104 protein-coding genes, 7 tRNA genes, 1 rRNA gene and 1 other RNA gene (2 of these 113 only partly in view) are annotated in these 114,999 nt (G+C 63.5%); 104 read left to right on the forward strand and 9 right to left on the reverse strand.

All coding sequences use genetic code 11. The features are described 5' to 3' along the window. From HGI30_RS01295 to HGI30_RS01335, 9 genes are all read left to right on the forward strand, one after another. Positions 1-2,441 (forward strand): 23S ribosomal RNA (locus tag HGI30_RS01295) (it extends 484 nt beyond the left edge of the window). Positions 2,442-2,581: 140 nt separating this feature from the next. Then, positions 2,582-2,658: transfer RNA gene (locus HGI30_RS01300), tRNA-Met, on the forward strand. Positions 2,659-2,665: 7 nt separating this feature from the next. Next, positions 2,666-2,741 (forward strand) — tRNA-Val (locus HGI30_RS01305). A 9-nt stretch (positions 2,742-2,750) separates the two neighbouring features. Beyond that, positions 2,751-2,827 (forward strand) — tRNA-Asp (locus HGI30_RS01310). 17 nt (positions 2,828-2,844) lie between these two features. Continuing rightward, positions 2,845-2,920, forward strand: a tRNA-Phe gene (locus HGI30_RS01315). 44 nt (positions 2,921-2,964) lie between these two features. After that, a tRNA-Tyr gene (locus HGI30_RS01320) sits at positions 2,965-3,050 on the forward strand. A gap of 12 nt (positions 3,051-3,062) precedes the next feature. Beyond that, a tRNA-Lys gene (locus HGI30_RS01325) sits at positions 3,063-3,138 on the forward strand. A gap of 154 nt (positions 3,139-3,292) precedes the next feature. Beyond that, positions 3,293-4,393, forward strand: a complete 1,101-nt coding sequence (locus HGI30_RS01330; RefSeq protein ID WP_168906046.1) for a PucR family transcriptional regulator — start codon at positions 3,293-3,295, stop codon at positions 4,391-4,393. 107 nt (positions 4,394-4,500) lie between these two features. Continuing rightward, positions 4,501-5,622 carry an ABC transporter ATP-binding protein gene (locus HGI30_RS01335; protein ID WP_168906047.1) on the forward strand — a complete coding sequence of 374 codons (1,122 nt, stop codon included), beginning with the start codon at positions 4,501-4,503 and terminating at the stop codon, positions 5,620-5,622. An 84-nt stretch (positions 5,623-5,706) separates the two neighbouring features. Here HGI30_RS01335 and nagZ read toward each other — a convergent pair whose 3' ends face one another. After that, on the reverse strand, positions 5,707-6,786 hold the full coding sequence (gene nagZ, locus HGI30_RS01340) for a beta-N-acetylhexosaminidase (RefSeq protein WP_168906048.1): 1,080 nt from the start codon (positions 6,784-6,786) through the stop codon (positions 5,707-5,709). Positions 6,787-7,460: 674 nt separating this feature from the next. Here nagZ and hprK point away from each other — a divergent pair. The 22 genes from hprK (at position 7,461) to HGI30_RS01450 (ending at position 28,144) form a co-directional block, all read left to right on the forward strand. After that, positions 7,461-8,399, forward strand: a complete 939-nt coding sequence (hprK, locus tag HGI30_RS01345; protein WP_168906049.1) for an HPr(Ser) kinase/phosphatase — start codon at positions 7,461-7,463, stop codon at positions 8,397-8,399. A 24-nt stretch (positions 8,400-8,423) separates the two neighbouring features. After that, positions 8,424-9,449, forward strand: coding sequence for a prolipoprotein diacylglyceryl transferase (lgt, locus tag HGI30_RS01350; protein ID WP_168906050.1), 1,026 nt, complete (start codon positions 8,424-8,426; stop codon positions 9,447-9,449). Next, the gene (locus HGI30_RS01355; protein ID WP_168906051.1) at positions 9,418-10,080 is read left to right on the forward strand and encodes an HAD-IA family hydrolase; all 663 of its coding nucleotides are present in this window, start codon (positions 9,418-9,420) and stop codon (positions 10,078-10,080) included. Before lgt ends, HGI30_RS01355 begins: the two co-directional genes overlap by 32 nt. Continuing rightward, the gene (locus HGI30_RS01360) at positions 10,077-10,571 is read left to right on the forward strand and encodes an acyltransferase (RefSeq protein WP_168906052.1); all 495 of its coding nucleotides are present in this window, start codon (positions 10,077-10,079) and stop codon (positions 10,569-10,571) included. Before HGI30_RS01355 ends, HGI30_RS01360 begins: the two co-directional genes overlap by 4 nt. 230 nt (positions 10,572-10,801) lie before the next feature. Continuing rightward, positions 10,802-12,079 (forward strand): ATP phosphoribosyltransferase regulatory subunit, encoded by a 1,278-nt coding sequence (locus tag HGI30_RS01365; protein WP_168906053.1) that lies wholly within the window; start codon positions 10,802-10,804, stop codon positions 12,077-12,079. Beyond that, entirely contained in the window at positions 12,076-12,717 is a 642-nt protein-coding gene (gene hisG / locus HGI30_RS01370; protein WP_168906054.1) for an ATP phosphoribosyltransferase, read from the forward strand. The genes HGI30_RS01365 and hisG overlap by 4 nt, the downstream gene beginning before the upstream one ends. A 27-nt stretch (positions 12,718-12,744) precedes the next feature. Further along, on the forward strand, positions 12,745-14,073 hold the full coding sequence (gene hisD, locus HGI30_RS01375; RefSeq protein ID WP_168906055.1) for a histidinol dehydrogenase: 1,329 nt from the start codon (positions 12,745-12,747) through the stop codon (positions 14,071-14,073). A 2-nt stretch (positions 14,074-14,075) separates the two neighbouring features. Then, the gene (gene hisB / locus HGI30_RS01380; protein WP_168906056.1) at positions 14,076-14,687 is read left to right on the forward strand and encodes an imidazoleglycerol-phosphate dehydratase HisB; all 612 of its coding nucleotides are present in this window, start codon (positions 14,076-14,078) and stop codon (positions 14,685-14,687) included. A 1-nt stretch (position 14,688) separates the two neighbouring features. Beyond that, positions 14,689-15,321, forward strand: coding sequence for an imidazole glycerol phosphate synthase subunit HisH (gene hisH / locus HGI30_RS01385; RefSeq protein WP_168906057.1), 633 nt, complete (start codon positions 14,689-14,691; stop codon positions 15,319-15,321). Between the two features lie 30 nt (positions 15,322-15,351). After that, the gene (gene hisA, locus HGI30_RS01390) at positions 15,352-16,101 is read left to right on the forward strand and encodes a 1-(5-phosphoribosyl)-5-[(5-phosphoribosylamino)methylideneamino]imidazole-4-carboxamide isomerase (RefSeq protein WP_168906058.1); all 750 of its coding nucleotides are present in this window, start codon (positions 15,352-15,354) and stop codon (positions 16,099-16,101) included. Positions 16,102-16,119: 18 nt separating this feature from the next. Then, positions 16,120-16,878 (forward strand): imidazole glycerol phosphate synthase subunit HisF, encoded by a 759-nt coding sequence (hisF, locus tag HGI30_RS01395; RefSeq protein WP_168906059.1) that lies wholly within the window; start codon positions 16,120-16,122, stop codon positions 16,876-16,878. Beyond that, positions 16,875-17,576: a bifunctional phosphoribosyl-AMP cyclohydrolase/phosphoribosyl-ATP diphosphatase HisIE gene (gene hisIE / locus HGI30_RS01400; protein ID WP_168906060.1), complete on the forward strand. Its 702-nt coding sequence runs from the start codon at positions 16,875-16,877 to the stop codon at positions 17,574-17,576. Before hisF ends, hisIE begins: the two co-directional genes overlap by 4 nt. A 214-nt stretch (positions 17,577-17,790) precedes the next feature. Further along, a complete protein-coding gene (gene hisJ, locus HGI30_RS01405) occupies positions 17,791-18,597 on the forward strand; it encodes a histidinol-phosphatase HisJ (RefSeq protein WP_168909659.1) in 807 nt (268 codons plus the stop codon). A gap of 95 nt (positions 18,598-18,692) precedes the next feature. Further along, on the forward strand, positions 18,693-19,643 hold the full coding sequence (locus tag HGI30_RS01410) for a ribose-phosphate diphosphokinase (protein ID WP_168906061.1): 951 nt from the start codon (positions 18,693-18,695) through the stop codon (positions 19,641-19,643). A 157-nt stretch (positions 19,644-19,800) separates the two neighbouring features. Then, positions 19,801-21,519, forward strand: a complete 1,719-nt coding sequence (locus tag HGI30_RS01415; protein ID WP_168906062.1) for a tetratricopeptide repeat protein — start codon at positions 19,801-19,803, stop codon at positions 21,517-21,519. Between the two features lie 101 nt (positions 21,520-21,620). Continuing rightward, a complete protein-coding gene (gene trxB, locus HGI30_RS01420; RefSeq protein ID WP_168906063.1) occupies positions 21,621-22,568 on the forward strand; it encodes a thioredoxin-disulfide reductase in 948 nt (315 codons plus the stop codon). A gap of 324 nt (positions 22,569-22,892) precedes the next feature. Beyond that, positions 22,893-23,843, forward strand: a complete 951-nt coding sequence (locus HGI30_RS01425) for an ROK family glucokinase (RefSeq protein WP_168906064.1) — start codon at positions 22,893-22,895, stop codon at positions 23,841-23,843. A gap of 64 nt (positions 23,844-23,907) precedes the next feature. Next, positions 23,908-24,789, forward strand: coding sequence for an RNase adapter RapZ (gene rapZ / locus HGI30_RS01430; protein WP_168906065.1), 882 nt, complete (start codon positions 23,908-23,910; stop codon positions 24,787-24,789). A 12-nt stretch (positions 24,790-24,801) separates the two neighbouring features. After that, positions 24,802-25,791: a gluconeogenesis factor YvcK family protein gene (locus tag HGI30_RS01435; RefSeq protein ID WP_168906066.1), complete on the forward strand. Its 990-nt coding sequence runs from the start codon at positions 24,802-24,804 to the stop codon at positions 25,789-25,791. Positions 25,792-25,800: 9 nt separating this feature from the next. Then, a complete protein-coding gene (gene whiA / locus HGI30_RS01440; protein WP_168906067.1) occupies positions 25,801-26,733 on the forward strand; it encodes a DNA-binding protein WhiA in 933 nt (310 codons plus the stop codon). A gap of 152 nt (positions 26,734-26,885) precedes the next feature. Continuing rightward, positions 26,886-27,155: an HPr family phosphocarrier protein gene (locus tag HGI30_RS01445; RefSeq protein WP_028599294.1), complete on the forward strand. Its 270-nt coding sequence runs from the start codon at positions 26,886-26,888 to the stop codon at positions 27,153-27,155. A gap of 200 nt (positions 27,156-27,355) precedes the next feature. Beyond that, positions 27,356-28,144, forward strand: coding sequence for an SIMPL domain-containing protein (locus HGI30_RS01450; protein WP_168906068.1), 789 nt, complete (start codon positions 27,356-27,358; stop codon positions 28,142-28,144). 142 nt (positions 28,145-28,286) lie between these two features. Here HGI30_RS01450 and clpP read toward each other — a convergent pair whose 3' ends face one another. Then, complete coding sequence (gene clpP / locus HGI30_RS01455) at positions 28,287-28,868, reverse strand: ATP-dependent Clp endopeptidase proteolytic subunit ClpP (protein ID WP_206110072.1); 582 nt, start codon at positions 28,866-28,868, stop codon at positions 28,287-28,289. A 247-nt stretch (positions 28,869-29,115) separates the two neighbouring features. Further along, positions 29,116-29,190: transfer RNA gene (locus HGI30_RS01460), tRNA-Arg, on the reverse strand. Between the two features lie 271 nt (positions 29,191-29,461). On the opposite strand from HGI30_RS01460, the gene HGI30_RS01465 reads away from it, so the two are divergent. From HGI30_RS01465 to HGI30_RS01545, 16 genes are all read left to right on the forward strand, one after another. Next, a complete protein-coding gene (locus HGI30_RS01465; protein ID WP_168906070.1) occupies positions 29,462-30,487 on the forward strand; it encodes a sugar-binding transcriptional regulator in 1,026 nt (341 codons plus the stop codon). Positions 30,488-30,627: 140 nt separating this feature from the next. Further along, the gene (gap, locus tag HGI30_RS01470; protein ID WP_168906071.1) at positions 30,628-31,632 is read left to right on the forward strand and encodes a type I glyceraldehyde-3-phosphate dehydrogenase; all 1,005 of its coding nucleotides are present in this window, start codon (positions 30,628-30,630) and stop codon (positions 31,630-31,632) included. 117 nt (positions 31,633-31,749) lie between these two features. Further along, on the forward strand, positions 31,750-32,931 hold the full coding sequence (locus HGI30_RS01475) for a phosphoglycerate kinase (RefSeq protein ID WP_168906072.1): 1,182 nt from the start codon (positions 31,750-31,752) through the stop codon (positions 32,929-32,931). A gap of 15 nt (positions 32,932-32,946) precedes the next feature. Then, the gene (tpiA, locus tag HGI30_RS01480) at positions 32,947-33,702 is read left to right on the forward strand and encodes a triose-phosphate isomerase (RefSeq protein WP_168906073.1); all 756 of its coding nucleotides are present in this window, start codon (positions 32,947-32,949) and stop codon (positions 33,700-33,702) included. Between the two features lies 1 nt (position 33,703). Beyond that, positions 33,704-35,242 carry a 2,3-bisphosphoglycerate-independent phosphoglycerate mutase gene (gene gpmI / locus HGI30_RS01485; RefSeq protein WP_168906074.1) on the forward strand — a complete coding sequence of 513 codons (1,539 nt, stop codon included), beginning with the start codon at positions 33,704-33,706 and terminating at the stop codon, positions 35,240-35,242. 231 nt (positions 35,243-35,473) lie between these two features. Continuing rightward, the gene (gene eno / locus HGI30_RS01490) at positions 35,474-36,769 is read left to right on the forward strand and encodes a phosphopyruvate hydratase (RefSeq protein WP_168906075.1); all 1,296 of its coding nucleotides are present in this window, start codon (positions 35,474-35,476) and stop codon (positions 36,767-36,769) included. Positions 36,770-36,936: 167 nt separating this feature from the next. Beyond that, on the forward strand, positions 36,937-37,701 hold the full coding sequence (locus tag HGI30_RS01495) for a sugar phosphate isomerase/epimerase family protein (RefSeq protein ID WP_168906076.1): 765 nt from the start codon (positions 36,937-36,939) through the stop codon (positions 37,699-37,701). A 275-nt stretch (positions 37,702-37,976) separates the two neighbouring features. Next, complete coding sequence (secG, locus tag HGI30_RS01500; RefSeq protein ID WP_028599304.1) at positions 37,977-38,207, forward strand: preprotein translocase subunit SecG; 231 nt, start codon at positions 37,977-37,979, stop codon at positions 38,205-38,207. 168 nt (positions 38,208-38,375) lie between these two features. Then, a complete protein-coding gene (locus HGI30_RS01510; protein ID WP_235680281.1) occupies positions 38,376-42,107 on the forward strand; it encodes an RNB domain-containing ribonuclease in 3,732 nt (1,243 codons plus the stop codon). 78 nt (positions 42,108-42,185) lie between these two features. Next, positions 42,186-42,671 (forward strand): SsrA-binding protein SmpB, encoded by a 486-nt coding sequence (smpB, locus tag HGI30_RS01515; protein WP_168906077.1) that lies wholly within the window; start codon positions 42,186-42,188, stop codon positions 42,669-42,671. Positions 42,672-42,974: 303 nt separating this feature from the next. After that, positions 42,975-43,338, forward strand: a transfer-messenger RNA (tmRNA) gene (gene ssrA / locus HGI30_RS01520). 324 nt (positions 43,339-43,662) lie between these two features. After that, entirely contained in the window at positions 43,663-45,411 is a 1,749-nt protein-coding gene (locus HGI30_RS01525; RefSeq protein WP_168906078.1) for a sensor histidine kinase, read from the forward strand. Beyond that, positions 45,408-46,586, forward strand: a complete 1,179-nt coding sequence (locus tag HGI30_RS01530; RefSeq protein WP_168906079.1) for a response regulator transcription factor — start codon at positions 45,408-45,410, stop codon at positions 46,584-46,586. Before HGI30_RS01525 ends, HGI30_RS01530 begins: the two co-directional genes overlap by 4 nt. A 128-nt stretch (positions 46,587-46,714) precedes the next feature. After that, complete coding sequence (locus HGI30_RS01535) at positions 46,715-48,421, forward strand: type 2 periplasmic-binding domain-containing protein (protein WP_168906080.1); 1,707 nt, start codon at positions 46,715-46,717, stop codon at positions 48,419-48,421. Next, the gene (locus tag HGI30_RS01540; RefSeq protein WP_168906081.1) at positions 48,418-49,308 is read left to right on the forward strand and encodes an ABC transporter permease; all 891 of its coding nucleotides are present in this window, start codon (positions 48,418-48,420) and stop codon (positions 49,306-49,308) included. Before HGI30_RS01535 ends, HGI30_RS01540 begins: the two co-directional genes overlap by 4 nt. A 14-nt stretch (positions 49,309-49,322) precedes the next feature. Further along, entirely contained in the window at positions 49,323-50,210 is an 888-nt protein-coding gene (locus tag HGI30_RS01545) for a carbohydrate ABC transporter permease (protein WP_168906082.1), read from the forward strand. A 9-nt stretch (positions 50,211-50,219) separates the two neighbouring features. Here HGI30_RS01545 and HGI30_RS01550 read toward each other — a convergent pair whose 3' ends face one another. Then, positions 50,220-50,567: a winged helix-turn-helix transcriptional regulator gene (locus tag HGI30_RS01550; RefSeq protein WP_168906083.1), complete on the reverse strand. Its 348-nt coding sequence runs from the start codon at positions 50,565-50,567 to the stop codon at positions 50,220-50,222. 191 nt (positions 50,568-50,758) lie between these two features. On the opposite strand from HGI30_RS01550, the gene HGI30_RS01555 reads away from it, so the two are divergent. Both HGI30_RS01555 and HGI30_RS01560 read left to right on the forward strand, forming a co-directional pair. Further along, the gene (locus tag HGI30_RS01555) at positions 50,759-51,379 is read left to right on the forward strand and encodes an NAD(P)H oxidoreductase (RefSeq protein ID WP_168906084.1); all 621 of its coding nucleotides are present in this window, start codon (positions 50,759-50,761) and stop codon (positions 51,377-51,379) included. A 246-nt stretch (positions 51,380-51,625) separates the two neighbouring features. After that, on the forward strand, positions 51,626-52,072 hold the full coding sequence (locus tag HGI30_RS01560; RefSeq protein ID WP_168906085.1) for an SRPBCC family protein: 447 nt from the start codon (positions 51,626-51,628) through the stop codon (positions 52,070-52,072). A gap of 98 nt (positions 52,073-52,170) precedes the next feature. Here HGI30_RS01560 and HGI30_RS01565 read toward each other — a convergent pair whose 3' ends face one another. Next, positions 52,171-52,584: a DUF2500 domain-containing protein gene (locus HGI30_RS01565; RefSeq protein WP_235680282.1), complete on the reverse strand. Its 414-nt coding sequence runs from the start codon at positions 52,582-52,584 to the stop codon at positions 52,171-52,173. A gap of 213 nt (positions 52,585-52,797) precedes the next feature. On the opposite strand from HGI30_RS01565, the gene HGI30_RS01570 reads away from it, so the two are divergent. After that, positions 52,798-53,418, forward strand: coding sequence for a YdhK family protein (locus HGI30_RS01570; RefSeq protein ID WP_235680283.1), 621 nt, complete (start codon positions 52,798-52,800; stop codon positions 53,416-53,418). A 212-nt stretch (positions 53,419-53,630) separates the two neighbouring features. On the opposite strand, the gene HGI30_RS01575 is transcribed toward HGI30_RS01570, so the two are convergent. After that, complete coding sequence (locus tag HGI30_RS01575; RefSeq protein ID WP_168906086.1) at positions 53,631-54,599, reverse strand: hypothetical protein; 969 nt, start codon at positions 54,597-54,599, stop codon at positions 53,631-53,633. Between the two features lie 161 nt (positions 54,600-54,760). Between HGI30_RS01575 and HGI30_RS01580 the strand changes: the two genes are divergently transcribed. The 46 genes from HGI30_RS01580 to HGI30_RS01775 all read left to right on the forward strand — a co-directional run bounded on the left by HGI30_RS01580 (position 54,761) and on the right by HGI30_RS01775 (position 102,354). Further along, complete coding sequence (locus tag HGI30_RS01580) at positions 54,761-56,317, forward strand: TIGR02677 family protein (protein ID WP_168906087.1); 1,557 nt, start codon at positions 54,761-54,763, stop codon at positions 56,315-56,317. Beyond that, a complete protein-coding gene (locus tag HGI30_RS01585) occupies positions 56,314-57,519 on the forward strand; it encodes a TIGR02678 family protein (protein WP_168906088.1) in 1,206 nt (401 codons plus the stop codon). Before HGI30_RS01580 ends, HGI30_RS01585 begins: the two co-directional genes overlap by 4 nt. Further along, positions 57,516-61,712 carry a TIGR02680 family protein gene (locus HGI30_RS01590; protein ID WP_168906089.1) on the forward strand — a complete coding sequence of 1,399 codons (4,197 nt, stop codon included), beginning with the start codon at positions 57,516-57,518 and terminating at the stop codon, positions 61,710-61,712. Before HGI30_RS01585 ends, HGI30_RS01590 begins: the two co-directional genes overlap by 4 nt. A gap of 31 nt (positions 61,713-61,743) precedes the next feature. After that, positions 61,744-63,225 (forward strand): TIGR02679 domain-containing protein, encoded by a 1,482-nt coding sequence (locus HGI30_RS01595; RefSeq protein WP_168906090.1) that lies wholly within the window; start codon positions 61,744-61,746, stop codon positions 63,223-63,225. 463 nt (positions 63,226-63,688) lie between these two features. Continuing rightward, entirely contained in the window at positions 63,689-65,092 is a 1,404-nt protein-coding gene (locus HGI30_RS01600) for a sugar phosphate nucleotidyltransferase (protein ID WP_168906091.1), read from the forward strand. Then, on the forward strand, positions 65,077-67,131 hold the full coding sequence (locus tag HGI30_RS01605) for a cyclic di-GMP-binding domain-containing protein, MshE-related (protein WP_168906092.1): 2,055 nt from the start codon (positions 65,077-65,079) through the stop codon (positions 67,129-67,131). The genes HGI30_RS01600 and HGI30_RS01605 overlap by 16 nt, the downstream gene beginning before the upstream one ends. Before the next feature lie 24 nt (positions 67,132-67,155). Next, on the forward strand, positions 67,156-68,718 hold the full coding sequence (locus HGI30_RS01610) for a glycosyltransferase family 39 protein (RefSeq protein ID WP_168906093.1): 1,563 nt from the start codon (positions 67,156-67,158) through the stop codon (positions 68,716-68,718). 339 nt (positions 68,719-69,057) lie between these two features. After that, positions 69,058-71,424 carry a serine/threonine-protein kinase gene (locus HGI30_RS01615; protein ID WP_168906094.1) on the forward strand — a complete coding sequence of 789 codons (2,367 nt, stop codon included), beginning with the start codon at positions 69,058-69,060 and terminating at the stop codon, positions 71,422-71,424. Between the two features lie 17 nt (positions 71,425-71,441). Continuing rightward, positions 71,442-72,848 (forward strand): daptide-type RiPP biosynthesis aminotransferase, encoded by a 1,407-nt coding sequence (gene mpaD, locus HGI30_RS01620; protein ID WP_168906095.1) that lies wholly within the window; start codon positions 71,442-71,444, stop codon positions 72,846-72,848. 8 nt (positions 72,849-72,856) lie between these two features. Beyond that, a complete protein-coding gene (locus tag HGI30_RS23415) occupies positions 72,857-72,988 on the forward strand; it encodes a hypothetical protein (protein ID WP_268957821.1) in 132 nt (43 codons plus the stop codon). A 174-nt stretch (positions 72,989-73,162) separates the two neighbouring features. After that, on the forward strand, positions 73,163-73,273 hold the full coding sequence (locus tag HGI30_RS23505) for a daptide-type RiPP (protein ID WP_304363381.1): 111 nt from the start codon (positions 73,163-73,165) through the stop codon (positions 73,271-73,273). Positions 73,274-73,323: 50 nt separating this feature from the next. After that, positions 73,324-73,437, forward strand: a complete 114-nt coding sequence (locus HGI30_RS23510) for a daptide-type RiPP (protein ID WP_328805218.1) — start codon at positions 73,324-73,326, stop codon at positions 73,435-73,437. A gap of 45 nt (positions 73,438-73,482) precedes the next feature. Continuing rightward, positions 73,483-73,599 carry a daptide-type RiPP gene (locus tag HGI30_RS23515; RefSeq protein WP_328805219.1) on the forward strand — a complete coding sequence of 39 codons (117 nt, stop codon included), beginning with the start codon at positions 73,483-73,485 and terminating at the stop codon, positions 73,597-73,599. 43 nt (positions 73,600-73,642) lie between these two features. Continuing rightward, complete coding sequence (locus HGI30_RS23420) at positions 73,643-73,768, forward strand: daptide-type RiPP (RefSeq protein WP_268957822.1); 126 nt, start codon at positions 73,643-73,645, stop codon at positions 73,766-73,768. Between the two features lie 41 nt (positions 73,769-73,809). Further along, positions 73,810-73,947 carry a daptide-type RiPP gene (locus tag HGI30_RS01625; RefSeq protein ID WP_168906096.1) on the forward strand — a complete coding sequence of 46 codons (138 nt, stop codon included), beginning with the start codon at positions 73,810-73,812 and terminating at the stop codon, positions 73,945-73,947. 40 nt (positions 73,948-73,987) lie between these two features. Further along, the gene (locus tag HGI30_RS23425) at positions 73,988-74,113 is read left to right on the forward strand and encodes a daptide-type RiPP (protein WP_268957823.1); all 126 of its coding nucleotides are present in this window, start codon (positions 73,988-73,990) and stop codon (positions 74,111-74,113) included. Between the two features lie 88 nt (positions 74,114-74,201). After that, entirely contained in the window at positions 74,202-74,339 is a 138-nt protein-coding gene (locus tag HGI30_RS01630; protein ID WP_164820113.1) for a daptide-type RiPP, read from the forward strand. A gap of 197 nt (positions 74,340-74,536) precedes the next feature. Beyond that, positions 74,537-75,733, forward strand: a complete 1,197-nt coding sequence (gene mpaP / locus HGI30_RS01635; protein ID WP_168906097.1) for a daptide biosynthesis intramembrane metalloprotease — start codon at positions 74,537-74,539, stop codon at positions 75,731-75,733. Between the two features lie 33 nt (positions 75,734-75,766). Beyond that, entirely contained in the window at positions 75,767-76,663 is an 897-nt protein-coding gene (locus tag HGI30_RS01640) for an ABC transporter ATP-binding protein (protein ID WP_168906098.1), read from the forward strand. After that, complete coding sequence (locus HGI30_RS01645) at positions 76,660-77,904, forward strand: ABC transporter permease (protein WP_168906099.1); 1,245 nt, start codon at positions 76,660-76,662, stop codon at positions 77,902-77,904. Before HGI30_RS01640 ends, HGI30_RS01645 begins: the two co-directional genes overlap by 4 nt. A gap of 12 nt (positions 77,905-77,916) precedes the next feature. Beyond that, the gene (locus tag HGI30_RS01650; RefSeq protein ID WP_168906100.1) at positions 77,917-78,765 is read left to right on the forward strand and encodes an SDR family NAD(P)-dependent oxidoreductase; all 849 of its coding nucleotides are present in this window, start codon (positions 77,917-77,919) and stop codon (positions 78,763-78,765) included. Between the two features lie 370 nt (positions 78,766-79,135). Continuing rightward, a complete protein-coding gene (mpaM, locus tag HGI30_RS01655) occupies positions 79,136-79,960 on the forward strand; it encodes a daptide-type RiPP biosynthesis methyltransferase (protein WP_168906101.1) in 825 nt (274 codons plus the stop codon). Further along, positions 79,957-80,547 carry a TOMM precursor leader peptide-binding protein gene (locus HGI30_RS01660; protein WP_168906102.1) on the forward strand — a complete coding sequence of 197 codons (591 nt, stop codon included), beginning with the start codon at positions 79,957-79,959 and terminating at the stop codon, positions 80,545-80,547. The genes mpaM and HGI30_RS01660 overlap by 4 nt, the downstream gene beginning before the upstream one ends. Then, positions 80,544-81,920, forward strand: coding sequence for a YcaO-like family protein (locus HGI30_RS01665; RefSeq protein ID WP_168906103.1), 1,377 nt, complete (start codon positions 80,544-80,546; stop codon positions 81,918-81,920). Before HGI30_RS01660 ends, HGI30_RS01665 begins: the two co-directional genes overlap by 4 nt. Before the next feature lie 85 nt (positions 81,921-82,005). After that, on the forward strand, positions 82,006-82,776 hold the full coding sequence (locus HGI30_RS01670; RefSeq protein WP_168906104.1) for a nitroreductase family protein: 771 nt from the start codon (positions 82,006-82,008) through the stop codon (positions 82,774-82,776). After that, positions 82,773-83,276: a GntR family transcriptional regulator gene (locus HGI30_RS01675; RefSeq protein WP_168906105.1), complete on the forward strand. Its 504-nt coding sequence runs from the start codon at positions 82,773-82,775 to the stop codon at positions 83,274-83,276. The genes HGI30_RS01670 and HGI30_RS01675 overlap by 4 nt, the downstream gene beginning before the upstream one ends. 254 nt (positions 83,277-83,530) lie before the next feature. Continuing rightward, positions 83,531-84,451, forward strand: a complete 921-nt coding sequence (locus HGI30_RS01680) for a polyprenyl synthetase family protein (RefSeq protein ID WP_168906106.1) — start codon at positions 83,531-83,533, stop codon at positions 84,449-84,451. Positions 84,452-84,730: 279 nt separating this feature from the next. After that, the gene (gene comX / locus HGI30_RS01685; RefSeq protein WP_168906107.1) at positions 84,731-84,910 is read left to right on the forward strand and encodes a competence pheromone ComX; all 180 of its coding nucleotides are present in this window, start codon (positions 84,731-84,733) and stop codon (positions 84,908-84,910) included. A gap of 222 nt (positions 84,911-85,132) precedes the next feature. Beyond that, the gene (locus HGI30_RS01690; protein WP_168906108.1) at positions 85,133-87,298 is read left to right on the forward strand and encodes a sensor histidine kinase; all 2,166 of its coding nucleotides are present in this window, start codon (positions 85,133-85,135) and stop codon (positions 87,296-87,298) included. 34 nt (positions 87,299-87,332) lie between these two features. Next, positions 87,333-87,935: a response regulator gene (locus tag HGI30_RS01695; RefSeq protein ID WP_235680284.1), complete on the forward strand. Its 603-nt coding sequence runs from the start codon at positions 87,333-87,335 to the stop codon at positions 87,933-87,935. Positions 87,936-88,109: 174 nt separating this feature from the next. Beyond that, positions 88,110-88,313: a cold-shock protein gene (locus tag HGI30_RS01700; protein WP_168906110.1), complete on the forward strand. Its 204-nt coding sequence runs from the start codon at positions 88,110-88,112 to the stop codon at positions 88,311-88,313. An 87-nt stretch (positions 88,314-88,400) separates the two neighbouring features. Next, positions 88,401-88,631, forward strand: coding sequence for a cold-shock protein (locus HGI30_RS01705; RefSeq protein WP_168906111.1), 231 nt, complete (start codon positions 88,401-88,403; stop codon positions 88,629-88,631). 155 nt (positions 88,632-88,786) lie between these two features. Beyond that, positions 88,787-89,626: a formate/nitrite transporter family protein gene (locus HGI30_RS01710; protein ID WP_168906112.1), complete on the forward strand. Its 840-nt coding sequence runs from the start codon at positions 88,787-88,789 to the stop codon at positions 89,624-89,626. Between the two features lie 183 nt (positions 89,627-89,809). Then, positions 89,810-90,691 carry a LysR family transcriptional regulator gene (locus HGI30_RS01715; protein ID WP_168906113.1) on the forward strand — a complete coding sequence of 294 codons (882 nt, stop codon included), beginning with the start codon at positions 89,810-89,812 and terminating at the stop codon, positions 90,689-90,691. A 111-nt stretch (positions 90,692-90,802) separates the two neighbouring features. Beyond that, positions 90,803-91,306, forward strand: a complete 504-nt coding sequence (locus HGI30_RS01720) for a GNAT family N-acetyltransferase (protein WP_168906114.1) — start codon at positions 90,803-90,805, stop codon at positions 91,304-91,306. Between the two features lie 74 nt (positions 91,307-91,380). After that, a complete protein-coding gene (locus HGI30_RS01725; RefSeq protein ID WP_407945027.1) occupies positions 91,381-92,229 on the forward strand; it encodes a transporter substrate-binding domain-containing protein in 849 nt (282 codons plus the stop codon). A gap of 49 nt (positions 92,230-92,278) precedes the next feature. Continuing rightward, on the forward strand, positions 92,279-93,064 hold the full coding sequence (locus HGI30_RS01730) for an amino acid ABC transporter permease (RefSeq protein WP_168906115.1): 786 nt from the start codon (positions 92,279-92,281) through the stop codon (positions 93,062-93,064). After that, positions 93,061-93,771 (forward strand): amino acid ABC transporter permease, encoded by a 711-nt coding sequence (locus tag HGI30_RS01735; protein ID WP_168906116.1) that lies wholly within the window; start codon positions 93,061-93,063, stop codon positions 93,769-93,771. Before HGI30_RS01730 ends, HGI30_RS01735 begins: the two co-directional genes overlap by 4 nt. Next, the gene (locus HGI30_RS01740) at positions 93,768-94,520 is read left to right on the forward strand and encodes an amino acid ABC transporter ATP-binding protein (protein WP_168906117.1); all 753 of its coding nucleotides are present in this window, start codon (positions 93,768-93,770) and stop codon (positions 94,518-94,520) included. Before HGI30_RS01735 ends, HGI30_RS01740 begins: the two co-directional genes overlap by 4 nt. 17 nt (positions 94,521-94,537) lie before the next feature. Then, positions 94,538-95,773: an MsnO8 family LLM class oxidoreductase gene (locus tag HGI30_RS01745; RefSeq protein ID WP_168906118.1), complete on the forward strand. Its 1,236-nt coding sequence runs from the start codon at positions 94,538-94,540 to the stop codon at positions 95,771-95,773. A gap of 116 nt (positions 95,774-95,889) precedes the next feature. Beyond that, positions 95,890-97,137 (forward strand): amidohydrolase, encoded by a 1,248-nt coding sequence (locus HGI30_RS01750; protein ID WP_168909663.1) that lies wholly within the window; start codon positions 95,890-95,892, stop codon positions 97,135-97,137. Beyond that, on the forward strand, positions 97,097-97,567 hold the full coding sequence (locus tag HGI30_RS01755) for a DinB family protein (RefSeq protein ID WP_168906119.1): 471 nt from the start codon (positions 97,097-97,099) through the stop codon (positions 97,565-97,567). The genes HGI30_RS01750 and HGI30_RS01755 overlap by 41 nt, the downstream gene beginning before the upstream one ends. 26 nt (positions 97,568-97,593) lie before the next feature. Further along, a complete protein-coding gene (locus HGI30_RS01760) occupies positions 97,594-98,952 on the forward strand; it encodes an LLM class flavin-dependent oxidoreductase (protein WP_168906120.1) in 1,359 nt (452 codons plus the stop codon). Positions 98,953-98,986: 34 nt separating this feature from the next. Then, positions 98,987-99,544, forward strand: coding sequence for an ECF-type riboflavin transporter substrate-binding protein (locus HGI30_RS01765; protein ID WP_168906121.1), 558 nt, complete (start codon positions 98,987-98,989; stop codon positions 99,542-99,544). 276 nt (positions 99,545-99,820) lie between these two features. After that, positions 99,821-101,527, forward strand: coding sequence for an ABC transporter ATP-binding protein (locus tag HGI30_RS01770; RefSeq protein WP_168909664.1), 1,707 nt, complete (start codon positions 99,821-99,823; stop codon positions 101,525-101,527). After that, positions 101,524-102,354 (forward strand): energy-coupling factor transporter transmembrane component T family protein, encoded by an 831-nt coding sequence (locus tag HGI30_RS01775; RefSeq protein ID WP_168906122.1) that lies wholly within the window; start codon positions 101,524-101,526, stop codon positions 102,352-102,354. The genes HGI30_RS01770 and HGI30_RS01775 overlap by 4 nt, the downstream gene beginning before the upstream one ends. A 2-nt stretch (positions 102,355-102,356) precedes the next feature. Here HGI30_RS01775 and HGI30_RS01780 read toward each other — a convergent pair whose 3' ends face one another. Beyond that, a complete protein-coding gene (locus HGI30_RS01780) occupies positions 102,357-103,325 on the reverse strand; it encodes a helix-turn-helix transcriptional regulator (RefSeq protein ID WP_328805220.1) in 969 nt (322 codons plus the stop codon). An 81-nt stretch (positions 103,326-103,406) separates the two neighbouring features. Here HGI30_RS01780 and HGI30_RS01785 point away from each other — a divergent pair, with 81 nt between their 5' ends. From HGI30_RS01785 to HGI30_RS01800, 4 genes are all read left to right on the forward strand, one after another. Further along, complete coding sequence (locus tag HGI30_RS01785; RefSeq protein ID WP_168906124.1) at positions 103,407-103,886, forward strand: hypothetical protein; 480 nt, start codon at positions 103,407-103,409, stop codon at positions 103,884-103,886. A gap of 22 nt (positions 103,887-103,908) precedes the next feature. Further along, positions 103,909-104,385 carry a GyrI-like domain-containing protein gene (locus tag HGI30_RS01790; protein ID WP_168906125.1) on the forward strand — a complete coding sequence of 159 codons (477 nt, stop codon included), beginning with the start codon at positions 103,909-103,911 and terminating at the stop codon, positions 104,383-104,385. A 217-nt stretch (positions 104,386-104,602) separates the two neighbouring features. Continuing rightward, positions 104,603-105,247 carry a peptide-methionine (S)-S-oxide reductase MsrA gene (locus HGI30_RS01795; RefSeq protein ID WP_168906126.1) on the forward strand — a complete coding sequence of 215 codons (645 nt, stop codon included), beginning with the start codon at positions 104,603-104,605 and terminating at the stop codon, positions 105,245-105,247. 222 nt (positions 105,248-105,469) lie between these two features. Further along, positions 105,470-106,189 carry a transcriptional regulator gene (locus HGI30_RS01800; RefSeq protein ID WP_235680285.1) on the forward strand — a complete coding sequence of 240 codons (720 nt, stop codon included), beginning with the start codon at positions 105,470-105,472 and terminating at the stop codon, positions 106,187-106,189. A gap of 968 nt (positions 106,190-107,157) precedes the next feature. Here HGI30_RS01800 and HGI30_RS01805 read toward each other — a convergent pair. Next, on the reverse strand, positions 107,158-109,104 hold the full coding sequence (locus HGI30_RS01805) for a beta-N-acetylhexosaminidase (protein WP_168906127.1): 1,947 nt from the start codon (positions 109,102-109,104) through the stop codon (positions 107,158-107,160). Between the two features lie 219 nt (positions 109,105-109,323). Here HGI30_RS01805 and HGI30_RS01810 point away from each other — a divergent pair, with 219 nt between their 5' ends. Beyond that, the gene (locus HGI30_RS01810) at positions 109,324-110,169 is read left to right on the forward strand and encodes a methyltransferase domain-containing protein (RefSeq protein ID WP_168906128.1); all 846 of its coding nucleotides are present in this window, start codon (positions 109,324-109,326) and stop codon (positions 110,167-110,169) included. Between the two features lie 134 nt (positions 110,170-110,303). Next, a complete protein-coding gene (locus HGI30_RS01815; protein WP_235680286.1) occupies positions 110,304-110,870 on the forward strand; it encodes a DUF420 domain-containing protein in 567 nt (188 codons plus the stop codon). A gap of 74 nt (positions 110,871-110,944) precedes the next feature. Here HGI30_RS01815 and HGI30_RS01820 read toward each other — a convergent pair whose 3' ends face one another. Next, positions 110,945-111,457, reverse strand: a complete 513-nt coding sequence (locus HGI30_RS01820; protein ID WP_168906130.1) for a DUF6376 family protein — start codon at positions 111,455-111,457, stop codon at positions 110,945-110,947. Positions 111,458-111,966: 509 nt separating this feature from the next. Here HGI30_RS01820 and HGI30_RS01825 point away from each other — a divergent pair. Beyond that, the gene (locus HGI30_RS01825) at positions 111,967-112,587 is read left to right on the forward strand and encodes a hypothetical protein (RefSeq protein ID WP_206109997.1); all 621 of its coding nucleotides are present in this window, start codon (positions 111,967-111,969) and stop codon (positions 112,585-112,587) included. Positions 112,588-112,825: 238 nt separating this feature from the next. After that, positions 112,826-114,999 carry the 5' portion of a glycosyl hydrolase gene (locus tag HGI30_RS01830; protein ID WP_168906131.1) on the forward strand. Its footprint extends 2,122 nt past the window's final position, so the window shows 2,174 of its 4,296 coding nt (coding positions 1-2,174); the start codon lies at positions 112,826-112,828; its stop codon lies off the right edge, out of view.

Here is a 114,999-nt window from a genome sequence, read left to right on the forward strand (position 1 = left end):
TGGCGACCGATAGTGAAGCAGTACCGTGAGGAAAGGTGAAAAGCACCGCGGGAGCGGAGTGAAATAGAACCTGAAACCGTGCGCTTACAACAAGTCAGAGCCCGTTTTAGGGGTGATGGCGTGCCTTTGTAGAATGAACCGGCGAGTTACGTTCACGTGCAAGGTTAAGTCGGGAAGACGGAGCCGCAGCGAAAGCGAGTCTGAATAGGGCGCTTCAGTACGTGGGTGTAGACCCGAAACCGGGTGATCTACCCCTGTCCAGGGTGAAGGTGCGGTAACACGCACTGGAGGCCCGAACCCACGAATGTTGAAAAATTCGGGGATGAGGTGGGGGTAGCGGAGAAATTCCAATCGAACTCGGAAATAGCTGGTTCTCCCCGAAATAGCTTTAGGGCTAGCCTCGGTGTCGAGCATGCTGGAGGTAGAGCACTGATTGGGTGCGGGGCCCGCCAAGGGTTACCAAGTCCAGTCAAACTCCGAATGCCAGTCATGTATAACCGGGAGTCAGACGGTGAGTGCTAAGATCCATCGTCAAGAGGGAAACAGCCCAGATCATCAGCTAAGGTCCCCCAGTGTGTGTTAAGTGGGAAAGGATGTGGAGTTGCCCAGACAACCAGGATGTTGGCTTAGAAGCAGCCACCATTTAAAGAGTGCGTAATAGCTCACTGGTCGAGTGACTCTGCGCCGAAAATGTAACGGGGCTAAACACACCACCGAAGCTATGGCATGTACCAATGGGTACTTGGGTAGGGGAGCGTTGTGTATAGGTTGAAGTCAGACCGCAAGGACTGGTGGACAGTACACAAGTGAGAATGCCGGTATGAGTAACGAAAAGATCAGTGAGAATCTGATCCGCCGTAAGCCTAAGGGTTCCTGAGGAAGGTTCGTCCGCTCAGGGTAAGTCGGGACCTAAGGCGAGGCCGAAAGGCGTAGTCGAAGGACAACAGGTTGATATTCCTGTACCACCGTCAGCCGTTACGAGCAATGGGGTGACGCAGAAGGGTAGTGACGCGGACCGATGGATGTGTCCGTCAAGCAGTGAGGCTGGTTTGTTGGCAAATCCGCAAACCGTACGGCTGGGCTGTGATGGGGAGGGAAACTTATAGTACCGAAGGTCATGATCTCCGGCTGCCAAGAAAAGCCTCTAGCCAGGCGAAGGTGCCCGTACCGCAAACCGACACAGGTAGGCGAGCAGAGCATGCTAAGGCGCGCGGAGTAACTCTCGTTAAGGAACTCGGCAACATGACCCCGTAACTTCGGGAGAAGGGGTGCCTCGGTAGGGTGAATAGCCCGAGGGGGCCGCAGTGAAAAGGCCCAAGCGACTGTTTAGCAAAAACACAGGTCTGTGCGAAGCCGTAAGGCGAAGTATACGGGCTGACGCCTGCCCGGTGCTGGAAGGTTAAGGGGAGCGGTTAGGGGCAACCCGAAGCTGTGAACCGAAGCCCCAGTAAACGGCGGCCGTAACTATAACGGTCCTAAGGTAGCGAAATTCCTTGTCAGGTAAATTCTGACCCGCACGAATGGCGTAACGACTTGGGCGCTGTCTCAACGAGAGATCCGGTGAAATTTTACTACCTGTGAAGATGCAGGTTACCCGCGACAAGACGGAAAGACCCCATGGAGCTTTACTGCAGCTTGATATTGGACTTTGGTACGATCTGTACAGGATAGGTGGGAGCCTAGGAATCCGGAGCGCCAGCTTCGGAGGAGGCGCCGTTGGGATACCACCTGATCGTATCGGAGTTCTAACCTGGCACCGTGAAACCGGTGCAGGGACCGTGTCAGGCGGGCAGTTTGACTGGGGCGGTCGCCTCCTAAAATGTAACGGAGGCGCCCAAAGGTTCCCTCAGAATGGTTGGAAATCATTCGCAGCGTGCAAAGGCATAAGGGAGCTTGACTGCGAGACCTACAAGTCGAGCAGGGACGAAAGTCGGGCTTAGTGATCCGGTGGTACCGAATGGAAGGGCCATCGCTCAACGGATAAAAGCTACCCTGGGGATAACAGGCTTATCTCCCCCAGAGTCCACATCGACGGGGAGGTTTGGCACCTCGATGTCGGCTCATCGCATCCTGGGGCTGAAGTAGGTCCCAAGGGTTGGGCTGTTCGCCCATTAAAGCGGTACGCGAGCTGGGTTCAGAACGTCGTGAGACAGTTCGGTCCCTATCTGTCGTGGGCGCAGGAAATTTGAGAGGAGCTGTCCTTAGTACGAGAGGACCGGGATGGACGTACCGCTGGTGTACCAGTTGTTCCGCCAGGAGCACCGCTGGGTAGCTACGTACGGACGGGATAAGCGCTGAAAGCATCTAAGCGCGAAGCCCCCCTCAAGATGAGATTTCCCAGTATGTAAGACCCCTGGTAGACGACCAGGTTGATAGGCTCGAGGTGGAAGCGCGGCAACGTGTGCAGCTGACGAGTACTAATCGGTCGAGGGCTTATCCTATTCAAGCAAGACACAGCCGGTCATCACGGCATTTCGTTCGATCCAGTTTTCAGGGCGCAAGCTCGTTTTGCTTCAAGGACTAGTGCCGGAGAGCAGGACAAGTTGTGCAGGCATTTGGCGATGCCTGTCCTGAAACATGTGGCGGCATAGCTCAGCTGGCTAGAGCGTACGGTTCATACCCGTGAGGTCGGGGGTTCGATCCCCTCTGCCGCTACCACTTATACGGAAGCTTAGCTCAGCTGGGAGAGCATCTGCCTTACAAGCAGAGGGTCGGGGGTTCGATCCCCTCAGCTTCCACCATTATTGCCCGGAGCTGTGGTGTAGAGGCCTAACATGCCTGCCTGTCACGCAGGAGACCGCGGGTTCGAATCCCGTCAGCTCCGCCATTTTTTCAACAACATACGGCTCGGTAGCTCAGTTGGTAGAGCAAAGGACTGAAAATCCTTGTGTCGGCGGTTCGATTCCGTCCCGAGCCACCATTGGTTTTCTAAGTGAGCTACAATGGCGCATCTTAGAGCATTGTGGAGGGCTAGCGAAGTGGCCAAACGCAGCAGACTGTAAATCTGTTCTCTGACGAGTTCGGTGGTTCGAATCCATCGCCCTCCACCACTTCATTTTCAAGAGCCATTAGCTCAGTTGGTAGAGCACCTGACTTTTAATCAGGGTGTCGAAGGTTCGAGTCCTTCATGGCTCACCAGTTTTATCAATTCGAGTCCAGACGCTGTCTGGGCTTTTTTTGTGTTTAACGTGATTGGAATAGAGGCTCGTTGGAAGAGCCGCTCCGCTTCATGGTACACTTGGGTCATAGATCATCCAATCGCGCATCCAAAGACAGGAACAGGAGATGACACATGGCATCGGCAGACTGGCTGGAACAACTGAGGCATATCCTGGACGCAGACCTTCAGCTTCGCACCTATAAAGCAGCGGAATGGCAGCAGCTGGAGACGCTTCCCGAGGAGGATCCGGATCTGTTCCGGCTGCTGCCGGATGGAGCGGTGGCGGTGCAAGGGGCTGGAGAGCTCCTGCGAGCGGAGGTGCTGGAAATCCGGCGAGCGAGGCCGCTAGGCAAGACCGAGCTGCGCCTGGTCGGGTTGATGCTGGGTACGGTGAAGGCCAATAGAGCTTCGGTCGGAGCGTCTGCCGGAATGGAGAAGCAGACGGCTTCTCTCGGAGCCTGGATCATGGAGCAGCTGGACCGTCCGCAAGCGGACATGCTCCCGGAAGCTCTGACGATGAGCGGCCGACTTTATGCGGAGATGATTCCATTTCTGCTCATTCGAGAATATCACGGCCTCGCCGACGAGCCTTACGCCGAGCTGGACAAGCTGCTTCGCTCGTTTTTCGAGGAGGAAATTATCCTCCTGCCGCTGCAGCGCAATGAATGGCTCATTCTGAGTCCGACCGCCCCGCTGAGCGACACCCTCCTGGAATCGGGAGAAGAAGAAGAGTCGGAGGAGGAGAGCCTTCGTTCGATCGGACTCGGCCTGCATGAGATGCTGGCGAGCGAATGGCTCGGAGAATGCCATATCGCGATCGCCCTTCCGATCCAGCCGTCCAAATCGATCGTCGAGACGACCGCCTTGCTGCGGGAAACGGTGCAGCTTGGACGCCGCTTTCAGATTGGTGCAAGCGTACATCTGCCCTGGGAGCTTCACTTGGAAAGGCTGATCAGCGCGATTCCGGAAGGGGACCGCGCTCGATTCGTCGAGCAGGCGTTCAGCCGTTCCGATTATTATGTGGAGCCGGAGATCATGACGACGCTCGAGACGTTCTTTTCGCTCGACTGCAACGTGAGCGAGACGGCCAAAAAGCTGTACATCCACCGCAACACGCTTCTGTACCGCTTGGACAAGCTCAAGCAGGAGACCGGCCTGGACGTGAGGCTCTTCCGGGACGCAGTCATGGTCAAGGTCATTCTGCTATTGTATAAAGTTACGAAAAGACCCTGATTTTTTTGTAGGAGTTGTGCATAGTCACACGCTTACATTTTCGGTTAAGATGGAGCTACAAGAGGAACAACTGGAACTCACCATCACTCACATAGGGGGAAACGAACATGGCAGGCGTACGTTTAGAGCATGTTTACAAGAAATACCCTGGATCCGACAACGCATCGGTCAAGGACATCAACCTCGACATCAAGGACAAGGAATTCCTCGTTCTGGTCGGTCCGTCCGGCTGCGGCAAATCCACCACTCTTCGTATGATCGCTGGCCTTGAAGAAATCTCCGAGGGCAAGCTGTTCATCGGCGACCGCCTCGTGAACGACGTCGCTCCAAAAGACCGCGACATCGCGATGGTATTCCAATCCTACGCCCTGTACCCGCACATGAACGTGTACCAGAACATGGCCTTCGGCCTGAAGCTGCGCAAGTTCAAAAAAGCGGATATCGATAAGCGCGTGCGCGAAGCCGCGAAAATTCTCGACATCGAGCATCTGCTCGAACGCAAGCCGAAGGCGCTCTCCGGCGGTCAGCGCCAGCGTGTCGCCCTGGGCCGCGCCATCGTCCGCGAACCGCAAGTGTTCCTGATGGACGAACCGCTCTCCAACTTGGATGCCAAGCTCCGCGGCCAGATGCGCGCCGAGATCAGCAAGCTGACGAAGCGTCTGGAAACGACGACGATCTACGTTACCCATGACCAGATCGAAGCCATGACGATGGGCGACCGCATCGTCGTCATGAAGGACGGACTCATTCAACAAAACGCATCGCCGGAAGAGCTGTACAACCATCCGGTGAACATCTTCGTCGCAGGCTTCATCGGCGCTCCTGCCATGAACTTCATCAGCGGCACGCTGAACGAAGTGGCTGGCGCCCTGCGCTTCAAGGCTCCAGGCGTGGACGTCGTCCTGCCGGAAGGCAAGGCTCAGGCGCTGCGCGACAAAGGCTTCTCCGGCAAAGAGGTCATCCTCGGCGTTCGTCCAGAAGACCTGCATGAAGAGCCGGTCTTCATGGAAGCATCCCCGAACAGCATCGTGACGGCGAACATCGAAGTGGCGGAAAACCTCGGCCACGAGATGTACCTGTACCTGAACGGCATCGGCAACGATACGGTCATCGCTCGCGTAGACGGACGCTCCGGCATGCGCGACGGCACGACCGTCAAGCTGGCGCTGGACATGAACAAGGTCCACATCTTCGACAAAGCGACCGAGCTGAACCTGTTCGAGAACTAATTTCGATGAATGAAAAAGGCGATCCCATACGGGATCGCCTTTTTTGGCGAGGAACGAGGACGGGAAAGCGGCGGACGAGGGGCTTCAGGGAGAGAAGCCATATGGGGCGAGCGCCGTTTCGACTTGGCCGTTCAGCCGCTTCAGCTCTGGAACTGCAGCAGGCGCATCGTCGAGCTTGTAGCGGAGCTTCAGCGCCAGGATGCGGTACACGCTGTCGTTGAGCCTCTGGGTCGTAATCGTCCCGTTCTGGACAGCCTTTTGCAGAGAGTCTTGGACAAGCTGCATTTGCCGAGCATCATGGCTGACGAGCACGACATCTCCGCCAGCGGCCACGAACCGCACCGCCGCTTCGCCCAGCTCATAGTTGTCCTTGATCGCGCCCATCGTCATGTCATCGCTGACGACGAGCCCTTCGAAGCCGAGCTTGCCTCGCAGCAATCCGTCGATGATCTTGCTCGAGAGGGTGGCCGGCCAGTCGGGATCGAGCTTGGGAAGCAGCATGTGCGCGATCATGACGGCATCCGCGTCTTCCTCGATGGCGGCTTCGAACGGCGCCAGCTCGATTTTTGACAATCGGCTCATCGAATGGTTCAAGACGGGAAGCTGCTTGTGCGAATCGACGGATGTATCCCCATGTCCGGGAAAATGCTTAGCGACACCGAGAACGCCAGCCTTCCGATGGGCTTTCAGCTGGGCGATGCCCAGCTTGGCGACGAGCTCCGGGCTGCCACCGAACGAGCGGTCGCCGATGACCGGGTTGTCGGGATTGCTGTTCACGTCCAGCACCGGGGCGAAGTTCACGTTGAAGCCGAACGCCTTGACTCGTTCAGCCTGCTGTCTGCCTACGGCCCCAGCGTATGCGGCATCTCCGCTCGCACCTACCGTGCCGCTGGCCGGCAGCCGGGTCATGGAAGAGGGGAACCGGGAGACGCGTCCGCCTTCTTCGTCTACGCCAAGAAAGAGCGGCTGTCCGCCGGCTTGGCGATTGAGTCTCTTGAGCTCATTCAACAGCGCGACGGTGCTGGAGATCGTCTCCATATTGCGGCGGAACAGGATGAACCCACCGACCTGCCGCTGCTCGATGAGGCGTACGACCGCTTGATCCGGCATGCGGCCGTCAACGCCGGCAAGCTGCAGCTGGCCGATCTTTTCCTTCGTGGCCATCCGCAGCACCTGATCGGCGAGCTGCTTTTGCTGCGCTGCGGATAGGCCGGAGATGCGGGGCCAGGAGGTTGCAGCGGCCGCGGGCGAAGCCGGGGCGGAAAACGAAGCGGTTGGCGATCCGGGCACGGAGGGCATTGCCGTCGATGGAGCAGGGGCATATGGCGGCGCGGGCTCGGCTGCCACAGCAGAGGAGGAGCCAGGGGCATGTGCCGGCGAGCTGACCTGATCGGCAGAGGGGACAGGCCCCAAGAGAGCGGCAGATACCGGCGCGAGGGCGGCAACGGCTGCTGTGAGCGCATCCGGCGAGTCCGCCGGCCAAGTTGCCGCATAGGCGATCGGCAGCGCTGCCGCTGCAGGAAGCAGCAGGCAGGCCAAGAGCCGCAGGGGACGCAGCCGCGACGGGGACTTTCGTGTTGATCTCATCAAGCAGCACCTCCTTGGAAAAGGAACTCGCAGTCGGAACGATCCGCTTGCAGGATTGGACGAAAAGCGTTTTCAAAAGGTTTCTCCGGCGACGATCGCGAATCCTTCCCAAAGCGGAAAAAGCGGTCCCTTCTCGGCTACGTTGCGCCGAAAGCGGATTTCCATTAGGATGGAACTAACAGCCAAGGAGCTAAGGACGACCATTATTCCTACATAAGTCTTGCATAAGGAATCGATACAGGGAGGCTTCCATGCCTAAAAAAGTGAAGGTATCCGAATTGATCCAGCCGTTCCAGCTGGAAATCCTGGCCGGCGAGGACGGGCTGATGCGTTACATCACGACCGATGATCTGTACCGGCCTGCTCTGGAAATGGCCGGCTATTTTCATTATTACCCGAAAGAGCGCGTTCAATTGCTCGGCAAGACCGAGCTCGCCTTCATCGAGACGCTGGGCAGCGAAGAGCGCCGGGAACGTCTGGAGCGGCTCTGCCATGACGAGACGCCGTGCATTCTGCTGACGCGCGGACTCGAGCCGCCGGCGGAACTGCTGGAGCAGGCATCGGAGAAGCAGATTCCGGTGCTCCGCAGCCAGATTTCGACGACGATCTTCTCCAGCCGGCTGACGAACTTCCTGGAGCGCCGGCTCGCGCCGACGACGACGATCCACGGCGTGCTCGTCGACGTCTACGGGATGGGCATCCTGATTACCGGGGGGAGCGGCATCGGCAAGAGCGAAACGGCGCTCGAGCTCGTCAAGCGCGGCCATCGGCTCGTCGCCGACGACGCGGTGGAGATCCGCCAGACGTCGGACGGCCAGCTGCACGGCACCGCGCCGGAGCTGATCCGCCACCTGCTGGAGATCCGCGGCCTGGGCATCATCAACGTGATGACGCTGTTCGGAGCAGGAGCGATCCGCAACAACAAGCGCATCAGCGTGGTCATTCGGCTGGAGAACTGGCAGCCGGACAAGCAGTACGACCGGCTCGGCCTGGACGAGGAGACGACGCGCATCATCGAGACCGACGTGCCGCTCGTCACCGTGCCGGTCCGTCCCGGTCGCAACCTGGCGGTCATCATCGAGGTGGCGGCGATGAACTACCGGCTCAAGCGCATGGGCTACAATGCGGCCCTTCAGTTCACGAACAAGCTGACCGAGACGATCGCCGACGATATGGACGACTACGAATAATAGAACGGAAAGAGGTCTGTCTGGATGACGCCTATCAGCCTTCTCATTGACCCTATCGCTTTTAATCTGGGACCGATCACGGTCCATTGGTACGGCATCATTCTCGGGCTCGGCGCGCTCGCCGGCCTGCTGCTGGCCATCCGCGAGGGCAAGCGCTTCGGGCTTTCCTCCGATTTCTTCATGGATATCCTGCTGCTCGGCGTGCCATCGGCCATCATCGCGGCGAGAGCCTATTTCGTCCTGTTCAAGTGGGACTACTACCGCGAGAATCCCGGCGAGATCTTCGCCATCTGGAACGGCGGCATCGCCATCTACGGCGCGCTGATCGGCGCCGTCATCAGCGCGATGATCTACTGCCGCGCCAAAGGCTACAGCTTCTGGCGGATCGCCGACATCTGCGCGCCCTCGCTGCTCATCGGACAGATCATCGGACGCTGGGGCAACTTCGTCAATCAGGAAGCCTACGGCGGACCGGTCACCAAGCGCTTCCTCACCGGCGAGCTGCATCTGCCGGACTGGATCGTGAACCAGATGTACGTCGAGAAGGACGGCTTGTTCCATCATCCGACCTTCCTGTACGAATCGCTGTGGAACGTGCTCGGCATCGCGCTGATCTTCGTGCTGCGCCGCCGCCCATGGGTGCGGTCGGGAGAAGTGTTCTTCACCTATCTGATCTGGTATTCGATCGGCCGCTTCTTCATCGAAGGGCTGCGTACGGACAGCTTGGCGTTCAACGGCCCGTCCTGGCTCGCTTCGCTGATGGACGCGCTCTGGTCGCCGATGACCGCTGTCTTCCAAGCCGGATTCCTCGATCCGAACTACGGCGACGTCCGCAGCTCCCAGCTGATCGCGGTGCTGACCGTGCTCGCCTGCGTGATCCTGATCGCGGTACGGCGCCGGGCAGGCTGGTCCTCGGAGCGATACAGCGATCCGATCCTCAACCGCAAGACCGGCTTGCCGGCCGGCGCGGAATCCGACACGGCGACCGCCGCCGCTGCCAAGCGCAAGGAGAATCAAGATGACCCGCAAAATCAAAACCCTACTGTTTGACCTCGACGGCACGATTCTGGATACGAACGAGCTCATCATCCGCAGCTTCGTGCATGCGCTGCAAGGCGTCGCGCCCGAAGGCTTCGGGCGGGAGCAGATGATTCCGCATATGGGGCTGCCGCTGCTCGATCAGATGAACCTGTTTTCCGGCTTGCCGGATTCGTCGCATCTGATCCCCATCTACCGGGAGATGAATCTGCGCCTCCATGACGATCTCGTCAAGCCGTTTCCCCATACGCTCGAAGTGCTGCAGCGCCTCAAGCAGGAAGGCTTCCAGCTCGGCGTCGTCACGACGAAAATCCGCCTGACGACGGACAAAGGCCTCAAGCTGACCGGCCTGTTCGAGCTGATGGACGCCATCGTCACGATGGATGACGTGACCCGGCCGAAGCCCGACCCGGAGCCGGTGCGGCTCGCGATGGTGCGGCTCGGAGCGGATCCGGCGGCGACGTTCATGGTCGGCGACAGCGCGGTCGACATGCAGGCCGCGATCGAAGCCGGCGCGGTGCCGGTCGGCGTCTCCTGGTCGCTCAAGGGCGAGCAGCTGCTTCGCGACTACGGAGCCGAGCATGTGCTGTACGACATGAGGGATCTGTACGCGCTGGTCGGGCTGGAGCCGAGCTCCGCGTGAGGCGGGTGGAGCGGTATCCGACCGAGGGACCGAACGCGCTGTGGCAGGTATATCGGACTGTCAGCCGCTTCAAGGCCGTCCGCAACTTCGCGGCCATCCAAGTTTCGCGGTACTGCCCGTCTCTGCCGGTCAAGAACTGGATCTACCGGAACGTGCTCGGCATGAAGGTGGGACGGACGACATCCTTCGCGCTCATGGTCATGGTCGATGTCTTTTTCCCGGAGCGAATCACCGTCGGCGACAACTGCATCATCGGTTACAATACGACGATCCTGACGCATGAGTACCTCATCCGCGAGTATCGGCTCGGCGACGTCGTCATCGGCAACGAGGTGATGATCGGAGCCAATACGACGATCCTCCCGGGCGTGTCGATCGGGGACGGCGCGGTCGTAGCGGCCGGCTCGGTCGTGCACCGGGATGTCCCCGCTGGAGCGTTCGTCGGAGGCAATCCGGCACGACCGATCGAGAGGAACCGGACAGACCGGTGAGGGAAGGAACTTTGCAAGCTCCGAGCAGCCTTCGGCCATAGCGGACGTTAGGGGAATGGAAGCGGCACGAGCCGCCTCTGCCGGCGACAGCCGGCCGGAGGCGGCTTAACGCAGGTTGACGATGAGCGGCGTTCGTGATAGTATAACCAGTACCTTTACTTTGGCAGTATGGTAATATGGTAGTACATCAACGCGTTAAAGCATAACGCGATCCTATAGGAGAATGATTTATGTCGAAACCGAAGGTGTTTGAAAAACCGGTCGGGGTCAAGGATTACTTGCCTCACGCCGTGTCGAAGCTGCGCCAGATCGAGCGCAGCGTGCTCAGCTGCATGGCTGGCTGGGGCTATGAGCAGATCATGACGCCGACGCTGGAGTATTACGATACGGTCGGCGTCGCCAGCTCGACGTCGGACCAGCGGCTGTTCAAGCTGCTCAACAACCGCGGCACGACGCTCGTGCTGCGCTCGGACATGACAGCGCCGATCGCGAGGGTCGTCGCTTCCCTGCTGCGGGAGCAAGAGTTTCCGCTGCGGCTGTCGTATCATGCCAGCGTCTTCCGCGCATTCGAGAATGAGGCGGGGCGGGACGCGGAGTTTTTCCAGACGGGCGTGGAGTTTGTCGGAGATGCGTCCGCCGAGGCTGATGCCGAGGTGATCGCGCTTGCTATCGCGTCGCTGCAGGCGGCCGGCGTGCAGCGGTTCCGGATGGCCGTCGGCCATGTCGGCTTCCTGAACGGGCTGCTGGAGGAGCTACTGCCGGGCCGGGAGGACGATCAGAGCCGACTCAAGGATTATTTGCTGAACCGCGATCATGTCGGCTATCGCGACGAGCTGCGGCGCATAGGCCTCGCCGAGAGCGTGCGGGGGGAGCTGGAGGGGCTGCTGCGCCTGCGCGGCGGACGCGAGGTGTGCGAGCAGGCGGTGGAGCTTAGCGCCAACGAGACGGCACGCAGCGCGATCGGCCATTTGTGCGGAATCTGGGACGTGTTGGACGCCTATGGCGTGAGCGAGCATGTGCTGATCGACCTGACGATGATCGGCGACTTTTCCTATTATACGGGCATGACGTTCGAAGGCTACGCATCGGATCTCGGCTTTCCGGTCGCGGCCGGCGGCCGGTACGACAACCTGCTGCAGCAGTTCGGACGTCCGGCTCCGGCGACGGGCTTCGCGATCAAGACGACGCGCGTGCTCGAGCTGGTCGGCGAGGAGAGCGAGCCGCAGCGGCGCATCCTGATCGGCTACGATGCCGCATCGCGCGAGCGAGCGCTGGCCGAGGCGAGCCGCCTCCGCAGAGAGGGCGCCGTTGTCGTAACGGCGCTGCTGGAGGCGCCGGGCGTGGCGCATGGCGAGCACGGTCAGGGCGCCACAGCTGCGGAAGAGGCATTGGAGCGCAAGGCACGGAGGCTGCCGGACGGGGAGTCGGTCCGGTACGGCGGTCAGACGTACGGGGTTTTTGTTCCATTTTTCAACGATGATGAAGCCGGAGAGGGGGCGGGCCGATGAACGAGACGAAGGATATCCTCAAGGTGGCGATGCCCAAGGGCCGCATCTACAAGCAGGCGTCCCGCCTCTTCCGCGAAGCGGGACTGCTGATCCAGGAGGACCTGGAGGACACGCGCAAGCTCATCATCGAGGTGCCGGACGCGCGGATGGAGCTCATCATGGCCAAGCCGGTCGACGTGCCGACCTACGTGGAGTACGGCGTAGCGGACATCGGGGTCGTCGGCAAGGACGTGCTGATGGAGGAAAACAAAGACGTCTACGAGCTGCTTGATCTCGGCATTGCGCCGTGCCGCATGTCGGTCATCGGCTTGCCGGACTGGAAGCCGGTCATGAACCCGCGCGTGGCGACCAAGTATCCGAACGTCGCTTCGCAATACTTCCGCGAGCGCGGCCAGCAGGTGGAGGTCATCAAGCTGAACGGCTCGATCGAGCTGGCGCCGCTGATCGGCCTCGCCGATCGGATCGTCGACATGGTCGAGACGGGCCAGACGCTGCGCGACAACGGCCTCGTGGAGATGGAGCCGATGTTCGGCGTCACGAGCCGCCTGATCGCCAACCGCGTCAGCTACCGGATGAAGAACGACCGCATCCAGTCGCTGTGCGATCGGCTGCAGGCGACGCTGTCAGCACGAGTCTAGGAATACGAAGGAAAGGGGAGAAGGGCGATGCGAATCATGCGAGCGGAGCAGTTCAAGCTGAGCCGGGAGGTCGAGTACGGGACGCCGGAGCAGAATGAATCGGTGCGGCAGACGGTGGAGGCGCTGCGGACACGGGGCGACGAGGCGCTGCTGGAGCTGACGGAGCGCTACGACGGCGTGCGGCTGAGCGCGGCGCAGCTGCGGGTCGGGGAGGAGGAAATCCAGGCCGCCTACAGCCGGGTCGAGCCGGACTTCCTCGAGGCGCTGCGCCTGGCGGCGGCCAACATCCGCGCCTATCACGAGCGGCAGAAGCGCCAGTCCTGGATGGACGTGCAGCCGGACGGCACGATGCTCGGGCAGGTGATCCGCCCGCTGAAGCGCGTCGGCGTCTATGTGCCGGGCGGCAAGGCAGCCTATCCGTCGTCGGTGCTCATGAACGTCATCCCAGCCCAGGTGGCCGGCGTGCCGGAGATCGTCATGGTCACGCCGCCGGCGACCGGGGGCAAGCCGGGCATCGACCCGTACATCCTCGTCGCGGCGGCCGAAGCGGGCGTGCGGGAGATGTACCGCATCGGCGGCGCGCAGGCCGTCGCGGCGCTGGCCTACGGCACCGCGACGATCCCCCCTGTCGACAAGATCACCGGTCCGGGCAACATCTATGTCGCACTTGCCAAGCGCGCCGTGTACGGCGCGGTCGACATCGACAGCCTGGCCGGTCCGAGCGAGATCGCGGTTCTGGCGGACGAGACGGCCGATCCGGCCTACGTCGCGGCGGACCTGCTGTCGCAGGCGGAGCATGACGAGATGGCGTCGAGCCTGCTGATTACACCTTCGGCGGCGCTGGCCGAAGCGGTCGCCGCAGAGGTGGAGCGGCAGCTGCCGCTGCTGCCGCGGGCCGCGATCGCGCGCGAGTCGATCGACCGCCACGGAGCCGTATTGCTCGTCGACTCGCTGCAGGCGGGCGTGGACGTCGTCAATCGGCTGGCGCCGGAGCATCTGGAGATCATGACGGCCGATCCGATGGGGCTGCTCGGCTCGATCGAGAACGCCGGCGCGATCTTCCTCGGGCCGTACAGCTCGGAGCCGGTCGGCGATTACTTCGCCGGTCCGAACCACATCATCCCGACCAACGGGACGGCACGCTTCAGCTCGCCGGTGAACGTGGACGACTTCGTCAAGAAGTCGAGCCTCATCTCGTACAGCCGCGAGGCGCTGCTGCGGGACGGGGCGCACATCATGACGATGGCCCGTCACGAGGGGCTGGAGGGGCATGCCCGCGCGATCGAGGCGCGGCTGGACAAGGAAGCGGCCGCAGGCGCGGCCGGACATGAGAACACAGAAGGAAAGAGGGCATAGAGATGGCGACTGGGGACAACGGGCGGGAGCTCCGCCGCGCCGAGGTGGCGCGCAAGACGAACGAGACGGACATCAAGCTGGCGTTCGCCGTGGACGGCACCGGCGTATCGGAGATCGAAACGGACGTGCCGTTCTTGAACCATATGCTGGACCTGTTCACGAAGCACGGCCAGTTCGACCTCAAGGTCGACGCCCGCGGCGACGTGGATATCGACGACCACCATACGGTGGAGGACATCGGCATCTGCCTCGGCCGGACGCTGGCCGAAGCGCTCGGCGACAAGCGCGGCATCAAGCGGTACGCGAGCGTGTTCGTGCCGATGGACGAGGCGCTCGCGCAGGTCGTCGTCGACCTGAGCAACCGGCCTCATTTCGAATACCGGGCCGAGTATCCTTCCCAGCAGGTCGGCAGCTTCTCCACCGAGCTCGTCCATGAGTTCCTCTGGAAGCTGGCGCTCGAGGGCCGCTTCACGCTGCATGTCATCGTGCACTACGGCAAAAACACGCATCACATGATCGAGGCGGTGTTCAAGGCGCTCGGACGCGCGCTCGACGAGGCGACTTCCATCGATCCCCGCGTGCAGGGCGTGCCCTCCACCAAGGGAGTGCTCTAGCATGAGCCGGATCGCGGTCATCGACTATGGGCTCGGCAATCTGCACAGCGTCAGCAAGGCGGTGGAGCGGCTCGGCTGCGAAGCGCTGGTCACGTCCGAGCAGGCGGAGATTCTAAGCGCGGACGGGGCGATCCTGCCCGGCGTCGGCGCGTTCGGCGACGCGATGGAATTCCTGCGCGAGACCGGCATGGACGAGGCGACGCGCGCGTTCGCCGCTTCGGGCAAGCCGCTGCTCGGCATCTGCCTCGGCATGCAGCTGCTGTTCGACGAGGGCGAGGAGCACGGCCCGCATCGAGGGCTGGGACTGCTCCCGGGCCGCGTCGTGCGGTTTCAGGGCGAGTACAAGATCCCGCACATGGGGTGGAACCGGCTGGAGTTCCGGCAAAAGAGCCCGCTGCTGGAAGGGCTGGAGGAGGGCCATGTGTACTTCGTGCATTCCTACCATGCGCTTCCGGCGGATTCTTCCGATCTGATCGCGGTGACGGACTACCATCAGCCGGTGACGGCGATCGTCGGCCGCGGCAACGTGACCGGGATGCAGTTCCATCCCGAGAAGAGCGGCGAGCTCGGCATGAGCCTGCTGCGCAGCTTCCTGAGGCTGGCCGGCGCGCCGGCGGCACCAGACAACCGATAGGGCGAGAGGCCCGCTAGTGGAGGAAAAGACATGTCTACATTCACGATCTATCCCGCGATCGATATCCGCGGCGGCAAGGCGGTCCGACTCGTGCAGGGCGACTACGCCCAGGAGACCGTCTACAACGACAGCCCGGTGCAGGCGGCCCGGGACTGGGAGGCGCAAGGCGCGTCTTGGATCCATCTCGTCGACCTCGACGGCGCCAAGGCGGGCCATCCCGTGAACGCCGAGCTGATCGGCGAGATCGCGCGCTCGGTATCGGTGCCCGTGCAGCTGGGCGGCGGCCTCCGCACCGAGGCGGACGTCGAAAGGCTGCTGTCGCTCGGCGTCTCGCGCGTCATTCTGGGCACGGCGGCGATCGAGGACCGCGCGTTCGTCGAGCGCGTGCTGGCGTCGCATGGGGAGCGCGTGGCGATCGGCATCGACGCCAAGAACGGCTACGTCGCGACGCGCGGCTGGCTGGAGACGAGCGAGGTCAAGGCCGAGGAGCTGGCCAAGGAGCTCGCGGCCAAAGGCGCGAAAACGTTCATTTTCACCGACATCTCCCGCGACGGCATGATGCAGGGCCCCAACGTGGAGGCGATCCGCTCGCTGGCCGCCTACTCGGGAGCCGAGGTCATCGCCTCGGGCGGCGTCAGCCGGATCGAGGATCTGCGCACGCTGGCCGAGCACGCCCAGGAGGGCATCAGCGGCGCGATCGTCGGCAAGGCGCTGTATACCGGAGCGATCTCGCTCGCGGACGCGGTGCGGGAGCTGCAGCCGCAGCGCCAGGGAAATTAGCGAAAGAAGGGTGAGCCCATGCTGGCCAAACGAATCATTCCTTGCCTCGACGTGAAGGACGGGCGCGTCGTCAAAGGTGTCAATTTCGTCAACCTGCGGGATGCCGGAGATCCGGTCGAGCTCGCCTCCATCTATGACCGCGAAGGAGCGGACGAGCTCGTGTTCCTCGACATCTCCGCTTCGGTGGAAGGAAGGGCGACGATGATCGAGGTCGTCCGCCGCACGGCGGGCGAGATCACGATTCCGTTCACGGTGGGCGGCGGCATCTCGCAGACGGACGACATGAAGCGCATCCTGCGCGCGGGCGCGGACAAGATCGGCATCAATACGGCGGCGGTGCTGAATCCGCAGCTCATATCGGACGGGGCGCGCCGCTTCGGCTCGCAGTGCATCGTCGTAGCCGTGGATGCCCGCTTCAACCCGGAATGGGGAGAGTGGGAGGTCTATACGCACGGCGGCCGCAAGCCGACGGGGCAGCGGGCGCTGGAATGGGTACGGCGCGCCGAGGAGCTCGGTGCCGGCGAGCTGCTGCTGACGAGCATGGATGCGGACGGCACCAAGGACGGCTTCGACCTCGCGCTCACGCGCGCGGTGTCGCAGTCGGTCGGCATTCCGGTCATCGCCTCGGGCGGGGCGGGGCGCAAGGAGCATTTCGGCGAGGTGTTCCGGGAAGCTGGCGCGGATGCGGGACTGGCGGCGACGATCTTCCACTATAAGGAGCTGACGATCGCCGAGGTCAAGGACGAGCTGCGGCAGGAAGGAGTGGCGGTACGATGAGCAAGGATCAGCAGGCGTCAGGCGGGCTCGCGCTCGATCTGAGCCGCATCAAGTACGACTCGGCCGGCCTCGTGCCGGCCGTCGTGCAGGACGCGGTCACGAAGGAAGTGCTCATGCTCGCCTACATGAGCGAGGAATCGCTGCGCCTCTCGCTGGAGAGCGGCGAGACGTGGTACTGGAGCCGCTCGCGTCAGGAGCTGTGGCATAAAGGGGCGACGAGCGGACATACGCAGCGCATCTGCTCGATCCGCTACGACTGCGACGGCGACACGCTGCTCGTGCGCGTCGAGCAGCAGGGGCCGGCCTGCCACACCGGCGCGTACAGCTGCTTCCACAACGCGCTTCCGGTGGCTGGAGGCGAGGCTGGCGCGGAAGCTTCGGACGTAGACCGCTTCGCGATGCTCGGCGAGCTGGAGAGCACGATCGCCCAGCGATATGCGGAGCGTCCGGACGGCGCATATACGACGTACTTGTTCGAAAAGGGGCTCGACAAAATCCTCAAGAAGTTCGGCGAGGAGAGCATCGAGGTCGTCATCGCCGCCAAGAACGGCGACAACGAGGAGCTTCGCGCGGAGGCGGGCGACCTGCTGTTCCACCTGATGGTGCTGCTTCGCGAGCGGGGCCTCGCTTTCGACGAGGTGATGGCGGTGCTCCGCGAGCGCCACGGCCAGCCGACGACGAACAAGATGAATCGTTAGCGAGCTTAGAGGGCCCCGGCAGGTTGGCCGGAGCCCTCTAAGCGAGAAGCGGTGAGCAGCGAGTTCCGGGAGATGCCGGAACGAGAGCGGTTAGCAGCGAGTTCCGGGAGATGCTGGAACGAGAGCGCTTAGCAGCGAGTTCCGGGAGATGCCGGAACGAGAGCGCTAGGGGAGGCTGCCCTGGCGAGAGCAGGAAAGGAGTCCGTCCATGACGATCCGCATCGACTACCATACCCATCACGAGCGCTGCGGCCATGCGGTCGGCAAGCTGGAGGACTATGTCCTCCAGGGCATCCGCAGCGGCCTCGCGCAGATCGGCCTGTCCGACCACATGCCGCTGCTGCATGTGAAGCCGGAGGACTATTACCCCGAAATGGCCATGCCGATGGAGGAGCTTCCCCGCTACGTCGAGGAGGTGCTCGAGCTGCGGGAGAAGTACCGCGGCCAGATCGATATCCGCCTCGGCCTCGAGGGAGACTACATCGAGGGCTATGAGGAGCCGATCCGGGCGATCATCGAGGCTTATCCGTGGGATTACGTCATCGGCTCGGTCCATTTCCTCGGCACGTGGGACATCACCGACTACCGGCAGACGGCGGGCTGGGAAGGCCGCGACCGGCTGAGGACGTACGAGCAGTACTACGATGCCGTCATCAAGGCGGCGCGGACCGGCTTCTACGACTACATCGGGCATATCGACGTCATCAAGCGGTTCGGCTACGCGCCGGAGCAGGACGTGACGCATCTCGAGGACGCCGCGCTGCAGGCGGTCGCAGAGGCCGGCATGGCGATCGAGCTCAACGCCTCGGGCCTGCGCCTGCCGTGCGCGGAGATGTTTCCGGGCCCGCGCATGCTGAAGCGCGCGCATGAGCTCGGCATTCCGGTCACGATCGGCTCCGACTGCCACCAGCCGGAGCGGCTCGAGCAGTACTTGCCCGAAGCGCGCGAGGCGCTGCGGGAGGCCGGATACTCCCAGCTGCTTACGTTCCGCGATCGCAAGCGCTTCCCGATTCCTTTTTGAAATCTGCGGCTCACGATGTATAATAGATGTGTCGAACACGCAGGCCTTTAGCAGGATGATGTCAAATTTTTGGTTGGAACGCTCAGGAGGGTATCATGTTTAGCGACAAGTTGCGAATTTTCTCGGGTTCCTCGAACCCGGAGCTGGCGAGGAAGATCAGTGCGGAGCTGGGGCTGCCGCTTGGGGCGATCACGATTTCCCGCTTCAAGAGCGGAGAGGTCTACTGCCACTACGAGGAGACGATTCGGAACTGCCACGTGTTCCTTGTACAGTCTTTCTCCCACCCGATCAACGAGAACCTCGTAGAGCTGCTCGTCATGATCGATGCCGCCAAGCGCGCGTCGGCCAAGACGATCAACATCATCATGCCGTACTACGGCTACGCGCGCCAAGAACGCAAATCGGCGCCGCGCGAGCCGATCTCGGCCAAGATGCTGGCGGACATTCTGACGACCGTCGGGGCGACCCGCATCATCACGATCGACCTTCATGCTCCGGCTATCCAAGGCTTCTTCAACATCCCGGTGGACCATCTGACGGCGCTGGATCTCATCAGCGATCACCTCAAGAGCAAGAACATCAAGAATCCCGTTGTCGTTTCCCCTGATGCCGGACGGGCTTCCACGGCGGAGAAGCTGGCCAACTACCTGGATTCGCCTTTCGCTATCATGATTAAAAAACGCCCGGCCCACAACGAGTCCGTCATCACCCACGTCATCGGCGATGTCGAAGGCCAGACCCCGATCATCATCGAGGATTTGATCGACACCGGCACGACGATCGTCAACGTCGTCGAGGGACTCAAAGAGCGCGGCGCCGAGGACGTCTACGTCTGCGCGACGCATCCGCTGTTCTCGGGCAATGCCTTGCAGAAGCTGGATCATCCGCTCATCAAGGAAGTCGTCGTGACCGACTCCATCGCGCTGCCGGAGGTCCGTTCGGACCGCTTCAAAGTGCTCTCCGTCGCTCCCATGCTGGCGGATGCCACCAAGATCATCATGCAGGGCGGCTCGATCAGCACCCTGTTCAAAAATGCCGGCGTCTGACCGGCTCACCTGCTCTTCCGAAGAACGGAAGGCCATTCGCGGCCTTCCGTTTTTTGACGTTTCCCATCCTCATTTTCTACCGTGTGTCGTGCAATTCGTTATGGTATAATCATGTGCGTTCAATGGATAAAGGTCATAAGAGGAGGTGCCTTGGCGGGTGAAAGAGGACAACAGGGCGGCTGCGGACCAGGCAGCGAAGATTATACCGATCCAGTGGGACGCGACGTTCTTCTTCGAGCGTGCGGTGCGCTCGATGGACCGCTATCACTACGACAAGGCGCTGAAATATTTCCGCAGAGCCGCGGAGTACGAGCCGGACAACCCGGTCAATCATTGCAATCTGGCCGGAATCCTGTCGGAGACGGGCCAATACGAGGAATCCAACCGGATTCTCGTCGAGATTATAGAGACGCTGGATCCGTCGATGACGGAATGCTTCTTTTATATGGCCAACAACTACGCCAACATGGAGCAGTACGACAAGGCCGAGCGGGCACTGCTGCGTTATCTCGAAGAAGACGAGGAAGGCCACTACCTGGACGACGCCGAGGAAATGATGGAGCTGCTCCAGTACGAGCTCAAGCGTCCGGCTCCAGCCGTGACGATCAAGGCGCGCCAGGGAACGGCGGATCATGATCGCGCCCGCTCCTTGCTCGAGGAGGGCAAGTTCGCCCAGGCGGCCAAGCTGCTGCAAGCGATATTGGAGCGGACGCCGGACTTCATGGCGGCGCGCAACAATCTCGCGCTGGCTTACTACTATATGGGGCGTCTCGAGCAGGCGATGGAGACGATTCGCGAGGCGCTGGAGCAGGAAGCGGACAACCTCCATGCCCTGTGCAACCTGGCGATCTTCTACCAGCATGCGGACGACCGGGAGCAGCTGGAGCGGCTGGCCGACCGGCTGCGCCGGACCGTGCCCTTCCATCAGGAGCATGTGTTTAAGCTCGCGACGACGATGGGTATCCTAGGAGAGCATGAATGCGCGCTGGGCCACTTCCGCCGGCTGCTGAAGTCGGGATCGGGAGAGCACGAGGCGTCCCTCTACCACTACGCGGCGGTGGCGGCCGTGCATTCCGACCGGCTGGAGGAGGCGGGGCGGTTCTGGCGGCAGGCGGCGCGGCTCGATCCGGAATCCGACGTAGCCCGGTACTACCTGGAGCAGCTGCCGCTGCTGAGAGAGCAGGATGCCCGAAAGACGGCCAGCTACCAGTATCACCTGCCATTCGAGGAGCAGTTCCGCATGTGGGAGCGGACGCCGGACTCGATGCCCGAAGGGATGAGCAGCAACCCGCTCGTTCGCTCGTCGTTTTTCTGGGCGCTGCGCCACGGCGACCGCAAGACGAAGCTGCAGGTCATTCAGGCGCTCGCGGCGATCGGGGACGGCGAGGTGCAGGAGGCGCTGCGGGCGTTCTTGCTGGAGCCGGACGAGGAAGACGATCTCAAGCGCATCGCGCTGTTCGTGCTGCGCAAGCTCGGCATGGACGAGCCGGTGCCTGCCGTCCTGGGCGGATGCCGCCGGATGCTGGACTGGATGGCCGAGAGCGCGAGCGAGGACGGCAGCCCGCTGCCGGGCTGGGAGCCGGGCTGGCAGACCGTGCTCGATACCGCGTACCGCCATATGGCGAAGGACTACGGGGTGCTCCAGCAATACGATATGATGAAGCTCTGGCTCGACTATCTGGCCCGAGCCTATCCGCATGTGCCGCGCGTGGCCAAGCCGGAGAGCTGGTCGGCCGCGCTCGAATATCTGACCGCCAAGCAGCATCGTCGGACGGTTTCGTACCAAGAGGTAGCGGAGCGCTACGGCGCGTCCGCCGCTACGGTGAGCAAGCATGCGAAGCGCATCGATGAGATTTGCGGACGTTGGGAAAAGTAATGGATGAACGTTTCATGAAAAATCGTCTGCGGTTTTGACGGATCGCCTTGCTTTGAATTAGAATAATTATAATCAAGCAGGCAACAAGGAGGAGTTTCATCGTGTACAAATCCATTATTATCGGTACCGGACCTTCCGGTCTCACCGCAGCCATCTATCTGGCGCGCGCGAATATGAATCCGCTTGTCATCGAAGGCCCGGAGCCGGGCGGACAGCTGACGACGACGACCGAGGTCGAGAACTTCCCTGGTTTCCCTGAAGGCATCCTAGGTCCTGACCTCATGGCCAACACGCGCAAGCAGGCGGAGCGGTTCGGCGCTGAATTCCGCACGGGCTGGGTCAACAGCGTCGACCTGTCCCAGCGTCCGTTCAAAATCCAGGTGGAAGGACAGGGCGAGCTCGTCGCCGAGTCGCTCATCATCTCCACCGGCGCATCCGCTCGATACCTGGGCATCCCGGGAGAGAAGGAAAACGTCGGCCGCGGCGTCAGCACATGCGCGACCTGCGACGGCTTTTTCTTCCGCGGCAAAAAGATCGTCGTCGTCGGCGGCGGCGATTCCGCCATGGAGGAAGCGAACTTCCTGACGCGCTTCGCCACCGACGTCGAGCTGGTGCATCGCCGCGACGAGATGCGGGCTTCCAAGATCATGCAGGATCGCGCCCGCGACAACGAGAAGATCAGCTTCGCGCTCAACCGCACGCCGGTCGAGGTCGTCGCCGGGCCGCTCGGCGTCACCGGCCTCAAGGTGCGCAACAACGAGACGAGCCAGGAAGAGCTCATCGAGACGGACGGCATCTTCGTGGCGATCGGGCACACGCCGAACACGAAATTCCTCGGCGGCCAGGTCGAGACCGACGATCACGGCTATATCGTCGTGAAGCCGGGCACGACCGAGACGAACGTGCCGGGCGTGTTCGCTTGCGGCGACGTGCAGGATACGAAATACCGCCAGGCGATCACCGCTGCAGGCAGCGGATGCCAAGCGGCTCTGGACTGCGAGAAATACCTCGAAGGCTCGATGGTGCACGACTGGAGCCAATCCCTTTAAGCTTTGCTCGCGAGCGTCCCCGTCCCTTCGGATGGCGGACGCTTTTTCTTTCGTGACGGCCTTGACGGGGTGACGGACGGAACACATCCAATCGTATCCCGACCGCCCGCCATACCGGCTCGTCAACCGCCTGTCCGCCAACCGCGTAACCGCTTGCGGAGCGCTTGGAAAATAGGCCGCCCTGCGTGCTGAAACACGCTCGCTGCCCGCTCCTAAACGCGGCGCGGCGCGGCCCGCCGGGGTGCGTTGTTACCTTGACCTAACCCATGCCTTCGCTTATAGTAGCTAAAGAAGTTAAACTTAATCAGTTGAGGTGGCTATCACATGTCAGAGACGATCTACGTTGGAGCAGATATCGGCGGCACCGCCATTAAAGTTGGAGTATGCAGCGCGGCCGGCGATCTGCTCCAGACGTACGAGGGACCGACCGAAGCGAGCCATGGGGCGGACCGCATCGTCGACAATATCGTCAAGTACGTACGCCATATCGTCGAAGCGACCGGACATTCCTGGGAGCAGGTAGGCGGCGTCGGCATCGGAATCGCCGGATTTCTCGACATTCCGAACGGCATCGTGAAGTTCTCCAATAATTTGAACATACGCAACGTGCCTCTGAAGCAGATGCTCGAGGACCAGCTCGGCGTCACCGTCAAGGTGAACAACGACGCCAACGTGGCCGCGCTCGGCGAAGCTTGGGCCGGAGCCGGACGCGGCGTGCCGAACTGCGTCTGCTACACGCTCGGCACGGGCGTCGGCGGCGGCGTCATCATCGGCGGCCGCATCTACGAGGGCTATAACGGCATGGCCGGCGAGCTCGGCCACATGTCGATCGTGCCCGATCTGGAAGCGATCCAGTGCACCTGCGGCATGACGGGCTGCCTGGAGACGGTCTCCTCGGCGACGGGCATCATCCGCATGGCCAAGGACGCCGTTGCCCGCGGCGACAAGACGAGCCTCTCGCTCGTCCCGAACCTCATGGCCAAGGAAGTCATCGACGCCGCCAAGGAAGGCGACGAGGTCGCGGCGCGCATCGTCAACCGCGCAGCCTACTACCTCGGGCGCTCGATGGCGGCGACGGCGGTCACGCTCAACCCGCAGCGCTTCATCGTCGGCGGCGGCGTCGCCAAAGCCGGAGACTTCCTGTTCGACCAGATCCGCGAAGTGTTCGCCAAGTACACGCAGCCGGAAGCCAAGGAAGGCGTCGAGATCGTCGCGGCTACGCTCGGCAACAATGCCGGCGTCGTCGGAGCGGCCGGCCTGATCCTCCGCTCCTAGTCCGGCCTGCCGCCGCGCCGCGGCGGCTTTTCGGCTTGATCCAGCCGCAGGAAGGGGAATCCCGATGGAAACCAACTCGCCTCAGCTCGTCATCATCACCGGCATGTCCGGAGCAGGAAAAACGATCGCGGTGCAAAGCCTCGAGGATCTCGGCTTCTTCTGCGTCGACAATCTGCCCCCCGTCCTCATTCCGAAATTCGCGGAGCTGATCGACGGCTCGAGCGGCAAGATCGCCAAGGTCGCGCTCGTCATCGACCTCCGCGGACGGGAGTTCTTCACGGCGCTGGCGGACTCGCTGGAGCATATCCGCACTCATTTCACGATTCCGTACGAAATCCTGTTCCTCGACGCGACCGACAACGTGCTGGTGCGCCGCTACAAGGAAAGCCGCCGCCGCCATCCGCTCGCCCCCGAGGGCCTGCCGCTGGACGGCATCGCGATGGAGCGCCGGCTGCTGGAGGAGCTCAAGGACTCGGCGACCCAGATCATCGATACAAGCAACCTCAAGCCTGCCCAGCTCAAGGAAGCGATCATCTCGCGCTTCACGACCCTCAAGCAGGCCGGGTTCTCCATCAATGTCACCTCGTTCGGCTTCAAGTACGGCATTCCGATCGATGCCGACCTGATCTATGACGTGCGCTTCCTGCCGAACCCGCATTACGTGGACCACCTTCGTCCACGCACCGGACGGGAGCCCGATGTATATGAATATGTTATGAAATGGCCTGACACCCAGATGTTCTTGACGAAGCTGCTGGATATGCTCCAGTTCCTCATTCCTTTATACCGCAAGGAAGGCAAGAGCCAGGTCGTCATCGGCATCGGCTGCACGGGAGGCAAGCACCGCTCCGTGGCCATAGCGGAATATCTCGGGCGGATGCTCGGCAGCAGCGAGACGGAGACGGTCCGGGTCAGCCATCGCGATGCTGACCGCGATCGCCCCTAAGGCGGGATGGCAATGGCAAGAAAAAGGTCCGCGGACCCGAAAAACCCCAAGATCGTCGTCATCGGAGGCGGCACGGGCCTGTCGGTCATGCTCCGGGGATTGAAGGAAAAGCCTCTCGACATCACGGCAATCGTCACCGTCGCCGACGACGGCGGCAGCTCCGGCGTGCTGCGAAGCGAGCTGCAGATGCCGCCTCCGGGCGACATCAGGAACGTGCTGATCGCGCTCGCGGACGTAGAGCCGCTGCTCTCCGAAATGCTTCAATACCGTTTCTCCAATGGAACCGGCTTGGCGGGGCACAGTCTGGGCAACCTGATGCTGGCGGCGATGACGGATATCTCCGGCGACTTCGTCACCGGCATCCGCGAGCTCAGCCGGGTGCTTGCCGTGCGCGGCACGGTGCTGCCGGCGTCCGACCAGTCGATCGTGCTCAAGGCGGAGCTCGAGGACGGATCGATCGTCGAAGGCGAGTCGAGCATCCCGCTGGCCGGCCAGCCGATCAAGCGGGTGTTCATCGAACCGCCGGACGTGGAGCCGCTCGAGGAGGCATGCCAGGCGATCCAGGAGGCGGATGCCATCCTGATCGGGCCGGGCAGCCTGTACACGAGCATCATCCCGAACCTGCTCGTGCCCAAGCTCGCCGAGTGCATCGTGCAGTCGAGCGCGATCAAGATTTTCATCTGCAACGTCATGACCCAGCCGGGAGAGACGGACGGCTACGCCGTGAGCGACCATCTGGAGGCGATCGAGCGCCATGTCGGCCACCAGCTGTTCGACTACATCATCGTCAACGACGGCGAGATTCCGCCGCAGGTGCAGGACCGCTATGCCGAGATGGGCGCCCAGGCGGTCCAGCTCGATCTCGACGAGGTGACGCGCCAAGGCTACAAGGTCATCGCCGATCGGCTCGTGCTGTTCCGCACCTATCTGCGTCATGACGCCGTGCGGCTGAGCCATCATATTTACCAGCTCGTCGACAGCTGGATGGACCGAAAGGGGTGAGAGAGAAGGATGTCCTTCGCCGCTCAAACGAAAAAAGAGCTGACGCTCGTCGAGAACCAGGACGCCTGCTGCGAGCAGGCGGAGCTTTCCGCGCTCATCCGCATGAACGGCTCGGTGCATCTGTCCAGCCGCAAGGTCATCCTTGACATCTCCACCGAGAACGCGGCCATCGCCCGGAGAATCTACAGCCTCATCAAGAAGCTGTTCGACGTGCATACGGAGCTGCTCGTGCGCAAGAAGATGCGGCTCAAGAAGAACAACGTCTACATCGTGCGGATTCCGGCGCGGGTGCAGGAGATCCTCAAGGAGCTGAACATCGTCTCCGAGGGCTTCATGTTCAACCAGGGCATCGACAAGGACATGATCCGAAAGCCATGCTGCAAGCGGGCCTACATGCGCGGCGCGTTCCTCGCCGGCGGCTCGGTCAACAACCCGGAGGGCTCGTCCTATCATCTGGAGATCGCCTGCATGTACGAGGAGCACTGCTCCGCGCTCGTCTCGCTGGCCAACAAGTTCGGACTCAACGCCCGGTGCATCGAGCGCAAGAAGGGCTTCGTCTTCTACATCAAGGAAGGCGAGAAGATCATCGAGCTGCTCAACATCATCGGCGCGCACCAAGCGCTGTTCAAGTTCGAGGATGTCCGGATCATGCGCGACATGCGCAACTCGGTCAACCGGATCGTCAACTGCGAGACGGCCAATCTCAACAAGACGATCGGCGCCGCGGTGCGGCAGATCGACAACATCCGGCTGTTGCAAAAGGAGATCGGACTCGAAAACCTGCCGGAGAAGCTGCGGGAGGTGGCGGAGATCCGGCTGCAGCATCCCGACATGAACCTCAAGGAAGTCGGTGAGATGCTCAAGGGCTCCGTCAGCAAGTCCGGGGTCAACCACCGCCTCCGCAAGATCGACGAGCTGGCCGAAAAAATCCGGGGAACCTGAACTTTCATGTTGCGCCGGCCGATGGTATAATGAAAGCAATTGTCACGCAAGGTAAGGTCCGTTCCACCCGGCGGCCCTTTGCACGAGCATGCCTCACGTTCGCCTTCCGGCGGCCATGCAGCAATGAATTAGGATTAGGGGGTACAGAGTTCATGACAAGACAACCCGTAGTCGTGAGACTGAAGACGGGTCTTCACGCAAGACCGGCCGCGCTCTTCGTCCAGGAAGCGAATAAATTCTCCTCCGAGATTTTTGTCGAGAAGGACGAGAAAAAAGTAAACGCCAAGTCCATCATGGGCATCATGAGCCTGGCCATCAGTTCCGGCACTGAAGTTCACATCAGTGCAGAAGGTTCGGACGCCGAGCAGGCTGTAAACGCTTTAGTATCGCTCGTCAGCAAGGAAGAGCTGGAGAACCAGTAGGCCTCGGCCTGCCGTTCCCCGAGCTATTTTCGCTGCGGCTCCCGAGGCTCCCATTCCGGGGGCTTTTTTTGCGTCGCGATCGACCTTGGGAGTGGCTCCGGTTTGCTTGCGGCTTGCATTGGGAATCCTAACCGGAACGTGCAACATTTTCTCTGGAGCAAGCGTTTCAAAGGACAAACCGAAACGGGAGGCGAAAGGATATGGGGAACAAACAAAGCATCGGCAAGCTGGCGGGCCAAGGCAAGGTGCTGCTGCTGGCGGTTGGCCTGACGGCAGGCTCGCTGCTGGCGCTGAACGGAGCCGGCGTGCTGAACTCGGGATCGAAGCCCGTCTATGCGGCGGAGCAAGGAGCGGCAATGGAGAATACGATCGCAGTGCAGGGCATAGGCAAGCTGTCGGTGGCGCCGGACATCGCGTATGTGACGGCAGGCGTGAACGTGACGGCGAAGACGGCGAAGGAAGCGCAGGCCGGAGCGGCCAAGCGGTATGACGCCGTCATCAAGATGCTCAAAGGGACTTACGGCCTGGCCGACAAGGATTTGAAGACGACGTCCTACTACGTGCAGCCGCAGTACAAGTATACGGAGAAGGAAGGCCAGGTGCTGACCGGCTACACGGCTACGCATGAGCTGAGCGTCTCCTGGCGCAGCATCGCCAAGACCGGGGAGCTGCTGGACAGCCTCGGCAACGCCGGGGCGAACCAGATCAGCGGTGTTTCCTTCGGCACGGAAAAGACCGACGCGTATACGAACGACGCGCTCAAGAAGGCGCTGGACAACGCGCGCGCGAAGGCGGAGTCGCTTGCCGCCGCGGCCGGCCGCTCGCTCGGTCCGGTCGTGAACATCACGGAGAACGGCGCGCAGGCGGTGCCGGTATTCCGCGAAATGGTGCAAATGAAAGCGACGGCGGACTCCGCCGCCTCGACCTCCGTCGAGCCGGGCCAGGTGGACGTGCAGGGCCAGCTGACGGTCGTGTACCAGCTGAAGTAAAGCTTCTCGGCGCTGCCGAGCGGCCTGGCGCCGCGCATGTCCGTGCGCGCGTCCGGGCCGCCGGGAAAGCGCCGAACGGCAATGCAAAGAGCCGCCTCTTCCCATGGGAAGAGGCGGCTCTTTTTGCCGATCGCGGCCTGGCTTACAGCTTCTCGATGACCTTGTCGACGAGACCGTACTCGCGTGCGGCTTCCGCGCTCATGAAGTAGTCGCGGTCGGTGTCCTTCTCGATGCGCTCCAGCGGCTGGCCGGAACGCTCGGCGAGGATATGGTTGAGCTTGTCGCGCATCTGGAGGATGCGGCGCGCGCGGATCTCGATGTCGCTGGCCTGGCCTTCGGCGCCGCCGAGCGGCTGATGGATCATGACCTCGCTGTTCGGCAGCGCGTAGCGCTTGCCCTTGGCGCCGGCCGTCAGCAGGAAGGCGCCCATCGAGGCGGCCATGCCGACGCAGATCGTCGAGACGTCAGGCTTGATGAACTGCATCGTGTCGTAAATCGCCATGCCGGAGGTGATGGAGCCGCCGGGGCTGTTGATGTAGATGGAAATGTCCTTCTCCGGGTCGTCGGCCGCGAGGAACAGCAGCTGGGCGATGACGGAGTTGGCGACCATGTCGTTGATGCCGGTACCGAGGAAGATGATGCGGTCCTTGAGCAGCCTCGAGTAGATGTCATAGGCGCGTTCGCCGCGATTGCTCTGCTCGATGACCATTGGCACGTAATTCATGTTCATGTGCAAGTCCCTCCTTATATCCTCATTAAGTAAGTTCGATGCAGATGCTGCTTTTTCATTCTACGATGATCGGTTTCTAAAGTCAAATTTGGTCAAAGAGGCCGGAGGCGAGTGCGGAGAGCCGGTTCAGTAGCCCATTTTAACCGGCTTGGCCGCCTCTTAAACGAGAATTGAAAACAAAAAAAGATCGCATCCTGGAAGGACGCGATCCCTTGTATCGGCAAAACAGCAGTTGAATGATTGGCGCGCCCGCTAGGAATCGAACCTAGATCTCAGGCTCCGGAGGCCTACGTCATATCCATTGGACCACGGGCGCATGTATGGCTGAAAAGCGTAACGTCTAAGATTGTATAACAGGCTGCCAGAAAAAGCAACACTATCCTGTCCAAGTCTCAAATGATTCGCTCTTCACGCCTGTACAGGAAAACATTTGGTCCGAAAGACCGTGTCGGCAACCGTTTTCAACGGGTAAAGGTCCCTTGCGGGGCTTTGGAAGAAGGAGTACAATGAGTATGTGGGACGTTTATTGAATAGCTGGGACGTTAATTGTCCCGGACGGATAGCTAACGAGTGGAGTTGGAGCGCTCATGCGCAGCCTTATTGATTTGCAGCGCCAGCTGGTGCCCGATCTGCTGGAGACGGTCCGGCTCCGCTATGCGATTCTCCATCAGGTGCTGGTGGCCGACATGATCGGCCGCCGCTCGCTCGCTTCGGCGCTCGGCATGACGGAGCGGGTGCTTCGGGCGGAGACTGACTTCCTCAAGGAGCAGGGCTTCCTGGAGATCAACGCCGCCGGGATGCGCGTCAGCCAGAGCGGCCGGCGGCTGCTGGAGGAGATGGAGCCGGTGCTGAGCGGGCTGCTCGGCCTGTCCAACCTGGAGGAGCAGCTGCGGGCGCGCTTCGGCCTGAGCAAGGTCGTCATCGTGCCGGGCGACTCCGACCTCTCCGCCAGCACCAAGCGGGAGCTCGGCCGCGCCGGCGCCTCGGCCTTGCTGGGGCAGCTGCGGGAGGGCGACGTCATCGCCGTCACCGGCGGCTCGACGCTGGCTCAGGTGGCGGGCCATCTGACCTCGCCCGTCCCGCATCCGAGCAATCTGTTCGTGCCGGCCCGGGGCGGACTGGGGGAGAGCCTGGAGTACCAGGCGAGCACGATCGTCTCGGCGATGGCCAAGCGCACCGGCGCGCAGTACCGGATGCTGCACGTGCCGGACCATCTGAGCGAGGAGGCCTACACGAGCCTCATGCACGAGCCCGGCGTCAAGGAGATCGTCGGCGTCATCCGCAGCGCGCGCATCGTCATCCACGGCATCGGCGACGCGATGACGATGGCGCGGCGCCGGCAGGCCGAGGCGGGCGTCGTCGAGGAGCTCCGCCAGGAGGGCGCGCTCGCCGAGGCCTGGGGCTACTACTTCGACCGGGCCGGCTCCGTCGTGCACAAGATGCCGACGGCCGGCATCCGGCTCGAGGACATCATGACGACCGAGGTCGTCATCGCCGTCGCCGGCGGCAAGTCCAAGGCGGAGGCGATCGCGGCGGTGCTGCGCTTCGGCCACGAGGACGTGCTCGTGACCGACGAGGCGGCCGCGCTCGAGATCGCCGCGATGGCGGATTAGGACCGCGGCCCGCGATCAGGGCCGCCCAGACAAGCGGCATTACGGCGAAGCGGGCTCTGCGCCTGACAGGGGCAGGGCCGAGCGCTTCGCGTTGATAGGATCATGCAGAACCATCACCTAATTTCAGGAGGTTTTCAACCATGGTAAAAGTTGGTATTAACGGATTCGGACGTATCGGACGCAACGTATTCCGCGCAGCTCTGAACAGCAGCGAAGTTCAAATCGTCGCCGTCAACGACCTGACCGACACGAAAACGCTGGCTCACCTGCTTAAATATGACACGACGCACGGCGTTCTGGACGCGACCGTCGAAGCCAAAGAAGGCGCGCTGATCGTCAACGGCCGCGAGATCAAAGTCTTTGCCGAGCGCAACCCGGAAAACCTGCCTTGGTCCTCCGTCGGCGCTGAGATCGTCGTCGAGTCCACGGGCATCTTCACGGCGAAGGAAAAAGCCGAGCTTCACCTCAAAGGCGGAGCGAAGAAAGTCATCATCTCCGCTCCGGCGACGAACGAAGACATCACGATCGTCATGGGCGTCAACGAAGAGAAATACGACGCGGCTTCCCACACGGTCATCTCCAACGCTTCCTGCACGACGAACTGCCTGGCGCCGTTCGCCAAAGTCCTCAACGACAAGTTCGGCATCGTCAAAGGCATGATGACGACGGTCCACTCCTACACGAACGACCAGTCCGTGCTGGACGTGCCGCACAAGGACCTGCGCCGCGCCCGCGCTGCCGCAGAGAACATCATTCCTTCCTCGACGGGCGCTGCCAAAGCCGTCTCCCTCGTTCTGCCTGAGCTGAAAGGCAAGCTGAACGGCATGGCGATGCGCGTGCCGACGAAAAACGTTTCCGTAACGGACCTCGTCGCGGAAGTCAAAGGCAACGTCACGGTCGAAGAAGTCAACGCAGCCCTGAAAGAAGCGGCTGAAGGCCCGCTGAAAGGCATCCTGTACTTCTCCGAAGAGCCGCTCGTATCGAGCGACTACAACGGCAACCCGGCTTCCTCCACGATCGATGGCCTGTCCACGATGGTCGTCGAAGGCAACATGGTCAAAGTCGTCTCCTGGTACGACAACGAGTGGGGCTACTCCAACCGCGTCATCGACCTGGCGGCTTACATCGCCTCCAAAGGCCTGTAAGAAGCGGCGCTTAACTGCATAGACAGCGGTAAGGTTAAAGAGGAGAGGCGAGCGTTTCGTTCTCCTCTTTAACGATGTTTAACCCATAGAAACCATATATCGGGAGGGCGAGCAGCTGTGAGCAAAAAAAGTGTTCGTGATGTGGAAGTAGCAGGAAAGCGCGTCTTCGTGCGCGTCGATTTCAACGTGCCGATGGAAGACGGAGCGATCACCGACGATACGCGGATCCGCGAGACGCTGCCGACGGTCAAGCATCTGATCGAGGGCGGCGCGCGCGTCATCCTGGCGGCCCACTTCGGCCGTCCGGGCGGCGAAGTCAAGGAAGAGCTGCGTCTGACTCCGGTCGCGGCCCGTCTGTCCGAGCTGCTCGGCAAGCCGGTCGCCAAGGCGGACGACACGGCCGGACCGGACGCGCAGGCGAAAGCCGCCGCGCTGCAGGACGGCGACGTGCTGCTCCTGGAGAATACGCGCTTCAACGCCGGCGAGGAAAGCAACGATCCGGAGTTCGCCAAGCAGCTGGCCTCCCTGGCCGACCTGTACGTCAACGACGCGTTCGGCGCCGCTCACCGCGCGCATGCTTCCACGGAAGGCATCGCTCATCTGCTCCCGGCCGTATCCGGCCTGCTGATGGAGAAGGAGCTGGACGTGCTCGGCAAGGCGCTGAACAACCCGGAGCGCCCGTTCACCGCGATCGTCGGCGGCTCCAAGGTGAAGGACAAGATCGACGTCATCAACAAGATGATCGAGATCGCGGACAACATCATCATCGGCGGCGGCCTGAGCTACACGTTCTTCAAGGCTCAAGGCCATGAGATCGGCCAGTCGCTCGTCGACAACTCCAAGCTGGACCTGGCGCTCGAGTTCATCGAGAAGGCCAAGAAGCTCGGCAAGAACTTCCTGCTGCCGGTCGACATCGTCGTCACCGACGAGTTCAGCAAGGATGCCAACACGAACATCGTCGGCGTCGACGGCATCCCGTCCGACTGGGAAGGCATCGATATCGGGCCGAAGACGCGCGAGCTGTACGCGAGCGTCATCCGGGATTCCAAGCTGGTCGTCTGGAACGGACCGATGGGCGTGTTCGAGATCGAGCCGTTCTCCCACGGCACCCGCGCCGTCGCCCAGGCTTGCGCCGATACGGCGGGCTACACGGTCATCGGCGGCGGCGATTCCGCTGCGGCGGCCGAGAAGTTCGGCCTGGCCGACAAGATGGACCACATCTCCACCGGCGGCGGAGCATCCCTCGAATTCATGGAAGGCAAAGCCCTCCCGGGCGTTGTCGCCCTCAACGACAAGTAGAGAGGAGAATGACCTATGGCTAGAACCCCGATCATCGCAGGCAACTGGAAAATGTTCAAGACCGTCTCCGAGGCGGTCTCCTTCTTCAACGAAGCGAAAGGCGGCGCTGAGGTCGAAGGCGTCGAGAGCGTCATCTGCGCTCCGTTCACGACCCTCCCGGCCCTCGTGGAAGCGGCCAAAGGGACCAAGATCGCCATCGGCGCGCAGAACCTGCACTTCGAGGACAACGGCGCGTATACGGGCGAAGTCTCCGGCGTCATGCTGGCCGATCTCGGCGTGAAGTACGTCATCGTCGGCCACTCCGAGCGCCGCGCGTACTTCGGCGAGACGGACGAGATCGTCAACAAGAAGGTCGCGGCGGCGTTCAAGCACGGCCTGACTCCGATCCTGTGCGTCGGCGAGAAGCTGGAAGAGCGCGAAGCCGGCGAGACCAAAAACGTCTGCAAGGTGCAGACGGAGGGCGGCCTGAAAGGCCTGACGGCGGAGCAGGCGGCCGAGACCGTCATCGCTTACGAGCCGATCTGGGCGATCGGCACGGGCAAGTCGTCCACGGCCGAGGATGCCGAGGACGTCATCGCCTACATCCGCGAGGTCGTCGCCGGCCTGTACGATCAGGCGACGGCGGACGCGGTCCGCATCCAGTACGGCGGCAGCGTGAAGCCGGCCAACGTCAAGGAATACCTGGGCCAGGCGAACATCGACGGCGCGCTCGTCGGCGGAGCCAGCCTGGAGCCGGCTTCCTACATTGCCCTCGTCGAGGGGGCGAAGTAAGATGGCTCCAAAACCGGTCGCGCTCATCATCATGGACGGATTCGGCCTTCGCAGCGACATCGTCGGCAATGCCGTCGCGCAGGCGAACAAGCCGAACTATGACCGCTTCCTGGCGGAATATCCGAACACGACGCTGACCGCTTGCGGCGAGGCGGTCGGCCTGCCGGAGGGCCAGATGGGCAACTCCGAGGTCGGCCACTTGAACATCGGCGCCGGCCGCATCGTCTACCAGGATCTGACCCGCATCACCAAGTCGATCCGCGACGGCGAGTTCTACGACAACGACACGCTGATCGGCGCCGTGCGCCATGCCAAGCTGAACAGCAAGAAGCTGCATCTGTACGGCCTCGTCAGCGACGGCGGGGTGCACAGCCACATCGCGCATCTGTTCGCGCTGCTGGAGCTGGCCAAGAAGGAAGGGCTGGAGCAGGTGTACATCCATGCCTTCCTCGACGGCCGCGATGTGGCCCCGGACAGCGCGGTCGGCTATCTGACGCAGCTTCAGGCCAAGATCGAGGAGCTCGGCATCGGCCGCATCGCGACCGTGCAGGGCCGCTACTACGCGATGGACCGCGACAAGCGCTGGGAGCGCGTCGAGAAGTCCTACCGCGCGATGGTGTACGGAGACGGACCTCGCTACGTCGATCCGATCCAGGCCGTGCGCGAGTCGTACGAGAAGTCCGTCTTCGACGAGTTCGTCATGCCGACGGTCATCACCGGCGGAGACGGCCTGCCGGTGGCGCTGGTCGAGTCCGAGGACGCGGTCGTGTTCTTCAACTTCCGTCCGGACCGGGCCATCCAGCTGTCGCAGGTGTTCACCAACGAAGACTTCCGCGGCTTCGACCGCGGGGACAACGCTCCGTCCAACCTGTACTTCGTCTGCCTGACGCTGTTCAGCGAGACGGTCGGCGGCTTCGTCGCCTACAAGCCCAAAAACCTCGACAACACGTTCGGCGAGGTGCTCGTCCAGAACGGCAAGACGCAGCTGCGCATCGCCGAGACGGAAAAGTATCCGCATGTGACGTTCTTCTTCAGCGGCGGCCGCGACCAGGAGCTGCCGGGCGAGACGCGCGTGCTCATCAACTCGCCTAAGGTCGCCACCTACGACCTCAAGCCGGAGATGAGCGCCTACGAGGTGGCCGACGCCGCCGTGCGCGAGATCAACTCGGACAAGCATGACGCGATCATCCTGAACTTCGCCAACCCCGACATGGTCGGCCACTCCGGCATGCTGGAGCCGACGATCAAGGCGGTCGAGGCGACGGACGAATGCATGGGCCGCGTCGTCGACGCGGTGCTCGCCAAGGGCGGCGTCGTGCTCATCACGGCCGACCACGGCAACGCCGACATGGTCATCGGACCGGACGGACGTCCGTTCACCGCGCATACGACCAATCCGGTGCCGCTGATCGTCACCCAGAAGGGCGCGCAGCTGCGCGAGGGCGGCATCCTGGCCGACATCGCGCCGACGCTGCTCGACCTGCTGGAGCTGCCCAAGCCGGCCGAGATGACCGGCCTGAGCCTGATCCGCAAGGGCTGACGGCGGGGCCAGCCGGCATGAGCGGCGGGCAACCCGGACAAGCAGGACATCTTCAACGTGCTGGCTCCCGCAGGTCCACCAGGCCCCTTGCCTTCGAGCTCTGAGGGGCGCCCCGTCTGTGCCGGGCGCTCCGCACTCGTGCGGGACGTTCCAATCGGTTATACTGGTTAAAGCTTGCCACACCCGGGCGGAAGCCCGCTCTACCCCATTTTCTGAAGGAGTGTTCAAACTATGTCTATCATCGTTGACGTATACGCACGCGAAGTGCTCGACTCCCGCGGCAACCCGACGGTCGAAGTCGAAGTATCCCTCGAGTCCGGCGGCAAAGGCCGCGCCATCGTTCCGTCCGGCGCATCCACCGGCGCCTACGAAGCCGTAGAGCTTCGCGACGGCGACAAAGGCCGCTACCTCGGCAAAGGCGTGCTCAAGGCCGTCGAGAACGTGAACACGCTGATCGCTCCGGAAATCATCGGCCTCGACGCGCTGGATCAAGTGCTGATCGACCGCAAGATGATCGAGCTGGACGGCACGCACAACAAAGGCAAGCTGGGCGCGAACGCGATCCTGGCTGTATCCATGGCGGTAGCCCGCGCGGCTGCCGACGCTCTGGACGTGCCTCTGTACACGTACCTGGGCGGATTCAACGCCAAGGTGCTGCCGGTGCCGATGATGAACATCATCAACGGCGGCGAGCATGCCGACAACAACGTCGACGTGCAGGAGTTCATGGTGCTGCCGGTCGGCGCGGAAAGCTTCAAGGAAGCGCTGCGCATCGGCGCGGAAATCTTCCATAACCTCAAGTCCGTCCTCAAGGACAAAGGCCTGAACACGGCGGTCGGCGACGAAGGCGGCTTCGCGCCGAACCTCGGCTCCAACGAAGAGGCGATCACGACGATCATCTCCGCCATCGAGCGCGCGGGCTACAAGCCGGGCGTCGACGTCTTCCTCGGCATGGACGTCGCTTCCACCGAGTTCTACAAGGACGGCAAGTACCACCTCGAGGGCGAAGGCAAGTCCTACACGTCCGCCGAATTCGTCGACCTGCTCGCCGAGTGGGCGGACAAGTACCCGATCATCACGATCGAGGACGGCTGCTCCGAGGACGACTGGGAAGGCTGGAAGCTGCTCACCGACAAGCTGGGCGGCAAAGTGCAGCTCGTCGGCGACGACCTGTTCGTGACGAACACCGAGCGCCTCTCCGACGGCATCGACAAAGGCGTGGGCAACTCCATCCTCGTCAAGGTCAACCAGATCGGCTCCCTGACCGAGACGTTCGACGCGATCGAAATGGCGAAGCGCGCCGGCTACACGGCCGTCATCTCCCACCGCTCCGGCGAGAGCGAGGACAGCACGATCGCCGACATCGCCGTCGCGACCAATGCCGGCCAGATCAAGACGGGCGCTCCGTCCCGTACGGACCGCGTCGCCAAGTACAACCAGCTGCTCCGCATCGAGGACCAGCTCGGCTCTACGGCCCAGTACGCCGGCCGCAGCGCGTTCTACAACCTCAAGAACTTCAAGAAATAGGTTATGCCCGATCCTGCCCGCCATCCTGCGGGCAGGATCTTTTTATTAGGTTGTGTTAGGCCAAAATCACAAACAAACGGCGCAAAAACCGCCCTAGCACCGAAACGGATGAAACCGCTATACTTGACCCAAGCTAGACGAATCTATCGAACAGGCGGTGGGAAGCGATGGCAAAACCTCAAGTCGGACTGCAGCTGTACACGCTGCGCGACCAGACGGAAAAGGACTTTCTCGGCACGATCCGCAAGGTAGCCGACATGGGCTATGAATACGTCGAATTCGCGGGCTACTTCAACACGAGTCCGGAGGATCTGAACCAGGTGCTGAAGGAGACGGGCATTACGGCCGTATCCGCGCATGTCGGCCTGAACTTCAACGATCCGGACAAGATGGTGTCGGACCTGGCGGAGCAGATTGAATACGCAAAGGCGATCGGCCTCAAGTACCTCGTCACGCCGTGGGCTCCGCTGCCGGAAAATCCGCAGATGGAAGACGTGGACAGCCTCGCCTCGACGCTGGAGAAGGCGGGCCGCCAGGTGACGGAGGCCGGGCTGGTCTACGGCTACCACAACCATGACTTCGAGTTCAAGAAAGTAGACGGAACGCCGGTCATCGACCTGCTGCTGGAGCGGATTCCCGCCGATCTGATGATGATGGAATTCGACCTCGGCTGGGTCCATATGGGCGGCCAATCGCCGGTCGAGTATGTGAGGCGCTATGCGGGACGCACGCCGATCGCGCATCTGAAGGACTTTGGAATCGGACGCCGCGACACCGAGGTCGGCAGCGGCTCGGTCGAGTTCGATCCCGTATTCGACATCGCCGAGGAAGCCGGCATCGAGTACTTCATCGTGGAGCAGGAAGAGTTCGCCGGCTCCTCGATCGAGAGCGCCAAGCTGAGCCTGGATTACCTGCGCGGCAAAGGCTACTAGCTCAAAAGCCCCGGCGGGCGGCCGGTTCCGTCGCCTTGGCCCCGAGCCAGGGCCGGAACATAGCCCGTTCGGACCTTGGCGGTCCGGACGGGCTTTTTCGGCGTCAAGGAGGCGCTTGTTTCCTCAGGCCAGGCTATGGTACAATAAAATCGCTGTTTATGATTTGGTTTTGCCCATGCAAGCCGCTTGCTGGCCGCAGGAGACGGCCTGCATGTGCAAAACTCATAGCGGCAGGCAGCCGGGAGGCTGTACGAAGGCTGGGAGGTAACGAACGCATGGATATTTTCCTGAAGATTCTGCTCGTGATTTTTTCCCTCGGACTGATTGCGGTAGTTCTGCTGCAAAAGGGTAAGAGCGCTGGCCTCTCCGGAGCGATTTCCGGCGGAGCGGAGCATCTGTTCGGCAAGCAGAAGGCACGCGGCCTGGACCTGTTCCTGCAGCGGCTGACCATCGGGCTCGCCGCTGGATTCTTCATCGTCGCGCTGCTGGTCGCCTACCTGAAATAGCACGGAATACAGCCTTGAGGAAGCGGGGGAATCCCCGCTTTTTCTTTATATCCTGGAAGGCCAGCGGTTGATGACGCCCGAATTCGTGTATACTATCAAGGAGATAGAAGTGGCTGGATCTGCCAGGATAGCGGACGGGTCCTTACGGCACGAGGTGAGAAGGAGAACATGACCATCGAACATCAAACATTGCTCGACTTGATGAACCAGCCGGCGTACAAGCCGATGACGTATCAAGAACTGGAACGGCAGCTCGGCATCGACAACGCTTCCGATTTCAAGGCGTTCCTGAAGCTGCTCAATGAGCTGGAGGAGCAAGGCTCGATCCTCCGCAACGATGCGGGCGCCTACGGGCTGCCGCAGCACATGGACCTGCTCAAGGGCCGGCTGCAAGTGCATGCCAAGGGATTCGCGTTCCTGCTGCCTGAGGACAAGACCCATCCCGACGTCTATATCGGGGCCAACGATCTGAACACCGGCATGAACGGAGATACCGTGCTTGTCCGCGTCCAGACTCGCGGACCCGGGGGCGGACGGATGGAAGGCGAGGTCGTCCGGATCGCCGAGAGGGCGGTCAAGCAGTTCGTCGGCACGTTCGAGAGCCATGAGAGCTTCGGCTTCGTGTCTCCGGACGACAAGCGGCTCGGACGCGACATCTTCATCCCGCAAGGCTCGTTCGGCGGAGCGGTGACGGGCATGAAGGTCGTCGTCGACATCACGCACTACCCGCAAGGCCGCGCCGCCGCTCAGGGCGAGGTCGTCGAGGTGCTCGGGCACAAGAACGATCCCGGCGTCGACATCCTGTCCATCATCCGCAAGCATCAGCTGCCGGAGGGCTTCCCCGACGACGTGCTGGCCGAGGCCGAAGCGGCGCCCGACTCCATCACGGAGGAGGAGATCGTCAGCCAAGGCCGGCGGGACCTGCGCGGCAAGACGATCGTCACGATCGACGGCGAGGACGCCAAGGACCTCGACGACGCGGTCAACATCGAGCGGCTGCCCAACGGCAACTACCTGCTCGGCGTCCATATCGCCGACGTCAGCTACTACGTCCGCGAGCGCAGCGCGCTCGACCAGGAAGCATACCGCCGCGGCACGAGCGTCTATTTGACCGACCGCGTCATTCCGATGCTTCCGCATCGGCTGTCCAACGGCATCTGCTCGCTGCATCCCCAGGTCGACCGCCTGACGATGAGCTGCGAGATGGAGTTCGACGCGTCGACGCTGAAGCGCGTGCGCCACGACATCTTCACGAGCGTCATCCGCTCCAAGGAGCGCATGTCGTATACGAACGTGCGCAAGATCCTCACTCCGGTGGAGCCGGAGGACGAGGCCGCGGAGCCTGTTCTGGCGCAAGAGCATCAGGAGCCGTTGAAAGCGCCTCAGACGGACTTCGCGTCCGACGAGGCGGAGCTCGATCCGAGCCTGAGCGCGCCGGCGGAGAAGCTGCCGCCGGGCGGGATGGGCACGATCGTAGCCGACGACGACGGCGGCGTGCCTCGCCATGCGGACGATGAAGACGAGGAGCCGATTGCCGGCGCCTCGACGGACGAGGACGAGGATGAGGACGTGCGCCAGCCGGAGCGGTTGAGCCGGCCGACAGACATGGGCCTGATCGTTCCCGGCGGCGATGCCGGCAGCCCGGGCGAGGACACCGACGAGGAGTTCGCGTCGGATGACGAGGCCGGCGCATCCGGCGTCCAGTCGGACGACGGCGAGCCGTATCCGCTGCGCGGCGCCGGCGCCGGCGGGCCGACCCGCTCGCGCGAATCGGACAACCCGTGGATGGCTCAGGAAGCCCAGCCGGTCATCAACAACAAGCCGATCCGCAAGGCAGAAAAGGCGCGTACCCGGCAGGAGGACTTCGACCAGCTGGACGCCTTTGCCGGCGCGCAGGCTGCCGAATCCCAGCCGACGGAGACGGAGGCCGAGCGCGAAGCGCGGCTCGCCGCCGAGCGCCAGGATCGCGCCGAGCGGCGCGCGGAGCGCGAGCAGCTGCTGGAGCGCTATGCCGAGCTCGTGCCGACCTTCCAGCTGATGGAGGAGCTCGCGATGAAGCTCCGCCGCCAGCGGATGAAGCGCGGCGCGATCGACTTCGACTTCTCGGAGTCCAAGATCCTCGTGGACGAGGAAGGCAAGCCGACCGACATCATCAAGCGCGAGCGCACGATTGCCGAGATGGTGATCGAGGAGTTCATGCTGGCGGCCAACGAGACGGTGTCCGAGCACTTCTTCTGGCTCAAGGTGCCGTTCCTCTACCGGGTGCACGAGAATCCGGAGGGCGAGAAGCTGATGACGTTCATCCAGATCGCCTCCAACTTCGGCTACTCGGTCCGCGGCAAGAACAACACGGTCCATCCCAAGGCGCTGCAGTCGCTGCTCGAGGAGATCAAGGGCACCAAGGAAGAAACGGTGCTCTCCACGATGATGCTGCGCTCGATGAAGCAGGCGCGCTACGACGCCGAGAGCCTCGGCCACTACGGCCTGGCGGCGGAGTACTACAGCCACTTCACGTCGCCGATCCGGCGCTATCCCGACCTGGTCATCCACCGGGTCATCCGCGAGGTGCTGGAGAGCGGCGGCACGCTGTCCGAAGCCCGCATCGAGGCGCTTGCCGCCCGCATGCCGGACATCGCCCAGCAGTCGTCGGAGCGTGAGCGCGTGGCCGTCGACGCCGAGCGGGACACGGACCAGCTCAAGAAATGCGAGTTTATGCTCGATAAAGTAGGAGAAGAGTTCACGGGCCTCATCAGCAGCGTGACCGGCTTCGGAATTTTCGTGGAGCTGCCGAACACGGTAGAAGGTCTCATCAGGCTGAGCAGCCTGAACGACGACTACTACCACTTTGACGATCAGCAGATGATCCTCATCGGTGAGCGCACCTCCAACATGTATCGCATCGGAGACGAGGTGAAAGTGCGCGTGGAGCGGGTAGATATGGATGACCATCAGATTGACTTCGCGATGGTCGAAGGAGGCTCGCGCGGAGCCGCTCAAGGAAGCGGAGCGCGCGGGAAGGGCCGCGGAGCCAAAGGGCGCCGCGGCAAGGAAGCCGCCGGCCGTGCAGGCGGCCAGCAAGGCGGCGCAGCCGCCGGGCGCGCCGGCGCAGGCGGCCGATCCGCCGCGCAGGGCGGCGGATCGACGGCAGCGCCGGCGAGCGGCGCGCGTCCGAGCGCGCAGCGCGGACGCGGAGCCGGCGAAGCCGGCGGCCGCGGCCCGGGCGGAGCCGGGCGCGGTCCTCGCGGGGGCGGCGGCGGCAGAGGCCGCCGCGACAGCGGGTTCGGCCCCAACGGCTGGCGGGGCAGCATGCCGGAGGACATCCCGAACGTGCGGGATGACAACCCTTGGAGCGTGCGCGAGGGCGGCAAGACCGAGAGCACGAAGCGCACGGACATGTGGGGCTTGCCGGTGCCGCCGGCCAGCCTCGGCAATCGCGGCGGGCGCCCGGGCGCAGGCCCGTCGGCCGACCGCAGCCGCGGACGCGGGCCGTCTCCGGACGGCGCGCCGCGCGGCGGCCGTCCCAAGGGCGGACGCGGTCCGACGATCAGCGGCGCTTCCGCAGCGGATGGCCAGCAGGCGTCGGCAGGCGTGCTGCAGGAGCAGGTCTCCGGCGGAGCCAAGGCGAAGCGCAAGCGCCGCAAGGGCAGCAGCACGGCGCCGTCCATCCGCGAAGTGACGCGGGCGGACATCGCCGATCTGTTCCGGGACATGGATCCGGAATCGCGCGCTTCCGTCACGCCGGACGCGCCTGCAGCCGCCGAGGGCGGCTCCAAGCGCAGCCGTTCGCGCCGCAAGAAGAACAAGGGCGCCGCAGGCACGCCGCCGGTGAGCGGCGGCGATGCGGGAGTCAATCCGAATTCCGCGCCTCAGGGCGGCTCCGGTCCGGATTCGGCGGAGTAGCCTAATCAGCGCAGCAGACATGGACAGGGATTGCCGATCCGGCAATCCCTGTTTTCGACGAAAGGAGGAGATCGAGGTATGGCCAAGAACAAAGATCAATCGCAAAAGCCGCTTGCCCAGAACAAGAAGGCCTCGCATGACTACTTCATCGAAGAGACGTATGAAGCCGGCATGGTGCTCATGGGCACGGAGATCAAGTCGTTGCGTACCGGCCGCGCCAATCTGAACGATGCCTTTGCCACTGTCCGTAACGGGGAGATATTTCTGAACAACCTGCATATCAGCCCGTTCGAGCAGGGCAACCGGCATAACCCGACCGATCCGACGCGGGCCCGCAAGCTGCTGCTGCACAAGGCGCAGATCGCCAAGCTGTTCGGGCAGTCCAAGCAGGAAGGCTACTCGATCGTGCCGCTCAAGATTTACGTGCGCAACGGCTACGCCAAGATCCTGATCGGACTCGGCAAGGGCAAGAAGCAGTACGACAAGCGCGAGTCCGCCGCCAAGCGGGATGCCCAGCGCGACATCCAGCGGGCGCTCCGCGAGAAGCAAAAGGTGGCTCGCTAGCGGGGGCGCCAAGCCGTAGAGCAAGCAAGAGGATCGGCATCGGAGAGCGGGCGGTTGATGGGCCGGCTTGCGTGCAGAAGCGTACTTTCGGATGTCATCAAGCGTTGCTAGCTCATCCCGCTTGGTCTGGCTTCCAGCGATTCGCTTCGCTTTTTCCGATTCACCTGTGGTATACTAGGGGTATCAAGTTACGTTGGCTTTGAATGTGCAATGCTGTGCGATGATCTCGCTCAGTCCTTGCGCTTCGGACCGCCGCGCGGCTGCTGCAGCTTAGGTGCATGCGCCGGCAGGACGGATCTGTCCGGGGGCGTTTATGGATTCGACGGGGGTAGTTCGAGCATGGGTTGCGGGTAGTGGGGACGCGTCCGCTTTATCAACGCTAAAGCCTATTAAATGGCAACCAACGTACAACTTTAGCAGCAGCCTAAGAAACTGTATGCTAAGCTCCTCTCCAGCATCGCCTATGTGCCGGATGTAGGGGCTCACCCTTAGTAGGCTACGCTGTTCGGTCTCCGCCTGGGGTCGGCAGAAGAAGACAATCAGGCTGACCTGTAGAATAGCCGGTTACGGGGCGCTTCTGCAGGTGACATCAAATCCGTGACTACACCCGTAGATGCCTATGTGCCGTTGCCTTCGGACAGGGGTTCAAATCCCCTCGCCTCCATTAAAAGAAAACCCACAACCTGAAAAGGTTGTGGGTTTTTGCTTTTTTCTATGAAGATAGGGACTCTTACGTAACTGGAGACGGCAGCTCTTTGCTGAGAGGTGAGGCCATGATGTCTGGCATTGGAGAGTCGGCTGAGCATGCAAATCCTCATCGCTGAGGACGACAAATGGCTGACTCGAGCCATCCAGCTTCGTGACTGCTGCTTGTTCGCCTGGACCGCAAGGCTAATCATCGCTATACAAATGGAATGCCGACCCGAGCAGGACTTGCCGTGCGGAACACGAATTCATGGGTATTCATTTCGCGAAAGGCGAGGTGTAGTCCATGCATGAGCTGCGCCGGAAGCTGCCCGGAAGCGGATTATTCTCGCTCCGCAAGCGGATTTTGCTGGTTCTGATTATCGGCTTCGCCGGCTTCGCCATCCTGATGGCGTCGGTCTCCTACAATGCGATCTATACGATGCAGCATGACAAGATCGAGACCTCCATGGCGTTCAACCTGTATCAGCAGACGTCCAAGCTGGACCAGACCTACGCCTATCTGCTGCAGGTCACGCAGCAGATGATGCCGGAGGGCACGGTCGGGAACCTGATGGAGTCGTACCTGGCGGCGCCGGATTCCTACCATGAGCTGCTCCTCTCTCGCGACATCGCGTACAATATCGGACTGGTCACCTTTTCCAACCCCGCCATCGAGCTGGTCATGTACTACAACGAGGAGCGGGACAAGGCCTCGTACTCCAATCTGCCGCTGCGCGAGAGCTTCGACCTGGACTCCCTGCCCGACACAGCCGGCATGAACGGGCTGAAGTACCAGTCGCCGCATCTGTCGATGTGCCGCTTCAGCGACGACCTGGTCGTCTCGGTGACGAGGGAGGTCCAGTTCTCCGACGGGAGCAAGCGAATCATCTATGTCGAGGCCAGGTCCGATGTGGCCAAAGACATGAATGCGCTTGCCTACGGGCTGAATCTTCCCTATACGCTCGCCTTCACCGATCCGAACGACGTCGTCACCTACAGCAGCAACCCTTCGGCCTACGAGGCTGGGCAGAGCCTGGCGCTGTCCGGCCGCGCGGGGATGGACGGCGGCTATGTCTGGAACCGCCTGGAGGGAGGCTACGGCTATGGCCTGACGCTGCTGCTCCCTGCCTCCAGCTACAACCGCGAGCTGTACACGTGGAAAAATCATATGTATGGCATCCTGGCCGTCGCCCTGCTGATGATGCTCCTGCTCACGCTGCTGCTGCGCAGGCTGTTCAATCGGCCGTTCTTCCTGATCGAAAAGGAGATGAGGACGTTCGGCAAAGGCTACATGGGGACCCGGACGGTCCGGACGGGCATCCTGGAGTTCGACCGGATCTTCGGCCAGTTCACCATCATGAAGCGGCAGATCCAGCAGCTGATGCTGGAGGCGGAGCAAAAGGAGAAGCGGCGGCATCAGCTGGAGCTGGAGAAGCTCGCCAGCCAGATCAACCCCCATTTCCTCATGAACACGCTGAACTCCGTGCGCTGGCTGGCGCTGCTGCACAAGCAGGCGGAGATCGAGAGGTTCGTCACGGCGCTGATCGCGCTGCTCAGCTACAACCTGGGCAAGTCGACCGAGCCGGCGACGCTCCGATCCGAGCTTCAAGTCATGGCGACGTACCTGGAGCTGCAGCAGATGCGCTACGACTTCGAGGTGAGGCTGGATGTTGTCGAAGGCAGCTATCTCGACGGTCCCGTCGCCCGCTTCATCCTGCAGCCGATCGTGGAGAACGCCGTCTGCCACGGCATCGACGACAACGGGAGGCTGGACATCGTCGTCCGTCCCGATCCTTCGGCAGGGACAGTCGCCATCGTCATCCGCGACGACGGCAAGGGCCTGAGCCGAGAGACGCTGGAGCTGCTGCAGCGCGGGACGCCGGACGAGCGGCAGGAGGGATGGGGCATCGGACTGCGATACGTCCGCTCGATGCTGGAAGCGCACTACGGCTTCAAGGCCCGTCTTACGATCGACAGCTGTCCGAACCAGGGCACGACGGTAACGCTGGTGCTGCCCGACTCACGTTCACAAGCAAAGGAGAGAGCGATATGATCCGGGTGCTGATCGTCGACGATGACAAGCTCGCGCGGAAAGGCCTGATCTCCATCCTGCCCTGGTCCAGCCAGGGCATGACGGTCGTTGGAGAAGCGGCGAACGGCGCGAAGGCGCTGGAGTTCATGGAGCGGCAGGAGGTGGATTTGCTGTTCGTCGACCTCTCCATGCCGGTCCTGTCCGGCTTGGAGCTGCTGCGTATCGTCCAGCGCCGATTCCCGAGCGTGCGCTCGGTCGTGCTGTCGTTCCACGAGGAGTTCGAAAACGTGCAGGCGGCATACCGGATGGGCGTGCTGGACTACCTGTCCAAGGTTCGGCTGGAGTCCGAAGACGACGAGCAGATTCTGCGGCGCATCCGCGAACGGCTCGCAAGCGAGCCGCCGCGTTCTGCCGGCGAGGCGGCCGCGAACAGTGCGGCAGGGTCGGAGGCCGGCCCTGCGGACATGGCGGAACGGCCTGCAGGCGCAGGCTCCGCCTCCGGGCCCGCGACTGCTCCGGCCGACTCGTCACCCGTCGCCGCTCTGCAGGCGGCGAGACCCGGCGGCGCCCCGCGTCCTGCGGAGGAGGACTGGGCCGCGATCGAGGCCGAGTGGCGTTCGATGCACTGGCTGTACAGCGAAGCGCGGTTCCAGCGCCTATGCAAGCGGACGGCGGAGGCCGGGGCGTCTGTACCCCGGCTCGCAGGACTCTTGCAGCGCATCGCCGCTCCGCTGGAGACGATCCATGCGCCGGACTTCGGGCGCCTGGCGGAAGCAGGCGACATCGCCGCCGCCCTGCAGTGGATGCGCGACTGCCGATCGCGCATCTACGCTCATGTCGCGGCGGCCTCCGACTGCGCCACGACGATGGAAAGCATGCTGAAGGCGGTGCTGTTCATCCGGGAAAGGTCGTCCGAGGCACTGCATGCCGAAGCGGCGGCCGAGCATGTGCATATGAGCCGCAGCTACTTTTGCCAATGCTTCAAGAAGTGGACGGGCATGACGTTCCATGAGTATGTGCGGCAGGAGCGGATCAGCGCCGCCGAAAGGCTGCTGTGCGAGACGAACCGCTCCATCGGCTGGATCGCCCATTCGGTCGGTTACAGCGATGCCAAATATTTTTCCCAGCTGTTCCACGAGCAGACCTCGCTGCTGCCGAGCGAATTCCGCGCCCAGTTCCAGAAGGGGGAAGAATGATCGCTCCGGAGAAGACGTCCGCCCCCCTCCAGCGCGCAGGACGCCGCAAAAGGCGGCACAGCTGTCCGCCTTTTCTAAAGCGCTTTCAAGCTACAATGGGAAAGCAACGATTCCAGGGGAGGGATCTTATGAAACGAACGATGGCTGCGCTGCTCTCCGTCGCCCTGCTGGGGCTTGGCCTGACCGCTTGCACGTCCTCCAGCTCCTCGAACACGGACGAGAAGGCGCCTGCGGCGTCGTCCGGTCCGGCGCTGTCGGGAGACGATCTGGCGTTTTACCGATTCCCCGAGCCGGTCGACGTCCATATCGGCATGCCGGTCGATCCGACCGACAAGACGCTGCCGGAGGGAGACAGCGTCAGCAATAACCAGTACACGAGATACTTGAAGGAGAAGTACAACATCAACGTCATCGTGGATTGGACGGCGGCGACCGGCAACGACTTCAAGCAGAAGGTGAGCCTGACGATCGCCTCCGGCAAGCTGCCCGACGGCATGGTCGTCGACGACCGGTCGTACATGACGAAGGCGGCCGCATCCGGCCTGCTGTACGACATCACCGACCTGTTCCAGCAGGTCCAGTCGCAGCAGGTGAAGGACATCATGGAAAGCACGGGCGGCCGCGCCATGGAAAATGCGAGCTACAAAGGCCGCATGGTCTCGCTGCCCAACATTACGGTCGACACCGACGGCGTCCACCTGCTCTGGGTACGCAAGGACTGGCTCGACAAGCTCGGGCTGCCGGTGCCGAAAACGGCAGCCGACATCGAGAAGACCGCCAAGGCGTTCAAGGACGGCAAACTGGGCGGAGCCAACACGATTGGCATCGCCGGACCGTCGAAAAACACGTTCCCTTACGCCACGTTCCTCGCCTCGTCCAACAACCTGGGCGGATTCGACCCGCTGTTCAGCGCGAAGGACGCCTATCCGGGGTACTGGCTCGACAACGGCGACGGCTCGGTGACGTACGGAACGACGACGGAGCAGACGAAGGATACGCTGGCGCTGCTGGCCGACTGGTACAAGAAAGGGCTGATCGACCCCGAGGCGGGCACCCGCGACAACGTCGGCGACCCGATCAACGCGAACCAGACCGGCATCTTCTTCGGTCCTTGGTGGAGCGGCGGCTATGGCAACGGCGATTCGTTCAAGAACGATCCGACGGCCAACTGGCAGGCTTATCCCGTCTACACCGACGACGGCAAGTGGAACGCGCATATGAAGACGACCGGCAGCTCCTATACGCTCATCAGCAAAAACGCCAAGCCCGATGTCGTCAAGGCGATCCTCATCATGAACAACGCGCTCGTTCGCGACGAAGCGACGTTCGATCTGTCGGTGGCGGTCGGCTGGTATCCGCTGCGCAACGTCATGGCGGCGGCCAACGAGACGGAGTACGAATACGCCGAGCTGCTCAAGGTGCTCAAGGGCGAGACGCAGGCCGAGGACTACAACGAGCCGAACAGCCTGTACAAGCTGATGTATGCCGACGCGAAAAGAGTGAAGGATGTCGTCAAGCCGCCCTATGACGAGCTGAACGTGAGCAACTTCAATACGTCAAACTTCGGCGACTTCCAGCGCCTCTACTCGCTGCTGGTCGGCGATCGGCCGTTCTCGACCGTGCCGATCGACAAGAAGGTGTACAGTGTCACCTACAACCAGACGCCGACGATGGAGACGAAGTGGGCCAACCTCAAGAAGCTGGAGGACGAGACCGTGCTCAAGATCATTCTCGGGCAGGCGCCGGTCGATTCCTTCGACAAGTTCGTGAAGGACTGGAAGGCGCAGGGCGGGGACGAGATCACGGCCGAAGTCGCCGAGCTGCTGAAAAAATGAGGAGAACAAACGTCGAAAAGCATTATTATCTGATGCTGCTGCCGGGCATGGTCTGGCTCGTCCTGTTCAGCATCGTGCCGATGGCCGGCATCGTGATGGCGTTCCAGAACTACAACCCGGGAGCGGGCCTGCTGAAGTCGCCATGGGTCGGGCTCGACAACTTCCGGTACATGTTCCAGCTGAACGACAGCCGCACGGTCCTCGTCAACACGCTCGTCATCGCCGTCGGAAAGATCGTGCTCAACCTGATCGTTCCGCTCGTCTTCGCCATCCTGCTGAACGAGCTGCGGCATCTGCGCTTCAAGAAGCTGGTGCAGACGGCGGCCTACCTGCCGCACTTCCTGTCCTGGGTCATCATGGCGACGATCGTCATCGGCATCTTCGGCTATTACGGCGTCGTCAATACGGTGCTCGGCATGTTCGGCGCGAGCCCGCAGCTGTTCATGGCGGACGCCGGCATCTTCCGCCAGCTGCTGGTCGGGACCGACGTGTGGAAAGAATTCGGCTACAACGCCATCATCTACCTGGCGGCGCTGACCGGCATCAACGCCAGCCTGTACGAGGCGGCCGCGATCGACGGCGCCAGCCGCTGGCAGCTGATCCGGAACGTGACGCTGCCGGCGATGTCGACGACCGTCGTCCTGCTCGGCGTGCTCAGCCTCGGCAACGTGCTCAACGCCGGATTCGACCAGGTGTACAACCTGTACAATCCGCTCGTCTACTCGACCGGGGACATCCTCGACACCTGGGTGTACCGCCTCGGCCTGCAGAACCTGCAGTTCTCGCTGGCGACGGCGGCGGGACTGTTCAAGTCGGCCATCAGCTTCGTCCTGATCGTCGTCTCGTACCGGCTGGCCTACCGCTATGCGGATTACACGGTGTTCTAAGGGAGGAAGCCGCCATGGTCCGAAGCAAGACAATCGGCTCGAGGGCATTCGACGGCGCCAACTACATCGTGCTCGCCCTCCTGCTGTTCAGCTGCCTGTACCCGCTCTGGTATACGTTCTGCGTGTCGATCTCCGACAAGGCCGCGGCCAACGCGGGCCTCGTGACGATCTATCCGATCGGATTCTCCCTGGCGTCCTACAAGGAAATCATGAGCGACGCCCTGTTCTTCAACTCGTTTTGGATCTCCATCCAGCGCACGGTGCTCGGCACGGGGCTGTCGCTGTTCGTGACGGTGCTGATGGCTTATCCGCTCGCCCGGCCGTCGCGGGAATTCAGGCTGCGCAACACGTTCATGTGGATCCTCGTGTTCTGCATGCTGTTCAGCGGCGGGCTGATCCCGTGGTACCTGACCGTCCAGAGCTACGGCCTGATCGACTCGATCTGGGCGCTCGTGCTGGCCGGCGGCTTGCCGGTGTTCGACGTCATCCTCATCATGAACTTCTTCCGCAATCTGCCCAAGGAGCTGAACGAAGCGGCCGTCGTCGACGGCGCCGGCCCGTGGGCGATCCTCTTCCGCGTCTACTTGCCATGCTCGGTTCCGGTGCTGGCGGCCGTGGCGCTGTTCATCGGCGTCTACCACTGGAACGAGTTTTTCAACGGGCTCGTGCTGATGAACACCTCCGCCAACTATCCGCTGCAGACGTACATCCAGCAGCTGGTCGTCAACATCCCGACCGGGACGAACCTGACGCCCGACCAGTACAAGAAGCTGTCGGAGCTGTCCAACCGGACGCTCAACTCGGCCAAGGTGTTCATCGCGATGATGCCGATGCTGATCGTCTACCCGTTCCTGCAGAAATATTTCGTCTCGGGCATCATGCTCGGAGCGGTGAAGGAGTAGGACCCGGTCCTACTTCTTTTCTTTTGCTTGAAAGTCGCCCCGAATGAACTTTTCTCCCCATTCGCATAGCAGATCCAGAATGCCGCTGAGCGATTGTCCTAGCTCGGTCATCTCATAAACGACCTTGGGAGGCACCTCGTTGTAGACGGTCCGGCCGACGATGCCGTCGTCCTCCAGCTCCCGAAGCTGCTGGGTCAGCATCTTCTGCGTCACGGCGGGCATCGCCTTCCTCAGCTCGTTCGTCCGCTTGGGACCCGAGGACAGATGGCATAGAATCAACGTTTTCCATTTCCCGCCCAGCACGTCGAGCGTAGCCTCGGACGGGATGTTGTACTTCGGCTTGGGCTGCAGTCCCATCGAGTTCTCCTCCTGTTCTCCAATGCCGGAATGGCCGGCTCATGTCCAGGCACCATCCGGTGCCTATGGTCCCATTCGGTGCTTAGGGCACGATAAAGTGCGTTCTTCCCTGATGTCATTATAGGGATCATAATCGTCCTATGCCAAGGTGTTCCAGCCATGGCGCTTGTTGAAAACGAGGAGGAGACCCGATGAACGTATTGATCGTAGCGGCCCATCCGAGAAGCGATTCGCTGACCTTGGCGGTGACGGAGAGATTCAGGCAAGGCCTGCTGGATGCGGGGCATGGGGCGGAGGTGCTGGATCTTTATCGAAGCGGGTTCGACCCGTCGCTGCGGCAAGAGGACGAGCCGGACTGGTCGAACGAGCGCAAGGTGTACTCGGCCGAAGCGGAAGCGGAGATGGAGCGGATGAAGCGGCATGATGCCCTCGCCTATATCTTCCCGATCTGGTGGTACGGCATGCCGGCCATGCTGAAGGGGTACATCGACCGCGTCTGGAATTACGGCTTCGCCTACGGCTCGTCCAAGCTGTCGCATCGGCGCGTGCTATGGCTCGGACTGGCGGCGGCCACGCAGGAGCAGCTGGGCAAGCGGAGCTACGACAAGATGATGGCGCATCTGTTCAACGTCGGACTCTCCGAGTATGCCGGCATCGCCGAGTCCCGGTTCGAGATCTTGTACGACACGCTCCGCCCCGATCCCGCTTATGCGGAGCAGCTGCTGGCCGGCGCGTATGAGCTCGGACTTCATTATTCCGACGAATGGCAGGCGGCGCAGCGGTCCGATTTCAAGGTCGGAGCGGAATCGTAAGGGGAGAAGCCGACAGTCGGAGCCTGCAGGAGACGATTCGGCAGAAAGAGCGGAACGACGGGCTGAAGATGCCCGCATCGGGCTGGAGCCGCTGCGCTTGCAGCGGCTTTTCGGCGTGCCTCGGCTTGACGAGGGCGGCAGCGCTGTGTTAAACAGATGATAGCGTTTTCTTGCTGTCCTGCAACAGTACCATTCGGCCAGAGAAGCCGGGAACGCCACCCTTAGCGACGGAAGGATGGATGCATCATGCCAAGCGGAACGCATCGTATCGAAGTCAACGCCAGTCTGGAGCAGGTCCAAGCCTTCATCCGCGATCCCGACCGGTGGGAGCCGCTCATGCCGGGCTACATCAAGCACGAGATCGTCAGCGCGCGGGAGTCGGTCTGGACGTTCAAGGCCGATCTGGGCTTTACGAAAAAAGCGGTCGAGCTGAAGCTCGAGCTGGAGGAGCAAGCCGAGCCGAACCGGGTCTCGTTCCGCCTGACCGGACTATCCGACCCCGTCGAGGGCAGCGGCAGCTTCGAGGCTGCGGCCGCAGGCGCGGCGGCGAGCCTCGTCGGCAGCCTCGACATCAGCGGCAAGGGGCTCATGGCGATGATGATGAACAGCGTCATGAAGGACTTCGTCCCGCGCGCGGTCGAGCAGCTCACCGATGCGACGGCAGCGGCCATCGAGGCGCAGGCGGCGCATTGACATCAGGCGGATTCAGGACAGGAAGAGGCAATCAGCCTTCCCCGAGCGTTCGGGGAAGGCTAATTTTTTGCCGTTCACGGGTTGGTGGCTGAATTCGCTCAGGTACGCTCGAAAGCGACGATCCACTCTCCTTGCGTCTGCGCGTAGCCGACATCGCCCTCGGCGACGAGGCCGTACAGCTTCTTGACGTCGAGGAACTCCTTGCGCTCTCCGTTCTCGAACTCCAGCGTGATGTAGTAGTCCGTGCGCGACGAGCCGGATGTATGGAACTGGTTGTCCGTGCCGTGCGAATGACCGGAGCTTTGATGCACTTCCATCCGCTTGGACACGATGCGGGCGTAGACGGATTCGCGCGGCGAGCGGGCGTTCTGCGCGTAGCGGACGCCGCGCGCGATCATCGTCACGATGACGATGACGAACACGATGCCGATCAGCACCGGCACGAGGGTGAACATGAAGCTGAAGCCGGCGGGCGGTCCGAAGCCGTCTCCCATGCCGAAGGTTGAATCCATGCGGCTGTCCTCCTTTGAAAGAAATCCTCTACATCAGACGCTGCAGAAGGGCAAAAGTTTAAAAAGTGGATGAATCTGGGCGATTGAGCGCTATACATATGATCTTCACAACCTCCGGGTAAAGTAGAGTCGTACGGGCGGTCTAGAGCGGCTGAAGGAAGGACATACTGGCCCCTAGAAGCGCCTGAAAACGAAGCGGGAGGAAGATGAAGGATGAAGCGAACCGGAAAAGGGATGGTAGCCGCAGCCGCGCTGGCGCTGCTGCTGGCTGGCTGCGGAGCCAAGAGCGGCGACCACGGCTCCATGAACATGAATGCGGCGAACTCCGAAACGGCGAGCCCGATGCCGGGGAACGAGGCGGCGACGAACGGGGAGGCGGGAGGCTCCGCGGCCCATGAAGGCATGAATCACGGGTCCGGCGAATTGCCGGAGGGCATGCAAGACGCGCCAAGCCCCAAGTTCCCGGTCGGCAGCCAGGCGATCCTCAAGACGGATCATATGCCGGGCATGGAAGGCGCTGAAGCGACGATCGCGGGGGCGTACGCGACGACCGCGTATGCCGTCTCCTATACGCCGACGACGGGCGGCGAGCGGGTGACGAACCACAAGTGGGTCGTCCAGGAGGAGCTCGAAGGCGCCGGCTCGGCTCCGTACAAGCCCGGCGACGAGGTTGTCCTGAAGGCGGACCATATGGAAGGCATGGACGGCGCCAAGGCGACGATCGATTCGGCCGAGCCGATGACGGTATATGCGGTCGACTATCAGCCGACCGACGGCGGCGAGATCGTCAAGAACCATATGTGGGTCACGGAGAGCGAGCTGGCGAAGGAGTAGAACGAAGAACGAAGAACGAAGAACGAAGAACGAAGAACGAAGAACGAAAAACCGCCCTTTCCGGCAGAGTGCCCGGAAAGGGCGGTTTTTGGTGCCCAAATGCCGTCAAATGACGATCTTCACTCTAAGTCCAATCTAGCGTGGGTCAAGGAATGATTGAATAAGACTGATAAAATTTTACTATCACTTAATTAAAGTTACTTAAACTACCATTATAGGACAGATTTTTCAGGGGGCGTGTCGGTCAGGCAGGCCAATATGATCTCCTGAATGGCTACCTGACGCTTGAATTGTCCTAAAACAAGCCGAACTCCATGCCAAGTGAGGTAAAGAGAAAGGTTGTTTTGAGCGACTCCGCGCATTCGCGCATAATGACGGTCGAAGCTATGTTGAATTTCGACGGCCTGATCCGTGTGGCGGAGCAGCCGGGTGGTGCCGGGTATGGGGGCGGCACCTTCGCCCTCCATCCACTGATCCCCGAACGGCAAGTCTTTTTGAGTTCGATAAGGCTGGTCCATCGACAGGCTGGCTTGGAAGGCTCCAGTGGAGTCGCATTTGATTTGAAGGGTGCTGATGAATCGTTCTGCCTGCGGTTTGGGACGCTGTCCTTTTCGGGAAGGGCGCAGATGGCGGACGCTGACTTGAATGTCTTTGCTCTTTCCATCTGGCGGCTTGACCCAGCGGGCGCTACGCTCCGCCACTTTTTGGAGAATGAGGTTTTTCCAAGAGACGGCAGTCGTCCGGCTGATGCCCAGCGAGCACACGATATCCTTTAAAGAGGCTTCGTTCAACAACATAAACAGAAACGCTGGTAGATGAGTTCGCAGCTTGCGATGAGCGAGAATGGATCCGGTCCATTCATTGAAGTGGTGCTGGCAGGCATGGCAATAATAACGATGCAGCTTATCCTCGCCATTTTTCTTTTCGGAGTACCCATATCCAATAACGTCCGCCCCTTTCCCTTTACAGCCAGGGCGAAGGCAAGTCATCTGCTTTCCTTGCCGTATTTCACGGACAAATGTGGTTGTCATGCCCACAAGTTGACCGAACTCCCGCAGAACTCGCTGCTTTTCTAGCCGCTTTTGTTCAGCGGGTCCGCTGTGGATGGCTTGCAGCCGTTGAAGCAGATGCGCCATCTCCTCGTAACGATCTCTTTCCTCGGGCGGCGTATTTTTGGGCATTCAAACGAACTCCTCTCTTGAGAAGGACTTCTTCACATTAAACCAACTGCAAAATGTACTATAACGAGAATAACAACCACTCGAATGGGGTGCAAGCTTGCCGCATGAACGTGCCCCTCCTAAGATGAAGGAGAAGATGTCTGGCGACGGAGGAGACGGCCATGACCGAAAAATCAATGACGCCGCAGACGCTTCGGGGAATTCCCGAGCTGCGGTATACGAATGCCGACAATGTCGTGCGGTACCGCGCGATCATGCGGTTTTTTTATCTCGAATATAAGCGACTGCGCTACTGGCTGAGGCCGGAGGAAGTGCATGCGGCGATTGCGCAGTGGGACGTATGGCCGCACTACACGCAGGAGCTGTGTCAGCAGGACTTGGAGCAGCTGGCATCATGGCAGAATCTGACGTCCCGTCATGAGGGCGGCCGTTCGTCGACGTTGGAAGAGTACTTGAAGAAGAAGCTGCAGTATTGCCTGCGGCCGTACTCAATCGAGATCGAGCGGATGCTGGAATCACTGGAAAAGGTGACGGGGTATGGAGGCTCGCTGGAGGCGAGCTTGTTCGATACGATCGCCGACAAGCTGTTCGCGATTCGGCGCGATGCGGTTGACATCGAACCGGAAGCTGCTCTTCAGCTGTGGACATCGCTGTACGAATCCTTCGTCAAGCTGCACGAGAATGCGGCGGACTACATGGCGAGTCTGCATACGGCCAAAGCCGAGGAAATGATGGTGACGGAGGCTTTCCTGCTGTTCAAGGAAAAGCTGACGGATTATTTGCAGCATTTCGTACAGGCGCTGCAGCGGAGCTCCTACGGCATCGAAGGCCATCTGCTGCAAATTCGCGAGCCGGTGATGGAGCTGTTTTTAGAGCGGGCCGCCGAAGGCGAGCTGAGCCGTCCCCGGTTGGAGGAAGCGCCGGACAAGGAGGAGCTGCTGCAGGAGCTTCGTCAAGGCTGGAACAACATCAGGCGCTGGTTTCTCGGCAGCGGCTCCGAAGCGAGCGAGCTGACGATGCTGGAGAGAGCGACTAAAGATGCGATTGCCCGCATCGTGCGCAGCGCGATCCGCATTCAAGAGCGGAAGCGCTCCGGACTCAGCCGCAAGAAGGAGCTGGAGCATCTGGCGGGCTGGTTCGCCCGGCTGGAGACGATGGACGAGGCGCATCGGCTGGGTGCCCATGCGTTCGGGCTGTTCCGCACGCGCCATCTGCAGGGCGAGGATCTCCGCACGACGGATCGGAGCGACCAGTCGTCCTGGGACGAGCAGGCGAAGCTGCACCTGCTGCGATCGCGCAGCCGGAAGCGCTCGGCCGGTGTCGTCCCCGACTCCGTCCCGGATCATCGGGAGCGCAAGCAGCGGGAGCGAGAGGTGCATCAGTCACGTCAGGCCGAGGAGTGGCGGAGCATCGAGCGGATGCTGCGGCTCGGACAAGTGTCGATCTCCGAGCTGGGTCCGGTGACGACGTCGGAGCGGGTCCGGCTGCTGTCCTGGATCGGGCGCTGCATGACAGCAGGAGAAAAGCGCAGCTTCGTGACCGCCGAAGGGGTACGCATCACGCTGAGCCTGCCGCAGGCGCCGGGAACCTTGACCGTGCTGCTCGCCGAGGACGGAGAGCTGGAGATGAAGGATTACCGGCTTGATTTCCGACTTACGGAAGCGTCCTTGTACAGCGGGCGGGCCGAGCCGGATGACAAAGGAGATGGGGCGGGATGATTCGTGGAGCGGCGCGGCGCGCGGCGAAGCGCGAGCGGAACGAGGAGCAGCTGCTGGAGCGCAAGCAGGAATGCGTACAGGCGCTGCTCAATCGGCCCTGGGTGGCCAAGGAAGAACATGCGGAGCTTTACTATGCCGTCAAGGATCACTATGAGGAGCTGCGCAGCTGGTTCATGGACAAGGCGGGGTTGCCGCTGCTGCTGACGCGGACAATGGCCAAGCTGGACAAGACGCCCGTGGCGGCGTATCCGTGGATGGGGTTCGAGGAGTTCAGCGAGCGGCAGGACTACGTCTTTTTCACGTACGGGCTCTGGTATATGGAGTCCAAGACGGAGCTGGACCAGTTCCTGCTGTCGGAGATGGTGGAGCAGATTCGCGAGCAGATGATTGCCGGGGGCATGGATGCGGACTGGATGGTCTATTCCCACCGGCTGTCGATGGCGCGTGCGCTCAAGAAGTTGCGGACCCTCGGAGTGCTCGTAGGCGTGGACGGGGACGAGGCATCCTGGGCGCAGAAGAAGGAGCGAAACGTCTTGTACGAATGCTCGCCGACCGCGCGTTATGTGCTGCGCCGCTTCCCCCGCGACATTGCGGAGTGCCAAAGCTTGGAGCAGCTCCAGGACCCGATCGCCTACGCCGATACGACCGATGGACAGAACGGCCGCATCCGCCATCGGGTGTACCGACGGCTGCTCTTCGAGCCGCTCGTAGAGGATCGGGACTGGAGCGCCGAGGAGCTGAAGTACGTGCAGGGGCAGCGACGGACCATCTTGGACCAATTGGAGAAGACGGTCGGCTGGATCGGCCGCCGCTATCGGGAGGGCATGGTGCTGTTCCATCCTGGCCTGACTTCGGTTAGCGAGCTGTTCCCGACACAGGCGGCGGTATCCGACCTGGTTCTGCTCGTCTCCGGTGAACTGCGCCGAATGATGCAGGAGGAAGGCCTGATTGTAGGGTCTGACGGAAGGATTCGGCTGTTGCCATCCGAGCTGGAGAGAGTGCTGATGCGCTTGAAGGAGCAATACAAGGACTATTGGATCAAGGACTGGAGAGACAACCTGTCGAGCTCGGAGTTGGCGTTGTTGTGTGTGGAGCACTTGCATTCCTGGGGACTGGCAGAGCGATTGTCAGGCGGAGAAGTCGAGGTGTCGGCCTTGCTTGGTCGCTGGCGCGCCGAGTATGGAGAGGAGGAGCGGACATGACATGGGATACGCAAACGGCGGAGGCTGTAGGTGAGACGCTGGCAGAGTACGATGCGGCAACGACGGGCGAGCCGGCCGTCGCTCGCTGGCAGATGCATCGGTTCGGCATTCTGAACTTTTGGCATTACGATGAGGAAGTGTTCGAACTGGAGCAGGGCCGCATCATCCTGCGCGGCGCCAATGGCTCGGGCAAGTCGGTGACGATGCAGAGCTTCCTGCCGCTCGTGCTGGATGGCGACAAGCGGGCGCATCGGCTGGATCCGTTCGGCTCGCGGGATCGCCGGATCGAGTATTATTTGCTCGGGGAAGAGGAGAGCGGCAAGGTCAAGACCGATTCGACCGCTTATTTATGGATGGAGTTCAGACATGGCCAAAGCGGCCTGTACCGGACGATCGGCATCGGGCTGCGGGCTCGGCGCGGCGGCGCGCAGGTGCAGTTCTGGGGCTTCGCCGTGACGGACGGGAGACGGATCGGACATGACTTATGGCTGTATGATCACCCGGCTTACCTGGAGGACAAGGTCAGGACGCCGTTCGACCGCAAGGAGCTGGAGCGCGCAATCAGCGAAGGGGGCCAGGTCGTTCACGACCAGAAGTCGTATCAGGAGCTGGTCAACAAACAGCTGTTCGGCTTCGCCGACAGCGAGGCGTTCGAGGATCTGCTGCAGCTGATGATCCAGCTGCGCAGCCCGAAGCTGTCCAAGGATTTCAAGCCGACCGCAATCTATCAGATTCTCCATCAGGCGCTGTCTCCTCTGATGGAGGACGATTTGCGTCCGCTCTCAGAAGTGCTGGAGGACATGGACCAGATCACAGATCGGCTGGACGAGCTGCGCCGCTATCGGGACAGCATGGAGAAGCTCCAGCAGCGGTATGACTTTTACAACAAGCATCTACTTCTGCAGGGAGCAGAGGGATATCGCGCCGGGACAATCGAGCTTGAGCAAGCCGAGTTGAAGGTGCGCGAGTGCGAAGGGGAGCTGACAGCGGCGCAGAGCGAGCGGGCAGCGGCAGAGGCGAGGTTGAGAACGATCCAGGACGAGCAGCGGACGATCATCGCTGAACGGGAGCTGCTCGCGCAGCATGAGGCCATCGGCAAGCAGCAGGAGCTGGAACAGGCGCAGACGCTGCTGCAGGATCTGGAGCGCCAGCTGGAGAGGTCCAAGGAATCGTTGCGAAAGGCGCGGGACAGACAGGCGCAGCTGGTACGCCAGCTGGAAGAGCGGCAAGCAAGCCGCGACCGTCTGGCAGGCGAGCAGCGCGAACTGCTGGATGAGCTGGATGAGCTGGCGAGTGAGCTCGAGTTTCCCGAGCATGGCGTGTACCACCGCTATTGGATGCCGGATGCGCCTTCGACCGATGCATGGCGCGATCCGTGGCGGAGCGATCTGCGGCGCCATCGTGAGCGGATTGAGGAAGCGCTGGCCAAGGCGAGGCTGGGGCGCGAAGCTGAGTTGGCCGCGCGGGATCGGGAGATCGAGCTGGGCGAATCCCGGCGCGGCCGGGACGACGCCGAGAGCGGCGTCGCGGAGAGGACGCAAGCGCTCGATGAGGCGAAGGAGCAGTTGCGGAGCCAGATGGCGCTATGGGCGCAGGGGGTGCAGCAGCTTCCCTTCGGCGAAGAGCCGCTGCGGGCGGCGCTGCGGGCGGTCAGCGAGTATGGGGCCGCGCAGAGCTCGCTCGAGCTGCTGCGGGCGCCGCTGCACGCGGCATATGACGGCGAGCGGGAGCGGCTCGTAGCCCAACGGCTGGAGCAGGAGCGGCAGCGCAGCGAGCTGGCGGCCCGGCGCAGCGAGCTGGCGGAGGAGAAGCGCCGCTGGGAACAAAGTCGCGAGCCGGAGCCGGCGCGCAGCGAGGGGCGCGGCCGCTATCGGGCGCGGCTGGCGGAAAGGCGCGGCGGAGCGCCGCTGTATGCCGCATGCGATTTTGCCCCGGGTCTGAGCGAAGAGCAGCGCGCCCGTCTGGAGGAGGCGCTGGAGCGCAGCAGCCTGCTCGACGCCTGGATCGAGCCCGACGGTCGCATGGAGGCTTCGGCTGCAGGCGAGGAAGAGAGCTGGCTGACGCCCCTACCCTATGAATTCGGCTACACGCTGGCGGATGTGCTGATCGCCGATCCCCCGGAAGGAAGCGGGCTGGAAGCGGAGCAGATCCAGCAAGTGCTGCGCAGCTTTCTCTGGGACGAATCGGGCGCGGCTGTGGGCGCGACGGACTGGAGCGCAGGCATCGGCGCCGACGGCTCTTATCGTCTTGGACCGCTGTCCGGCCAGTCTACGACCAAGCAACGGGCGGAATTCATCGGCCGAGAGACGCGCAAGCGCACGCGGCTACTGGAGATAGATCGTCTGCAGGCAGAGCTATTGCAGCTCGGTGGTACTATGGCTGAGGCAGAGGCGGAGCTCGCTGCGACGAAAGCAGCCGAAGAGCGAATCGTTCAGGAGCGCGATGCATACCCTTCGCCTGCGAAGCTTGAACAGGCCAGGCGAGGTCTGGAAGCCGCGGAGCACCGTTTGCAGGCTGCGCTCCAGCAAGAGTCTCGTTCTCTGGAGCGCTACAAGCTGAAGGCAGAAGAGTGGCAGCGGCTGCAGCTGGAGCTGGCCGAAGCGACGGCGAATTGGAGCCGGCTGAAGCGTGAGCCGGATCTGACAGCCGCGCTGCGGGCCGCAAGTGATTACGAGGGGCAGCTGTCGGAGCTGGCCTCGCTGTGGAAGGAACATGACGGAGCGGTCCGGACGACGGAACGGCTGATGGAGGAGCTTGCCTCGCTAGGACAGGAGCTGGAGGACGAGCTGGAGCTCGAGGATGAGCTGGATGCGCGCCGTCGCGACCAAAAGGCGAGGACGGATGCTCTGAAGCGGCTGATCGAGGAGCTGGGCCTCGCAGACGTGGCGAGCCGGATGGAAGCGCTTCGTTTGCAGCTGCAAGTGTTGTCCCGCGCGCAGCGGGAGATGGACGGGGCAATAGATCGCGCCAAGAACGCCGCCGCCCGCGCCGATGCCCGGCTCGGCTTGCTCCGCGAGCAAGGGCAGGAGCGCGCCGAACGGCTGCGTCAGGCGGGCGAGCTGCTGGAGCTGGAGCTGTCTCGCGGTTTGGCCGGCGGCTGGAAAGTCCAGCTGGAGCAGACCCGCGCGGACGGAGAGGCGAACGGGGAGGCGCTAGGTCGGCTGGCATCGGAGATCCGCAGCGAGTACGCGCCTTTGTTTGAGCAGCGCAACATTGAGAATATTACGAACCGGCTGCTGGAAGAGATGGCCGCCGCGCGGACGCAGCTGAGCGACTATGTGCTGGAGCTGGCTGTCGACGAGCGTACAGGGCGCTTTCTCGTGTGGTCGATGCGCAATCCGCAGCAGCCGCTGTCGCCGCTGCGCCTGCTACAGGAGCTGGAGGAGCAGGAGGCGGAGCAAAGCGCGCTGCTCAGCGAGAAGGACCGAGTACTGTTTGAAGACATCATCTTGTCCAGCGTCGGCAAGGCGATTCGCCAGCGCATCCATCGTGCGGAGCAGTGGGTGCGCGAGATGAACCGCCTTATGGAGGCTCGCGAGACTTCGAGCGGGCTGCGGCTGCGGCTGCAATGGAACCCTCGCAGCGCCTCGACGGAACAGCAGCTCGACGTGCAGGATCTGGTCGAGCTGCTCAAGCGGGATTCGCAGCGGCTGCGCGAGGACGAGATCGAAGCGATGATTCGCCACTTCCGCGAGCAAATCCGCATCGCCAAGGAAGCTGCTCAAACCGAGCAGGAATCGTTGCGGCTGCATCTTTATCGGATTCTGGACTACCGCAATTGGTTCGAGTTCCAGCTGGAGTCGCGAAAGGGCGTACAGACGGCCTATCGGCCGCTGACCGACTCCCGCTTCAACGTCATGAGCGGCGGCGAGAAGGCAATGGCGATGTACATTCCGCTGCTGGCGGCGGCCTGGTCTCGCTATGCGGATGCCCGCGACGAATCGCCTCGCCTCATCTCACTGGACGAAGCCTTCGCCGGCGTCGATGAAGAGAACATGCGGGATATGTTCAAGCTGCTGACGGACATGGGTTTTGACTATATGATGACCTCGCAGGTGCTCTGGGGCTGCTATGATACCGTCCCTGCTCTTGCCATCTATGAGATTTCGAGGCCGAAGGACGTCGACTTCGTGACGCTGTTCCGCTACAAGTGGAACGGTCGGCGTAAAATTTATGTGGAGGCGGAGAATTGAGACGCTTGGAGCGAAGGGAGGGGCACAGCCTTTGGGGAAAACGAAACTCGTCGCAGCAGCGCAGGACTACTTCCTCCGGCCCGGCATGAGCAGGTTTCTGGAAGCAGCCTGGAAGCGGTATGAAGGTCTGGGGCGAGTTGGCGGAAAGGCTGTCGTCCGGGAGCTGACACCGGAGGAATGCGATGCGCTGAACGGTTTTTTCGGCATGTATTTGAGACCGGGACAAGAAGCAGGGTTTCGGTTGGAGCTGTTCGAGTCGGAGCTCCTTCAATCCCCGTTTGCCTGCACTCTGGCCGAGCTTCATGAGCGGTTGTACGAGGAGCCGCTGCTGAGCCGCGCGGATCGCGAGCTGGTGCGCCGACAAAGCTGGCAGGCGCTGTTCATGGCGACGGAACGCCGCCTGCAGGCTGAAGGCCAAGACATTCCCAAGCACATATCCCAGTGGTGGGCGCGCGTGCGCGCCGGGGATGGCGCAGGGTATCGGACGCTGAAGGAGCTTTGGGGCCGAGGGGAGGCGCTTGCCTCGGAGGCGCTCCTGCATGCGACGCTGGCTTGGCGGCGATTGGGATGGCTGGACGGGGAGACCATCAAGCCGATACGCAAGCCGGTTCTGGCGGCGGAGGTTTCGGGCAATCCGCATGCGCTGGATCTGAACCAGCCGGCCGGGCGTCTGTTTTTTCAGGCGCTGCTGTCTGTGTCCTATCCCGGCGAGATAAAGGACGTGCCAGATCGGGCGGCTGAGACGGGACAACCAAGCCGTGGCGCCGATGACTTCGATGCGGATGCATTAGACACAGAATCAGATCTGAGCCGCGAAGTCTTGCGAAACCTGGATACGTTGGCGGCACGGGAGGTGTACCGGCGCTGGGGCGTGCTTGACGACGACTTTTCCTCTTATGTCCATGTGTTCTATTCCGGCAGGCACCAAGGGCGCTGGGCGCCGCGTGGCGAGGTGTGGACGCTGGCCCAGGTGGAGTCCATGTCGGAGCTTCCTCCTGTGACGGAGCTGTATGTCGTAGAGAATCCCGCCGTCTATGCCTCGCTCATCGAAAGCTCTGCTCCCGTCTATGGAGAGGGTCAGGACGGGCCGCGCAGCGGCGCAGCGCCCATGCTTCTTTGTACGAGCGGCCCTGCCAGCGCCGCCGCGCTGCGTCTACTGGATCTTTATGTCCGCTCGGGACGGCTTCAGGGATCCATTCATTATTCCGGCGACTACGACGGAAAGGGAATCGCCATGGCCAATGTGCTCTGGCGCAGGCATGGGGCATGCTTTTCTCCCTGGCGATTTGACAGCGAGACCTATGGAACTGCGGTTCAAGGGATGATTGCGGGAGGGCTTTCCTTCTCACTAGAGGAATGCAGACAGCTGATGAAGCTGCGGGCGGAGTGGCAGCCTGCGCTGAGCGCCAAGCTGCTGGAGGGCAAGCGCAAGCTGTTCCAGGAGGAGCTGCTTCCGCTGTTGGAGGCAGATTGGCGGCAAGCGCAATCCAAACGAGAAGCGGAGAACCGTTAGAAGCGCCACGCATCCCGCGCATCCTGCAAGCGCGATACAGTGGCAACGACTATTTTAATGTAACAAAATTAGCCGAACCTTGCCGGACATGCTGCCTAACTGATGCTGATGTCTATTGGCAAGGCGGAGCCTGTTCGTCCATCGCGACCGCCCGCCGTACATCCGCTTTCGCCTGGAGGAGCGGCTAGTCTATTACAACGAGGAGGATCACGCCCGGACGAGAGAGCTGTACGAGCGGCTTTGCGGAAACATTATCCAATGATTTCAGTATCGGCTATCCGTTAGAATACAAGAAGAATCAGGCCTTCTTCGGGGAACTTCGACCCTCCCTGGAAGAGGCTATTTTTGTGTAATTTTGAAACTTTTATCCTATTTGGACTAGGACTATAAACCTATTTCTTATTCGTACCGATAAAGACAGAAACAATCACTTTTTTGATTATTTCTTTCAGAGGAGGCCGACATGAGGCTGATCCTGCTATCCGGCGGTTCAGGCAAGAGGCTGTGGCCGCTGTCCAACGACCTGCGCTCCAAGCAATTCATCAAGAGCCGGCAGAAGGGCGAGCCCGAGTCTGCGCCCCCAACGTCCATGATCCAGCGGGTGTGGGAAAAGCTCGGCCGCCACGGCCTTCAGCACCGGTCCGTCATCGCGGCCGGGTTGACGCAGCAGAGCTTGATTCAGACGCAGCTTGGCGCCTGCGTGCCGCTCGTGCTGGAGCCGGTTCGCCGCGATACGTTCCCGGCGGTCGCTCTCGCGACGCTGCATCTGCGGGCCGAGGGAGCTGCGGCCGAAGAGATCGCCGTCGTCATGCCGGTCGACGCCGAAGCGGGAGACGGCTTCTATGAGGCGATTCGGGAGCTGGGAGAGCGGATGGAAGGGGCAGGCTGCGAGATCGGATTGATCGGCAGGCTGCCGACCGAAGCATCGGATAAATACGGGTACCTCTTGCCAGGTGAGGCCATCGGGAAAGAGCCGCGCATGCGGCAAGTGACGGCATTCATCGAGAAGCCTCCCGCGGTAGAGGCGGAGCGCCTGATTCGGCAAGGCGCTTGGTGGAACTGCGGCGTGTTCGCTTTCCGGCTCGGCTATGTGGAAGCGCTGCTGCGAGAAGCGGGGCTGCCGGCCTCGTACGAGGAGCTTCTGGACGTTTATGAGCAGCTGGAGCCGATCAGCTTCGACTATCGCGTCGTCGAGCGGGCGGCTTCGGTCGCGGTGCTGCCCTACGAAGGGCCTTGGAGAGATCTGGGCACCTGGAACGAGTGGACCGAGACGATGCCGGGCCAGCTCGTCGGTCCTGGATTGCTCGGACAAGATTGCGACGGCACTCACGTCATCAACGAGCTGCAGATTCCGATCGTGGTCTCCGGCATCCGCGATGCGGTCGTCGCCGCCAGCCCGGACGGCATCCTCGTGACGGACAAGCGCAGCTCGACCGGACTCAAGGGAATCGTCTCCGAGCTGGACGGGCGGGCTATGTATGAGGAGACCTCTTACGGCTGGTATCGCGTCATCGATATGGAACGAACTTCGCTGGGCCATGCCCTCACCAAGCGTCTTCATCTTCGAGCAGGAAGGGAAATCGCCTCGCATCGCCATCGGCTGCGGGACGAAGTGTGGACATTCTTGTGCGGCGAGGCGGAGATCGTGCTGGACGGACAGGTTTTCCGAGTTGCCGCGGGCGACTCGGTCCATTTTCGGGCCGGAGCATGGCATGCGGTGCGGGCGCTGGAGCATGTGGACGCGATCGAGGTGCAGTCAGGCAGCGCGGTGAGCGAGGATGACATCGAGTACGAAACGAGCCGGGGAACGCCATCTCCCCTGTTCGGCGGAAAGCGGGAGGGGGGCAGGCCATGGACGGAAACGTAAGGATCGGAGACCTTCTGCTGCAGCAAGAGCTCATTACCGAGGAGCAGCTGCAGCAGGCGATCGAGCACCAGCGCCGATACGGCGGGCGGCTGGGCGATATTTTGGCTGCGCAGGCAGGCATTCCCGCCGCCGACATCGAGCGGTTGACCGAGCGGTCGCGGCAGAAGGGGCGGCTCGGGGAAATGCTCGTCGACGCCGGCGCGATCATGCCGGAACAGCTGGAGCGCGCGCTGGAGTTCCAGCAGAAGAGCGGCGGTATCTTAGGGGACATCCTGCTGTCGCTCGGCATGATCGAGCCGGATCGGCTTTACCGGGAAATCGCGACGCAGCAGCAGATCGGCCGGGTCGGCCTGGAGTTCAGCTTCGAGGACGAGCACAAGCTTCCGGAGGCGCTGGCGCGCCGGCTGAACGCCGTCGTCATCAACCGCGATCTCGACCGCTGCCTCGTGGCGGCGGGAGCGCCTCTGGCCCCGGAGCAGCTGCGCGAGCTTGAGGAGCGGCTCGGCAGCCGGGCGGAGCAAGTGCTGGCGACTCGCGAGGAGATGGAGTTTTTCTACAAGCAGGTGTATACGACCGAGCTCATGCAGGAGAGCACCGAAAAGCTGATGCAGGAAAACCCGGAGGACTCGGCGCATGTGACCTTCACGAAGCCGCAGCTGGCCGTAGGGGCCCTTGCCCTGATTCTGTTCCTGGCCGGCTTGGCCTGGGACTGGCTGACGACGCTCATCGTCGTCAATATCGGCATCCAGCTGCTGTACCTGGTCATGACCGTCTTCAAGTACGGCATCCTCTACTTCGGCTCGAAGGAAAGCGCGCAGCTGCGCTTCGAGGAGGAGGAGATCGCGGCGATCGACGAGCGGGAGCTTCCGATCTATACGATTCTCGTTCCAATGTACAAGGAGAGCAATATCCTGCCGACGCTCATGCGCAACATCGACGCGATCGACTACCCGAAAGCCAAGCTCGACGTGCGCCTGCTCATCGAGGAGGACGACGTCGAGGCGCAGGAGCTGCTGAAGGCGATGAATCCGCCTTCGTACTACACGGTGCTGGTCGTTCCGCACAGCCTGCCCAAGACAAAGCCCAAAGCGTGCAACTACGGCCTCATCCGCGCCCGCGGAGAGTACGTCGTCATCTACGATGCGGAGGACCGTCCCGACCCGGACCAGCTCAAAAAGGTGTTTCTTGCTTTCAAGCGAAGCCCGGACAACGTCTGCTGCGTGCAGGCCAAGCTGAACTACTTCAACAGCGAGCAGAACCTGCTGACGCGCTGGTTCACGCATGAATACAGCATGTGGTTCGAGCTGCTGCTGCCCGGCGTCATGAAGCTGGACGTCCCGATTCCGCTCGGAGGCACGTCCAACCACTTCAAGACGGGCGTGCTCAAGTCGATCAACGCATGGGATCCGTACAACGTGACCGAGGACGCCGATCTCGGCGTGCGGCTGTACAAGGAAGGCTACAAGACGGCGATCGTCGACTCCCGCACCTGGGAGGAAGCGACGAGCCGCGTCGGCAACTGGATCCGCCAGCGCTCCCGCTGGATCAAGGGCTACATGCAGACCTGGCTCGTCCATATGCGGGACCCGCTGCGGCTGTGGCGCGATCTCGGTCCGCGGGGTTTCCTCGGCTTCCAGGCGATGGTGCTGGCGACGCCGCTGCTGCCGCTGCTCAATCCGATCTTCTGGACGATGCTGCTGCTCTGGTATCTGGCCCGCGTCGAGGTGATCCCGCTCTTCTTCCCGGGACCGATCTATTATTTCGCGGCGTTCGAGCTGTTCCTGGGCAACTTCGTTTTCGTCTACAGCTTCACGGCGGGCATCTACTGGGTGACGCGCGACCTGCACGACAAGGGCAGCCGCGTCTTCTCCTACTCGCTGGTCAAGTACACGCTGCTGGCGCCCGCCTACTGGGTGCTCATGAGCATCGCGGCGATGAAAGCGGCCTGGCAGCTGGTCACCAAGCCCTTTTATTGGGAAAAAACGCAGCACGGCCATGCGACGACGGATACCCATGCGGGCGTCGACGCTTCGGCCTGATCTCACGAGCGGACAGGTGAACTTATGAAATCGCATCGTCTATCTTCCTCCCGAACGGGACTATATGCCGTCTTCGGCTTCGTGCTGCTGCTCGAATTCGGATTCGGATTCTACCTCGCCGCCGTCTACGGCTTCATGTCGGGCGACGCGTCGAGCCGCGTAGCCAACGCCTTCTATGTCCTGTACAGCCGCGAGCCCGGCCTGGCGAACATCGGCTTCGTCTGGAATCCGCTGCCGAGCCTCATGGAGCTCGTCGTGCTCGTGTTCTATCCGCTCTACAAAGGGCTGGCCGCGCAGGGCATCGCCGCCGTCATCGTCTCGAGCCTTTTCGCCGCGCTGACGGCGGTCCAGCTCGTGCGGGCGGGCGACCGATTCGGCCTCCGCCGCAGGCTGAGCGTGCTGCTCGCACTGCTGTACGCCTTCAATCCGTATATCTTCTACTATGGGGCGAACGGCCTCACCGAAGCGATCTTCATCTATTTCATCACCATCTGCGTCGTGCAGCTGCTGCTCTGGATGGGGAAGCAGTCGGCAGGGCCGCTCGTGCTGGCGGCCGTCGCGCTGGCGCTGGCGTTCTGGACCCGGTACGAGACGGTGTTTTTCGGCGCGGCGCTGGCGCTCGCCGTGCTGATCTGGATCGTCCGTGATCGGGAGGAGACGCTCAAGCACCGGCTGCAGCAGGCCGAGGGAACATGGACGCTGCTGCTGGCGCCGGTCGTCTACTCCGGCTTGCTGTGGATTTTCTTCAACTGGACGATCATGGGAGATCCGCTCTACTTCCTCACCTCGGACTATGGCAATCTGGGCCAGGCCGAGCTGCTCCAGGACGAGAAATTCCAGCGCCTGATCGGCAATCCATGGAATACGCTGCTGTTCGTCGGAGAGCGGACCGCCTACTTCAGCCTGCCTCTGCTCGCGATCCTGCTCATCCGGCTCTATGAGGGCAGGCTGCTGCGGCGAGACGTGCTGCTCCTGCTGCTGCTGGCGCTGAGCATTCCGGCCATGCAGTTCATTCTTCTGCTGCGGGGCGGCACGGCCGCCTGGATCCGCTACTATATGTACGTCTTCCCGATCGCGGCGGCCTGGATGCCGTACGAGATCAGCCGCCTGCGGCATCGGCGCACAGGCGTCGCGCTGCTGCTCGTATCGCTCGCGGGCAGCGGCTATGTCATGCTCGGCATGATGAACGACCCGACGATCGCTTCCGACGAGTACGAGGCGTTCCGGCAGAACAAGCTTTACGCCGAGCAGCAGGCCGGAAAGCAGATGACGGACGTGATCGACCGCGAGCTTCCGGGCCGGACGATCCTGACCGACTCGTTCAGCAGCTTCCGGATCGTCATGGGCAGCGACAGCCCTCGCCAGTTCCTCATCACCAGCGACAGCGAATTCGCGGACGCGCTGGAGGCGCCGGCGGAGCATGGCGTCGAGTACGTGCTGGTGCCCAATCCGCAGGCGGTGCTCTCGCTGGACGAAGTGAACAAGAAGTACCCTTCCCTCTATGAGCAGGGAGCGGACTGGGCGGAGCTGTACCGCCAGGCCGGCGAATATTGGAAGCTGTACAAGGTCAAGCCGGAGACGGAATGACCGCTGCTCCAGCGAGCGGACCGACGCTGGACGCCGGAAGCCGATCTCATCGGGGAGATCGGCTTCCGGCGTTTTTTTCTCCCTCGCCGGTCCCTGGCGCCGCCGCAATCCCGCAAGCCCCGCGCTGCCGTCCCCGCAAAGCCGCAAACCCGCAAAGCCGCGCGGGCTTGCGGCTTTTTTTCGGTTCTTTTCCGCAAGCGGTTTGTGGAATGACGAAGCCTCGTTTTCGGTGTGAATGGGAAAAAGATCGCTTATAGTGAAAACAAGGGAAACAACGAGAGCACGAACCGGACGAGGGCAACGAAAGAGAAGAGACGACGAGGGCGAGGAGGAGACGGCATGAAGGGATTTTCATTCGGAGGCGGATTGACGCTGGTCCATCTGGAGGCGAGCTCGCCGAGGCTGTTCGCGGCGGAGGACCAGCTGGACTGCCGGTACGTGAGGGCCTACTTCAAGCAGCAGGGCACGCCGACGGCGCAGTACATCCAGGCCAGCCTGGCCGGGCGGTACGAGACGGCGGAGGACCTGCTCTCGCTCGGCAACGACGCGGTCGCCTTCCACGTCACGCCCGCCTCCTACCGTCTCTGCCGGGAGCTGAGCGGCACGCTCGCCGACCTCGACGGCTCGCTGCGGATCTTCTGGTTCGGCGAGTGGGCGGCCGAGCTGCCGGACCGCTCGCTGCCGGCGACGGTGGAGCGGCTGGTGCGCTCGGAGCCGGAGCGCGTCCTGCACCGGCTGCTTGAACCGGACGCGCCGGACGAGGCGGCCGACGAGATGGACGCGCTCGACGCCATCGCCGGCGTATGGGAGGAAGCGGCCTCGATGCGGCAGGCGCCGCTGCTGGCGGTCAAGGCTTCGGATCGGCTGGGAGGAGCATCCGCTCCGGACGGCCTCCGGCTGCACTCGCCGGAGCGGCTCGCCCGGGACATCCGGCTCGCGGCCGCGGCTTCCCGCCAGGCGCGGCCGGAGCTGCGGCTGATCGGCTACGAAGCGGCGACGGCCGACGAGGCGCGAGAGGCCGCCGTGGCCGAGGCGCTGGAGGCATGCGGGGGAAGCGCGACGTGGTCGGTCGAGCTGACGCTGGAGCGCTGGCGGAGCGGCGGAGCCGCCCGGCTCGCGGAGAGGGGCGCCAGCACGCTGACGCTGCGGCTGCCGGACAGCCTGGACGAGACGGAGCCTTTCCTCTCCGACATGCTCCGCGAGCTGAGGATTGCCTGGCCGGAGCTGCGGCTGCGTGTCGTGCTGGAGACGTCGCCTGGCAGCACGGAGTCGGGATCGAGGCGGGTCGCCGGGCAGCTGAGGCAGTGCCTGGACGAAGGGTTGCTCGCCCGGGATGCGATCACGGCCGCCATCCCCGCTGCCGCTGGTGCCGAGGCCCGCATGCTGCTGCCCGCTCCGCTGGAGGAGCTGGCGCGTGAGCGGCTCGGATCGAGCTCGGAGGCGGCGCTCGTGAACGGCTTCCTCGCCTTCATGACCGGACATTACCCGCCGCATGCCCTCGGAGGGGGCGCCAAGCATATCGGCGTCGACGAGGACGGCTGGAGGCCCGAGACGATCCGGCGCATGGGCGAGCATTCCGCCCTCAACAGCGCGATCTTTTTCGAACAAAACCAAGAAAACAGGGACGAAAGCTTGGATATAATAGAGCCGCCGATCTTCTACGATCAGGACGGCAGGTGGAAGCGGCTGGACCGCCGCTTCGACCGGGCCGGCGGCGAGGCCGAGCGCGAAGGTGTCTATCTCTCCAACGCCAATCGGCTGGATCGCGACGAGAGCGGCCGCTGGCAGCTGCGGCTGAACGACTTTCTGCTGGCCGAGCCGATCTCGCTGCAGCGCCAGCGCTATGAGGAAGCCGCGGCCGAGGACGGCGCGTGTGAGCCCGCCGCCTTCCGGCTGCTGGAGCTCCGCAGCGAGCGCGACCTTGATCGGTTCCTCGACGACGTGGACGGGTTCAGCCGCACGGGACGCTTCGCCCATGGCTATGAAGTCCAGTCGCATGTAATGGACAGCTGCCGCTGGTCGGCGGCGGGCGCCTGCTCGGCCCGCAAGCTGCCGAGGCTGTTCGCGGACAAGGAGGGCGAGGTGGCCTCCTGCCGGGGCTGCGCGCCGATCGGGCATCTGGACGACACGCCGGACCAGCTGCTGCTGCAGGCCGCGGTGCTGTCCGACCAGGAGCAGCTGCTGCGCGGCTGCAGCTCCTGCGAGATCCGCTCGACCTGCTCCCAGTGCGCGTTCCTGCCTCCCTACATGACGGCCTCGCAGTATTGCGCCATCCGCCGCGAGCACGTCATGCTCCATCGCTACATGCAAGTGGTGCAGCTGGTCAAAGGGCTTCGCCGGCATACCCAAGCGCTGTCCGCGCTGGACGCCGAGACGCTGCTCGTCTCGCTGCCGACCTGCACCCACTACTACCCTCACCCCGGCATGGCCGCGCGTCCTTCGCTCGTCAGCGAGGCGGTGTTCCTCTTGACGACGGACGGTACGCCGGTGCTGTACCAGGCCGTCAGCCAAAAGGTGCTCAAGCTCAGCGAGCCGATGGCGCTGCTGCTCGAAGGGCTGATGGTCGGCGCGACCGAAGCCGAGCTGGCCGAGGCGCTGCAGGCGAAGTACGGCACGGAGCCGGCCTACGCCGCCGCCGCCGTCTCGCAGGCGATCGAGCAGTTCAGCCGCCAAGGCTGCCTCCATCTGCCCGCACGGGCATCGTGAACGAAAGGAGATCCGACATGCGGAACCATCCCTCTGCAAGCCAGGACCAACCCGCCGCCGGCGCTGCTCGCGCCGCCGATCCGGCGGCTGCGCCGCCGCCCGTCCTGCAGCCGCCCGGCTACCCGATCGTCCATCCGCTCAAGGACGTCCGTCTGGGCGAAGCCTTCCCCTCCTTCGCGGCGGGAGACGGCATCTACGTCCAGGACACGAACGGCAAGACCTATATCGACGGCATCAGCGGGCTCTGGAACGTCTCGCTCGGCTACCGCCATCCCGGCATCCGCCAGGCGATCGTCGACCAGCTCGACCGGCTGCCCTACGTCAACCCTGTCGACGGCGCCAATCCGACGACGCTCGCATTCGCCGAGACGCTGCTGCGCCTGACGCCGCCGTCTCTGGCCAAGGTCGCCTATACGTGCACCGGCTCGGAGTCGGTGGAGCTGGCGATCAAGCTCATCCGCAAGTTCCATCAGCTGTCGGGACGGCCGGAGCGCACGCTCATCGCGGTGCTCGACAAGTCCTACCACGGCACGTACTACGGCTCGATGAGCGCAAGCGGCATCGACCAGGAGATTTCGGAGAGCTACGGCCCCAAGGTGCCCGGCTTCCGGTTCCATCCCGTGCCGCTCGGCGACGACGGCAAGCCGGCCGTGCTGGAGGGCGAGCTGCTGGAGCGCCGGCTGGCGGAGCTGGAGAGGCTGTTCGCGGAGGAGGAAGGCCGTCTCGGCGGCATCATCCTCGAGCCGATCATCGGGTCGGGCGGCATCCTGCCGCTGCCGGACCGCTACCTGCGGAGAATCCGCGAGCTGTGCGACGCCTCCGGCGTCCTGCTCGCCTTCGACGAGGTGGCAACGGGCATGGGCCGCACGGGACGCATGTTCGCCTTCGAGCACAGCGGCGCGACGCCCGACATCCTCTGTTTGTCCAAAGGCATCAACAGCGGCTACCTGCCGCTCGGCGCGACGCTGTTCAGCGACGCGATCTACCAGGCGTTCGCCCGGGCCGGCTCTCATATCGAGCATCTGTCGACGCAGAACGGCAATCCGATCGCCTGCGCCGCCGGCCTCGCGACCGTCGAGGCGCTGGAGCAGCCCGGGCTTCTGGCCGAGGTGACCCGCAAGGGCGAGCTGCTCCGCCACCTGCTCAACGAAGCGCTGGCCGCGAATCCGCTGTACCTCGAGACACGGGGACAAGGGCTCATGATCGGCGTCGCCCTCACCTCGGACCGCTCGCAGCGGGCGCTGCTCGATGCAGACCGCCTGCGGGATGTCGTCGCCCGGCTGAAGCAGCGCGGCCTGCTCGTCTACCCGATCCATACGCCCGGCGTGACGACCGGCTTCCACCTGTTCCCTCCGCTGATTATCGAGGACGGCGAGATCCGCAAGATCGTCCAGATCATCGCCCGCTCGCTGGGAGGGAGGTGAGCGCGAGCATGAATCCGGCCAAGCATGACCTGGCCTCGCCGCTGGAGCTGCCTCCGGCCGAGCCGGAAGCGGAGTCCGTCGTCATCTCCCGGCTGCGGGCCTGCCTGCATCGCATCGGCAGCTTCCTTTCCTTCCGCTGACCGATCCGCGACCTGTCCTTCATTCCGCCTAGGAGGTGATACCCATGATGGCAATCTGGCCTCTTCCGTTCCCGAAGCTTCCGATTCCGTTCCCGCATCCGTTCCCGATCGATCCGATCATCTTCTTCTAATCGCTAGCATCCCGAGTGCATTCCATTCCAGGAGGTGAATTCCATGAACGAAATCTCCCTGCAGCTCGAAGAGCTGGAAGCCGTCGCGGCTCCTGGCTGGCAAGATACGGTCGTCATCATCGCGATCGGTCTGGGCATCGCGGCCCTCACCTAGGTTTTGAACCCCGCGTCAAGCGCTTGATTCCACGAGAGGAGGTGAAATCCATGAAGAACCTGTCCCTGCAGCTCGAAGAGCTCGAGGCGGTCGCCGCTCCGGTCGATTGGGGCGATGTCGCGATCGGCGTCGGCATCGGCATCGGCGTCATCGCCTTCACGTAATCCGTGTTCTCCTGCATTCGAGATTCGGCCAAGGAGGTGAAATCCATGAAAAACCTGTCCCTGCAGCTCGAGGAGCTCGAAGGCGTGACCGCGCCGGACTGGCAAGACGTCGCGATCGGCATCGGCATCGGCATCGGCATCGGAGCGATCGCCTTCACGTAATCGATCGGCCTGATTCAGCTTCCATAGAAAGGAGGCCAAATCCATGAACCAAGCTCTGTCCCTCCAGCTGGAGGAACTGGAAACCGTCGCGGCACCGGGCGACGGCGCGTACATCGCCGGCGTAGCGGTAGGCGTCGCGATCGGCATCGGCATCATCGCCTTCACGTAATTCCCTATCCAACCCAATTCTATTGAAAGGAGGAACCATCCATGAACCGATCCCTGAACCTGCACATGGAGCTGCTCGAAGACGTAGCCGCCCCCGGCGACGCGCAAGACTTCGTCGAAGGCGTAGCCGTCGGCCTGGGCGCCGTCGCAGCCGTCGTCGGCATCATCGCCTTCACGTAAGGCCAACCCCCCTCATTCTTCGAAAAAGGAGGCCAAACCCATGAACCAAGCCCTGTCCCTGCAGCTGGAGGAACTGGAAGCCGTCGCGGCTCCCGGCGACGCGGAATACATCGCCGGCGTAGCGGTAGGCGTCGCCATCGGCATCGGCATCATCGCCTTCACGTAATCGCGGCCTTACTTAACCGAGATCGACCCTTTTCACCCTATCCTGGCCTTGATCCAACCCAAACCTATTATCCAAGGAGGAATCATCCATGAACCAATCCCTGAACCTGCATATGGAACTGCTTGAGGACGTATCCGCTCCAGGCAGCGGCAAAGACTTCGTCGAAGGCGTAGCCGTCGGCCTGGGCGCTGTCGCAGCCGTCACCGCCATCATCGCCTTCACCTAAGACCTGCTGGACGAACGATCGCCCGCTTGACCCGGCTGAGCCTCTCAGCCGCTTGAGATGGGAGACTCTCTCCCCGCCTGGACGCTGGAGCCGGGCGGGGGAGTCCTCCCCATGACGCTGCGCATCGACGGCTTGCCGCCCTTTTTCACGACTTTGGCTTTTCTTCTGGACACTATGAACGATTCGAGGTGAACGAGATGTCGACCGCATCAGCCTTCGATATCCATGAGATCGAAAACAACCTGTTCCTGGTTCAACATAGATCAAGCCGCAAGTTCATCCGCATGGGACCGCGCGAGACGGAGTACCTGCAATATCTCGCCTCGACACCCGCCGCCGCGAGCTCCGCTCCGCAGGGCGAGGCGGCCGAGCAGGCCGCCCCCTACGCCGGCAGCCTATCGGAGGAGGAGCAGGCTTATCTCGCCTCCAAGTTCGGCGAATGGGGCTTCCTCGACCCGGCCGTGCCGGAGGAGGAAGCGGCCGGCACCCGCAAGTGGCGCTTCAACTGGCGCATCGACGATCTGACGACGATCAAGTTCTTCTCCGTCGATCCCGACGCCTGGCTGGACCGCCGGCTGCCGCTCATCCGCTCGCTGCTCCATCCGGCGGCGATCGCGGCCTACGGGCTTGTCATGCTCGGCGCCCTCGCGCTGCTGCTGGCGCAGCCGCAGCTGGCCGTCGGCCTCGACCCGTACGGCCTCGGCTGGGCCCAGTACGCGGCGATCTACGCGATGATCGTCCTGACGACAGTCATCCACGAGCTCGGCCACGGCATGACGTGCAAATACTACGGCGGACGCGTGAAGCAGATGGGCGCGATGCTGTTCTACTTCAGCCCGGCGATGTTCTGCGACGTGAGCGACACGTATACGTTCCGGCGCAGGCGGCATAAGATGGCGGTGCTGGCGGCAGGCGTGTTCAGCCAGTGGCTGCTCTCCTCGCTCGCGATCCTCGCCTACGGCGGGCTCCAAGCGGCCGGAGCGCAGCCGTCGGAGCTGCTGCTGTATTACGCCTTCGCCAACGTCGGCATGAGCGTGCTCAACCTGATGCCGCTCGTCAAGCTCGACGGCTACTGGATGCTGAGCCACTGCCTCGGCATCGCCAACCTGCGGAGCAAGGCGTTCCGCTCTCTCTGGAGCCTGCTGCGCCTGCCCGGCCCCCGCGATCCGATCGCGGCAAGCCCCCCGAGCCGCCGGGAGCGCTCGATCCTGCTCGCCTACGGCGCGGCGGCGGCGGCGTTCACCCCCTGCTTCTGGCTCTGGGGCATCCTGCAGGTGCAGGAGCGGCTGCAAGGCTGGATCGGCGCCTTCAGCTTCCTCGTGACCGCCGGCATCGCGGTCGTCATGCTCTATCACATGGGCAAGTTTTTCCGGACGATGAGACAGCCGGCTTAACCGGCTCCAAACCAAGACAAGGTGGGATATGAGATGGGACTGGAAATCAATCACTTAATCAAGCGCTACGGAGGGAAGACGGTGCTGCACGGCATCTCGCTCGAAGCGCGCACCGGCCAGGCGTTCGGCCTGCTCGGCGGCAACGGGGCGGGCAAGACGACGACGATCCGCTCCGTCCTCGGCCTGGTCGAGTACGAGTCCGGCTCCATCACCTGGGACGGCAAGCCGATCCAGGACAACCGCCCGAGCATCGGCTATCTGCCGGAGGAGCGCGGCCTGTATCCGAAGGAGAAGGTCAGCGAGCAGCTCATCTACTTCGCGATGCTAGAGGGACTGTCCCGGCCGGCGGCGGTCAAGGCGATGCGCGGCTGGCTGGAGCGGCTCGGCATCGCCGAGCACGAGGGCAAGCGCGTCGAGCAGCTGTCCAAGGGCAATCAGCAGAAGGTGCAGATCATCTCCTCGCTCATCCACGATCCCGAGCTGGTCATCCTCGACGAGCCGTTCAGCGGCCTCGACCCGGTCAACTCCGACATGCTGGCATCCGTCGTGCAGGACCAGCTGAAGCTGGGCAAGACGATGATTTTCTCCAGCCACCAGATGGGCCAGGTCGAGCGGTTCTGCGACTATGTGTGCATTCTCAAGCGCGGCCAGATGACCGTCTCCGGCAAGCTGGCCGACATCAAGCGCTCCTACGGGCGCACGAGCCTGCTGCTGCGCAGCGAGCAGGACTTGACCCCGCATCTGGCGACGTTCGGCATGCAGCCGGTCGAGGAGTCGCTCCATGAGTGGCAGGTCAAGGTCGACAGCGAGGAGCAGGCCCACGGCCTCATGCAGTCGATGGCGGGCGCGGGCGTGAAGCTGCTCAAGTTCGAGCTCAAGGAGCCGACGCTCCATGAAATCTTCATTGAAAAGGTAGGCGAAGGAGCATGAAGCAGTTCGGCCTTGTATTCCGGTATTCCTTCCGGGAGCGTCTCCGGTCCAAATCGTTCACGCTGACGATCTACATCGCGGCGGTGCTGCTGGCGGCGCTCATCTTCCTCCCCAAGGTATTGCAGTCGGATGGCGGCGAATCGGTCGACGGTACGGTCGCCGTCGTCAACAAGACCGACTTGGCGTTGACGCCGGAAAGCCTCGCGCAAGGCGTGTCGCCCTCGTACGCCTGGAAGCTTGTCGAGCCGTCCGGGGAAGCCGAGGCCCGCGCGCAGCTGGCCAAGGACGACGACAGCCTGCTCGGCCTGGCGGCGATCGAGGAGAAGGACGGCAAGCCGGTGCTCTCGCTGACAGTCAACAAGCTTGACGACGCGCCTTATGCCGAAGCGCTTGGGACCTACGTCCAAGGGGTCTACACGGCAAGCGAGCTCGGCAAGCTGACGCTGGATCCGGCGCAGAAGGAGCGCGTGACCGCGGCCTTGCAGCTCGACGTGCAGGAGCTCAAGGCGGGCAGCAAGTCGGCCCTCGTCATGTATTTGCCGGTCTACCTCATCACCTTCATGCTCTACCTGCTGATCTACCTGTTCGGCGGCAACGTGGCCGTCTCCGTCTCGGTCGAGAAGAGCTCCCGCATCAAGGAAATCCTCATCACCAAAGTAAAGCCGGAGCAGCTGCTGTTCGGAAAGGTGTTCGGCGTCGGCCTCGCCGGCCTGCTGCAGTTCGTCCTCATCCTGGGCATTGGCTACGGCATGCTTCTCGCCTCCGGCTCGGGCGGAGCGCTCGATTTGTTCGGCTTCACGGTCGACTTCTCGATGCTGGGCGCCAAGACGATCGCCCTGCTCGTACTGTTCTTCATCCTCGGCTACTTCTTCTACGCGGCGCTGTTCGCCGCCTGCGGCTCGCTCGTCAGCCGCAGCGAGGAGGTCAACGGCATGATCCTGCCGGTCTCGGTCATCATGATGGGTGGCTTCCTGGTCGCGCTGATCTCGCTCGGCTCTCCGGACGGCAGCCTCGCCGTCGTCAGCTCCTACATCCCGTTCGCGACGCCGTTCACGATGTTCGTCCGGGTCGGGATGACCGAGCCGACCTGGACCGAGATTCTCGTGCCGACGCTCATCCTGCTCGCCTCCACGGGCATCGCCTGCTGGATTTCCGCCAAAATCTATCAGGTCGGCGTCCTGCTCTACGGGCAGAAGCCGACGCCGAAGCTGATCTACAAAGCGCTTCGGTCGACGATGTAAGGAGGGGCGCACATGGCGATAGACATCACCAAGGTGGCGCCGCCCGCCCGATCTGTCCCGATCCCGCCTCCGGCCGTCCGGCCGGAAGGGGCGGCGGCCCGGCCGCTGCTCGGCCAGTGGGCGATGGTGACCGGGGCCGGGCGCGGCATCGGCGAGGAGATCGCGCGGCAGTTCGCCGCCTCCGGCGCGTCGCTCGTCCTGACCGAGCTGCCGGAGCGCATGCCGCTGCTGGAGGAGAGCGCCGCCGCGCTGCGGCGGGAGCATGGCGTGCAGGCGAGCTGCCTGCCGCTCGACCTGCGCCGCATGGAGCAGGTCGAGGAGGCGGCCGCGCGCATCGGCGGCGAGGTCGAGGCGGGCGTGGACTACCTCGTCAACAACGCCGGCGTCAACCTGCTGCAGCCGGCGCTGACGCTCACGCAGGAGGAATGGGACTTTGTCGTGGACATCAATCTCAAGGGCACGTTTTTCCTCACCCGCGAGGTGGCCAAGGCGATGGTCCGCAAGAAGCGCGGCTCGATCGTCATGATCGCCTCGCAGCACGGCGTCGTCGCCAACGAGAACCGCGCTCCCTACTGCGCCAGCAAGGCCGGACTCATCCATCTGTCCAAGGCGCTCGCGGTCGAATGGGCGAAATACGGCATCCGCGTCAACACAGTGTCGCCGACGTTCGTGCTGACCGAGGCGAGCGAGCCGCATCTGACCGATCCGCAGTTCCTGCGGGCCAACCTGCCCAAGCTGCCGCTGCGCAAGTTCGCGACGCCGGAGGACATCGCCCGCTCGGCGCTGTTCCTGGCGACGGACGCGGCCGGCATGATTACCGGGCATAACCTCGTCGTCGACGGCGGCTGGACCGCCCTCTGACGGCCGGTGCGCCTGAGCCGACGGCCCGACCGGAATCCCCCTTTTCGAGAATCCATCCTCCAGAAGCATCACCGCAAGCCGGATACCCGGCGGAGCGCATCCATAAGCAGCACCCGGCCGGATACCCGGCGAAGCGCATCCATAAGCAGCACCCGAGCCGGTTACCCGGCGAAACGCATTCATCGGCAGCGCCTTGAGCCGGATACCCGGCGGACACACAGCGGCGCCCTGAGCCGGAGTACCCGGCGAAGCCAGCATCTTCCGCAGCGGAGCCGACTCCCGGGCCTGGCGTCCGGCGGCTCCCGCGCAGGCGGGCGGCGCGGCGAAGCGGCACTCATCCCCATTCATTCGACGCGAGGAGGCGGTTGTAATGTATTTCGGCGTATTCAAGGACTTGAGGAACCTGGGGCTGCCCGGCAGCCAGGATTTCGATCTGTATGAAGGGTACTATTCCGAGTTCTACGAGGCGGTGGCGGGCCGCACGGACTACGACATCCCGCTGCTGCTGGAGCAGGCGGCGGCGCTTGCGGGCGGCGGCAAGGTGCTGGAGCTGGCCTGCGGCTCGGGCCGCGTCCTGATGCATCTGGCCAATCGCGGCTTCCAGACGGTCGGCCTCGACCTGTCCGAAGATATGCTCAAGATGTGCCGCCGCAAGAGCGAGCTGCTGCCGCCGCGCCTGAAGAGCCGCATCGACGTGCGCCAAGGCGACATGACGAGCTTCGAGCTCGGCGAGGAGTTCCCCCTCATCATCCTGTCGGCGACGAGCATCAGCCTGCTGCGCGAGCGGAGCGACCTGGAGCGCATGCTGCAGGCGGTGGAGCGCCATCTGGCGGACGGCGGACGGTTCATCTTCGACTACGTGCTGTCCAACGACATCCACAACAGCCAGCTGCGCGGCGGCCGCGTCAACGGCGTCACGCTCGATCTCGGGCCTGACCACAAGCAGTTCGTCCTCATGGGCGAGGAGGAGAACCGGGAGGATCAGAGCGCGGTCATGAACTTCTACGCCGAGGTCATCCAGGGCGGGCAGACGAAGCGCTATTTCGGCTCTACGTTCAAGAAGTTCTTCCCCGAGGAGGACATCCACGCCTGCATCGCCGCTTCCGGCCTGCGCATCGCGGACTCCCGCCTGTACAGCGTCGAGGGCGACGGCAACGTGCGCTGCCTGATTCTGGAGAAGGAGGCCGCCCGATGAGCGCCTTCGTCACGATTCTGGGCGGCGGGGGAGAGGGCGGCGAGGCCGAGCCGATCGCCGCCGCCCTGCGCGGCCTCGGCGTCGAGGCGCGCGCCGCGTCGGCGTTCGCCGAGATCGATCCCGGCAGCGACCTCGTGCTCGTGCTCCAGGCGGAGCTCCAGGGCGCCGCGTTCAACGCCTACGCCCTGGAGCATGGGCTGACGTGGCTGCCGGTCGCGTTCTCGCATACGGTCGGCCGCCTCGGCCCGATCATCATTCCCGGCGAAACGGCCTGCTACGACTGCCTGGAGCTGCGCGGACGCGCGAACGGCCTGCCGCCGCTCGCAGCCAAGCCGAGCCGGTTCGACCCGAGCTGGTCGATGGTCGCGTCGCTCGCCGTCATGGAGACGGTCAAGTGGCTGTCGCGCTCCACGAACAGCTTCGCGCCGCTGTCGCTCGGCCATCAGGTCGAGTTCGACGCCTTTCACCTCCAGGGCGAAGTGAATCCGGTGTACCGGCTGCCCACCTGCCCGTCCTGCGGGCTGCGCCATCAGGCGCGGCTCGCCGCCCAGCCATGGACCGAGGCCGGGCTGGTGCAGCTGCCATGAGCCGCCAGCTGATCCGCCGCTGGAGCAGTTCGGCGCCTGCGGCTCCCGGCGCTCGCCGTCCCCGCGGTCCGGCGCTCGGCCTGACGGAGCCGCTGGCACGGGCGATCAGCCCGCAGGGCGGCATGGTGCGCGGGCTGATGAGCCTCAGCACCGATCCCGGCGATCCGGCGCTGTTCCTCAGCCTCGCCGCTCCGGCCGATCCCAAGGCGTTCGGCGGCCGCCAGCACGGCCTGATCGACCGCTTCGCCAGCGGCATGGGCTTCACGCTCGAGGAGGCGAACGTATCCGCGGTGGCCGAGGCGGTCGAGCGCTACTGCGCCGCCTATGTCATTCCGGACCGCACCGTCTTCGCCTCGTGGCGCGAGCTGCGCGCCGAAGCGCTGCATCCCGGCGCGCTGCCGCTGTTCACGCCGGAGCAGCACGCGACGTGGCAGTTTCCGTACCAGCCGTTCACCGAGGATGCGCGCATCCGCTGGGTGCCGGCGCGCTCGCTGGCGACCGGCCGCGAGAAATTCGTGCCGGCCGCGATCGCCTGGGATTCCTACGTCCCGCAGAGCGACGACGAGGCGGCGATCTGCTTCGGCCTCATGACCGGCTCGGCCGCCGGCTCGACGCTCGAGCAGGCGATGATCGGCGGGCTGCTGGAGATCATCGAGCGCGACGCCTTCATGATGATGTGGTACAACATGGCCTCGCTGCCGCGGCTCGACATCCGCGAGCATCCGCTGGCGCGTCCGTTCCGCGAGCTGCTCGACGAGAGCCGCTTCGAGCTGTCGATCGTGGACACGACCGGCGACACGGGCATCCCGTCCGCGTTCGGCCTGCTCCAGACGAGCGACGGACGGGTCAGCTTCGGCGGCTCGGCGAGGCTCTCCATGGAAGAGGCTGTCGTCAAGACGCTCATGGAGATCAGCCAGCTGTTCATCGGCAACAAGGCGCAGATCTACGCCGAAGGTCTGCCGTCGCTGCTGCCCCATCAGATCACCGACTACGGCCTGCGGCTTCCGTATTACGAGCAGCCGTTCGCGCATGAGGAGCTGGCTTTCACGGCGGCCTCGCCGCTGCTGCATCCGGTGCCGCCCGCTCCGCCCGTCGCTTCCGCCTCCGAGGCGGAGCGGCTCGCGCATCTCGTCGGCGCCTTGCAGGCGCGCGGCCTGGAGCCGCTCTGCGTCGACGTCACGACGGACGACGTGCGCGAGCTCGGGCTGCATGTCGTCAAGATGATCGTGCCGGGCACGATCCAGCTGCCGCGCAGCGAGCGCGAGCGGCTGATTGCCAGCCGCCGCATCTACGACGTGCCGGTGGAGCTCGGCTGGCGCAGCTCGCCGATCGCGCCGTCCGAGCTCAACGTCAGCCCGCATCCGTTTCCTTGACCGGCCTCGACCGGCTTCCATCTGCGTCCCTCGCGCCAGCTTGCGCGCCGCGGCCGCGACCAATAATCGACAAGGGCGTGATCCTATGCAATCCAAGTTCATCGACTGGCGCGCCGACGCGCTCGCCGGCGAAGAGTCTCTGTCCCTGACGTACCACCTCAATTCCAGCCACTACCCGCAGCTGGAGGTGCTGACCCGCTCCCGGATGAAAATGCTGCGCAAGCTGTTCGCGCAGATGAACGCGCCCGCGACGCCCGCCAAGCGGTATTTCTCCGCTCCGCGCGCCGCTCTGGGCGACGATCCCGAGGCGGCGGCCGAGGATCGGCTGAGCGCCCACCCGAGCCTGCGCCGGCTGCTGTGGCGGCTGCGCCGCATGCAGCCGGAGGCGCAGCCGTTCGCGGACTTCGGGCCGCTGGAGGAGCTCGGCGGCGCGGCGCTCGACTCGCCCGAGCTGTACATTCTCTCGCGGAGCTCGGCGACGAACCGGCTCGAGCTGTTCTACTTCCATCCGCACGGCGACTGCCTGCAGGAGCTCGGCGCTCCGGACGAGGAGCGGTGCTCGGCGCTGTTCGACCCGGCGGTGAGCGCCGGACCGCTGCAGGGCGCGATCTTCGTCGCCGCCAATCTGCACCGGTCGCTGCAGCTGTTCGGCGAGCGCGGCTACCGGCTTAGCCTGCTGGAGGGGGGCCGCCTGACCGAGCGGCTCTCCGCCTGCTCGCCCGGCAGCGGGCTGCGGGTGCAGCCGGTGCTCGGCTTCTACGACAGCCGCGTGCATCAGCTGCTCGGGCTCGACGGCCACTATGAAGTCGCGCTGAGCTGCCTGCTGCTGCAGGCCGAGCCGGAGGGAGCCCGATGAAAGACCGCACCGAGCCGCTCCCCCTCCTCCCCGGGGAGCTGCCGCTGCGCGTCGCTCCGGACAGCGCGCAGCCTCTTTACGCCCAGCTGGAGGCTCAGCTGCGCGAGCTGATCCACAGCGGGGCGCTGCCGGAGGACAGCCAGCTGCCCAGCTTGCGGGATCTCGCCTCGAAGCTGGGCTGCAGCCTCATCACCGTCCGCCGCGTCTACCTGGATTTGGAGCGCGAAGGCCTGCTGACGATTTCCAAAGGCATCGGCACGTTCGTCTGCCGCCGCGGCTCGGAGCGTTCCGCGCGTCGGGCATGGTCGAAGGCGCTCGTGCAGGAGGCTTTCCGCAGCGCGGTCGCGACCGGCTCCAAGTATGGCCTGAAGCCGGATGAGATGCGGCGGCTGCTGGAGGACCAGCTCGAGGGGAGCGACTCGGGACCTACGGCGGACTCGGGCGGAGACGAGCCGGAGGGCGGGCGCCCGCCCGATCCGCGGCCCCCGGCGAAGGCCTGAGCGGCGGTAGGCAACCGCCGCCAGAAGCAAGGCGCGGATTCGCATTCCCAGCGGGAATTTTTTAGGGCAATCGCCATTCCATTCCCCCCTCAGCCGGTTTCAAGCCTTCGGGCATGGAGCGGGCTTTTTTTCGCTGAATCGCTCCCATAGCTTGAAGGAAATGGATTCTTTTCTATGGAATATGTCATGGGACCTCATGCATGCGCCGTAGTCGTCCACACCTAGGGCATAGGGATCAGATCGGGGGGAATGGGATGGAGCAAGCGGGGAGAGGGATGGAGCAGGCGATGAGGGAAAGCGTCGAGGCGCACTTCGTGCTGCCGCAGCTGAAAGAGATGGCGCGCGCCTGCCTGGAGCAGAAGCTGCGGGAGTCGATGCTGTTCGGCAAGATGACGATGCTTCATTACCGCATGTACAAGGGCGGGGACGACGAGCGGATCTTCCGCGCCGCAGCGGCGGTGGAGCTGATGATCCTGAGCCTCGACATGATCGACGACGTGCAGGACCGGGACAATCCGGCGGTTCCGTGGAGCGCCTACCGCCCGGAGATCACGCTGAACCTGGCGCTCGGCATGCTGATGATCGCCCAGCGGCTGCTGCTGGAGAGCGGCTTCGAGCCGGAGCGGGCGCAGCAGGCCGCGAGGCTGCTCAGCATGCAGGTGCTGACCGCCGTGCACGGGCAGACGCTCGACCTGCTCAACGACATCCCCGACGAGGATGCCTATCTGGCGATGGTCAGCCAGAAGTCGGCGGCGCTGCTCGTCTGCGGCTGCATGATCGGCACGGTGCTTGCCACCGGGGAATGGAAGGAGCAGGTGCGCAGCTACGCCGAGCAGCTCGGCATCGCCGCCCAGATCAAGAACGACATCCGCGATCTGGCCAACTGGACGGACAAGAACGACTTCCTGAACCGCAAGCTCACGCTGCCGACGCTGTTCCTGTTGCAGGCCGTCACGGACGAGGACCGCTGGGTGCTCGACTACTACGAGGGCCGGCTCTCGATGGAGGAGGTCCGCCACCGGCGCGAGGAGCTGGAGGCGATCCTGGAGAAGACCGGCACGATGCTCTACTCGTCGGTGCGCATGCGCACGCACTACTACCGCTTCCTGGAGCTGCTGGAGCAGCTGGAGCTGGAGGATGGCTGGCGCGACCAGATGCTTGCCCTGGCGGAGTAAGGTGTAGCATTCGCGCTGCGGGAGTCGGCTCGGCCGAGCGGAATGGAGCCTTTAAGGTAAGAGCAGTTTCGACCGCCGGCCATAACCCGATTCCCGCAGCCCCGGCGCATCTACCGCCACCTCCAGCTCCCCGCACCCCCGCAAGCGGCCGCATGCGGGGCGCGCAAGAACGTTTGCGGCTTTCCCCCAGCGGCTTTTCGTTTCCGACATCCGGGCGCCTCGCTATAGTGGAATTAAGAGATGACGACGCTCTTAAAACCCAATTCGGAGGGATGTACCATGTTGAAAGAAATGATCCAGTCCATCGTGAAGGAATCCGGCTCTGTGATGCGAATTCAATTGGGACAGCTTCAACTGGCAGGCCTCAGCGATGCGGAGCAAAGAGCGTTCGCTGACGTGGTGGACCGTCGGGCGAAGAACGAAGGCGGCAACTTGCTCAGCGATCCGATTTGGTGCTGAAATCAGCCGATTGGCAGGTGGCTTTAACTGTATAGGAAATGGAAACGATCCCTTTTTCTCCTCGCTGTGATTCTAACGGCCGTTTATCTGGTCCATACAAGCTTCTCGTCCGTCATAACGGGCATAGAAACGCAGGCCGGACCTGGGCGGGACGGGACGTATACGATTACAAATATTGAAAAAGGGTTTTGGGCGGACGGCAAGCTTGCCGTGGGGGATCGAGTGGCGAGAATCAATGACGAGTCCGCCGATAGACATCTGCCGCTGCGCTACTTCGGGTATGTCGAACTGGCCTCCAGCCTGGACGTCATCCGCGCAGGCCAAGACGGACAGGAGAACACGCTGCGGATCGAGCTGCCAGACCAGCTGGCTCAAAAGGATTGGTTGTTCTGGTTTGTTGTACCGACGCTGGCTCTGCTCGTCTTCTCCTGCTTCGGCTTCTTCGTCTACAGTCGCAAAAAGGAAGATCCTGCTGCCCTCCGCCTGATTTTATTCTTTCTCAGCATCGGGTTCGCGTACCTCAGCGCCATGGTTTCCGGTAGGGGAGACCTGGTCGGCAGAGTGGTGCTCACGGTTGCCTTCGCCGGAGTGCCGCTGACCTTCCTGCTCTTCCTGGACCGCTACTTGCAGCGCTACGGCAAGCGGTTCGCCTCCAAGGCAGCCTTGCTCCTGATGCAAGCCGGCTTCATCGCGCAGCTTGCCGTACAGGCGGTCGAATTGACGACGGGAGCGGTATCGTTCAAGTCGCTCTTCCTGATGGCCTACTTCGTGCTCGGCAACGCATACATCATCTACAAGCTGGTCCGCTCGTACCTCGCTCATCGGCAGGATGACTTGAAATCGCTGTTCAAGCTGACGCTGCTCGGCCATCTGGTCGGGTTTCTGCCGTTTCTGCTGCTGTACGGTGTGCCGCTGCTGTTCGGCGTGCCGATCATTCCGGCGCAGGTAGCGGCGGCGTTCCTGCTCGGACTGCCGATCGTTTACCTATACATGTTCACGACGCAGCGGCTGTTCGACATCGACTTCTTCCTGAGCCGGTTTTCCTACTACACGATCATCGCCTTTTTCCCGACGCTGCTCATCACGGGACTTGCGGTCGTGCTGACGAGCCATCGCCAGCTCGCCTGGGTCGGCTGGGCGCAGCTGTTCCTCGTCGTGTACCTGCTCATCACGGCGTTCCTGTTCATCAAGGAGTTCCTCGACCACCGGCTGCGCCCGAAATGGAACAAGGACCTGAACAACTTCCAGGGCAGCCTCGACCGCTTCTCCTCGCGCATCTCGCGCGTCATGAAGCAGGCCGATCTCGAGCGGGTGCTCGAGCAGGAGGTGCGCTCGATCCTGCCCGTGCGCGAGGTCGCCTTCTTCCGCTATGAGCCGGAAGCGGAGCCGGGGACGGCGCAGACGCTCCAGGCGGACGCGGCCCGCGAGCTCGCCGCGAGCGGACGGCGGCTCGGCGTCGGCGCCGCCGTCGTCCTGTCGACGGGCCTCGCCGTCGTCATCGGGCAAAAGCGTTCCGCTTTCCAGATTCTCTGGATCGGGGACAAGACGAACCGCACCAAGTTCAATCCCGACGAGCTCGGGTGGCTCAAGACGCTGGCCAACTACAGCGCCATCGTATTTGAAAACCTGCATCTGATCGAGAACCTGATCGGAGATCTGGAGGCCGAGATGTCCAAGCGCCAAGGAACGCCTTCATGGGTGCTTCGCATGATTTTTCAGCTGGCCGAGAGCGAGCGCCGCAAGCTGGCTTCCGACCTGCACGACACGGCGCTGCAGGACCAGCTCATCTGGTACCGCAAGCTGGAGGCGGCGATGGTCGACTACGACATGCCGCCGGAGATGCGCAGCCAGCTGACCGACATCCGAGAGGGCTTGCTGGACGTCATCCATCAGATCCGCGAGACGTGCAACGAGCTGCGGCCGCCGCTGCTGGAGGAGATGGGGCTCGTCGGCTCGCTGCGCAGCCTGTTCGAGCAGCAGCAGATCCGCGCCAACTACGCGATCGAGTTCAAGGCCGGCGAGCTGCCGAAGTCGCTTGGCGACCAGGAGACGCTGACGCTGTTCCGCATCGTGCAGGAGCTGCTCGTCAACGCGAGCAAGCATGCCCGGGCGTCGCTCATCCGCATCGAGCTGCGCGAGGACGAAGGCGGCGTGCGGCTGCGCTACCGGGACGACGGCGTCGGGCTGGCGCTGGAGAAGCTGCAGGATTCGTACCAGCATATGGGCCTCTCCGGCATCAAGGAGAGAGTGCGAAGCCATGCCGGCCGCATCCGGTTCCTCTCGGAGCCGGGCGAGGGCCTGGAAGTCGATCTTTGGCTGCCGAACGAGTCGGCGGCGCATGAAGGAGAAGATGGGATAGATGAGCGCGATTCGAATCTTGCTGGTTGACGATCACCCTTCCGTAGGCGAAGGAACCAAGACGATGATCGAACAAGACCCGGACATGCAAGTCACGGTTCTGCATTCCGCCATGGAAGCGCTGGAGATCGTCAAGACGGAGGCGTTCGACGTCATGCTGTTCGATCTCAACATGCCGGTCATCAGCGGCTTGGAGCTGACCAAGCGCCTGACGGCGTCCAATCCGGAGCACCGGATCCTGATCTACACCGGCTATGAGATCAGCCCCAACTTCAACCTGCTCATCGAGTCCGGAGTCAGCGGCTTCGTGAGCAAGACCGCTTCGCGCGAGCAGCTGCTGACCTCGATCCGCTGCGTCCTGCGGGGCGAGGCGATCGTGCCGGTGCAGCTGCTTCGCCAGCTCCGCCGCCGCGACATCCGGCTGCCGCAGGAGCATGGAGAGCGCGCGCTGGAGGAAGTCAGCATCAACGAGCGCGAGACCGAGATCCTCCAGGAGGTCGCCAGCGGCAGCAGCAACCGCGATATCGCGAGCAAGCTGCTCATGAGCCAGCGCACGGTCGAATACAATTTGACGCGCATCTTCGAGAAGCTCGGCGTACGCTCCCGTTCCGAGGCGATCGTCGAGGCCAAGCGGCTCGGCATCTTGTCGGCGAGCGAGTTCCGGTAAAAAAGCGGAAGTTTTTCCAGCGGATTCTTTGCTTTTGGGTTAAGAAATGTGCTACAATAGGGGAATCGTATAGGAGACACCAGTCGCCTAGGAGAAAGGGCCCGCGATGCTGCTCTTTTTCGAACGGCGGCTTTTTCTTTTGTTTACGTAAACCCTATCTAGGAGGAATGTTCCATGCAACAAGGTACTGTAAAATGGTTCAACGCTGAAAAAGGTTACGGCTTCATCGAGGTAGAAGGCGGCGAAGACGTATTCGTACACTTCAGCGCCATCCAATCCGAAGGCTTCCGCACGCTGGACGAAGGCCAACGCGTTGAGTTCAACGTCGTTCCTGGCAACCGCGGCCCGCAAGCCGAAAACGTCGTTAAAATCTACTAGTCGCCACGCCCTGCACCAGCAGGGCTTTTTTTTCTCGATATGCCGGCGCCGCAAGGCGGGCCACTTTGAACAGGAGGCGAAGCTCGAATGTATTATTCCCGCAAGAAACCTCAAGCGGAGCTGCCGACCGAGATCACCGAGATCTGGTCCTGCGTAAGCGAGGACTGCAATGGATGGATGCGCAAAAATTTCGCTCTGGACGAAGTGCCGACATGCTTTTTGTGCCAGTCTCCGATGGAGCACGCGACCCGCGAGCTGCCGGTGCTGCATGACAACAGCGCTTCCGCGCTGAAAAAGCAGGCTTCCGGCGAGGAATAGGAACGAACGAAGACAGCCCGAGAGGGCTGTCTTTTTTATTGCCCCTTAGTGAAAATTTTCACAAAAAAACCGAAACGTGAGGACGGTCACTTTTTCTTCCGGCTCCCGCCTCTACAATAGGGGCAAAGGCTCGCGCACCGAAGGAGGAACCTCTCATGTACGAACAATCGCTGGAGAAGCTGGCGCGGCTGGCGTCGGAAAAAAGCGCGATGCAGCGCGCGCAGCCGCTGCGCTATCTCGTGCATTGCATGCTGGCCGGAGCTTATGTCGGCCTCGGCATCGTGCTTATCTTCCGGATCGGCGCGCCACTGCTGGCGGCGCATTCGCCGGTCACCTCCCTCGTCATGGGAGCGTTTTTCGGCATCGCGCTCACGCTTGTCGTATTCGCCGGAGCGGAGCTGTTCACCGGCAACAACATGTATTTCACGATCGGCCGCCTCTCGGGCACCGTCACCGGGGGAGATGCGCTTCGGAACGGGGCGTTCGTGTTCGCCGGCAATCTGCTCGGCGCGCTCGCGCTATGCGGGCTCGTCATCGGGGCGGGCATCTTCCATGGCACCCAGCCGGACGATCTGCTGTTCGCGATCGCGGCCAAAAAGATGCATCTGAGCTACGCCGAGCTATTCTTCCGCGGCATCCTCTGCAACATGCTCGTCTGCCTGGCCCTTTGGTCCGGCGCTCGCGCCAAGTCGGAGACGACGAAGCTCATCCTCATCTGGTGGATGCTGCTCGCGTTCATCGCCAGCGGCTACGAGCACAGCGTCGCCAACATGACGCTGCTCAGCCTGTCGCTGCTGCTGCCGCATCCCGACACGATCACGTTCGTCGGCATGCTGCGCAACCTCGTCCCCGTCACGCTCGGCAACATCGTCGGCGGAGGCCTGTTCATCGGGGCGGCCTACTGGTCCATCAGCCCGATCCGGCTCGGCCGGGACGAGGCGCAGAGCGCAGCCGCCTCGTCGTCTGCGCCTGCGCACCAAGAATTCCGGCGCTGAGGGCCCGGCGCTCGTCAGCATGTTCAAGCGACCCGTTCCGCCATCGAGGCGGAGCGGGCGCTTTTTTCTTTTCGCCTGTTTGCAGCAAACGGCCCGTTGACAGCACGGTAGGGGCGGGCTTATAGTCGTACAAATTAATCCAACTATGTTGATGCGAAAAATTAAAATTGGAGGAGGCTATCCATGAACATCGACAATATCGAGGCATTCGTCTACGTCAACCATTACGGCAGCTTCAACAAGGCGGCCGAGGCGCTATACCTGTCCCAGCCGTCCGTCACCTCTCGCATCCAGACGCTGGAGCGGGAGCTGGACGCCAAGCTGTTCGAGCGGCAAGCCAAGGGGGTGCAGCTGACCGAGACGGGCAAGACGTTCCTGCCCTACGCGCAGCAGATCCTCCAGACGTACCGCAAGGGCAAGCTCCATCTGCAGAAGAAGCCGTCCGTCCCCCAGGAGCTGCGCATCGGCAGCACCGTCTCCGTTTCCACGTACATCATTCCGGAGCTGCTCCCCTTCCTCAAGAGCCGCTTCCCCGAGCTGACGTTCAAGCTGACGACGGCCACGACCGACGAGCTGGGCATGCGGCTGCTCGACCAGGAGATCGACCTCGCGTTCGTGCGCAAGCTCGCCCACCCCTCTCTCCGCTCCTATCCGCTCTACGACGATCCCATCCGGCTGTATGTCTACGAAGGCCATCCGTTCGCCGCTCGCGGCCGGATCGCGCTGTCCGAGCTCACGGGGGAGAAGCTGGTGTTCTTCGAATGCGGGTCGCTCGACTGGCTGCGGCTGCATCGCGTGTTCGAAAGCCTGGAGCATCCGCCGGACATCGTCTGCCAGGCCGATCAGTCCGAGACGGCCAAGAAGCTCGTGCTCGGCCGCGCCGGCATCGCCTTCCTGCCGGGCGTCTGCATCCGGGAGGAAGCGGCGCAAGGACGGCTCGTGCCCGTCGAGATCGCGGAGACGGCCGGCATCTCCTTGCAGACGAGCCTCAGCGTGCGCAGCGGCGAGCACGCGGAGCTGGCGGAAGCGATCCGGAGCTTCCATGCCTTTTCTATGATCGAATAGAAGAAGTCTATTGGCCGGGCGGCGGCATGCGGTGCTACAGTAGAGGCAGGACTTAATCCTTACTAATTGCATAGGAATGATAAACAAATCAAAGGCCGAGGAGGAATCAGGATGGGGGAGCTGTACCGGATCGCTGCCGAGCAGGATGCGCCGCGCCTGCAGCAGATCATCTACGGAGCCTACGAGCAGATCCGCGAGCTCCGGCTGAGCTGGCCTGCCGCCCATGCGGACGAGGAGCTGATCCGCACCAATATCCGCGAGCATGAATGCTACGTGCTGGAGCTGGACGGGGAGCTGGCCGCGACGATTACGCTGTCGAAGGGCGAGGAGGCGAAGGCGATCACCGAGCTGCCCTTCCTGAAATGGTTCGCGGTCGCGCCGGAGCTGCAGAGCCGCGGCGTCGGCTCCAAGCTGCTGTCTTGGGTCGAGCAGGAGGTGCTGGCGCGCCGCATCGGCGCCGAGGCGGTCACGCTGGCGACCGCGGAGCGGCATCCATGGCTGCTCGCCATGTACGAGCGCAAGGGCTACGAGCGGTACCGGGCGATCGACTTCGGCAACGGCGACGGCACGATGCATCTGCTGCGCAAGCGGCTGCAGCCGCAGCTGCAAGAGTAGGGAACGATCAGGATAAGGGGGAGAACGCATTGAACAGACGCCTTTCACCGACATGGATTCATCCGGCACGGCCGCTGCTGCTGTCCGCCGCGCTGCTCGCGGGGCTGGCGCTGGCCGGATGCGGAGCCGGAGCCGATGCCGGCAACGCGGATAACGGAGCGGGAGCGGCCCGTCCGGCTTCCGGAGCGGAGGCTTCGGCGCAGCCGGCCAAAAAGATCATCGTCGGCACGGGCACGCAGTTCCCTCAGGTATGCTTCATCGACGCGGACGGCAAGCTCACCGGATTCGACGTGGAGCTGGTGCGGGAGCTCGACAAGCGGCTGCCCGCCTACGAGTTCGAGTTCCAGACGCTGGAGTTCAAGAGCCTGCTGCTCAGCCTCGAGACGGGCAAGATCGACTTCGCCGCGCATGAGTTCGAGAAGAATCCGGAGCGGTCGGAGAAGTATCTGTTCAACAAGGAGCCGTACGCCCACTGGCGCAACAAGATCGTCGTCGCCAAGGACAACGACGCCAAGATCGAGTCGCTGGCCGACATGCACGGCAAGAAGTTCCTCACCTCGCCGACGAGCGCCCAGGCGCAGATTCTGGAGAACTACAACAAGGAGAACGGCGATCCGCTAAAGATCGTCTACTCCAGCGGAGTGGCCAACGATACGGTGAACCAGATCACGAGCGGCCGCGTGGACGCGGCGCTCGCCGCCGACTTCTCGCTGTCGCTGATCGATCCCCAGGGCAAGCTCAAGCGGGTCGGCAAGGCGCTGTCGGAGGCGGACATCCTGTTCGTCTTCCGCAAGAACGAGCCCGAGTCGCAGCAGCTTGCCGACGACATCGACGTCGCGCTCAAGGAAGTGAAGGCCGACGGCACGCTGGCGAAGCTGAGCGAGCAGTGGCTCGGCTCGGACTTTACTTCCGAGGAGGAGTAGCAGCCCGGAGCCGGCCCGAGCCGGCTTCCGCAACGAGGAGGACCTGCCGATGGGCGGATTGCCGTTCGACTTTGCCTATGTGATCGACTTCATCCCGAAGCTGCTCGGCACGCTCGGGCTGACGCTGCAGATCGTCGCCGGCTCCTTGCTGCTCGGCCTGCTGGCCGGCCTGCTGGCGGCGCTGCCGCGGCTGTACCGGGTGCCCGTGCTGGCGCAGCTCTCGCAGCTGTATGCTTCGTTTTTCAGGGGGACGCCGATCCTCATCCAGCTGTTTCTGTTCTACTACGGGCTGCCGGAGCTGCTGAAGCTCGTCCAGGTGGACGTGAGCAAGACGCCGGTGCTCGCCTTCGTCATCCTGACCTACGGGCTGCATACCGGGGCTTACGTCTCGGAGACGATCCGCGCGTCGATCCAGGCGGTCGACCGCGGACAGGTGGAGGCCGCCTATGCCGTCGGCATGACCGGCCTGCAGGCGTTCCGCCGCATCGTCGCCCCGCAGGCGCTGGCGATCGCGGTGCCGGTGCTGTCCAACCTGACGCTGGCGCTGCTCAAGGACACCTCTCTCGCGTTCACGCTCGGCGTCATGGAGATGACCGGCAAGTCGCAGACGCTGGCGACGCTCACGCAGCATTTTGCGGAAGCCTATCTGGCGCTGGCGCTCGTGTACTTTGTCGTCGCGTTCGTGCTGGAGAAGCTGCTGAAGCTCGGGGAGCGCCGGCTGCTGCGGCATGAGCGGAGCGGCGAGGAGCCGGCGCGGCCGCGCCGGTTCGCGGCGCTGAGGCCGTCCGTGCGGACGGCTCCGGGCCAGGAGCTGAAAGGAGGGAGCGCGCCATGAATCTGGACCTGGCGTTCATCGCGGAGGCGCTGCTGAAGCTGCTGCCCGCCGTGCCGACGACGCTGCTGCTGACGGCTGTCTCGGTCGGCTGCGGCCTGGCGGCGGGCAGCGTGCTGGCGCTGCTGCGCTTGTTCTCGGTGCCGGTGCTGGGCCGGCTCGCCGCCGGCTGGGTGACGGTCATCCGGGGCACGCCGATGCTGACGCATCTGCTGCTGCTCTATGCCGGGCTGCCGCTGCTGCTCGACAGCCTGGCCGGCCAGCTCGGCTCGTCGTGGACGTCGGCGCGCATCCCGATGATCGCGTTCGCGATGCTGTCGTTCTCGGTCACGGCGTCCGCGTACGGCTCGGAGGTGATCCGCTCCGGCCTGCTCGCCGTCAGCCGCGGGCAGATGGAGGCGGCGCTGTCGGTCGGCATGACCGTGCCGCAGGCGCTGCGGCGCATCGTCTTTCCGCAGGCGCTGGCGGCGAGCGTGCCGAACCTGACGAACTTCGTCATCGGCATGCTGCATGCCTCGACGCTCGCCTTTGTCGTGTCGGTCGTCGACATCAACGCGCAGGCCGAGATCGTCGCCTCGACGAACTGGAAGTACTTCGAGGCGTTCCTGGCCGCGGCGGTGCTGTTCTGGGCGATGACGCTCGTGCTGGAGCGGATCGGGGCGGCCTTGGAGAAGCGCGTCAATCGCTACCATCGAGGGGGAGTCGCATGATCCGGCTGAAGGGAATCCGCAAGTCGTTCGGACGGACGGAGGTGCTGAAGGGCATCGACCTGAGCGTGGAAAAAGGTGAGGTGCTCGCCATTCTCGGCCCGAGCGGCTCGGGCAAGACGACGCTGCTGCGCTGCCTCAACTTCCTGGAGCGGCCGTCGGAGGGCAGCATCCATATCGGCGGCTTCTCCGCCGACTGCCGCTCGATCCGCCGCAAGGACATCCACGAGCTGCGGCGGCGCACGGCGATGGTGTTCCAGCAGTACAATCTGTTCCGCCACAAGACGGCGCTCGAGAACGTGATGGAGGGGCTGGTCGTCGCCCGCCGGCTGCCCCGGGAGGAGGCGCGCCGGCGCAGCGTCGAGCTGCTGGAGAAGGTCGGGCTGGGCGAGCGGCTGGACGCCTATCCGAGCCAGCTGTCGGGCGGCCAGCAGCAGCGCGTCGGCATCGCCCGCGCCCTGGCGCTCGAGCCGGAGGTGATCCTGTTCGATGAGCCGACGTCGGCGCTCGATCCCGAGCTTGTCGGCGAGGTGCTGGCGGTGCTCCGCCGCATCGCCCGCGAGGGCATGACGATGATCGTCGTCACCCATGAGATGGGCTTCGCGCAGGATGTGGCGAGCCGCGTCGTGTTCATGGACGACGGGGCCGTCGTCGAGGAGGGGCCGCCGGAGGAGCTGTTCCGCATGCCCAAGGAGGAGCGCACCCGGCAGTTCCTGCGGCGCATCACGCCGGAGGCGACGTATTCGATCTGAAAAAGGGAGGTTCCGCCATGTCTTCGCTGTCCATCAGCGTGCTTGACCAGAGTCCCATCCATCCCGGCGAGACGCCGGAGCAGGCGCTGGCGCATACGGTTCGTCTGGCGCGCCGCGCCGACGAGCTCGGGCTGCGGCGCTTCTGGGTCGCCGAGCATCATGACAGCGAGCTGCTCGCCGGCTCGTCGCCGGAAGCGCTCATCGGCTACCTGCTGGCGAGCACGGAGCACATCCGCATCGGCTCGGGCGGCGTCATGCTGCAGCATTACAGCCCGTACAAGGTGGCGGAGACGTTCCATGTGCTGGCCGCGCTCGCGCCGGGCCGCGTCGATCTCGGCGTCGGCCGGGCGCCCGGCGGCCTGCCCCGCAGCACGCAGGCGCTGCGGCAGGGCGCGGGCGGCGCGGGCGTGCCGCTCGAAGGCAAGCTCGAGGAGCTGAGCGGCTACCTCGGCGGCCGTCCGCTCGCCGAGCCGCATCCGCTGGCGGGGCTGCGCGCCGCTCCGGCTCCGGCCGAGCCGCCGCGGCTGCATGTGCTCGGGGCGACCGAGGACAGCGCCCGCTCAGCCGGGCGGCTCGGCCTGCCCTATGTGTTCTCGCTGTTCATCGGCGCGGACGAGGAGCTGGCGGCGCGGGCGGCGCGGGCGTACCGCGAGAGCTTCGACCCCTCCTCCGGGCGGAGGCCGGAGCTGATCGTCGCCGTGGCGGCGGTCGCCGCCGATACGGACGCAGCGGCCGAGGCGCAGCTGTCGCCGCAGAAGGTCGTCAAGACGCATCTGTCCGATGGGCGGACGGTGACGCTCGGCACGCGGGAGCAGGCGGAGGAGTTCGGCCGCCAATCCGGCCTCGCCTACCGGATCGAGGAGAAGGAAGCGATCGTCTACGCCGGGTCCAGGCAGACGGTCGGGCGCAAGCTGCGCGCGCTGCAGGAGGCGACCGGGGCGGAGGAGTTCATCGTCGTCACGAACGTGCCGGACTTCGCCGCGCGGCTGCGCTCGTTCGAGCTGCTGGCGGAGCTGGCGGCGGAGGCGGACGCAGGACGGGAAGCCGAAGCGGCAGCAGGAGGGGCTGTCGAGGCGGCTGCGGGGTCGGCTGTCGAGGCGGAAGCAGGAGGGGCTGTCGAGGCGGAAGCAGGACTGGCTGTCGAGGCGGAAGCAGGACTGGATGTCGAGGCGGCCGCGGGGTCGGCTGTCGAGACGGCTGCAGGACGGCATGTCGAGGCGGCCGAGACGCTGACTGCGGGAGATCCGGCGTGAGCGGCACGGGACGGAGCGGGCTTGCCGGAAGCGATGGCTGGCCGGCTGGCCTCTCCGAGCCGGCGGAAGCCGAGGCGGCGGAGGCGGTAGCTTCCTCAGGAGCCGGCTCGGCTCCGATCGCCAGCGATGCGGAGCTGGAGGCGCGCCTCGTCGCCATCCGGCGCGAGCTGCACCGCCATCCGGAGCTGTCGCGCGAGGAGCGGGAGACGACGCGCCGCCTGCAGGGCTGGCTGGAGGCGGCGGGCATCCTCCCGAACGCCCGCTACGGGCTGCGCACCGGCCTGATCGCCGAGATCGGCGGCCCGGGTCCGGTCGTGGCGCTGCGCGCGGACATCGACGCGCTGCCGATCCAGGAGGAGACGGGGCTGACGTTCGCCTCGCTGACGCCGGGCGTCATGCATGCGTGCGGGCATGACTTCCACGCGGCGGCTCTTGTCGGAGCCGCGCTTCTGCTGCAGCGCCGGGCGGGCGAGCTGCCCGGCACGGTGCGGCTGCTGTTCCAGCCGGCGGAGGAAAAGGCGGCCGGCGCCCGCGAGCTGATCGCCGCCGGCGCCCTCGACGGCGCAAAAGCCGTGTTCGGGCTGCACAACAAGCCCGACCTGCCGGTCGGCGCGGCCGGCATCAAGGCCGGTCCGCTCCTGGCGGCCGCCGACGGCTTCGTCGTCGAGCTGCGGGGCCGGGCCACGCATGCCGCCGTGCCGGAAGCGGGCCTCGACCCGATCGCGGCGGCGGCGCATGTCGTGACGGCGCTGCAGACGATCGCGAGCCGCAGCGTCGGTCCGCTGGACAGCGCCGTCGTCAGCGTGACGAAGCTCCATAGCGGCACGTCGTGGAACATCATACCCGACCTGGCGGTGCTGGAGGGCACGATCCGCACGTTCGACGAGGCGGTGCGCCGGCGCGTGCTGGAGCGCTTCGAGGCGATCGTCGTCGGCGTCGCCTCCGCGCTCGGGTCGGAGGCGACGCTGCGCTGGGTGCAAGGTCCGCCGCCGGTGCTCAACGATCCGGCGCTGGCGGAGCTCGGACGCGAGGCGGCCGCCGCGGCCGGCCTGGAGGCGATCGAGGCCGTCCCTTCCCTGGCGGGCGAGGACTTCGCGTACTACCAGCGCGAGGTCCCGGGCCTGTTCGTCTTCCTGGGGACGAACGGGCCGCAGGAGTGGCATCATCCCCGCTTCGACGTCGACGAGCGGGCGCTGCTGCCGGCGGCGCGGCTGCTGGCCGAGCTGGCGGAGCGGGCGCTGCGGCGGTTCGCGGCGGAAGCGGAGGAGACGGGGGCAGAGGCGGATGAGGACGGAAAGCAGCGACATGAAGGAGGAGAAGCCCATGGGAGCGATCGATCTGCAAGCCTTTCGCCGGACGCATGAACAGCTGGCGCAGGCCATCGAAGGACTGGACGAGCGGCAGCTGAAGGAAAAGGAGGCTCCCGGCAAGTGGAGCGTAACGGAGGTGCTGGCCCATCTGGCCGATCACAGCATCGTCGTGTCGTTCCGCATCCGCGACATCCTCGCCGATACGGAGGCCGGGCTGCCGCGCTTCGACCCGGACCGCTGGGTGTCGGGGCAGCATGGCGACGAGGAGGAGGCGGCGGAGCATCTGGCGGCGTTCGCGGCGCTGCTGCGGGCGAACGCCCGGCTGCTGGAGCGGCTGGACGAGGGGGAGCTGGCCAAGCAGGGCATCACGTTCAAGGGCGACCCGATCGACCTGCGCGGCATCGCGGACGGCTTCGTCCGGCATGTCGGCACGCACTTGGCGCAGATCGCCCGCATCCGGCGGGCCGTCGAAGCCGTGCGCTGAGCGCGCAGAACAAGGAGGAATCCAAGATGGGCAAGCGCAGACAGCTGCGCCTGGGGGCGATGCTCCACGGCGTCGGCAGCAGCACGTCGCTATGGCGGCATCCCGACATCCAGGCGGATGCGAGCACGAATTTCAAGCTGTACCGGGAGTGGACGCGCAAGGCGGAGGAGGGCCGGTTCGACCTCGTGTTCGTGGCCGACGGGCTGTACATCAACGAAAAGTCGATCCCGCACTTCCTCGACCGCTTCGAGCCGCTCACGATCCTGAGCGCGCTCGCCGCCGCCAGCGGGCGGATCGGCCTCGTCGGCACGCTCTCGACGTCGTACAGCGAGCCGTTCACGGTGGCGAGGCAGTTCGGCTCGCTCGACAAGATCAGCGGCGGCCGCGCCGGCTGGAACATCGTCACCTCGCCGCTCGAGGGCTCCGCGCTCAACTTCGGCCCCAAGCGGCACCCCGAGCATGACGAGCGCTACCGCATCGCCAAGGAGCATCTGGACGTCGTGCGGGGGCTGTGGGACTCGTGGGAGGACGACGCGTTCCCGCGCGACAAGGAGCGGGGCGTCTACTTCGACCGCAGCCGGCTGCATGAGCTGAACCACGAGGGCGAGTTCTTCTCCGTCAAGGGGCCGCTGAACGTCTCCCGTTCCCCGCAGGGGCATCCGGTGCTGTTCCAGGCCGGCGCCTCCGAGGTCGGTCGGGACTACGCGGCGAGCGAGGCCGATGCGATCTTCGCCGGCCACGAGACGCTGGAGGAGGCGGCCGCTTTCTATGCGGACGTCAAGAAGCGCGCGGCCGCATTCGGCCGCAACCCGGACGATCTGCTCGTCTTCCCGGGCATCGGGCCGATCGTCGGCGCCACCGAGGAGGAGGCCGAGCGCAAGTACCGCGAGGCGGCGGCGCTCGTCTCGGCCGAGGACGCGCTGCTCTATCTGGGCCGCTTTTTCGAGCATCACGACTTCTCGCAGTACGAGCTCGACGCTCCGTTCCCGGAGCTCGGGGAGCTCGGCCAGAACAGCTTCCGCAGCACGACCGACCGCATCAAGGCGGCGGCCCGCGAGCAGGGGCTGACGCTGCGCCAGGCGGCGCTGCAGGCGGCGACGCCTCGGCCGTCGTTCATCGGCACGCCGGAGCAGGTCGCGGACCGCATGCAGGCGTGGTTCGAGGCGGGCGCGGCGGACGGGTTCATGATCGGGTCGAGCGTGCCGCGCGCGCTGGAGGACTTCATCGATCATGTCGTGCCGATCCTGCAAGCGCGAGGCTTGTTCCGCCACGAGTACGAGGCGGATACGCTGCGCGGCAACCTCGGCCTGCCGGTGCCGGAGAACCGACATGCCGCCGCCCGGCGGGCTCGGCAGGCGGATGCGCCTGCGCCGAGCGGGGCTTAGCTTCGCGATATGGGGAAAATAGGGGGAATGAACGATGGCTAGAAAAGCGAGCTCGGTGGAGCAAGTCGTCGCCGTCGGCATCGGCGCGGCGCTGTTCGTCGTGCTGGGAAGGTTCGGCTCGATCCCGTCCGGTATTCCGGACACGAACATCGAGACGACCTACGTGCTGCTTGCGCTGTTCGCGGTGCTGTACGGACCGCTCGCGGGCCTGTTGACCGGCCTGATCGGGCACACGCTCAAGGATGCGATCTTCTACGGAGCGCCTTGGTTCAGCTGGGTCGTCGGCTCCGCGCTTGTCGGCCTCATCATCGGCCTGGCTTCGCGCAAGATCGACGTGCGGGACGGGGAGTTCGGCACGAAGGAGCTCATCCGCTTCAACCTCTACCAGATCGTCGCCAATGCGGCCGCCTGGTTCGTGGCCGCGCCGGTGCTGGACATCGTCATCTACGCCGAGCCGGTGAACAAGGTGTTCACGCAAGGGCTCGTCGCGGGCCTGTCCAACATCGTGACGGTCGCGGTCCTCGGCTCGCTGCTCTTGGCGGCCTACGCCAAGACCCGCACCCCACAAGGCAGCCTGACGCGGGAGCTGTAAAGCTCCGGAGGCTCGGGATTCCTGATTTCCATTCAGACAAGCAAGGGGCCGGCGCGCTGCGCCGGCTTCGCTGCTTTTTCGGAGGAGGCTATCATCATGAACGTACGCATGGACAAGGCGGCTCCGCATGCGGGCGGCAGCGGGCTGGACGCGAAGCCGTGGGCAGCAGGCCGCTCTGCCGGCGAAGCCGGCAGCCACCCCGGGCCATCCCTGATCGAGCCGGATGCGCCACCGTCAGCGGCAGGCCGCTCCGCAAGCGGAATCCCTGCCGCAACCATGCCGCCGGCCATCGAGTTGGATGGCTTCGGCTTCCAGTACCGGTCCCAGCAGGAGCCGACGCTGCATGATCTCCGTCTGACGATCGCCGCAGGCGAGAAGGTGCTGATCGTCGGCCCGTCCGGCTCGGGCAAAAGCACGCTTGCCCATTGCCTGAACGGCCTCGCGCCGCATGTGCATCCCGGCGAGATGACGGGCCGGGCGCGCGTCTGCGGCCGGGAGCTGGCGGGGCTCGGCATCCGGGAGCTGTCGAGGCTCATCGGCACGGTGCTGCAGGATTCCGACGGGCAGTTCGTCGGGATGACGGTCGGCGAGGACATCGCCTTCGAGCTGGAGAACCGCGCCGTGCCGCAGGCGCAAATGAAGGAGCAGGTGCGGCAAGCCGCGCGCGCCGTCGGCATGGAGGCGCAGCTGGGCGCGTCGCCGCAGACGCTGTCGGGCGGCCAGAAGCAGCGCGTCTCGATGGCGGGCGTGCTCGTGAGCGACACGCCGGTGCTGCTGTTCGACGAGCCGCTGGCCAGTCTCGACCCCGAGGCCGGACGGCAGGCGGTGGAGCGGATCGACGCCATCCACCGCGAGACGGGCAAGACGATCGTCATCGTCGAGCATCGGCTGGAGGAGGTGCTTCATCGCCCGGTCGACCGCATCGTCCTCATCGTCGACGGCCGGATCGCGGCCGACCTGCCGCCGGCGGAGCTGCTCAGCTCGCCGCTGCTGGCCGAGGCGGGCTTGCGCGAGCCGCTGTATGTGACCGCGCTGCGGCATGCGGGCTGCGCGATCTCGCCGGAGCTGCATCCGGAGAGCCTCGAACGGCTGGAGCTCGCGGACATTCGCGAGCGGCTGCTCGTCTGGCACGGGGCGGCATCGTCCGACCCTCCGGCGGCTCCCCGTCCGCCCGTGCTGGAGCTGGAGGACGTGCATTTCGCCTATGACGGGGAAGGTCCGGCGGTGCTGAACGGGCTGACGCTGCGGCTCGGGGAGGGCGAGCTGCTGGCCGTCGCGGGGACCAACGGTGCGGGCAAGTCGACGCTGGCGCGGCTCATCTGCGGCTTTTGCCGGCCGACCGCCGGGCGCATCCTTCACCGGGGGCGCGACCTGGCGGGCGACACGATCCAGGAGCGCTCGGAGCGGATCGGCTACGTCATGCAGAATCCGAACCATATGCTGTCCAAGACGCTGCTCTACGACGAAGTCGCGCTCGGGCTGCGTCTGCGCGGCGTGCCGGAGGGCGAGGCGCGGGAGCGCGTGCTGGAGACGCTGCGCATCTGCGGCCTCCATCCGTTCCGCAGCTGGCCGATCTCGGCGCTCAGCTACGGCCAGAAGAAGCGGGCGACGATCGCCTCCATCCTCGCGCTGGGTCCCGGTATCCTGCTGCTGGACGAGCCGACGGCCGGGCAGGACTACCGCCATTACACCGAGATGATGGAGTTCGTGCTGCAGCTCAAGCATCGGGGAACAAGCATCCTCGTCATTACGCATGACATGCACCTGATGATGGAGTATGCCGAGCGGACCGTCGTCGTCGAGGGCGGACGGGTGCTGGCGGACGCGACCCCTGCGGCTGTGCTGACCGATGCGGAGCTCGTGCGCCGGGCGAGCCTGCGCGAGACGTCGCTGCAGCGGCTGGCCGAGCGCGCGGGCATCGTGCCGCCGGCGGAATTCGTCGCCCGGTTCATCCGCCGCGACCGGGAGGCGAGGCGAAGATGAAGGCCAAGCTGATCGCCTATACCGGGCAAGACTCGCCGATCCACCGGCTGTCGGGCGCGGCCAAGCTGGTCGTTTTCGCCATCTGGTCCGTCACCGCCATGATGACCTACGATACCCGGGTGCTGCTCGCGCTGCTCGTGCTCGGCCTGATCGCGTTCCGCGTCTCGCGCGTCCGCTTCCGGGAGTTCTCGTTCGTGCTGACGCTCATCCTGGCCTTCTTCCTGATGAACCATGCCGCGATCTTCCTGTTCTCGCCGCTGGAAGGCGTCCGGATCTACGGCACGCGGCATGACCTGCTGCATCTGGCGGGGCGCTGGTGGGTGACGGAGGAGCAGCTGTTCTACCAGCTCAACGTGGCGCTCAAGTACCTGGCCGTCATTCCGATGGCGCTGCTGTTCATCCTGACGACCGATCCCGGCGAGTTCGCCTCGTCGCTGAACCGGGTCGGCGTCAGCTACCGGATCGCCTGCTCGGTGTCGATCGCGATGCGCTACATCCCGGACATCCAGCGCGACTTCCAGAACATCCGCTTCGCGGCGCAGGCGCGCGGCCTCGACATCTCCCGCAAGGAGAAGCTGGCCAAACGAGCGCGCCACATGGCCGGCATCCTGCTGCCGCTCATCCTGACGAGCGTGCAGCGGATCGAGACGGTCAGCGCCGCGATGGAGCTGCGCGGCTTCGGCCAAGGGCCGAAGCGCACCTGGTACAGCGCCAGGCCGCTGCGCGCCGCCGACATCGCGGCAATCGCGTTCGTGGTCCTGCTCGCAGGCGTGTCGCTCTGGCTGACGTTCGCGGACGGCTCGCGCTTTTACAATCCGTTCGCGTGATTTCAGAGCTCCCTCAGGCTCGTCAGACGCTCTTCCAAGATCAAGCGCAGCTCGTCCGGAATCCGCTCGAACTGAACCCCCTTCCCTAGGAACAACAGCCAATCGGCATAGTACGCCAGTGCTTCCCCATCGCTGACGTCCAGCTGGACCTGGAAGATTCCGCTCGATTGGAACATCCCGGTGAAGGACAGGATGATTCCCGGCGGATGCAGGCGCTTGAAGCGCTGGATTCCGGTCGCATCCAGCTTTACGACCAGATTGGCATCCTGCGCGCGAAGGCGCTTCTTGATTCGGATTTCTTGCTCGGAGCACTTCATCTCTTGCTCGGAAATCTCGGAATCCCTCAGCATGTCGACAGGCAAGTAACGGAATTCGTCCGTTTCGAACTCGTAGGCCTCGACCAGCCACTGCGCGTTTGAGTTGAAGATATGCAGCAAATAAACGTCCAGCAGCTGCGGCCAGCCGGGGATCAGCTCATACTTCACGCGCAGATGCCGGTCCCGCACGGCAAGCGAAATGAGCTGGTTCAGCTCCGGGGGCGCCGCATCGTCGAGCTCCAGCAGCTGCGGATGGGCCGGATTCGTATTTTCAAACAGCAGGATATGGTTGAGCTCGAGCAGCTCGTCTTGCTGGGCTTGCGACGCGATCCCGATGAGCTTTTCCGTGATGGAGCGGCGATTGTGGAGATAGGGGAGCTGCGAATTTTTTGAAGCGATGAAGCTGATGAAGATCGCCTTCAGCTCCTCCGGCGTGAACCGGGCGGCCGGCAGGTACTGGTTTTGCAGCACATGATACCCGCCGCCGCGTCCCAGCTCGGTCGTCAGCGGAAAGCCGAGCGACTGAATCTCGTTGATGTCGCGGATCGCAGTCGAGCGGGAAATCTTGAATTCCTTTTGAATCTCGGCGATCGTAAAGTGCGCGCGGTTGTTAATGTATCGCATAATTAAATTGACTCGCTCTGTTTTCTTCATGATGAAAAGGTATCATGTTTTGATACACTTTGGAATTAGCCTAAGTCTAGCAAGGCAAATTCGATCAAGGAGCTGAAGCAGATGAAGGAGTATTCCATCCAAACCATCTCGGAAAATTACAAGATGACGGCTTACGGCGTTGCGCTTGGAGACTATAAGGATTGGGCCGGCAATGCGGCGAAGACGGCGGCGAAAAAAGCGGAGATCACGGAAAACGGCAAGCTGGCCGAGCTTCTGGCGCTCTCGGACGGACAAGAGCATCAGATCAACTACGTTCTCGACGGCCAAGCTTGGCGCGGCTTCGGCGTCATGGGCGAGTTCGATGTGGAAGGCGCCGTCGTCCTCGACTTCCTCGCCGGCGATTACATCGTCGTGCCCGGCACGGGCGCCGACAAGGAGCGCCTTGCCGACGAGATCACAGGCAAAGTCTTCGGGGGCTTGCTGAACCAAATACCAGAATACAGCTATGTCGGCCCAGGAAATTCAACCTTCGTCAGAGCAGATGGAGCGGGAGGGTTTTACGGCGAAATGTGGCTTCGCAGCCAAAAAAATCCTAGCTGATTTCAAGGAAAGGAGCACGGACATGGCAGCTTATGCTCTGGAGTTCAAGAAATCGTTCACCTTGACCGCATATGGCTTTTCGATTCAATCCAAGGTTCAGGATCGGCAGGCAATGCACAAGGAAAAAGCCGAGTTTTGGGACAAGCTGAAGACAGACGGGCGTTTCAGCAAGCTCAAGGAAGCTGCGAAAAACGATCGCGAATGGTCGGTCAACGAGGTTTATCGCGGAACGGCATGGAATTATTTTGCGGTAGAAGCCGGCAGGTCCGTGCCGGATGCAACGCGCATCATTGAATTCCCGGAGAGCGAGTATATCGTCGTCGCAGGAAGCGGCGACAAGGAAACGCTGTTCGATGAGCTGACTTACCGCGCTTTTGGCGAGGTGCTGGCTCAGGTCACGGATTATGCTTACGTCGGCGGGCCCAATGCGACCTATCGCGAAGATAGCGGCGACGGCACGTTCTACGGGGAATTCTGGGTGCCTGTGGTGAAGAGATAGGTCCGTCGTGACGCAAGGAACGAAGGAAGAAGAGCAGAGGGCGCCCCCTGCTCTTTTTGCCGATCATGCCTTGCCCATGCCTTCGCCCCGCGTCGTTGGCGCTGTTGATCGGGGCGGAGGAGGTCGGATGCTCCGGAGACAACGGCTGCGGCCAGGTTTGGAGGAGCCCCGGAGAGGGGAAGAGCTGGGAGAGGGAGCGCGAAAGGAGAGAGAACGAATGCCTGACCAGGAAGCCGGATGGCGGACGGCGGCTTTTTCGATGGGCTGCTTCTGGAGTCCGGAGGCGCTGTTCGGCGCGCGGGAAGGCGTGCTCGCCACGCAAACCGGCTACGCCGGCGGCGCCGCGGAGGCGCCGACGTACCGCGAGATGGGCGATCATTCGGAGACGGTGCTCGTCCGTTATGACGCGGCGGTTGTTTCGTACGGGGAGCTGCTGCGGCTGTTCCGGGAGCATCATGATCCGGCCAACACGAACGGTTACAAGGGGCGGCAGTACCAGTCGATACTCCATTGGACCGAGCCGGAGCAGCTCGAGGCGATCGAGGCTTGGCTGGAGGAGCGGCGCCTGGCGGGACTGCCGGAGCCGGATACGGAGATCAGGGAGCTGGGACCGTTCTTCCCTGCGGAGGAACGGCATCAGAAGTACTACCTCAAGCGCTATCCCGATGCCTGGGAAAAGCTGCTCGGCCTGTTCCCGTCCCACGCAGAGGCGGAAAGCTCCCGGCTGGCTTGCCGTCTGAACGGGCTGGCCAAGGGCTTCGCCAACCGCTCCGCGCTGCTGGACGAGCTGGAGCGGTGGACCGGCGAAGCTCCGGAGCGCCGGCGCGAGCTCGCTGCCGCCGTGCGCAGCATCCGCTGGTAGCGCGGCGGCCGCGCTCGCGACAGCTAACGCCAGCTACGGTTGCTGGCGGGGGCATAGCCGCAGGATCCCGCCGCCTCTTGCCAAGCCCTGTCATCCCGCTATACTGGAGCTATAGCATGAATAGGGCCGTGAAGCACACGCCGCCTCCGTTCGTTCCCGTTTCCGGGAGCGCGCGGGGCGGCGTTTTGCTTTTTATCGGGAACGAACGAGGAGGAGACGAGGATGGCAGACTTCAAGCAAGCGTACACGGCATGGCTGGAGGAGGAGGTACAGCGGGAGGAGAATGTCCGGCGCAAGGAACGGCTGGCAGCAGGACTTGGACATGGCACGGAAGAATTTCTGCGAAGAGCATGGTTCCCGGCCATCGGAGGGTTCCAGCACCTGCATCCGGAGTGGGAAGTCCGCGACATGGGTGGAGGCTGCCGATACATTGACCTGGCATACCTGCCCCCGGCCGGCGGAAGAAGCGCGTTCGAAATCCAGGGGTACGGTCCTCACGCCCGGGATCTGGATGTGCGCCGCTTCAAGGACTTGAGCTGGAGGCATAGCTATCTATCGATAGACAGCTGGATGGTCCTTCCGGTCGCCTATCCGTCGATCCAGGAGGAGCCGAAGCGCTGCCAGCAGCTGGTGCTCGCCTTTGTCGGCAAATTTGTTGCAATGAGCGTATCTCGGAAGCTGAACTGGCAAGAGGCCGAGATTCTCCGGTATGCGTATCGGCAGATGGTTCCTTTTTCAGCTATAGAGCTGTCCGAACATCTTATGGCATCCGAATCTCATACACGAAAGCTGCTGGGAAAGATGGTCGATGGGGGCTACCTGAGCATCGTCAGCGGAAAGATGCGCTATCGGTTGTATGGCCTGTCGGAACGCTCCCTTGCCGAAGGGCTGGCGACGAGTCAAATCGTTAGCAGGCCAAAATCGGGAGGCCAGGAATTTTAACGACGCGTGGGAAGCTTAGCCGGTCCAAAGGCGAGGAAAAGCGAGCAAAAGGAGGCGATTGGCTGCTGGAAGCGTCTGACGCGTCGTTAGCTTTTCGAGAGTACGGAAAAGGGGCTTCTAAGCGTTTCAGCCGTCGTTAGCGTGGGGGAGGAGTTGCATGCAGAGCATCTGGCCAGCGTCTCCTACGCCTCCGCGGGTTTCATAGTCGTTAGCGCGGGGAGGAATGGTATGGTCCATGAAGCGCTTCATTTAGGAAGAAAAGTAACGTTTGAGGGAGCACGAAGGACGTTGGGGGAAGCGATTTGTTGGCGGGGCGCTGGGAAAGCTGCTAAAGGCGCCGCGTTGGTACTGAACGAATTGGAGGCTGCTACGCGTTGGTACTGAACGAATTGGGGCTGCTACGCGTTGGTATGAACCGGGATGTAGGGGGTGCGACCGCATTTGTGGCGGGAATAGAGTGTTGAAAGCGCGCCTCTTGCCGACGACGCTGAGTGGGGGCTGCCGCTCGTCGGAATGCTCCTTAGCCGAAGGACTAACGACGAATCAGACCGTTAGAAGGCCGAAATGGGTCGCACTGAAATTCTAACGACGCGTAGGACGCTTAGCCGCACCAAAGGTGAGGAAAAGCGAGCAAAAGGAGGCGATTGGCTGCTGGAAGCGTCTGACACGTCGTTAGCTTTTCGAGAGTGCGAAAAATGGGCATCTAAGCGTTTCTGCCGTCGTTAGCGTGGGGGATGCCGTGACGGTGGGGAAGGCGGAGATCATGAATCGCGCGCGGCGCGGGTCTGCGGAGGTTGCATGGGTGAATCGAACGCTGCGCGAGCAGACGGAAACGCCGTTCAGCGGGACGAAAGCTCTCGTTTTCAGAAATTCGGCGTGCTCGTCCAAATGGAAAAAAGCCCGCTCCGCCGTAAAGGCAGAAGCGGGCATCCGGTTTCGTTCGGTCTTCACGAAGAGTCGGCTCCGGCTCAGAAAGGATTCTGCACGTGGTAGAACACGTTCGGGCTGGCCATGCGGTAGTAGTAGCTGCACCAGCCGACGCTGCCGCCCTGCTCCAGGTTCACGCTGCTGTACGGCAGCCGCTCCTGCTCCAGCTCCTCGAGCCGGTCCGCGTGGCCATCGAGGTAGTCGCGCAGGCGCATCGCGGCCGTGTCGAGACGCGTCAGCACGCCGCCGTAGCGGATGTCCAGCACCTCCCAGCCGAAAGGCTTGAACATCGACAGCCACTGGCGCCGATGCGCCTCGCGCAGCGCCCGCACCGACTCGGCGATGCGCGGCAGCAGCTCCGACGCGAGCCGCTCCAGCTCCGCGCGGTCGTCTGCATCGTAGGCGGCCTTGAGTTTCAGTCCGGCCTGGCTTTTCCAGCGCAGCGCGCTGCACAGCCGCTCCGGCACCTCGAACAGCGGATCGAGCGCCGTGCCCGGCCGCCGCGACGAGGCGATCTGCGCCTCCAGCTCCGCATAGTGCGCGTCCAGCTCCAGGCCGGCGATCTGGCGGTCGAACAGGCCGAGCAGCACGTCCTGGTACAGCAGGAACTTGGACGGATTGGTCTGCTTGCGGTTGCCCGGCTCCGCGCCGGGCGTCTCGTCGAGGCCGCTGAGCAGCAGGAACGACGCCGCCTCGGTACCCGTGCAGGCCAGCGTGCGGGCCTCGACCCGGCTCCATTCCGGCTTGCCGTCGCAGTAGGCTTGCTCCGCGTAGTATTGCAGGCCGAGCAGCGCGATGAACGGATTGCTTTCCATGCCGTCGTCGCCCCACATCGTCGCGTACACCTCGTCCACACCCTCGGCCTTGCAGGCGAGCAGCGCCGCTTCGGTCGCCGCCAGCGACAGGCCGTAGTTGACGCCGAACGTGTTGAATACCCAGACGCCGCCCGCGAACACGACGCGGCAGCCGAGCGGACGGTGCTTGCCGAGCTGCGCCTCGTAGTGCTCCGGCTCGAAGTGATTGTAATCCCAGTACACCATGTCCACGTCGGACGGAATGTGGCGGGCCATCTCCTCGGGGATGACCGTGTTCCGGTCGAAATGCTCCGCTCCATTCGCGGAAGCGAGCTTGAGGAACATATCGCTCCACATCATCGGGGCCAGGCCGCGCCGGCGCACGATGTCCAGCACCGCCTGCAAATGCCCGGCGATGATCGGGAAGCGGCCGGCGAAGCCGTGCAGGTCCAGATGCTTGCCGCGTCCGACCTCCTCCGCCTCGTCCATGCCGATGTGGATCTTGCGGCTGCGGAACGGAGCCGTCGCCCGCTCGATCATCCGCTCGACCAGCTCCATCACGCGCTCGTCATCGGCGAGCAGCGCGCCTTTGGTGTCTTTGTAGCCTTTGACCGGCTCCCACTTGAGGAACTCCTCCAGATGGGCGAGCGTCTGGATGCTCGGGAACGCCTCGATGCCGAAAAGGTCCGCGTAGTCGTCGATCGCCCGCAGCTCCTGCTCGCTATAGCGTCCGCGCATATAGCCGAAATACGGCTCGCCTGGAATCTCGTACGTATCCTCCATGTACAGCATGACGCTGTTCAGCCCCATGAGCGCCATCCGGCGCAGCAGGTCGCGCCAAGCCTCCAGCGTGAGCACGCCGTTGCGCGACAGGTCGAACATCGGCCCGACCGTGCCGATCCGCTGCTTCTCCTCCAGCTCCCATGCTTCGCCCTGCACGCCCTTCTCCAGCAGCAGCGAAAACGCGCGGAAAAACTGATGCTTGCGCTCATAGCGGATCCATGCCTGTCCGTCGCCATAGCCGGCCGCCAAGCCTTCGCCGCCACGCTCGACGCGGACCGTTACGTTCCGGCCGTCGGCAGCGCTGTCTCCGCCGATCTCCGTCTTCCATCCCAGCCCGAGTCCATCCGTCAGCTCGCGCAGTCCGGCCTCCACCTCGCCGAGCTCTCCGATCCATCTCCATGTCGTATCCATCGTCGCTTGCCCCCTATGCCCTCCGTCGCCGCACGGCCGCTTGCGCCGCCGGCGCGGGCTCCATGATCCTGTCCTTCATTGTACCGGATGGCAGCCCGCTGCTGAACGGTGAGAAATCAACGAAATAGGGGGCCAAATCGCGGGAGATTGCGTCGTGTGCCGGCAAAGGATAAGCTGGGAGAAATGCTGCGGCAGCCACGCAGACGAGGAGGACAATGAATGGACGGCATGCTGGAAACGATCCTGGACAGCCTCGGGCTGGAGGGAAGGCTGGCCGAGGTGCAGCGGGTCCAGACCGCGCATCGCATGAGGCTGGCGGAGTTCTGGGCCATCCGGGAGGGCGCGCGCGTGCTGGAAATCGGATGCGGGCAAGGAGACACGACCGCGGTGCTCGCTTGCCTGGTCGGTCCGTCCGGCTTCGTGCACGGGGTTGATATCGCGCCGCCCGGCTACGGAGCGCCGATGACTGTAGGCGAGGCGGCGGCAAGGCTGCAGCAGTCTCGAATCGGCGGTCCGGTGCGGGTGGAGTTCGGCCTCGACGTGCTGCGGGACGAAGTGGACTTTGGGGACCGTGCCTTCGACGACATCGTCTTCTCCCATAGCTCCTGGTACCTGCAGTCGCCGGAGCAGCTGGAGCGGCTGCTCGTCCGCGCGCGGCGGTGGGGCCGCCGGCTCTGCTTCGCCGAATGGGACCCGCGCATCAGCCGGATCGGGCAGCTGCCGCATCTGCTGGCCGTGCTCGTGCAGGCGCAGGCCGAGTGCTTCAAGACGGGCAGCGAAGCGAACGTCCGCACGCTGCTCGCCCCAGCGGACATCACACGGATCGCGAAAGCCGCCGGATGGAGCGTATCCGGGGACGCGGTCCTCCCGGCTGGCGGCCTTCAGGACGGAGGCTGGGAGGTCGACCTGGCGCTGGGGCCGCTGGCCGAGGAGCTGCCCCGGCTGGAAGGCCTCCCCCGCAAGAGCCGCGAGCTGCTGGAGTCGCAGCTTGGCCTGCTCGCCGCATGCGTCTCTTCCGGCCAACGGATGGAGGCGATGGACAGCTGGGTGATGACGGCCGTCTGAGCCTCGGGACGGCTGCGGTTCGGCGCTGCGGCGGCCGGAACGGGCAAGATTCAACGTGTTGTCACACATGAAGGACATGCCGTTGCCTATAATGAAAGTATCAACAGGCAATGCGAGAAGGAGGATCATCCGCCTTGAACGAGTCTCCGAATTCCATCCAGCCGACATCCGGCCGCAATTTCACGGCCTGGATCATCGGCATTTCCTTGGTGGCGAACGCCATCATTCTGGCGCTGTTCTTCGGGCCGATCGGCTACAAGGGCAGCGTCGGCTGGGACATCACTGTCCTGCCGCGCATCAACGCCATCCTCAACAGCTTCACCTTCATCTTCCTCGTGGCCGCGCTGGTGTCGATCCTGCGCAAGAACATCAAGCTGCACAAGGGCTTCATCCTGGCGGCGTTCTCGTCGACGCTGCTGTTCCTGGTGACGTACCTGACGTTCCACTACCTGTCCCCCGAGACGGCAAAGTTCGGCGGCGAAGGCATCGTGCGGCCGATCTACTTCACGATCCTCATCACGCACAGCTTCCTGGCGGCGGTCATCGTGCCGCTGGCGCTGTTCGCGCTCGTCTGGGGCTGGACGATGCAGGTGCAGAAGCACAAGCGCATCGTGCGCTGGGCGATGCCGATCTGGCTGTACGTCAGCTTCACCGGCGTCATCGTGTATCTGTTCATGGCGCCTTATTATGTGAGCGGCTGAGCCATACGCCTTAAAAGCCAAAAACCGGAGCTCCCATCAAGGGGGCTCCGGTTTTTGGATTGGCAGCTCGACGGTCAGCCGCCGAGCTGCTTCACTTGATCCAAAATCTCGGTGATCTGCGTCAGCGTCTGGCCGATCTGCGACTGCTCGATCGCCTGGGCGGTCAGCTGGCCGCTGTTCACTGTCTGCAGCAGGCTGTCGATCTGGCCGTTGAGCACGCCATTGGCCTGCTCGAGCTTGGCGTCGACCGCCGAGGCGAACTCCGGCGCGGTCAAGCCGTTGAAGGCGGCGATGTCCGACTTCATGGCCGTCAGCTCCGACTCCAGGGTTGCCAGCGCGTCCGGATCGGTCAGCGCCTGCTGCGCCAGATCGGGCAGCTGGTTCGAGAACTGGCTCGCTTCATTGATATAGGTCGTCGCTTCATTCACATAGGTGAGGGAATCGTTCACGCCGCCGATCGCTTCGTCGACGCTGCCCGGCAGCGAGCAGCCGGCCAGGAGGGCAGGGGCGAGCAACAGCGCCAGCAGCCGCCGGCGTCCGAAGGATACGGCTCGCGCGGGAAGGCGGAGCCGGTGGTTGTGGGTCATCGGTTCATCATCCTTTCGCGTGTCGTTGCTCTCCTTTACTCTCCGCGGAGCCGGATGGTTTCACCTTTCGCCGTCGATCATGCCTTTTCAACCGATCGGGGGCGGGTACATGGGTAGCAGAAGCCGAGAGGGAAGGCCGAATGAGGACTAAAAGACCGATTCATCCACGGGCTGGCCGTATCGGGTAACACTTGGTATCATATCTCAGGCAAAAATCAGATGCTCTATGCTTGTGACAAAGACAGCAAATGCTTGTGACAAAAACAGCAAAGAGCGGAGCGCGGTGGCCCGAAGGCTTCGATTGAATCTTGCCTTCTCCGGACGGAAGCCGCCTCGCCCTCGTGAAGCGGACCGGACAGACCGTCAAGCTCGTCCTGTCCGGTGCCCACGCCCTTGGCCGCGTGGCGGTACTGGTCCCGGGTCCAGACCGGCGTCCGGCCGCAGACGCTTCCGAGCCGCCCGGCCGCGATGGTACGCTGATTCCATCGAGCCAAGGAGGCGAAAAGGCGATGGGCATTTCGAGGGAACAAAAAGGGAGAGGGCTGTACATCCTTCTTACCGACACCGGCACGCTGTTCACGCGGCTGATTAAAACGTATACGGGAGCGCCCTACAATCACGCCTCCTTGGCGCTGGACCCTTGCCTTCGGCAGATGTTCAGCTTCGGTCGCAAAGACCTTGCTCATCCTCTGGCGGCGGGATTCGTCCGGGAGGAAGCGGAACGCATGTGCCGAGAGTACCCGAGGACGACCTGCGCGCTGCTTCGGCTCGACGTTACGGAGCAGCAGTATCAGAGAGCCTGCGGCGTCATCCGTTCTTTTGAACAGACCGAGGACCGTTACGGCTACAACCTGTTCGGGCTGCTCGGCTTCGTGCTGAACCTGCGGTTCGAGCCGAAAGACCGCTATTTCTGCTCGCAGTTCGTCGCCCATGCGCTCGAACGAAGCGGGATTGCCTTGTTCGACCAGTCGCCGGCGCTGACTGCTCCTCATCAATTCCTGGAGCATTCCGAGCTGGAGATCGTCTACGAAGGCCCGCTCTCCGCCTATCCGCTGCTCGACCGGGGAGGCTATGGCGCGGAACCGGCAGAGGCGGGAATCCGGCTGTTGCCGAACAGGGCCGCTGTCTGAGGCGGGCAAGGATCGGCTGGATCAACCTTGAAAACGAGTCGTTGACGGTTCCGGGAGGATAGCTTCCCAACTGGACTTGCGCTGCGCAACTAACGGCAAGCTAACAAACGGGACAACCCATTCCAAGAAAGAGCAAGACGCTCCCTATTTCTTCCTGCATCTGTTACCTATACTCGAAGGAAGAAATGTAACCGCTTGCAAAAAGCGGAATCCACCTCATTTCAACAGGGAGGAAACCATGACCAAAACGACCCCTTGGCTGGCCGGGGCGCTCGCCGCCGCGCTCGCGGCTTCGCCCGCCGCTGCAGCCGCTCCAGCGGGCAGCCTGCCCGGCCAGGCTGCCGCAACCGTTTCCGCCGATGCGCAGGGACATTGGGCTCGGGAAGCGATCGTGCGCTGGACGGAGGCAGGTCTGCTGACCGGCTATCCCGACGGGCGCTTCCAGCCGTCGAAGACGATGACGCGGGCCGAGCTCGCGGCGGTCATCAACCGCTTGTTCGGCTATGCGGCCGACGGCTCCGCCGCAGCCTTCCGCGACGTGCCGTCGTCCGCCTGGTATGCCCAGGCGCTCGCCGCAGCGCGTGAGGCCGGGTATTACCAAGGCGACGGCGCGAACAAGGCGCTGCCGGACGCGGCCGTCAGCCGCCAGGACGCGGCCGTGCTGCTGGCGCGGGCATTCGAGCTGCAGGCGGCGGACGGAGCGGCGGCTGCGGGCTTCAGCGACAACGCCTCCATCCGCGCTTATGCGCGAGAAGCGGTCGCCGCGCTGCGTCCGGCGCTCGAAGGCGATCCGGACGGAGCATTCCGTCCGGACGCCAAGCTGACGAGAGCCGAGGCGGCGCAGCTGCTGGATCGCCTGGTGGCGGCGTATGAGGCCAAGCCGGGAGCGGAGCGCAGCGGCGAGGCGGAGGGACATGCCGTCGTGAACGCGGACGGCGTCAAGCTCAAGGACATGCGGATCGAGGGCAACCTGTACCTTGCCCCCGGCATCGGGGACGGCGACGCCGCCCTGGAGCGCGTGCAGGTGGCCGGCACGACCCGGATCGCGGGCGGAGGCGAGCATTCCATCCATGTCACCGACTCCACGCTCGGAGAGACGGTCATCGAGCGCAAGCAGGGCAAGGCGCGCCTCGTGCTGACCGGCGGCACGGTGCAGCGGCTGAACGTCCGGGGGACGGCCATCGTCGAGCTCGCCGGCAGCGCGTCGGTCGAGGTGCTGGAGCTGGGTGCGAGGGCCAGCCTGACGATCGGGGACCAAGTCCGTATCGGCAAGCTGGCCGTGCCGCAAGGAGGAAGCACGGTCAACGGGCAAGCCGTTTTGGCCGGCGAGTACCGCTGGACGGACGGAGCGCTGGCGCCGATCGGCGCGGCCTCTCCTGCGCCGTCGGCCGTTCCGAGCACGACGCCAGCGGCAACGCCGGCCGCGACGCCGACACCGGCGAGCTCGACTCCGGCTCCTACGGCCGCGCCTACTGCTGCGCCGACGGCGACTCCGGCGCAGACCGTCACGCCAGCGCCGACGGCCACGCCAACGCCGACGGCCACGCCAACGCCGACGTCAACGCCGCAGACGATCGACCTGGTCGACCGCCAGGCGACGGCGGAGACCCGCTCTCTTTTCTCCTATCTGAACGAAATTCGCGGCACGGGCATCCTGTTCGGCCAGCAGCACGCGACGACGGAGGGCCTCAGCATCACGGAGCGCGACGGCACGCAGTCGGACGCCAAAAACGCCGTCGGCGACGACCCGGCCGTGTTCGGCTGGGACACGCTGAGCCTGGAGGGCCATGAGAAGCCGGGCGTCAAAGGAGATCCGCTCCAAAGCCGCGACAACCTCGCCGCCGTCATGAAAAAAGCCTACGAAAGCGGCGGCGTGCTGACGCTCAGCGCGCACATGCCGAACTTCGTCACCGGCGGCGATTTCTATGACCTGCGCGGCAACGTCGTCTCGACGATTCTGCCGGGCGGCAGCAACCATGATGCGTACAACGAGTTCCTCGACCTCGTCGCGGACTTGGCCCTGCATCTCAAGGATGACGGCGGCAAGCCGATTCCGGTCGTCTTCCGTCCGTTCCACGAGCAGAGCGGCAGCTGGTTCTGGTGGGGCGCGGCATTCACGACCAAGGAGGAGTACAAGGAAATCTTCCGCTATACAGTCGAGTACCTGCGCGACCGCAAAGGCGTGCGCAACTTCCTGTACGCCTACTCGCCGGGAGGCGGCTTCGGCACGGACAAGGAGCGCTACCTGGAGACGTATCCGGGCGACGGCTACGTCGATCTGATCGGCTTCGACAGCTATTACAACGGCGAGGGCCAGTCCTGGTTCGACGGCGTGGCCGTCGAGGCGGCGACCGTCTCCCGCGTGGCGGACGAGAGGGGCAAGATCGCGGCGCTGACCGAATTCGGCTACCA

Origin of the sequence: Paenibacillus albicereus, from assembly GCF_012676905.1 — a bacterium.
GTDB lineage: Bacteria > Bacillota > Bacilli > Paenibacillales > Paenibacillaceae > Paenibacillus_O > Paenibacillus_O albicereus.

Coding starts and splice junctions, on each gene's coding strand:
- HGI30_RS01330 (WP_168906046.1), top strand. CDS start 3,293: ATGGCATCGGCAGACTGGCTGGAACAACTGAGGCATATCCTGGACGCA.
- HGI30_RS01335 (WP_168906047.1), top strand. CDS start 4,501: ATGGCAGGCGTACGTTTAGAGCATGTTTACAAGAAATACCCTGGATCC.
- nagZ (WP_168906048.1), bottom strand. CDS start 6,786: ATGGCCACGAAGGAAAAGATCGGCCAGCTGCAGCTTGCCGGCGTTGAC.
- hprK (WP_168906049.1), top strand. CDS start 7,461: ATGCCTAAAAAAGTGAAGGTATCCGAATTGATCCAGCCGTTCCAGCTG.
- lgt (WP_168906050.1), top strand. CDS start 8,424: ATGACGCCTATCAGCCTTCTCATTGACCCTATCGCTTTTAATCTGGGA.
- HGI30_RS01355 (WP_168906051.1), top strand. CDS start 9,418: ATGACCCGCAAAATCAAAACCCTACTGTTTGACCTCGACGGCACGATT.
- HGI30_RS01365 (WP_168906053.1), top strand. CDS start 10,802: ATGTCGAAACCGAAGGTGTTTGAAAAACCGGTCGGGGTCAAGGATTAC.
- hisG (WP_168906054.1), top strand. CDS start 12,076: ATGAACGAGACGAAGGATATCCTCAAGGTGGCGATGCCCAAGGGCCGC.
- hisD (WP_168906055.1), top strand. CDS start 12,745: ATGCGAATCATGCGAGCGGAGCAGTTCAAGCTGAGCCGGGAGGTCGAG.
- hisB (WP_168906056.1), top strand. CDS start 14,076: ATGGCGACTGGGGACAACGGGCGGGAGCTCCGCCGCGCCGAGGTGGCG.
- hisH (WP_168906057.1), top strand. CDS start 14,689: ATGAGCCGGATCGCGGTCATCGACTATGGGCTCGGCAATCTGCACAGC.
- hisA (WP_168906058.1), top strand. CDS start 15,352: ATGTCTACATTCACGATCTATCCCGCGATCGATATCCGCGGCGGCAAG.
- hisF (WP_168906059.1), top strand. CDS start 16,120: ATGCTGGCCAAACGAATCATTCCTTGCCTCGACGTGAAGGACGGGCGC.
- hisIE (WP_168906060.1), top strand. CDS start 16,875: ATGAGCAAGGATCAGCAGGCGTCAGGCGGGCTCGCGCTCGATCTGAGC.
- HGI30_RS01410 (WP_168906061.1), top strand. CDS start 18,693: ATGTTTAGCGACAAGTTGCGAATTTTCTCGGGTTCCTCGAACCCGGAG.
- HGI30_RS01425 (WP_168906064.1), top strand. CDS start 22,893: ATGTCAGAGACGATCTACGTTGGAGCAGATATCGGCGGCACCGCCATT.
- rapZ (WP_168906065.1), top strand. CDS start 23,908: ATGGAAACCAACTCGCCTCAGCTCGTCATCATCACCGGCATGTCCGGA.
- HGI30_RS01435 (WP_168906066.1), top strand. CDS start 24,802: ATGGCAAGAAAAAGGTCCGCGGACCCGAAAAACCCCAAGATCGTCGTC.
- whiA (WP_168906067.1), top strand. CDS start 25,801: ATGTCCTTCGCCGCTCAAACGAAAAAAGAGCTGACGCTCGTCGAGAAC.
- HGI30_RS01445 (WP_028599294.1), top strand. CDS start 26,886: ATGACAAGACAACCCGTAGTCGTGAGACTGAAGACGGGTCTTCACGCA.
- HGI30_RS01450 (WP_168906068.1), top strand. CDS start 27,356: ATGGGGAACAAACAAAGCATCGGCAAGCTGGCGGGCCAAGGCAAGGTG.
- clpP (WP_206110072.1), bottom strand. CDS start 28,868: ATGAATTACGTGCCAATGGTCATCGAGCAGAGCAATCGCGGCGAACGC.
- HGI30_RS01465 (WP_168906070.1), top strand. CDS start 29,462: ATGCGCAGCCTTATTGATTTGCAGCGCCAGCTGGTGCCCGATCTGCTG.
- gap (WP_168906071.1), top strand. CDS start 30,628: ATGGTAAAAGTTGGTATTAACGGATTCGGACGTATCGGACGCAACGTA.
- tpiA (WP_168906073.1), top strand. CDS start 32,947: ATGGCTAGAACCCCGATCATCGCAGGCAACTGGAAAATGTTCAAGACC.
- gpmI (WP_168906074.1), top strand. CDS start 33,704: ATGGCTCCAAAACCGGTCGCGCTCATCATCATGGACGGATTCGGCCTT.
- eno (WP_168906075.1), top strand. CDS start 35,474: ATGTCTATCATCGTTGACGTATACGCACGCGAAGTGCTCGACTCCCGC.
- HGI30_RS01495 (WP_168906076.1), top strand. CDS start 36,937: ATGGCAAAACCTCAAGTCGGACTGCAGCTGTACACGCTGCGCGACCAG.
- secG (WP_028599304.1), top strand. CDS start 37,977: ATGGATATTTTCCTGAAGATTCTGCTCGTGATTTTTTCCCTCGGACTG.
- HGI30_RS01510 (WP_235680281.1), top strand. CDS start 38,376: ATGACCATCGAACATCAAACATTGCTCGACTTGATGAACCAGCCGGCG.
- smpB (WP_168906077.1), top strand. CDS start 42,186: ATGGCCAAGAACAAAGATCAATCGCAAAAGCCGCTTGCCCAGAACAAG.
- HGI30_RS01525 (WP_168906078.1), top strand. CDS start 43,663: ATGCATGAGCTGCGCCGGAAGCTGCCCGGAAGCGGATTATTCTCGCTC.
- HGI30_RS01530 (WP_168906079.1), top strand. CDS start 45,408: ATGATCCGGGTGCTGATCGTCGACGATGACAAGCTCGCGCGGAAAGGC.
- HGI30_RS01535 (WP_168906080.1), top strand. CDS start 46,715: ATGAAACGAACGATGGCTGCGCTGCTCTCCGTCGCCCTGCTGGGGCTT.
- HGI30_RS01540 (WP_168906081.1), top strand. CDS start 48,418: ATGAGGAGAACAAACGTCGAAAAGCATTATTATCTGATGCTGCTGCCG.
- HGI30_RS01545 (WP_168906082.1), top strand. CDS start 49,323: ATGGTCCGAAGCAAGACAATCGGCTCGAGGGCATTCGACGGCGCCAAC.
- HGI30_RS01550 (WP_168906083.1), bottom strand. CDS start 50,567: ATGGGACTGCAGCCCAAGCCGAAGTACAACATCCCGTCCGAGGCTACG.
- HGI30_RS01555 (WP_168906084.1), top strand. CDS start 50,759: ATGAACGTATTGATCGTAGCGGCCCATCCGAGAAGCGATTCGCTGACC.
- HGI30_RS01560 (WP_168906085.1), top strand. CDS start 51,626: ATGCCAAGCGGAACGCATCGTATCGAAGTCAACGCCAGTCTGGAGCAG.
- HGI30_RS01565 (WP_235680282.1), bottom strand. CDS start 52,584: ATGGATTCAACCTTCGGCATGGGAGACGGCTTCGGACCGCCCGCCGGC.
- HGI30_RS01570 (WP_235680283.1), top strand. CDS start 52,798: ATGAAGCGAACCGGAAAAGGGATGGTAGCCGCAGCCGCGCTGGCGCTG.
- HGI30_RS01575 (WP_168906086.1), bottom strand. CDS start 54,599: ATGCCCAAAAATACGCCGCCCGAGGAAAGAGATCGTTACGAGGAGATG.
- HGI30_RS01580 (WP_168906087.1), top strand. CDS start 54,761: ATGACCGAAAAATCAATGACGCCGCAGACGCTTCGGGGAATTCCCGAG.
- HGI30_RS01585 (WP_168906088.1), top strand. CDS start 56,314: ATGATTCGTGGAGCGGCGCGGCGCGCGGCGAAGCGCGAGCGGAACGAG.
- HGI30_RS01590 (WP_168906089.1), top strand. CDS start 57,516: ATGACATGGGATACGCAAACGGCGGAGGCTGTAGGTGAGACGCTGGCA.
- HGI30_RS01600 (WP_168906091.1), top strand. CDS start 63,689: ATGAGGCTGATCCTGCTATCCGGCGGTTCAGGCAAGAGGCTGTGGCCG.
- HGI30_RS01605 (WP_168906092.1), top strand. CDS start 65,077: ATGGACGGAAACGTAAGGATCGGAGACCTTCTGCTGCAGCAAGAGCTC.
- HGI30_RS01610 (WP_168906093.1), top strand. CDS start 67,156: ATGAAATCGCATCGTCTATCTTCCTCCCGAACGGGACTATATGCCGTC.
- HGI30_RS01615 (WP_168906094.1), top strand. CDS start 69,058: ATGAAGGGATTTTCATTCGGAGGCGGATTGACGCTGGTCCATCTGGAG.
- mpaD (WP_168906095.1), top strand. CDS start 71,442: ATGCGGAACCATCCCTCTGCAAGCCAGGACCAACCCGCCGCCGGCGCT.
- HGI30_RS23415 (WP_268957821.1), top strand. CDS start 72,857: ATGAATCCGGCCAAGCATGACCTGGCCTCGCCGCTGGAGCTGCCTCCG.
- HGI30_RS23505 (WP_304363381.1), top strand. CDS start 73,163: ATGAACGAAATCTCCCTGCAGCTCGAAGAGCTGGAAGCCGTCGCGGCT.
- HGI30_RS23510 (WP_328805218.1), top strand. CDS start 73,324: ATGAAGAACCTGTCCCTGCAGCTCGAAGAGCTCGAGGCGGTCGCCGCT.
- HGI30_RS23515 (WP_328805219.1), top strand. CDS start 73,483: ATGAAAAACCTGTCCCTGCAGCTCGAGGAGCTCGAAGGCGTGACCGCG.
- HGI30_RS23420 (WP_268957822.1), top strand. CDS start 73,643: ATGAACCAAGCTCTGTCCCTCCAGCTGGAGGAACTGGAAACCGTCGCG.
- HGI30_RS01625 (WP_168906096.1), top strand. CDS start 73,810: ATGAACCGATCCCTGAACCTGCACATGGAGCTGCTCGAAGACGTAGCC.
- HGI30_RS23425 (WP_268957823.1), top strand. CDS start 73,988: ATGAACCAAGCCCTGTCCCTGCAGCTGGAGGAACTGGAAGCCGTCGCG.
- HGI30_RS01630 (WP_164820113.1), top strand. CDS start 74,202: ATGAACCAATCCCTGAACCTGCATATGGAACTGCTTGAGGACGTATCC.
- mpaP (WP_168906097.1), top strand. CDS start 74,537: ATGTCGACCGCATCAGCCTTCGATATCCATGAGATCGAAAACAACCTG.
- HGI30_RS01640 (WP_168906098.1), top strand. CDS start 75,767: ATGGGACTGGAAATCAATCACTTAATCAAGCGCTACGGAGGGAAGACG.
- HGI30_RS01645 (WP_168906099.1), top strand. CDS start 76,660: ATGAAGCAGTTCGGCCTTGTATTCCGGTATTCCTTCCGGGAGCGTCTC.
- HGI30_RS01650 (WP_168906100.1), top strand. CDS start 77,917: ATGGCGATAGACATCACCAAGGTGGCGCCGCCCGCCCGATCTGTCCCG.
- mpaM (WP_168906101.1), top strand. CDS start 79,136: ATGTATTTCGGCGTATTCAAGGACTTGAGGAACCTGGGGCTGCCCGGC.
- HGI30_RS01660 (WP_168906102.1), top strand. CDS start 79,957: ATGAGCGCCTTCGTCACGATTCTGGGCGGCGGGGGAGAGGGCGGCGAG.
- HGI30_RS01665 (WP_168906103.1), top strand. CDS start 80,544: ATGAGCCGCCAGCTGATCCGCCGCTGGAGCAGTTCGGCGCCTGCGGCT.
- HGI30_RS01670 (WP_168906104.1), top strand. CDS start 82,006: ATGCAATCCAAGTTCATCGACTGGCGCGCCGACGCGCTCGCCGGCGAA.
- HGI30_RS01675 (WP_168906105.1), top strand. CDS start 82,773: ATGAAAGACCGCACCGAGCCGCTCCCCCTCCTCCCCGGGGAGCTGCCG.
- HGI30_RS01680 (WP_168906106.1), top strand. CDS start 83,531: ATGGAGCAAGCGGGGAGAGGGATGGAGCAGGCGATGAGGGAAAGCGTC.
- comX (WP_168906107.1), top strand. CDS start 84,731: ATGTTGAAAGAAATGATCCAGTCCATCGTGAAGGAATCCGGCTCTGTG.
- HGI30_RS01695 (WP_235680284.1), top strand. CDS start 87,333: ATGATCGAACAAGACCCGGACATGCAAGTCACGGTTCTGCATTCCGCC.
- HGI30_RS01700 (WP_168906110.1), top strand. CDS start 88,110: ATGCAACAAGGTACTGTAAAATGGTTCAACGCTGAAAAAGGTTACGGC.
- HGI30_RS01705 (WP_168906111.1), top strand. CDS start 88,401: ATGTATTATTCCCGCAAGAAACCTCAAGCGGAGCTGCCGACCGAGATC.
- HGI30_RS01710 (WP_168906112.1), top strand. CDS start 88,787: ATGTACGAACAATCGCTGGAGAAGCTGGCGCGGCTGGCGTCGGAAAAA.
- HGI30_RS01715 (WP_168906113.1), top strand. CDS start 89,810: ATGAACATCGACAATATCGAGGCATTCGTCTACGTCAACCATTACGGC.
- HGI30_RS01720 (WP_168906114.1), top strand. CDS start 90,803: ATGGGGGAGCTGTACCGGATCGCTGCCGAGCAGGATGCGCCGCGCCTG.
- HGI30_RS01730 (WP_168906115.1), top strand. CDS start 92,279: ATGGGCGGATTGCCGTTCGACTTTGCCTATGTGATCGACTTCATCCCG.
- HGI30_RS01735 (WP_168906116.1), top strand. CDS start 93,061: ATGAATCTGGACCTGGCGTTCATCGCGGAGGCGCTGCTGAAGCTGCTG.
- HGI30_RS01740 (WP_168906117.1), top strand. CDS start 93,768: ATGATCCGGCTGAAGGGAATCCGCAAGTCGTTCGGACGGACGGAGGTG.
- HGI30_RS01745 (WP_168906118.1), top strand. CDS start 94,538: ATGTCTTCGCTGTCCATCAGCGTGCTTGACCAGAGTCCCATCCATCCC.
- HGI30_RS01755 (WP_168906119.1), top strand. CDS start 97,097: ATGGGAGCGATCGATCTGCAAGCCTTTCGCCGGACGCATGAACAGCTG.
- HGI30_RS01760 (WP_168906120.1), top strand. CDS start 97,594: ATGGGCAAGCGCAGACAGCTGCGCCTGGGGGCGATGCTCCACGGCGTC.
- HGI30_RS01765 (WP_168906121.1), top strand. CDS start 98,987: ATGGCTAGAAAAGCGAGCTCGGTGGAGCAAGTCGTCGCCGTCGGCATC.
- HGI30_RS01770 (WP_168909664.1), top strand. CDS start 99,821: ATGCCGCCGGCCATCGAGTTGGATGGCTTCGGCTTCCAGTACCGGTCC.
- HGI30_RS01775 (WP_168906122.1), top strand. CDS start 101,524: ATGAAGGCCAAGCTGATCGCCTATACCGGGCAAGACTCGCCGATCCAC.
- HGI30_RS01780 (WP_328805220.1), bottom strand. CDS start 103,325: ATGAAGAAAACAGAGCGAGTCAATTTAATTATGCGATACATTAACAAC.
- HGI30_RS01785 (WP_168906124.1), top strand. CDS start 103,407: ATGAAGGAGTATTCCATCCAAACCATCTCGGAAAATTACAAGATGACG.
- HGI30_RS01790 (WP_168906125.1), top strand. CDS start 103,909: ATGGCAGCTTATGCTCTGGAGTTCAAGAAATCGTTCACCTTGACCGCA.
- HGI30_RS01795 (WP_168906126.1), top strand. CDS start 104,603: ATGCCTGACCAGGAAGCCGGATGGCGGACGGCGGCTTTTTCGATGGGC.
- HGI30_RS01800 (WP_235680285.1), top strand. CDS start 105,470: ATGGCAGACTTCAAGCAAGCGTACACGGCATGGCTGGAGGAGGAGGTA.
- HGI30_RS01805 (WP_168906127.1), bottom strand. CDS start 109,104: ATGGATACGACATGGAGATGGATCGGAGAGCTCGGCGAGGTGGAGGCC.
- HGI30_RS01810 (WP_168906128.1), top strand. CDS start 109,324: ATGGACGGCATGCTGGAAACGATCCTGGACAGCCTCGGGCTGGAGGGA.
- HGI30_RS01820 (WP_168906130.1), bottom strand. CDS start 111,457: ATGACCCACAACCACCGGCTCCGCCTTCCCGCGCGAGCCGTATCCTTC.
- HGI30_RS01825 (WP_206109997.1), top strand. CDS start 111,967: ATGGGCATTTCGAGGGAACAAAAAGGGAGAGGGCTGTACATCCTTCTT.